This is a genomic window from Mycobacterium sp. NGS34 (assembly GCF_059812845.1).
The window spans coordinates 1-109491 of sequence record NZ_JCALDM010000003.1 but is presented as its reverse complement, the minus strand read 5'-3'; the positions used below and the strand labels follow the sequence as shown (position 1 = coordinate 109491).

The window sequence follows — 109491 nt, the reverse complement described above, 5'->3', positions numbered from 1 at the left end:
CCCGGTGCCGCAACTCGACGAGCCGCTTGGCGCCCGTGCCGACCAGAGCGACCCAGCGATCGTCGGCCGGTAGGCAGTGGAAGACGTCTTCGAAGTTCATCGACGCGAGCTCGTCGGGCAAGTAGCCGACCATGTCGCAGAACGAACCGTTGGCGAACAGGATGGTGCCCAGGCGATCAACCGCCAGGGCCGGCGACGGCAGCCGATCCAGGACGACCAGCGCTGGCATCCGGTGCAGTTCGTCGATGGGCGGTTGATTGGGCGGCCTCGGGCTGCGGCGCTCAATCGGTCGGCCGTTGAAGGCTGTGGAAATGTTCGCGATCACGGCACCCCCGTCGTCGCCCTGGCATTGCCCCCGCCCCGAAGCGGGAAAGTCGCGCTCATTTTCTGAGCGCGATGACAGCAAATGGTATGGGAAGCGCCGAGATAAGTCTATAGTTTGCTGACCTTGTTAGCTATTTGTCACGTGCCCAATTAGTTAGACCCTTCATGCAACGCATCCGTGTCATTTTTCGTAGGGCAGGTTATTAGCTGCGAGCCTGATTTCGGCCGGGCGCCAATGGCGATCTGTGTCGATTCAGCAAACTTGATCACGCGCCTTCGCTAACTCGGGAAAAGTCTCGGTCACCGGCGGGGAGTTCCGGGAGCAACCGCGTGCGGCGGCATTCGCTAACTCCGGTCAAGCCCCGTTTCGCTCAAAACGATCGAAACCATTTCCTCCGGCAACGAGCTCGACAGCCCCTGGCGGGCTCGCGGCGACCGCGGCGCTGCTGCAGAGTGGCGAAATGCGTGTGTTGCTGTCGACATACGACTCGCGCGGGGGCGTCGAGCCGCTGCTGGGCCTCGCGGTGCAACTGCGGGCGCTCGGCGCGGAGGTTCGCATCTGCGCGCCGCCCGACGACGAGTTCGCCGAGCGGGCGGCCGGTTTCGGCGTGCCGCTGGTGGCGTTCGGCGAATCGGTGCGCGCCATGACGAGCGCGGCCGCGCCCCAGCCCGAGGCGTACCTGCGACGGCACTTCGACGAGTTGATCGCCGCGCAGTTCGACACCGTCGCCGACGCGGCCCTGGGATGCGATGCGCTGGTGGCCGCGGGCCTGCTGCCGGCCGCGGCCGGTGCCCGGTCGGCGGCCGAAAAGCTGGGCATCCATTACGTTTACGCGAGCTACCACCCGGACAGCCTGCCGTCACCGCACCACCGGCCGCCCTCGTTCTGGAACTGGCCGCTGCCGCCGGGTGCGGTCGACCACCGGGCGCTGTGGGACCTGGACGCCCAGAACGTGAATGCGCTTTTCGGCCGGACCCTCAACCGGCACCGGGCCGAGGCCGGCCTGCCCCCGGTGCACGACGTCCGCGCCCACGCCTTCACCGACCGCCCGTGGCTGGCGGCGGACCCGACGCTCGGGCCGTGGCGGGAGCCGACGGACCTCGATGTCGTCCACACCGGCGCGTGGATGCTGCGGGACGCGCGCCCGCTGCCGGCCGAGCTGGTCGAGTTCCTGGACGCCGGCACGCCGCCGGTGTACGTGGGCTTCGGCAGCATGCCCCTGCGCGGCCCGGCGGACATCGCGCTCGCGGCCGTCGAGGCGATCCGCGCGCAGGGCCGGCGCGCGGTGGTCGCCCGGGGCTGGGCCGGCCTGGCACCGATCGACGACGGGGACGACTGCTTTGCCGTCGGCGAGGTCAATCAGCAGTCGCTGTTCGGGCGCGTGGCGGCCGTCGTGCACCACGGCGGCGCGGGCACCACGACGACGGCGGCCGCCGCGGGCGCCCCTCAGCTGGTGGTGCCGCAGGGCGCCGACCAGTTGTACTGGGCCCAACGGGTGGGCGAACTGGGCGTCGGCACCGCGCACGTGGGAACGGCGCCCACCGCCGAGTCGCTGTCGGCGGCGCTGGAGCCCGCGCTGGCCCCCGAGGTCCGCGTGCGGGCGCGCGCCGTGGCACGCATGATCCGCACCGACGGGGCCGCGGTGGCGGCGACCCTGCTGCTGGAGACGATCAGCCGGGAAGGGGCGGCCAGCCTAGCGCGGTAGCGCCGATCCGAAGACCTCCGTCATCGCCGCCCAGTGCCGCTCCGCGGCGGCGGGGTCGTAGGGCGGGTTGTCCGGGACCGCGAACCCGTGGGCGGCCGAATACCACTCGATGGTGTGCGCCACCCCGGCCGCCGTCAGCGCCTTGTCGAGCTGCTCGGCGTGGTCGGCCGTGAAGGATGCGTCGTTCTCGGCGCCACCCACATACACCGTCGCGCTCATTTGGTCGGCCAGCAGGTGCGGGCTGTCCGCGCCGTCGGTCACCAGCCCCCCGCCGTGGAAGGACGCCGCGGCCGCGACGCGGTCCGGCAGGCGGCCGGCCACCACCAACGACGTCCGCCCGCCCATGCAATACCCGCATACGCCGAACCGGTCCTCGGACACCTCGGGGCGGCCGGCCAGGTAGTCGAAGAACGCGCCGGCATCGGCGGCCATCTTGTCCGGCGTGATGCCGCCGATCATTCCGAAAAGGCGCCTGCGCTCCTGCTCGTCGGTGAAGACGGTGGCCATGTCGAACGGGGCCCAGTCGCCGCTGCGGTAGTACACGTCGGGTAGCAACACCGCGTAGCCGAATCCGGCGAGCTTGGCGGCCATCTCGTCGAAGGTGTCGCGGACCCCGCCGGCGTCGCAGTACATGACAATTCCTGGCCAGGGACCGGGCCCCTGGCCATCGGGGCCCTCCGGGGTGAACAGTCCGACCGGGCAGGAGCCGTCGGGGGTGGTGACGCTGTCGGTGATCTTCGGCATGGGATCCGTTCTACTCCTGACCCTGCGAGGTAGATTGGCCGCGTGCCGATCGCCACCCCCTACGAGGACCTGCTGCGCGTGGTGCTCGAGCGGGGCGCCGCCAAATCCGATCGGACCGGCACCGGCACCCGCAGCCTGTTCGGCCAGCAGATCCGCTACGACCTGTCGGCCGGCTTTCCGCTGCTGACCACCAAGAAGGTGCATTTCAAATCGGTGGTCTACGAGCTGCTGTGGTTCCTGCGCGGCGACTCCAACGTCGCCTGGCTGCAGGAGCACGGCGTCACCATCTGGGACGAATGGGCCAGCGAGACAGGCGATCTCGGGCCCATCTACGGCGTGCAGTGGCGGTCCTGGCCGACGCCGACCGGCGAGCACGTCGACCAGATCAGCGCGGCATTGGAACTGCTGCGCAGCGACCCGGATTCCCGGCGCATCATCGTCTCGGCGTGGAACGTGGGCGAAATCCCGCGGATGGCGCTGCCGCCGTGTCACGCGTTCTTCCAGTTCTACGTGGCCGACGGGCGGCTGAGCTGCCAGCTCTACCAGCGCAGCGCCGACCTGTTCCTGGGGGTCCCGTTCAACATCGCCAGCTACGCGCTGCTCACCCACATGATGGCCGCCCAGGCCGGCCTTTCGGTCGGCGAGTTCGTGTGGACCGGCGGCGACTGCCACATCTACGACAACCACGTCGAACAGGTCCGGACCCAACTCGGCCGCGAGGCCCGGCCCTACCCGGAACTCGTTCTGGCGCATAGGGATTCGATCTTCGATTACACCTTCGAAGATGTCGTCGTGAAGAACTACGATCCGCACCCGGCGATCAAAGCTCCCGTCGCGGTATGACGCGCGTATGACACGCGCCGGCGACGATGCAGAGCGAAGCGATGAGGTGGGGGTACCGCCCGCTTGCGGGGGAGAGCGGCGCTGCTGCACAGTGGGCCTGGTCTGGGCTCAGTCGACGTCCGGTGTGATCGGGCGCGGCGGTGACATCCCGTGGCGAGTGCCCGAGGACCTGGCCCGCTTCAAAGCGGTGACCATGGGCCACACGGTGGTGATGGGCCGTCGGACCTGGGAGTCGCTGCCCGCCCGGGTGCGGCCCCTGCCGGGCCGGCGAAACGTCGTCCTGTCCCGGGACCGCGATTACGTGGCCGAGGGGGCCGAGGTGCTCGATTCGCTGGAGGCCGCGCTCACCGAGCCGGAGGCGTGGGTCATCGGCGGCGAGCAGATCTACCTGCTCGGGCTGCCGCTGGCAACCCGCTGCGAGGTGACCGAGGTCGAGATCGACCTGCCGCGCGACGACGGCGACGCGCTCGCCCCGGTGCTCGACGAGTCGTGGCTGGGCGTGATGGGGGACTGGCAGGTCAGCCGCACGGGGCTGCGCTACCGGTTCCACACGTACCGTCGTCGGTGAGGGGTCGCGCCGGCGGCGCCGCCCGCGTGACGGGCCGAGCCTGACATACTCGGTACTCGGGGTCGGTCTCACGGGTCTAAAAAAGCATTTCCAGTAAGGGGGGATTTTTCAGTGATAACCGAACCCGCGAAGGCGTTTCCGCGTGTGTTCAGGGGCTACGATTCGGCGGCCGTCGACGCGTCCATCGAGGCGCTGACCGCCAAGCAGCAGCTGCTGCTCAACGACGTCAGGAGCCTGGAGGCGCGGCTGACGCAAGCCGGCGACGAAGCGGCCGCGCTGCGCAAGGAGGTCGCCGTCCTCACCGACACCTCGCCCTCGCCACACGCGGTGCAACTGCGGATGGCCAACATGCTGCGCCGCACGGTCGACGAGGTTTCCCAGCTGCAGGCCGAGGCGCGGGCCGAGGCGGACGCGCTGATCGCGTCGGCGGAGGCCGAGGCCGAGGCGTCCCGGCGGGAGCACGAGGAGCGGATGGCGCAGCTGACCGCGCGCCGGGAAGCCCTCGAGTCGGACTACGACGAAAAGAAGAAGAAGCTCGAGGCCGAACTGGCCGAGATGCGTGACGAAACCGAACGCGCGATCGAGGAGGCCTGGCGCGATGCCCGGCGGGAGGCCGATCACTATCGCGAGCAGGCCCGTCGGGCCGCGGACGAGGCCAGCCAGCAGCGAATCAAGATCCTCGAGCAACTGGAGCGGGTCTACCGCGACCTGGAGCCCGTCCCGGCCGCTCTGGCGGCGGCCTACCAAGAACAGAAGGATCTGCCGGAGGCGAGCGTCGCCGTGCCGCTGGGCGAGAAGGTCGGCGCGCGGTAAACCCCGCTAGGGGTCCCGCGAGGGGCGGTCAAAACGCGGTAATGTCGGCGCCGTGCCGATCGGGAAACGCACGCTGACCGCCGCCCAGGCGCGGCGCTTAGCCGTTGCGGCACAAGGGTTTAGCGAGCCGCGGCCCGGCGGCCCGATCACCCGCGCGCATCTGAAGAGCTTGATCTCGAGAATCCAAGTGCTGCAACTGGATTCGGTGTCGGTGGCGGTGCGTGCCCACTACGCGCCGGTGTTCAGCCGGCTCGGGCCCTACGACCGCGACGTGCTGGACCGCGCCGCCTGGTCGCATTCGGCACGCTCGCCGCGGCTGCTGGTCGAGTACTGGGCCCACGAGGCCGCGTTGATGGCCGTCGACGACTGGCCGCTGCTGCGCTGGCGCATGCGCCAATACACCCACGGCCGCTGGGGCACGCACATCGTCAAGGCCAATCCCCAACTCGCCGAGGACATCCTCGCCGCCGTCGCCGAGCTCGGGCCCAGCACCGCGGGGCAGATCGAGGCGCATCTCGCTGCCGAGCCCCGCCGGAAAAAGGGGACCTGGTGGACCCGCAGCGACACCAAGTGGGTCGCCGAGGCGCTGTTCGCCTCCGGCGCGCTCACCACCGCCACCCGGGTGGGCTTCGCCCGCCACTACGACCTGGTCGAGCGGGTGCTGCCGCCCCGCGTCCTGGCCCGCGAGGTCGACGACGACGAGGCCCTTCGCGAGCTGACGCTGCGGGCCGCCACCGCGCTGGGCGTGGGCACCGAGGCCGACATCCGCGACTACTTCCGGCTGTCGGCCCAGCAGGCCAAGCCCGCGATCACCGACCTGCTGGCCGCCGGTGAGATCGAGCGGGTCGACGTCGACGGCTGGTCAGCCCCGGCGTACCTGCGGGCGGGCCGGACGGTGCCGCGCACCGACCGCGGCACCGCGCTGTTGTGCCCGTTCGACCCGCTGATCTTCTTCCGGCCCCGCGTCGAGCGGCTGTTCAACTTCCACTACCGCATCGAGATCTACACGCCGGCCGCCAAACGCCGGTACGGCTACTACGTGTGGCCGCTGCTGATGGACGGCCGGTTGGTGGCGCGGGTCGACCTCAAGGCCGACCGGGCCACCGATTCCCTGCGTGTGGTGGGCGCTTTCGGGGAGCCCGACGCGCCGCGGGCCCCGGTCGCCGCGGCGCTGGCCGGCGAACTGGAGTCGATGGCGTCCTGGCTGGGGCTGGGCGGGTTCAGCGTTTCCGGGCGCGGCGACCTGGCGGGCCCGTTGCGCGCGGCGGCCAAGCGGGCCGGCTGATGAAGGCGCTCAAGGACACGCTCTGGAAGGCCGCCGAAAAACTGCGCGGATCGGTCTCGGCCGGCGAATACAAGGACGTGATCCTGGGCCTGGTATTCCTGCAGCACGTCGCCGGCGCGCGGTGGCGAGCCCTGGTGGATAGCGCGCAATCCCCGGACATCGGCCGGCTCGTCGACGACGCGATGGAGGCCGCGGGCCTGCCGCGGCGCTACGCAGACCTCGACCCGCGCCGGCTCGGTGAGCTGGTGGGCCTGCTCGACGGCGCGCGGGACGGCCCGCCCGCGCGCGACCTGCCGGGCGAGGTGTACGAGTACTTCCTGGGCAACTTCGCCCGCTCGGAGGGAAAGCGCGGCGGCGAATTCTTCACCCCGCCCAGCGTGGTGCGGCTGATCGTCGAGGTCCTCGAACCGACCGGCGGCCGGGTGTACGACCCGTGCTGCGGTTCGGGCGGAATGTTCGTGCGCACCGAGCAATTCGTCGCCGAGCACGACGGCGATCCGTCGAGAGTCACCGTCTACGGCCAGGAGAGCATCGAGCAGACCTGGCGGATGGCCAAGATGAACCTCGCCGTGCACGGCATCGACGACGCGGGCCTCGCCCGGGGCGACACGTTCGTCCGTGACCAGCACGCCGGCGTGCAGATGGACTACGTGATGGCCAATCCGCCGTTCAACATCAAGGATTGGGCCCGCGACGAACGCGACCCGCGCTGGCGCTTCGGCGTTCCGCCCGCCACCAACGCGAACTACGCCTGGATTCAGCACATCCTGTCCAAGCTGGCCCCCGGCGGCAAGGCCGGCGTGGTGATGGCCAACGGCTCGATGTCGTCGAACACGCTCGGGGAAGGCGACATTCGGGCCCGGATCGTCGACGCGGACCTGGTGTCGTGCATGGTGGCGCTGCCCGCGCAGCTGTTCCGCAGCACCGGAATCCCGGTGTGCCTGTGGTTCTTCGCGCTCGACAAGGCCGACCGCGCGGGCCAGGTGCTGTTCATCGACGCCCGTGGCCTCGGCCACCTGGTGGACCGCACCGAGCGCGTGCTGACCGACGAGGAGATCGTCCGCATCGGCGACACCTACCATGCGTGGAGGGGATCGGAGTCCGCCGCCGCCAAAGATCTTTCCTACCAAGATGTTCCGGGTTTCTGCCGGTCGGCGTCGCTCGACGACATCCGGGCCGCGGGCTACGCGCTGACGCCGGGACGCTACGTGGGCGCGCCCGCGGCCGACGACGACGCGGAGCCGCTCGACGCCAGGATCGCCCGGCTGACGGGCGAGCTGGTCGCGGCGCTCGACGAGTCCGCGCGGCTCGAGCAGGTCGTGCGCGAGCAGGTGGAGCGCCTGCGGTGATGGCCAGGCTGGGCGACCACCTCGACTTCAGCAACGGGGCCAGCGCGCCGGCCCGAACCCCGCACGGCCGCTTTCGCGTGTACGGCGCCAACGGGGCGATCGGCTATGCGGCGCAATGCAATGCGGCCGGCCCCTTGATCGTACTCGGGCGCGTCGGATCGTATTGCGGCAGCCTGCGGTACTGCGACTCCGACGTGTGGGTCACCGACAACGCGCTGGTGTGCCGGGCCAAGGACCCGGGGGAGACGCGGTATTGGTACTACGCGCTGCACACGTGCGGCCTCAACGGGCACCGCGCCGGATCGGGACAGCCGCTGCTCAACCAGACGATCCTGCGTGAGGTGCCCGTCTCGACCGTCGCGGCGCCGCAGCGCCGCCGGATCGCCAGGCTGCTCGGCGCCGTCGACGACAAGATCGCCGCCAACGAACGCGTGATCTCCGCCGCCGAGGGCCTGATGCTCGCCACCACCGAGTCGGTCCGCGAACGCGTGCCGCTGTCCGACCTGGCGGGCCGGTCGACGGAGCTGCTCGGCCCGCCCGGGTTCGACGACGTGGTCGCCCACTTCAGCCTGCCGGCGTTCGACGACAGCGCGAAACCCCGGCTGGTCGCCGGGGAACGCGTCAAGAGCGCCAAGTTCGTCCTGTCGGAGCCGTGCGTATTGGTCGCCAAGCTGAACCCCCGGATCCCGCGCGTCTGGAACGTGCCGGGCCTGCCCCCGCAAATGGCTTTGGCCAGCACGGAGTTCGTCGTGTTGCGGCCCGTCGGCGTCGACACGTCGGCGTTGTGGGCGGCGCTGCGGCAACCCGACGTCGTCGCGGCGTTGCAGCTGATGGCCGCCGGGACGTCCGGCAGCCACCAGCGCGTCCAACCGAACGAGCTGCTCAACGTGCGGGTCCGCGACGTCCGGCGCCTGGCGCCCGCGGCGGCGGGGACAGTCACCGGCCTGGGCGCGCTGTGTCACGCGCGCCGCGCGGAATCCGTGCGGCTGGCCGCCTTCCGCGACGCCCTGCTCCCGCCGCTGATATCGGGTGAGCTCCAGGTGGGGCCACCACGTTAAGGTGGGCGCCGTGGCCGAGACCGCGCCGCTGCGCGTGCAACTGATCGCCAAGACGGAGTTCCTGGCGCCGCCGGACGTGCCCTGGACCACCGACGCGGACGGCGGCCCCGCGCTGGTCGAATTCGCCGGCCGGGCCTGCTATCAGAGCTGGTCGAAGCCGAACCCCAAGACGGCCACCAACGCCGGCTACATCGGGCACATCATCGACGTCGGGCACTTTTCGGTGCTCGAGCACGCCAGCGTGTCGTTCTACATCACCGGCATCTCGCGGTCGTGCACCCACGAGCTGATCCGCCACCGGCACTTTTCCTATTCGCAGCTGTCGCAACGCTATGTGCCGGAGGGGGACTCGCGCGTCGTCGTCCCGCCGGGCATGGACGACGACCCCGAACTGCTGCGCATCCTGACCGACGCCGCCGACGCCAGCCGCGCCACCTACGCCGAGCTGCTGGCCAAGCTGGAGGCCAAGTTCGCCGACCAGCCCAGCGCGATCCTGCTGCGCAAGCAGGCGCGCCAGGCCGCCCGGGCGGTACTGCCCAACGCCACCGAGACCCGCATCGTCGTGACCGGCAACTACCGCGCGTGGCGGCACTTCATCGCCATGCGCGCCAGCGAGCACGCCGACGTCGAAATCCGGCGCCTGGCCATCGAGTGCCTGCGCCAGCTCGTCGGGGTGGCGCCCGCGGTGTTCGCCGACTTCGAGGTCTCCACCCTGGCCGACGGCACCGAGGTCGCCACCAGCCCGCTCGCGACCGAGGCCTGAGCCGCGCGGCGGCTAATTGCGTTTGGTACCGCCAGGTAACCTGAAGACCGTGAGCACCGTCGGATTCGACGCCCCCGCCCGGTTGGGAACGCTGCTGACCGCGATGGTGACGCCGTTCGCCGCCGACGGCGCCTTGGACACCGCCGCCGCCGCGCAGCTGGCAAACCACCTGGTGGACGCGGGGTGCGACGGCCTGGTGGTCTCCGGGACCACCGGCGAGTCGCCGACCACCACCGACGACGAGAAACTCGAGCTGCTGCGCGTCGTGTTGGAGGCGGTGGGCGACCGGGCCCGCGTCATCGCCGGCGCCGGCACGTATGACACGGCTCACAGCGTCCGGCTGGCCAAGGCCTGCGCGGCCGAGGGCGCGCACGGGCTGCTGGTCGTCACGCCGTACTACTCGAAGCCGCCGCAGAGCGGGCTGATCGCGCACTTCACCGCCGTCGCCGACGCGACCGAGCTGCCGGTGCTGCTCTACGACATCCCGCCCCGCTCGGTGATCCCGATCCAGACCGAGACCATCCACGCGCTGGCCTCCCATCCGAACATCGTCGGGATCAAGGACGCCAAGGCCGACCTGCACAGCGGCGGCCAGATCATCGCCGAGACCGGGCTGGCCTACTACTCCGGCGACGACGCGCTGAACCTGCCGTGGCTGGCCATGGGCGCCACCGGCTTCATCAGTGTGATCTCGCACGTGGCGGCCGGACAGCTGCGGGAGTTGTTGTCCGCCTTCGGCTCCGGCGACATGGCGACCGCGCGCAAGATCAACGTCGCCGTCGCCCCGCTGTGCAACGCCATGGCCCGCCTCGGCGGGGTGACCATGTCCAAGGCGGGTCTGCGCCTGCAGGGCATCGACGCCGGTGATCCCCGGCTGCCGCAGATGCCGGCCACGGCGGAGCAGATCGAGGCGCTGGCCGCGGACATGCGCGCGGCCTCGGTGCTCAGGTGAAACGGACGTGAACGAGGAACTCGCCCCACCGGGACCCCTGGCTCCGGGTGGGTTGCGGGTCACCGCACTGGGCGGCATCAGCGAAATCGGCCGCAACATGACGGTTTTCGAGCACCTGGGCCGGCTGCTGATCATCGACTGCGGGGTGATGTTTCCCACCCACGACGAGCCCGGCGTCGATCTGATCCTGCCCGACCTGCGCCACATCGAGGACCGGCTCGAGGACATCGAGGCGCTGGTGCTCACCCACGCGCACGAGGACCACATCGGGGCGATCCCGTTTTTGCTCAGGCTGCGCCCCGACATCCCGGTCGTCGGCTCGAAGTTCACCCTGGCGCTGGTCGCCGCCAAATGCCGCGAGCACCGCATCAAGCCGGTCTTCGTCGAGGTCACCGAGGGCCAGCGCAGCACGCACGGCGTCTTCCAGTGCCAGTACTTCGCCGTCAACCACTCCATCCCCGACGCGCTGGCAATCGCCGTGCACACCGGCGCCGGAACCGTGCTGCACACCGGCGACATCAAGCTCGACCAGCTGCCGCTCGACGGCCGGCCCACCGACCTGCCCGGCATGTCCCGGCTGGGCGACGCGGGCGTGGACCTGTTCCTGTGCGACTCGACGAACTCGGAGATCCCCGGCGTCGGCCCCTCGGAAAGCGAGGTGGGCCCGACGCTGCACCGGCTGATCCGGGGCGCCGACGGCCGCGTGATCGTGGCGTGCTTCGCCTCCAACGTGGACCGGGTGCAGCAGATCATCGACGCCGCAGTGGCTTTGGGCCGGCGGGTGTCGTTCGTCGGGCGCTCCATGGTGCGCAACATGGGCATCGCCCGGGAGCTGGGTTTCCTGCGCGTAGACGATTCCGACGTGATCGACATCTCCGCCGCCGAGATGATGGCCCCCGAGCGGGTGGTGCTGATCACCACCGGCACCCAGGGCGAACCGATGTCGGCGCTGTCGCGGATGTCGCGCGGCGAGCACCGCAGCATCACGCTGACGTCCGAGGACCTGGTGATCCTGTCGTCGTCGCTGATCCCCGGCAACGAGGAGGCGGTGTACGGCGTCATCGACGAGCTGGCCAAGATCGGCGCCCGCGTCGTCACCAACCAGCAAGTGCGCGTTCATGTTTCCGGTCACGCGTACGCGGGCGAGCTGCTCTTCCTCTACAACGGCGTGCGGCCGCGCAACGTGATGCCGGTGCACGGCACCTGGCGGATGCTGCGCGCCAACGCCAAGCTGGCGGCGCGCGCCGGGGTGGCCGAGGACTCGATCCTGTTGGCGGAGAACGGCGTCAGCGTCGACCTGATGGCCGGCAAGGCCACGATCTCCGGCGCGGTGCCGGTGGGCAAGATGTTCGTCGACGGGCTGATCACCGGCGACGTCGGCGACATCACCCTGGGTGAGCGGCTCATCCTGTCGTCGGGCTTCGTCGCGGTGATCGTCGTGGTGCAACGCGGCACCGGGCGTCTCGCCGCTGCGCCGCAACTGCTTTCGCGTGGCTTCTCCGAAGACCCCAAGGCGCTCGAGCCCGCGGTGCGCAAGGTCGAGGCGGAGCTGGAGGCGCTGGCCGCCGACAACGTGACCGACCCCGTGCGCATCGCCCAGGGCGTGCGCCGCACGGTCGGCAAGTGGGTCGGGGAGACCTACCGCCGCCAGCCGATGATCGTGCCGACGGTCATCGAGGTCTAGCTAGCGCTTTTCGGCGTAGGCCGACCATTCCAGCTGCGAGGCCCCGAGTTCGCGCCCGGCGGGCCGCACGTAGCGCGCCACCAGCTCGTCGGGGCCGGCCTGCTCCACCAGCCGCCAGCCGTATTCGCCGATGAACCCGGCGACCTCGTCGGGCTCCAGGCCGAAATGCCACAGCTGGTGGCGCTCGCGGACGTTGCGGTAAAGCGTGCGGGTGCCGTACCGGTTGCGGCCGTCGATGAAGTCCCGCCGGACATAGGTGAACACGAGCCGGCTGCCCGGCGCGGCGGCGCGCAGCCCGTCCAGGGTGCGCCGGACGCCGCCCTCGGTGAGGTACTGGGTGACGCCCTCCCAGACGAAGAAGGCCCGGTAATCGGTGCGGTAGCCGTGCTCGGCCAACGAGGTGAGCAGGTCGTCGCGCTCAAAGTCCAGCGCCACCAACCGAACCGACTTCGGCGGTTCGCCGAGCACCCGGCGCACCGTGTTGGCCTTGCGCGCGATGTTGACCGACTGGTCCACCTCGAAGACCGGGATGCGGGCCCGCCGGGTCAGCCGGTAGGCCAGCGTGTCCAGTCCCGCCCCGAGGATCACCACGGCGTCGATGTCGTCCAGCGCCGCCGAGATCTTGTCGTCGATGAAGCGCTTGCGGCAGGCCAGATTCGCCCACAGCCCGGGGCCGGTGAACTCCGACCCGCGGATCATCAGCCGGCGCGCCGGGCCCCACCGCGTCGCGCCGGCGAGCAGTCGCAACGGGCCCGGCAGGAACAGCTCCGCGAGGTCGTCGTCCACCAGGCGATGCCCGGGCGCCTCGTTGTGTTCGACGGCGGCCAACACCATCGGGCCGAACGCCGTCTGCGCCGCGGGATTTCGCGCCATGGGCTACTTGTTCAAGAAGCCCGCATCGACGGGCAGCGTGACGCCGGTGATGTAGCGGGCCTGGTCGGACACCAGCCAGGCCACCGCGTTGGCGATGTCCTCGGCCTGCAGCACCTCCACCGGCAGCGCGTTGCCCAGGCTGCGCGGCTGGTCGGTCTGGGCGGCCATCTTGGCGAGCCACTCCCGGGTGAACTCGTTGTTGATCATCGGGGTTTCGACGCCGGTCGGGTGGATCGAGTTCACCCGGATGTTCTGGCCCGCAAGCAGATTCGCGTACACGCGCATCAACCCGACCACGCCGTGCTTGGCGGCCGCGTAGCCGACGGAGCCGGCGTCGGGACTGCCCACCCCGGCCAGCCCGGCGGCCGAACTGATCAGCACGATCGACCCGCCGCCGCCCTGCTTGACCATGGTCGGTATCGCGACCTTGATCGTGTTGTAGACGCCGGTGAGGTTGACGTCGATGACGTCGCGCCAGCCGTCGTCGCCGGAGGCCATCGGGGCGATCCCGGCGTTGGCCACGACGATGTCCAGCCGGCCGAACTCGTCGATGCCCGCCCGCACCGCGGCCGAAAGCGATTCGCGGTCGCGGACATCGGCCTGCTTGGCCACGATGCGGGCGCCGGTGTCCTCGACGAGCTTGACGGTGGCCGCCAGGTCCTCGGAGGAGGCCAGGGGATAGGGCACGCTGGCGATCTGCTCGCACAGGTCGACGGCGATGATGTCCGCGCCCTCGGAGCCCAGCCGGACCGCGTGCGCGCGGCCCTGGCCGCGGGCGGCCCCGGTGATCAGCGCGACTTTTCCTTGCAGCGGGCCGGGACCACTCACGCGCGCAGCTGCCCCTTCTGCGGGTCGCCCGCGGGAACCGGCTGCAGCATCTTGATGTCCGGCGCCCCGGCGAGGTGCTCGCCGGCGGCCGTGAACAACTTGGTGATCGCCGGGGCGGTGCTGTGCGTCTTGAGCGCCTCGTCGTCGGCCCACTGCTCGACGAAGACGAAGGTCTCGCCGGCCTGGTGCAGCGAGTACAGCTGGCAGCCGGGCTCCTCGTGCACTTCGGCGACCGCGCTGGTCAGGATGTCGCGGACGGTGTCGACCGATTCGGGTTTGACGGTCAGGGTGGCGACGACGACGACGGGCATGCTAGGGCCTCCTGGGCACTTGAGGGGTGGGTGACGGCATGACGTACGTCACCGCCAGCCACCCTACCCACGACCGATTCCGCGCATCCCCGGCCGGGCGGCGGTTACCAGTGTGGCGGGTGGTGTAGATGAGGCATTTGCGACTACCCTGGGCCTCATGCCAAGTAAGACCGCCGCCCGCTCCGGAGCCCGAACGAGCAGGTCAAAGGCCACTTCGCGGGGGAGGTCACGAAGCGCGCGCCCGGCGGCGCCCCGCAAGAAGGCCGGCAGGCCCGCCAAACGCCGCAACTCCTCGCTGCTGGTCGCCACGGGGCTGACCTGCGGCCGCGCCATGCGCGCCACCTGGCTGATGGCGGCCCGGGGCACCGGCGGCGCGGCGCGCTCCATCGGGCGGGCCCGCGACATCGATCCCGGACACCGCCGCGACGGGATCGCGCTGGTGCTGCTCGGCGTCTCCGTCGTGGTCGCCGCGAGCTCCTGGTTCCACGCCGCCCGGCCCCTCGGCGCGTGGGTCGACACGCTGCTGCGGACCTTCATCGGCTCGGGCGTGCTGGCGCTGCCGGTGGTCGCGGCCGCGGTGGCGGTGACGCTGATGCGCACCCAGCCCAACCCCGACGCCCGGCCGCGGCTCATCCTGGGCGGCAGCCTGCTGGCCCTCTCGGCGCTTGGCCTGCGCCACCTGTGGTCCGGTTCGCCGGAAGACCCCGAATTGCGCCGCCGCGCGGCGGGTTTCATCGGTTTCGCGATCGGCGGGCCGCTTTCGGACGGGTTGACGCCCTTCATCGCGGCGCCGCTGCTGTTCATCGGCTTCATGTTCGGGCTGCTGTTGCTGACCGGCACCACGATCCGCGAGGTGCCCGACGTGGTGCGCGGCATGTTCGGCGGCCGGTTGCTCGGCGACGACGACGTCGCCTACGACTACGCGGACGAGTTCGACGACGAGCCCCGCGACGACTTCTCCGACGGCTACTACGACGAGTCCCCCGAACCGGAGCCGCAGGCGTGGCCGTCGGCCGCCGCCGCGCCGGCCCCCGACGAGCCGATCGCGGACGACACGCCCACCATCCCCGAACCCGGGCGGAGCCGTCGTCGCACCAAGAAGCCGGAACCGCTGGTCGTGGACCGGGTGGTCGAGGGGCCCTACACGCTGCCGGCGCTGAGCCTGCTGATCGCCGGTGACCCGCCCAAGAAGCGCAGCGCCGCCAACAACCTGATGGCCGACGCGATCAGCGAGGTGCTCAACCAGTTCAAGGTGGACGCCGCGGTCACCGGCTGCACCCGCGGACCCACCGTCACCCGCTACGAGGTCGAGCTGGGCCCCGGCGTGAAGGTGGAGAAGATCACCGCGCTGCAGAAGAACATCGCCTACGCGGTGGCCACCGAGAGCGTCCGGATGCTGGCCCCGATCCCCGGCAAGTCCGCCGTCGGGATCGAGGTGCCCAACACCGACCGGGAGATGGTGCGGCTGGCCGACGTGCTCACCGATCCGTCGACGCGCCGCGACCACCACCCGCTGGTGATCGGCCTCGGCAAGGACATCGAGGGCGAGATGATCTCGGCCAACCTGGCCAAGATGCCGCACCTGCTGGTCGCCGGCTCCACCGGATCCGGCAAGTCCAGCTTCGTGAACTCGATGCTGGTGTCGCTGCTGACCCGGGCCACCCCCGAGGAGGTCAGGATGATCCTGATCGACCCGAAGATGGTGGAACTCACGCCGTACGAAGGCATTCCGCACCTGATCACCCCGATCATCACCCAGCCGAAGAAGGCGGCGGCCGCGCTGGCGTGGCTGGTCGAGGAGATGGAGCAGCGCTACCAGGACATGCAGGCCTCGCGGGTGCGCCACATCGACGACTTCAACGCGAAGGTGCGCTCCGGCGCGATCACCGCCCCGCTGGGCAGCCAGCGCGAATACCGGCCCTACCCGTACGTCGTGGCGATCGTCGACGAGCTGGCCGACCTGATGATGACCGCGCCGCGCGACGTCGAGGACGCCATTGTGCGGATCACCCAGAAGGCCCGCGCCGCGGGCATCCACCTGGTGCTGGCCACCCAGCGCCCGTCCGTTGACGTCGTCACCGGCCTGATCAAGACCAACGTGCCGTCCCGGCTGGCGTTCGCGACGTCGTCGCTCACCGACAGCCGGGTGATCCTGGACCAGGCCGGCGCGGAGAAGCTGATCGGCATGGGTGACGCCCTGTTCCTGCCGATGGGAGCCAACAAGACGGTCCGGCTGCAGGGTGCCTTCATCACCGACGACGAGATCCATGCCGTCGTCAGCGCCTGCAAGGACCAGGCCGAACCCGAATACACCGAGGGCGTCACCACCGCCAAGACCACCAGCGAGCGCACCGACGTCGACCCCGACATCGGCGACGACATGGACCTGTTCCTGCAGGCCGTCGAGCTGGTGGTGTCCAGCCAGTTCGGCTCCACCTCGATGCTGCAGCGCAAGCTGCGCGTCGGCTTCGCCAAGGCCGGCCGGCTGATGGACCTGATGGAGACCCGCGGCATCGTCGGGCCGTCCGAGGGCTCCAAGGCGCGTGACGTGCTGATCAAGCCGGACGAGCTGGCGGGAACGCTGGCCCTGATTCGCGGCGGCGCCGACGCCGACGGCGGCGAACCCGAGTAGCGCGAGCAGACGCAGAATCGCACTGGGACGGCCCGTTTTGTGCGATTCTGCGTCTGCTCGCGGGGCTAAAGGACCAGTAGCATCCGGGAGTTGCCAAGGATGTTGGGTTTGACGTAGCTCAGGTCCAGGAACTCGGCGACACCGATGTCGTAGGAGCGGCACATCTCCTCGTACACCTCGGCGGTGACGGGCGTGCCCTCGATCTCGGTGAACCCGTGCCGGCCGAAGAACTCGGTCTCGAAGGTCAGCACGAACAGCCGCTCCAGCTGCAGCTCGCGGGCGACCTGCAGCAGTCGGTCGACGATCGCGTGGCCGATGCCCTGGCCGGTCACCGCCGGGTCCACGGCGACCGTGCGGATCTCGCCGAGGTCCGACCACAGCACGTGCAGCGCCCCGCAGCCGACCACCTTGCCCGCGGGGTCTTCGGCCACCCAGAACTCCTGGACCGCCTCGTACAGCGTCACCAGGTTCTTTTCCAGCAGGATGCGCCCGGCGTAGGTGTCGACGAGGTGTTTGATCGCGGGAACGTCCGACGTTCGCGCGCGCCGGACCACGGGCAGGCGGTCGCGTGAGCTTTCGGTCACGGGTAACAGTATCGGCGACGGCGAAGGGCGCGCTGGTCAACCGCTATTCTTATGCCGTGTCGGCACAGCCTGAAACGTCCGGAATGGCTGGCCGTGCCCGCATCGCCAACCTCGCCAACGTCCTGACCCTGCTGCGGCTGGTGCTGGTTCCCATTTTCCTGTTCGCGTTGTTCACCGGGGACGGCCACCAAATCGTCTGGCGCATAGTCGCTTTCGTGATTTTCGCCGTCGCCTGCCTGACCGACCGGTTCGACGGCCTGCTGGCCCGCAACTACGGGATGGCGACGGAGTTCGGCGCGTTCGTCGATCCGATCGCGGACAAGGCCCTGATCGGGTCGGCGCTGATCGCGCTGTCGATGCTGGGCGACCTGCCGTGGTGGGTGACGGTGGTGATCATGGCCCGCGAGGTGGCGGTCACGCTGCTGCGGCTGGCCGTGATCCGCCGCGGCGTCATCCCGGCGAGCTGGGGCGGCAAGCTCAAGACGGTGGTCCAGGCGCTGGCGATCGGCCTGTTCGTGCTCCCGCTGACGGGGCCGTTCCGGGTGGCGGCGGCCGTGGTGATGGGCATCGCGATCGTGCTCACGGTGATCACCGGCATCGACTACGTGGCCGGGACGATCAGGACGGTCAGGCGAGTTCGCCAGACGACCGGCTGAACGGGAACCAGGCCACCCCCGCCCGCGTTGACCCTTATGAGCGCCTGCCGAATGGGTCTTTTTGCGTGCCGGGCAGGGCTGACTGGACGAAGGAGGGCGGGATGCCGCCATTGATGCGCGAGGTCATCGGCGACGTGTTGCGCCGGGCCAGGACGTCGCAGGGCCGCACGCTGCGGGAGGTGTCTGATTCGGCGCGGGTGAGCCTCGGATACCTGTCGGAGGTGGAGCGCGGCCGCAAGGAGCCGTCCAGCGAGCTGCTCAACGCGATCTGCGACGCGCTTGAAGTCCCGCTGTCGGCGGTCCTGACCGGCGCGGGGGAGCGGATGGCGAGCGAGGAACGCGCGGCCCTCAGCGCGGCGACCGCCGCCGCGGGCGGCACCACCATCGACGCCAGCACCAAGGTCGTCATTCCGCCGGTGGCCTCGCTGGCCGTGGCCTAGCCCGGTGACGTCGAGCGCCGGAACGGCGCGAGTTAAGGAACCGGGCAATCGATCCTGAGCGCCCGGTTCGCCCGATCCCGCGTCAGGGGTGGGGCGAACGTCGCCGACCCACTAAATTGAGCGGCAGGGCGCTTGCCCGGCATACGAGAAGCGAAGGTGGAGCTGACTGATGGCCAATCCGTTCGTCAAGGCGTGGAAATACCTGATGGCGCTGTTCAACGCCAAGATTGACGAGCACGCCGACCCCAAAGTGCAGATCCAGCAGGCCATCGAGGAGGCGCAGCGCCAGCACCAGGCGCTGACCCAGCAGGCGGCCCAGGTGATCGGCAACCAGCGCCAGCTCGAGATGCGGCTCAACCGGCAGCTGGCGGACATCGAGAAGCTGCAGGTCAACGTGCGCCAGGCGCTGACGCTGGCCGACCAGGCCACCGCCGCGGGCGATGCCGCCAAGGCCACCGAGTACAACAACGCCGCCGAGGCGTTCGCGGCGCAGCTGGTGACCGCCGAGCAGAGCGTCGAAGACCTCAAGACGCTGCACGACCAGGCGCTGTCCGCCGCGGCCCAGGCCAAGAAGGCCGTCGAACAGAACTCGATGGTCCTGCAGCAGAAGATCGCCGAGCGCACCAAGCTGCTCAGCCAGCTCGAGCAGGCCAAGATGCAGGAGCAGGTCAGCGCGTCGCTGCGGTCGATGAGCGAGATCGCCGCACCCGGCACCACGCCGAACCTCGACGAGGTCCGCGAGAAGATCGAACGCCGCTACGCCAACGCGATCGGGTCGGCCGAACTCGCCCAGGGGTCGGTGCAGGGCCGCATGCTCGAGGTCGAGCAGGCCGGCGTCCAGATGGCCGGCCATTCCCGGCTCGAGCAGATCCGCGCGTCGATGCGCGGCGACGCCCTGCCGGCGGGTGGGACGCCGGCCGCTGGGGCCACCCCGGCGCCCGCCGAGACCGCCGGCGGCCAGGTCGCCGAGAAACCTTTTGGTCAGTAACGCCGCGGGGGGTTCGCGATGGCGGTGAAAGCGACTCAGCGCGCGCCATGGCGGGCGGTGGTGCAGCGCGGATTGGACACCGCCGCCGACCTTTCCGGCTTCGTGGCCCAAAAGATCAGCGCCGCAGCCGATCCGCGGGCCCGGCTGCTGCGTCGCCGCCGCCGGGCGCTGCGCTGGGGCGTGATCTTCGGCGTCGGCTGCCTGTTTTGGATCGTGGTGACCGGGGTGCTGGCGGCGTGGGGCTGGTTCGTGTTGCTGCTGCAGATCACCGGCGCCATCGCGGTGGTGCTGGCGATCCCGGCGACGCTGCTGTTGCTCCGCTACCGCTGGCTGCGCGCGGAGCCGCTGCCGGCGCAGCGGCCCGCCAACACCCGCCGGCTGCCGCCGCCCGGTTCCGCCGCCCGGCCCGCGATGTACGCGCTGGGCGCGTCCGAGCGGGGGTTCTTCTCGCTGCTGGGGGTGATCGAGCGCGGCGCCATGCTGCCGGCCGACGAGATCGGTGATCTGACCGCCGCGGCCCGCAAGACGTCGGCGGCGATGGCGGCCACCGCGGCCGAGGTGGTGTCGATGGAGCGGGCGGCGCAGTACGCCGAGTCGTCGCAGCCGTACCTGGCGCCCACCATCAACGCCTACACCGCGCAGCTGAGTGCCGGCGTGCGCCAGTACAACGAAATGGTCACCGCCGCTGCGCAATTGGTGTCATCCGCGAACGGCGACACGGGGGCCGCCCCGACGCGGCAGCGCTACCGCGACGAGCTGGTGGGCGCGACCGATCGCCTGCTCGGGTGGGCGCAGGCCTTCGACGAGCTGGGCGGTTTGCCCCGGCGCTAGTCGGGTCGCGGGCCGTAGCGGTCGATGTACGCCTGGTGGATGTGGGCGTCGCGCTTGCGGGCCAGCTCGTCGACGAGCTCGGGGTCCAGGCCGTGCACCGCCAGCATGTGACGGCGCCACACCTTGTTGAGCGCGTGCGAAAAGTACACGAACGGAATGAGAATCGGCAGCGTCATGCTCAGGTGGACGTCCAGCGTCGTCGGGATCAACCAGAACGGCGCCAGCACCAGGACGGCCGGAACCGCGACGCGGAGCATCATCCGGCGGGTTGCGCCCTTGCCGGCCAAGTCGTTTCGCACCCAGTCGCGCATCGAATCGGGCAGCCGCCCCCCGGCGCAATACCGAACCATTTGCCACGCGTTCGGCTTGGTGCGGGCCTTGTCGTCGCCCACCGTCAGAACGACGCCTTCAGCGAGGGCACGACCAGCCCCGCCACGCCACGCAGCGTCGCCTTGAACATGTCGAAGAAGTCGAAGTAGTCCCGCCACAGCGTGATTCGGCCGTCGTGCACCTCGAACACGCCGCAGACCCAGAACTGCAGCCGCAGCGGGCCGACGATCAGCGCGTCGGTGCGTTCGGTGAGCACCGCGGCGCCGTCGGCGGCGATGCGGTGGATCTTGACCTCGAACGCCCCGCGGCCCTCCATCGCGCGGAACAGCTTGATCGCCCGGGCGCGGCCGCGGATCGTCGGCAGGCCGACGTTCTCGTAGACGAGGTTGTCGTCCAGCGCGGCCTCGGCGGCCTGTAGGTCCGAATCTTGTAGCGCGTTCAGGAAACCCTCGACCGTGCGGGTGTTCGCGACGCCTGTGTCAGTCAGCTCGGTCATGGCCGCCAGCCTATTCGACCGCGGTTATGCGTGGCGGCCCGGCGCTGTGGCAGGGTGGGGTCGATGCGCATCGCCGTCGTTGCCGGGCCGGACCCCGGGCACTCGTTCCCCGCGATCGCGCTGTGCCAACGCTTCGCCGAGGCGGGCGACGAGCCCGTCCTGTTCACCGGCGCGGAATGGACCGGCGCCGCCCGCGCGGCCGGCGTCGACGCCGTCGAGTTGGACGGGCTGACCGCCACCGACGAGGACCTCGACGCCGGGGCCCGAATCCACCGGCGCGCGGCGCGCATGGCCGTGCTCAACGTCCCGGCGCTGCGCGACCTAGCGCCCGACCTGGTGGTGTCGGACGTCATCACCGCGGGCGGCGGGATGGCCGCCGAGCTGTTGGGGATCCGCTGGATCGAGCTCAACCCGCACCCGCTGTACCTGCCGTCGAAGGGGCTGCCGCCGATCGGCAGCGGGCTGGCGCCCGGCACCGGCTTCCGCGGCCGGTTGCGCGACGTCACCATGCGGGCGCTGACGGGGCGGTCGTGGCGCGCCGGCATCAAGCAGCGCGCCGCCGCCCGGCTCGAGATCGGGCTGCCCGCCGTCGACCCCGGCCCGCTGCGCCGCCTCATCGCCACGCTGCCCGCGCTGGAGGTACCGCGCCCGGACTGGCCGGACGAGGCCGTCGTCGTCGGGCCGTTGCACTTCGAGCCCACCGACCGGGTGCTCGAGATCCCGCCGGGCGCCGGGCCGGTGGTGGCCATCGCGCCGTCGACCGCCTCGACCGGCACGTCGGGCCTGGCCGAAACCGCGCTGGAGTGCCTGATACCCGGGGAGACGCTGCCGGCGGGATCGCGCCTGGTGGTCTCGCGGCTGGGCGGGGCGGAGCTGACGCTGCCGCCGTACGCGGTGGCCGGGCTGGGGCGCCAGTCGGACCTGTTGGCGCACGCCGACCTGATGATCTGCGGCGGCGGTCACGGGATCGTGGCCAAGACGCTGCTGGCCGGCGTGCCGCTGGTCGTCGTCCCCGGCGGCGGGGACCAGTGGGAGATGGCCAACCGGGTGGCGCGCCAGGGCAGCGGGCGGCTGATCCGGCCGCTGACCGCCGACGCGCTGGTCGCCGCGGTCGGCGAGGTGCTCTCGTCGCCCGGCTACCGCGAGGCCGCGGGGCAGGCCGCCGCCGGTGCCGCCGACGTTGCCGACCCGGTGCGGGTGTGCCACCAGGCGCTGGCGCTTGCCCGGTAGCGGCCCTGGGTATGTTGGCGGGCGTGCGGCTGACGGAGTTCAACGAGCGGGTTGTGTTGCGGTTCGGGTCCACCTACGGCGCGTCGGTGCTGGTGGACCACGTGCTGACCGGGTTCGGCGGCCGCACCGCCGCCCAGGCGATCGAGGACGGGGTCGACCCGCGCGACGTCTGGCGCGCCCTGTGCGTCGACTTCGACGTGCCGCGCGATCAGTGGTGAGTGTGCTTTCGTGCGTCACGGCGAAACACGCAGTCGCCGCAGACCGATCTCCCGGGAACGCGATAGAACAGGCAACAGCTGCGACGCCGGAAGCCCAGATGCGAGCCGGTGATCACGCCGGAACCGGCCAGCATGCCGGTGTCCAGTAGGGATTCGGTCATCGCGACGATCGCGGGCCGCAGGTCCGGGCGCGCGACGAGCAGCGCCCGGGACGCCCCGACCAGCGCCGACGCGATGTTGCCGGCCAGCAGGGCAGGAGCCAGCTTGACGCGCAGTCCCGCGGCGAACGGGTTCATGTGCCCTTTGACCACCACGCGGTACAGCGACTTCGCCGACGGGCGGTCCACCGCCCGGCCAACGGGTTCCGGGATGCGCAGTTGCGCCCCGTCGTCGGCGCGCTGCAGGTGCTTGAGGTCCGGGACGACGCCGTGGCCCAGTGCGCACGCCAGCACCGGCGACCACAACCGGGTGGCGTGGCCGAGGTGCACCAGCGAGGCGGCGATCCGCAGGTCCGACGTGTGGTAACGCCGGGCGGTGGCGTCGATCAGATCGGCGAAACCGTCGGCGTAGGACTGCCGGACCGGATGCCACCCGGCCGCGTCGCCACCGACCGTGAACGTGAAAAACCTTTTGTACGAAGATATTTCGGCCAGCTCGGCAGAAATGTCCATGCGCAACCAACCCTCTCTGGGGAAATCCGCCCCAGTGTCGTGAGGAAGCGCTGACGGTGAGTGTCTGGCTCTCGGGTTAGGACGTGTCCGTCCCCGATCACAGTGGCGGGACCGCACCGGATTCACACCGGTTTCCTCTGGTTGAGGCCCCGTCAGCGCCTGTCGGTAGCAAATGTTGCCACACGCCGTTCGCCGTGCCCGGCGTGTCTCCTTGAATCGAACACGTGTTCGGCTACTGTGGTGAGCGTTCGGAGACTTGTCGGACCCCGCGCCTAGGGTCACGGCCAACCGACCGATACCGGTCACCGACACACCGACGATAGGAAGAGGCATCATGGCGCAAGCCCCCGACCGTGAGAAGGCCCTCGAGCTGGCGATGGCCCAGATCGAGAAGAGCTACGGCAAAGGTTCGGTGATGCGTCTCGGCGACGAGACGCGTCAACCGATCTCGATCATCCCGACCGGATCCATCGCACTGGACGTGGCCCTGGGCATCGGCGGCCTGCCCCGGGGCCGGGTGGTGGAGATCTACGGCCCGGAATCCTCGGGTAAGACCACCGTCGCGCTGCACGCCGTGGCAAACGCCCAGGCCGCCGGCGGCGTCGCGGCGTTCATCGACGCCGAGCACGCGCTGGACCCGGATTACGCCAAGAAGCTCGGCGTCGACACCGATTCGCTGCTGGTCAGCCAGCCCGACACCGGGGAGCAGGCCCTGGAGATCGCCGACATGCTGATCCGCTCCGGCGCGCTGGACATCCTGGTCATCGACTCGGTGGCCGCGCTGGTGCCGCGCGCGGAGCTCGAAGGCGAGATGGGCGACAGCCATGTCGGCCTGCAGGCCCGGCTGATGAGCCAGGCGCTGCGGAAAATGACCGGCGCGCTCAACAACTCGGGAACCACCGCAATCTTCATCAACCAGCTCCGCGAGAAGATCGGCGTGATGTTTGGGTGCATGAACTATTCGACCCGTGTGACTCTTGCAGATGGCACCACCGAAAAGATCGGCAAGATAGTCAACAACAAGATGGACGTCGAGGTGCTGTCCTACGACCCGGAGACGGACCAGGTTGTGCCTCGCAAGGTTGTGAGCTGGTTCAACAATGGGCCAGCGGAACAGTTCCTCCAGTTCACAGTCGAGAAGTCCAGTGGTAACGGCAAGTCGCAATTCGCTGCGACGCCCAACCACCTCATTCGCACACCGGGCGGCTGGACAGAAGCCGGTGATCTCATTGCAGGCGACCGAGTGCTGGCCACCGAACCCCATCTGCTCAGCGATCAGCAGTTCCAGGTGGTATTGGGATCGCTGATGGGTGACGGGAACCTCTCATCCAACCGACGCGATCGCAATGGGGTCCGTTTCCGTCTGGGACACGGCGCCAAGCAGTCGGAGTACCTGCAGTGGAAGACCGCATTAATGGGCAACATTCGGCATTCGGTGCGAGAGAACGCAAAGGGCGCGAGCTTTGTCGACTTCACCCCACTGCCGGAGCTCGCTGAATTACAGCGCGCGGTCTATCTCGGGGACGGCAAGAAGTTCTTGTCCGAGGAGTATCTCAAGGCGCTAACACCACTTGCACTGGCTATTTGGTACATGGATGACGGCTCATTCGCATTGCGTTCCAAGGGATTGCAGGAGCGTACGGCAGGTGGCAGCGGGCGCATCGAGATTTGCGTCGAAGCCATGAGCGAAGGCACACGGGCACGATTGCGTGACTACCTTTGTGATACGTACGGCTTGGACGTGCGTCTGCGGCACGCTGGCTCAGCTGGTAAGGCGGTGCTGGTGTTCTCCACTGCTGCCACAGCAAAGTTTCAGGAGATGGTCGCGCCATGCATGGCACCGTCCATGGAGTACAAGCTGTTGCCGCGTTTCCGCAGTCAGGGGATAGTAACGCCACAGTTCATCGAACCCACGCAGCAGTTGGTACCAGCCCGAATTCTCGATGTGCATGTCAAACCGCACACTCGGTCAATGAATCGGTTCGATATCGAGGTCGAGGGCAACCACAATTATTTCGTTGATGGGGTGATGGTGCATAACTCACCCGAAACCACCACGGGTGGGAAGGCTTTGAAGTTCTACGCGTCCGTGCGCATGGACGTGCGCCGCATCGAGACGCTCAAGGACGGCACCGACGCGGTCGGTAACCGCACCCGCGTCAAGGTTGTCAAGAACAAGGTGGCGCCGCCGTTCAAGCAGGCCGAGTTCGACATCCTCTACGGCAGGGGCATCAGCCGGGAAGGCTCGCTGATCGACATGGGCGTGGACCAGGGCTTCATCCGCAAGTCCGGTTCCTGGTTCACCTACGAGGGCGAACAGCTCGGCCAGGGCAAGGAGAACGTCCGAAACTTCTTGGTGGAGAACGCCGACATCGCCAACGAGATCGAGAAGAAGATCAAGGAAAAGCTCGGCATCGGTGCGGTGGTCACCGATGACGCCTCTGGCGATGTCCTCCCCGCTCCCGTCGACTTCTGAGCCCTCCCGCGAGGAGCAGGCGCGGGCGCTGTGCCTGCGCCTGCTCACCGCGAGATCGCGCACCCGCGCCGAGCTGTCCGGTCAGTTGGCCAAGCGCGGATACCCCGACGACGTGCGGGAGCGGGTCCTCGACCGGCTGGCCGCAGTGGGGTTGGTCGACGACGCCGACTTCGCTGCGCAGTGGGTGCAGTCCCGGCACGTGCGGGCGGGAAAGAGCAGGCGCGCGTTGGCCGCCGAGCTGCGCACCAAGGGCGTCGACAACGAGGTGATCACCACCGCGCTGGGCGGGATCGACGCCGGCGCCGAACGGGACCGCGCCGAGCAGCTGGTGCGGGCCAAGCTGCGACGCGAGACGCTGCGCGACGACGACGAGCGGGTGAGCCGCCGACTGGTCGGGATGCTGGCGCGCCGCGGCTACGGCCAGAACCTGGCATGCGAGGTGGTGCTCGCCGAGCTGGCCGCCGAGCGCGAGCGCCGCCGGGTCTAGGCATGATGCCTCAGGACGATGGCTACGCCGATTCCGCAGCCCCGGTGGTTTCCAGGACGACGCTCGCGACCAACTTCGGGTCGTCGATGAATGCGTTGTGCCCGGTGTCGGGAAGGTCGGCCCACCTTGCGCCTGGCAGACGTTGGCGGGCAATGCGGCCGTATCGCTTCGCAGGGACGAAACGGTCGTGCTCGGCCCAAGCGAGGGTAATGGGGCAGGGCAGCGGATCGAGGGGCGCAATCTCCTCGGGCGCAACCTCATTCATGATCACGCAGCCCAGTGGATCCTCGAAAAACAGTTGGTACGCACGGTCGGGGCTGAGTCGTTCGCCGTGATAAATGAAGTTGCGCAAGGTGATTCGCCGACCCAACGCCGTTTTGAGGAGCAGGGGAGCGATCGGAGATGTTACGCGAAACGCTATGCCGCCAAGGCGGATCATCCTGGTCACCCGTGCTGCAGAACCGTCGTTCAGCGACCAGAAACCTGCGGGCGAGATTGCGCAGACGCTGGCGGCCCGCCCGCGACGGGCCAACTCGATGGCGGCCGCACCCCCGCCGGAATTGCCGACGATGTGCGGTCGGTCCAAGCCGTTGTCGTCAAGCCACTGCTCGGCATCGTCGTATAGGTCGGTGATGGTTGCGGGCCTGCGTTGCGGTGCGCGGCCACCCCGGTGGCCGGTGCCAGTCGGCGTGTACACCTCGTGATGGTCTGACAGCAACGGTCGTAAGTCGTCCCAGATGCGGCCCGAGCTGGTGAACGGGTGCAGTAGTACCAGCGGTGGTTTTTGGCCCGTCACCGCGCCAGTGTGACACCCAGGGGTGCTCCGATGCGGGGAAACGAGCCGCGTAACCAATCCCATGAGATGGCACATCTAGGTTCATGGTGGCGACCCGGCCCCCGCTGCGCAGGCGACCGCGGCGACCTGCGCGTTTAATCCGGTGGCCCCGCGCCGCCGTACCATGGCCCCGTGACTTCGATGGTGGCCCGAGATGTTTCGGGGGCGCGCACCTACCAGGTGCGCACCTACGGCTGCCAGATGAACGTCCACGACTCCGAGCGGCTGGCGGGCCTGCTGGAAGCCGCCGGCTACCGGCGGGCGGCCGACGGTGCCGACGCCGACGTGGTGGTCTTCAACACCTGCGCCGTGCGGGAGAACGCCGACAACAAGCTGTACGGCAACTTGAGCCACCTGGCCCCGCGCAAGCGCGGCAACCCCGACATGCAGATCGCCGTCGGGGGCTGCCTGGCCCAAAAGGACCGCGACGCGCTGCTGCGCAAGGCGCCGTGGGTCGACGTCGTCTTCGGCACGCACAACATCGGGTCGCTGCCCACGCTGCTCGACCGCGCCCGCCACAACAAGGTGGCGCAGGTGGAGATCGCCGAGTCGCTGCAGCAGTTCCCGTCGTCGCTGCCGAGCGCCCGCGAATCCGCCTACGCCGCTTGGGTTTCCATCTCCGTCGGATGCAACAACACCTGCACCTTCTGCATCGTGCCGTCGCTGCGCGGCAAGGAGGTCGACCGCGGCCCGGCCGACATCCTCGCCGAGGTGCAGTCGCTGGTGGACGACGGCGTGCTCGAAATCACCCTGCTGGGCCAGAACGTCAACGCCTACGGCGTCTCCTTCGCCGACCCGGCGCTGCCCCGCGATCGCGGCGCCTTCGCCGAGTTGCTGCGCGCCTGCGGGCGAATCGACGGGCTGGAGCGCGTGCGGTTCACCTCGCCGCACCCGGCCGAGTTCACCGACGACGTCATCGAGGCCATGGCGCAGACACCCAACGTCTGCCCGGCCCTGCACATGCCGCTGCAGTCGGGATCCGACCGGGTGCTGCGCGCGATGCGCCGCTCCTACCGCGCCGATCGCTACCTGGGCATCATCGAACGCGTGCGGGCGGCCATGCCCCACGCCGCGATCACCACGGACCTGATCGTCGGGTTTCCCGGCGAGACCGAAGAGGACTTCGCCGCCACCCTCGACGTCGTGCGCCAGGCCCGCTTCGCGGCGGCGTTCACCTTCCAGTACTCCAAGCGGCCCGGCACTCCCGCCGCCGAGTTCGACGGGCAGCTGCCGAAAGCCGTTGTGCAGGAACGCTACGAGCGGCTGGTCGAGGTGCAGGAGCAGATTTCGCTGGAGGGCAACCGCGCGCTGATCGGGCGGACCGTCGAGTTGCTGGTCGCCACCGGCGAAGGGCGCAAGGACGCGCGCACGGCGCGCATGACCGGACGCGCGCGCGACGGCCGCCTGGTGCACTTCGCGTCGAACGATCAGGTCCGCCCCGGCGACATCGTCACCGCGGAAGTCACCGGGGCCGCGCCGCACCACCTGCTCGCCGACGCCGGCGTCCTGGGCCACCGCCGCACCCGGGCCGGCGACGCCCACGCCGCCGGCCGGCGCCCGCGCACGATCGGCCTGGGCATGCCGGCCGTCGGCCCCGCCCCCGAACCGCTCGAACCCCTGGGATGCACCCGATGAAGAAAGAACACACCGACCTCGACGCGCTGCGGACCGAAATCGACGCGGCCGAACGCCGGGTTGCTGGCGAGATCGAGCCCGGCCCAAGGGCTTTGGTGGTCGCGATCCTGGTCTTCGTGCTGCTGGGCTCGTTCATCCTGCCGCACACCGGGCACGTGCGCGGTTGGGACGTGCTGTTCTCCAGCCACGGCGCCGGCGCCGCCGCGGTGGCCCTGCCGTCGCGCGTGTTCGCCTGGCTGGTGCTGGTGTTCGGCGTGGGCTTTTCGATGCTGGCGCTGATGACGCGGCGCTGGGCGCTGGCGTGGGTCGCGCTGGCGGGCTCGGCGATCGCGTGCGGCGCGGGCCTGCTGGCCATCTGGTCGCGCCAGACCGTCACCGCCGGGCATCCCGGCCCGGGTGTGGGGCTGATCGTCGCGTGGATCACCGTGATGGTGTTGACGTTTCACTGGGCCCGGTTGGTCTGGGCGCGCACAATCGTGCACCTGGCCGCCGAGGAGCAGCGGCGCCGGGTCGGCGCCGAGCAGCAGTCGATGACCCTGCTGGACACCCTCGACAAAGCCGACGACCCCGACACCGGGACGCCGCCGAAGCCCGCGGGCTAGGACCGGCGCGTCAGCGCCTCGGCGGCCGCGTCGGCCCACTGCCGCCACTGCTCGGCGTTGGCCCTGGCCTCGTCGGCCTCCTTGGTCCGGCCGGCCGCCGCGGCCTTCTGGGCCTGCTGCTCGTACTGCTCGGCGCGGGTGCGGAACTGCTCGGCGCGGGCCTGCGCCTGCGGGTCGGACCAATCCGCGTCGCCGGCGTCGCGCACCTTCTTCTCGACCGCGCGCAGGCGGCGCTCCAGCTCCGCGGAGCGTTCCCGCGGCACCTTTCCGATGGCGTCCCACTTGTCGGCGATGGACCGCAGCGCCGCCCGGGCAGCGTCAACGTTGCCGGTGTCGATCTTTTCCGCCTCGGCCAGCAGCGCCTCCTTGGCGGTGGCGTTGGCGCGAAACTCGGCGTCCTTTTCCGCCGCCGCGGCGTTGCGGGCGGTGAAGAAGGTGTCCTGGGCCGCCTTGAAGCGCCGCCACAGGGCATCGTCGACTTCCCGGGTTGCCCGCCCGGCCGCCTTCCACTCGGTGAGCAGCTTGCGGAACTCGGCGCTGGTGGCGGTCCAGTCCGTCGAATCGGAGAGCTCCTCGGCGCGCTCGCATAGCCGCTCCTTGGACTGCCGGACGCCCGACCGCTCCCGGTCCAGCTCGGCGAAATGGGATCCGCGCCGCCGGTTGAAGGTGTCCCGCGCGGCCGAATAGCGCTTCCACAGCGCGTCGTCCACCTTGCGGTCCAGGCCGGTGATGGTCTTCCACTCGTCGAGGATGGTGCGCAGCCGGTCGCCGGCGGCCTTCCACTGCGTCGCGTTGGCGGCCAGGTCCTCGGCCTCGGCGGCCAGGGCCTCCTTGCGGGCGGTCTGCGCGGCCCGGTGCTCCTCGCGCTTCGAGCGGCCCTCGGCGATGGCGACCTCGGCGTGCTCGACGAGGGCGGCCAACCGCGCCGCGAGCCCGTCGACGTCGCCCAGGACGCTCGCGGTCGGCAACGTCTCGGAGAGCTCGGACGCGTGCGCCCTGATCTTGCGGGCGTCCCCGCTGCCCGACGTCAGCCGCTCCTCCATCAGGGTGACCTCGGTGGCCAGGTCGTCGAAGCGCCGGCCGAAGTGGGCGAAGGCCGCCTCGCGGTCGCCGGCCTGCCAGGAGCCGACGATGCGCTCGCCGGTCGCGCTGACGAGCCAGACGGTGCCGTCGTCGTCGACGCGCCCGAACCGGTGCGGATCGCTGGCCGGATGAACGGCCACCGGGGTGGGTCGCGGCCCGGCGCTCACGGGCCGCGGCCCTGGGCGCGGACCCGGGCGTGGCACCGGCCTGGGTGAGGCGTTGCTGCCGGGCTCGTCGGACGTCATGCGCTCGTCACCAACCCTTCTGCAACCTTCGCGCGGTGGTGTCCCGCGCGCCTGCCGCGCGTGGCGGCTCCCTGACGCTTTGACCGTTTCCAACAGTATTCAAGCAGCTTGGCGGGCGAAGCGCGCCTACTGTTTTGGCGTCGCCCGGCCGTCGCCCGCGTCGGCTAGCTTCGCAAGTGCCGCCGCGGGCCCGCGCACCGCCCCTCGGGCGATGGCGCGCACTCGGGGTAACGGTTCGATTCCACCGGCGCTGCGGCCATTTGGCGGCGGCGGCCGGACCGGTACGGTGACACAGGCCGATCTCGTTGTCGCGATGGCCGAAGCGCGAATTTTCCCGGGGGTTTTCCGCAGGTGCCGCGCGGTGCAACGGCGGATCGCCGGGGTTCGTTGGGGTCGTGACCCCGGCGCGCCCCACTACAGTGGTCGTTGAACTGTTAGGGAACGGCACGTGTACATACAGCTTTCGGGCGGAACGCTGGTGAGGGGTCCCCATGACGAAAGTTGACGTCGCCGCGCTGATCGCCCTGTGCGCCGCGCTGGCCTCGGCGGTGGGCGATGTGATCCGGCAGCGGTCCGCGCACGAGATCACCGACAAGGAAGTCGGCCACCTCGAGCTGTTCCGCATGTCATTGCGCGACAAGCGGTGGTGGCTCGGCGGCATGGCCGCGATCACCAACTACAGCCTGCAGGCCGGCGCGCTGGCCTGGGGGTCGGTGGTCCTCGTGACGTCGCTGCAGGTGACCGCACTGCTGTTCGCGCTGCCGATCTACGCGCGCCTGACCAAGCAGCGCGTGACCCGCTGGGAGTGGGTCTGGGCGGTGGTGCTGGCCGCGGCGCTGGCGGTGGTGATCATCGTCGGCGACCCGACGGCCGGGCGGGAGCGCGCGCCGCTGTCGACCTGGATCATCGTGGCCGCGGTGCTGGGCCCCCTGTTGGTGGGGTGCGTGCTGGGGGCGCGGGTCTGGAGGGGACGTCCGGTCGCGGCGGTGCTGCTGGCGCTGGTAGCGGGTTCGTCGTTGGCGCTGTTCGCGGTGCTGACCAAGGGAGTCGTCGAGGTGGCCGAGAGGGGCCCCGGCGCGGTGCTGACCGCGCCGGAGTTCTATCCGTGGCTGGCAACCGCCCTGTGCGGAATGGTGTTTCAGCAGTCCGCCTTCCGCGCGGGCGCGCTGACGGCGTCGTTGCCGACGATGACGGTGTGTAAACCCGTCGTTGCCGGCGTGCTCGGGGTCACGGTGCTCGAAGAGACGCTCCACGATCAGGGCCCCGCCGCGTTCGTGCTGGTGTCGGCGGTGGCGTTGGTGATCATCGCGACGGTCGCACTGGCGCGCGGGGAGGCCGCCTCGATCGTGGCGGAGGCCGGGCTGGACGTCGTGGAGGCGCGAGAGGCGTTGGCCGCGCACGATGTCCCCCCGGTTCCACCGCCAACGGCGGAGAGCAGCCCGACGATCACGTAACACCTCGTTAGTGTGGTGGCGTGCTGAGCGCCATCGCGATCGTTCCCGCTGCGCCGGTGCTCGTCCCCGAGCTGGCCGGGGCGGCCGCCGCCGAGGTGGCCGACCTGACCGCGGCGGCGCTGGCCGCGGCCGCCTTGCTGCCACCCCGCTGGGTGGCGATCGGAACCGGTCGGGCCGACGAGGTCATCGGCCCGGACTCCGGCGGCACCTTCGCCGGCTTTGGCGTGGACGTGCCGGTGCGGCTGTCCCCGCAGGCGCGCCGGCCCGCCGATCTGCCCGTGTGCGCCTTGCTGGCCGGTTGGGTGCGCGGCCAGGCCCGGCCCGACGCCGGCGCGCAGGTCCGCGTTTACCGGGGCGACCACGACGCCGACACCGCGCTGGCCCTCGGCGCGCAACTGCGCGCCGAGATCGACCGGGACCCCGATCCCGTCGGCGTGCTGGTGGTGGCCGACGGCGCGAACACGCTGACACCGGCCGCCCCCGGCGGTCATCACCCGGAGGATGCCGACGCGCAACTGACCCTGGACGACGCGCTGGCCAACGGCGACGCCGCCGCGCTGGCCGGGCTGCCGCCGCAAATCCTCGGGCGGGTCGCCTTCGGAGTGCTGGCCGGCCTGAGCGGGGCGGGGCCGCGGTCGGCCAAGGAGCTCTACCGGGGTGCGCCCTACGGCGTGGGTTACTTCGCCGGCTTCTGGCAGCCATGAATCGACCGCTCGCGATCCTCGGGCCCACCGGGACCGGCAAGTCGCAGCTGGGCTTGGACGTCGCCGAGCGGGTCGGCGGCGAGATCGTGAACGCCGACGCCATGCAGCTGTACCGCGGCATGGACATCGGCACCGCCAAGCTGCCCATCGAGGAGCGCCGCGGCATTCCCCATCATCAGCTCGACGTCCTGCACGTCACTAAGACCGCGACCGTCGCCCGCTATCAGCGCGACGCCGCCGCGGACATCGAGGCGATCGCCGCCCGCGGGGCGGTGCCGGTGATCGTCGGCGGCTCGATGCTCTACCTGCAATCCCTGCTCGACGACTGGTCGTTCCCGGCGACGGATCCCGAGGTGCGGGCCCGGTGGGAGCGGCGTCTCGCCGAGGTCGGCGTGGGGGAGCTGCACGCCGAGCTGGCCCGCCGCGACCCGGCGGCGGCCGCGTCGATCCTGCCGACCGACGGCCGGCGAACCGTGCGCGCCCTGGAGGTCGTCGAGCTGACCGGGCGGCCCTTCGCCGCTTCCGCGCCGCGCATCGGCACCCCGCGCTGGGACACCGTCATCATCGGATTGGATTGCGACACAACGCTTCTGGATGAGAGATTGGCCCGCCGCACTGACGCGATGTTCGAGCAGGGCCTGGTCGACGAGGTCCGCGGCCTGCTGGGCGACGGCCTGCGCGACGGGGTGACCGCCTCGCGCGCCCTCGGCTACGCCCAGGTGCTGGCGGCGCTCGACGCCGGCGGCTCGGAAGATCGGCTGCGCGACGCGCGCGAGCAGACGTTCGTGGGCACCCGGCGCTACGTGCGACGGCAGCGGTCGTGGTTCCGGCGGGACCACCGGGTGCGCTGGCTGGACGCCGCGGACCGCCAAGCCCTCGTCGACGCAGCGCTGCGCGCTTGGCGGCACGTATCCTGAACTGGGTGATCCGCGCCGACGACGATGATGCGGCGTAGCCGGGTCGGTGGGGGTACCGCCCGCTTGCGGGGGAGAATGGCGCACATGATCTTCGCCAAGGGCCACGGCACGCAGAACGACTTCGTGCTGCTGCCCGACCTCGACGCCGGGCTGACGCTGTCCGCCGCCCGGGTGGCCGCGCTGTGCGACCGGCGCCGCGGGCTGGGCGCCGACGGGGTACTGCGCATCACCACCGCGGGCGCCGCCAGGGCGGCCGGCGTGCTCGAGCGCCTGCCCGACGGCGTCGCCGCCGGCGACTGGTACATGGACTACCGCAACGCCGACGGCTCGACCGCGCAGATGTGCGGCAACGGGGTGCGGGTGTTCGCGCACTACCTGCGCGCCGCCGGCCTGGAATCCCGCGACGAGTTCGTCGTCGGGTCGCTGGCCGGCGCGCGCCTGGTCACGATGCATCACGCCGGCGACACCGAGGCCGACGTGACCGTCGACATGGGCAAGGCCAACCGGCTGGGCGCCGGCGAGGCCGTCATCGGCGGCAGGCGGTTCGCCGGCCTGGCGGTCGACGTCGGCAACCCGCACCTGGCCTGCGTCGACCCACAGCTCGACGCCGACGCGCTGGCGGCCCTCGACGTCGGCGCGCCGGTGCAGTTCGACCCTGCCCAGTTCCCCGACGGGGTCAACGTCGAGGTCCTCACCGCGCCGGTCGGGGGACTGGTCCAGATGCGCGTCCACGAGCGCGGGGTGGGCGAGACCCGCTCGTGCGGCACCGGAACGGTCGCGGCCGCCGTCGCCGCGCTGGCCGACGGCGGCGCCGACACCGGGACGCTCACCGTGCGCGTGCCCGGCGGCGACGTCGTCGTCACCGTCACCGACGCCACCAGCTACTTGCGCGGACCGTCGGTGCTGGTGGCCCGCGGCGAGATCAGCGAGGAATGGTGGCGCGCCCAGGGCCGTTAAATCAGGTGCGCCGCACCGATTTAGCGGGCACTATTGCTAATTGCCTATGACGAATCCCGAAACTCCCTTTCACGATCAGCCGGATCCCGAGCCCAGTGCGGGCGAACTCGCCCTCGAAGACCGATCGGCGCTGCGCCGGGTCGCGGGGCTGTCCACCGAACTCGCCGACGTTTCCGAGGTCGAGTACCGGCAGCTGCGCCTGGAGCGCGTCGTGCTGGTCGGCGTGTGGACCGAGGGCAGCGCCGCCGACAACCAGGCCAGCATGGCCGAGCTGGCGGCCCTGGCCGAGACCGCCGGCTCGCAGGTGCTCGAGGGCCTGATCCAGCGCCGCGATCGGCCCGACCCGTCGACCTACATCGGGTCCGGCAAGGCCGCCGAGCTGCGCGAGGTGGTCCTGGCGACCGGCGCCGACACCGTCATCTGCGACGGCGAGCTGTCCCCGGCTCAGCTGACCGCGCTGGAAAAGGCCGTCAAGGTCAAGGTCATCGACCGCACCGCGCTGATCCTGGACATCTTCGCCCAGCACGCCACCAGCCGGGAGGGCAAGGCCCAGGTGTCGCTGGCCCAGATGGAGTACATGCTGCCCCGGCTGCGCGGCTGGGGTGAGTCGATGTCGCGGCAGGCCGGCGGCCGCGCCGGCGGCAGCGGCGGCGGCGTGGGCCTGCGCGGTCCCGGTGAGACCAAGATCGAGACCGACCGCCGCCGCATCCGCGAACGGATGAGCAAGCTGCGCCGCGAGATCAAGGACATGAAGCAGGCCCGCGACACCCAGCGCAGCCGCCGGCTGGCGAGCGACGTCCCGTCGATCGCCATCGTCGGATACACCAACGCCGGCAAATCCAGCCTGCTCAACGCGCTGACCGGGGCCGGGGTGCTGGTGCAGGACGCGCTGTTCGCCACCCTGGAGCCCACCACCCGGCGCGCGGAGTTGGCCGACGGGCGGCCCGCGGTGCTCACCGACACCGTCGGCTTCGTGCGGCACCTGCCCACCCAGCTGGTCGAGGCGTTCCGCTCCACCCTGGAGGAGGTCGTCGACGCCGACCTGCTGGTGCACGTGGTGGACGGCTCCGACGTCAACCCGATCGCCCAGATCAACGCGGTCCGGCAGGTGATCACTGAAGTCGTCGCCGACCATCACGGCGACCCGCCGCCCGAGCTCTTGGTGGTCAACAAGGTGGACGCCGCGAGCGACCTGACGCTGGCCAAGCTTCGGCACACGCTGCCCGGGGCGGTGTTCGTGTCCGCGCACACCGGCGAGGGCATCGACGACCTGCGGCAGCGGATGACCGAACTCGCGGCCCCCACCGACACCGCCGTCGACGTGGTGATCCCGTACGACCGCGGCGATCTGGTCGCCCGGCTGCACGCCGGCGGGCGCGTCCAGCAGGAGGAGCACAACGCCGACGGCACCCGGATCCGCGCCCGCGTTCCCGTCGCGCTGGCCGCCAGCCTCCGCGAGTTCTCCGCCGACTAGCGCCGCGACCCCCGCCGAGCGCCGACCAACCGGCTGGTTGGTATATCTTGGCGACAGAGTCCCATTCGCCCGGAGGTCAGCGGAGGTCATCCATGGGCAGTGCCATCAAGTACGAGCGCACCCTTTTCGAGCCCGAGCACGAATTGTTCCGCGAGTCCTACCGCGGCTTTCTCGATCGCCACGTGGCCCCCCACCACGAGGAATGGGAGAAGGCGAAGATCGTCGACCGGGGCGTCTGGTTAGAGGCCGGCAAGCAGGGCTTCCTGGGGATGGCCGTGCCCGAGGAATACGGCGGCGGCGGCAACCCCGACTTCCGCTACAACACGATCATCACCGAGGAAACCACCCTCGGCCGCTACAGCGGGATCGGCTTCGGGCTGCACAACGACATCATCGCGCCGTACCTGCTGAAGCTGGCCAACGAGGAGCAGAAGCAGCGCTGGCTGCCCAAGTTCTGCACCGGGGAAATAATCACGGCGATCGCGATGACCGAGCCGGGAACCGGCAGCGACCTGCAGGGCATCAAGACCCGCGCGGTCAAGCAGGGCGACCACTACGTGCTGAACGGGTCAAAGACGTTCATTACCAACGGAATCAACTCCGATTTGGTGATCGTGGTCGCCCAGACCGACCCCGAGAAGGGCGCGCAGGGCTTCAGCCTGCTGGTCGTCGAGCGCGGCATGGAGGGCTTCGAACGGGGCCGCCACCTGGACAAGATCGGCCTCGACGCGCAGGACACCGCCGAGCTGTCGTTCAGCGACGTCAAGGTGCCGGCCGAGAACCTGCTCGGCGAGGAGGGGATGGGGTTCATCTACCTCATGCAGAACCTGCCGCAGGAACGTATCAACATCGCGGTCATGGCAGCCGCGGCGATGGAAGGCGTGCTGGAGCAGACGCTGCAATACACCAAGGAGCGCAAGGCCTTTGGCAAGCCCATCGGCAGCTTCCAGAACAGCCGGTTCCTGCTCGCCGAGCTGGCCACCGAGGCCACGGTGGTGCGCATCATGGTCGACGAATTCGTCCGCCTGCACCTGGACGGGAAGCTGACGGCCGAACAGGCCGCGATGGCCAAGTGGTACTCCACCGAAAAGCAGGTGCACCTGATCGACCGCTGCCTGCAGCTGCACGGCGGCTACGGCTACATGCGCGAATATCCGGTCGCGCGAGCCTATCTCGACGCCCGGGTGCAGACGATCTACGGCGGCACGACCGAGATCATGAAGGAGATCATCGGCCGCAGCCTCGGCGTCTGAGCAATCCGGTTGCCGCGCAAGGACTACAGGTGGGGGCGCTGGGATGCCCCGACGAGGAATGGCTCAATTGGTCTATTGGCCGGGTAGATTGACCCCCAGCTAATGGGCTGACGTACCGTCGGCACATGTGTTTCTCGTATACCGAGTGCGTAGTCACACATCGCCACGCGGGCGATCCCGGCGCCGGAAGCCGTGGTCGGTCGCGGTACGGGCATGGTCTCGCAACATTTCGACATCGGCGCGGTCTCCGTTTTCGTAATTTTCGTAATTTGTCTTCGCATTTCTCCCCGGCAAGGGCAAAGTTATGCGAGCCCGGCGATAATGCGGCTCGCAACGGCTGGGAGGCTTGGTGAACGGGCAGAGAGGTCGAATGCGCAAGCTGATCGGGCGCGCGCTGGTCGGCGTGGCGACCACCGTGATGGCGGCCGCACTGCTGGCCCCCGCCGCTTCGGCGTCCCCGATCGGCGACGCGGAGGCCGCCATGATGGCCGCCTGGGAGAAGGCCGGCGGCGACACCTCACCGCTGGGCCCCCGCAAGGGCGACGTGTACCCCGCCGCCGACGGCTTCGCGCTGGACTTCGACGGCGGCAAGATGTTCTACACCACCGACACCGGCGCCAAGTTCGTCTACGGGCCCATCCTGGACAAATATGAGTCGCTCGGCGGCCCGGCCGGCAGCGATCTGGGATTCCCCACCATCAACGAGGTGCCCGGCCTGGCCGGACCGGACAGCCGCGTGGCCACCTTCTCCGCCAGCGACAAGCCGGTGATCTTCTGGACGTCCGACCACGGCGCGTTCGTGGTGCGCGGCGCGCTGAACGCCGCCTGGGACAAGCTCGGCAGCTCCGGCGGCGTGCTCGGGGCACCGGTCGGCGACGAAACCTACGCCGGCGAGGTCACCTCCCAGAAGTTCAGCGGCGGCGAGATCTCCTGGAACCGGAAGTCCAAGGAGTTCAGCACCAACCCGGCGGCGCTGGCCGACCAGCTCAAGGGCCTGCAGGTAGCCATCGATCCCAACGCGGCCATCAACATGGCCTGGCGCGCGGCCGGCGGCGCCGGCGGCCCGCTGGGCGCCAAGCAAGGCGGGTCGTATCCCATCGGCGGCGACGGGGTCGCCCAGAACTTCGCCGGCGGCAAGGTGTTCTTCAACCCGGCCACCGGCGCGAACGCTCTCGAGACCGACATCCTCGCCAAGTACGAGTCGCTGGGCGGCCCGGCCGGCAGCGACCTCGGTTTCCCCACCGCCAACGAGGCCGACGGCGGCATCGGGCCGTCCAGCCGGATCGCCACGTTCGCCGCGGCCGATCGGCCGGTGATCTTCTGGACCTCCGACCACGGCGCGTTCGTCGTGCGCGGCGCGATGAAGGCCGCGTGGGACAAGCTGCGCGGGCCGAGCGGCAAGCTGGGCGCCCCGGTCGGCGACCAGGCCGTGGACGGCGACGTGATTTCGCAGCAGTTCACCGGCGGCAAGATCTCCTGGAACCGGGCGAAGAACTCCTTCAGCACCGACCCGTCCAACCTGGCGCCCTTGCTGTCCGGCCTGCAGGTGTCCGGGCAGAACCAGCCGAGCACCGTGGCGACGCCCTCGCACGCCAAGAAGTTCACCTGGCAGTGGTGGTGGCTGCTCGCCGCGATCCCCGTGCTGGTGCTGATCCTGCTGGCGGTGTTGCTGGCCTTCGCCTGGCGCCGGCGCCGGCGGCGGCGTCGCGCCGGCGACACCGCAACCTACGAGCCCGAGCGCGACCTGCTCGCCGCCGGCTACGAGGCCCCCGCCGACGGGCACTGGGGCCACGGCGACGCCGAGGTTTCCCCCGACTACGCCCCGCTCGGCGCGGAGTCACCCGAGCACGACCCGCCCGACGATGCCGGGCCGGCGCCGCGCGTCAGTTGGACCCGTGGGGCCGACGCCGGGGCCATCGGGGAGGACGAGGACCCCGACGCGGTGGACACCGATTCCATTCCGCTCGTCTCGGGAGCCGCGCTGGCGGAGGCCGGCTACGACGACGTCCCCGAGGCGGAGGCCGGCTACCCCGAAGTCGCCGGCGAGGACGAATACCCGGGCACCGAATACGTCACCGGCTACGAGGACGACGAGTACGCCGACCCCGGCTACCCGGACGTCGCGGTTCCGCGCACCCCTCCCGAGGCCGCGTACATCGGCGACGTGCCGGTCGCCGGGGAACCGGACACCGACTATCTGGAGGCCGAACCCGAGGATGTCGACGCCGCCACCGCCGCGGCGGCCCTAGCCGCCGGCGGGGGGGCCCGGGCCGGGCGCCACCACGCCGAGACCGACGAGGAAGAGCCGTCGGAATCGGCCCCCGACGCGGCCGCCGGGGAGCCGGTCGCACCGGCCGCCGGCGGGCGTCCGACGATCCACCTGCCGCTGGACGATCCCTACCAGGCGCCGGACGGTTATCCGATCAAGGCCAGCGCCCGCTCCGGGCTCTATTACACCCCGGGCAGCGCGCTCTACCACGACACGCTGGCCGAAATCTGGTTGGCCAGTGAGGAAGTCGCGCAGGCGAACGGCTTCATCAAGGCCGACTGAGCCGGCCGCTAGACCTTGCGGATCACCGTGACGACCTTGCCGAGCACGGTCGCGTCGTTGCCCGGTATCGGGTCGTATGCGGGGTTGTGCGGCATCAGCCACACCTGACCGCCCGCGCGCTTGAACGTCTTGACGGTGGCCTCGCCGTCGATCATGGCGGCGACGATGTCGCCGTTGTCGGCGACGTGCTGCTGGCGCACCACCACCCAGTCGCCGTCGCAGATCGCGGCCTCGACCATCGAGTCGCCCACGACCTTGAGCAGGAACAGCGTGCCCTCGCCGACCAGCTCGCGGGGCAGCGGGAAGACGTCCTCGACGGCCTCCTCGGCGAGGATCGGCCCGCCGGCCGCGATGCGCCCGAGCACCGGGACGTAACTGGGTTCCGGCAGCGAGTCCGAGCCGGCGACGTCGGTGACGGGCGCCGCCTCGGTGGCCTCCTCGCTGCCGCGCACGTCCACGGCCCGCGGCCGGTTCGGGTCGCGGCGCAGGTAGCCCTTGCGCTCCAGGGTGCGCAGTTGGTGGGCCACCGACGACGTCGACGTCAGGCCGACGGCATCGCCGATTTCCCTGATGCTCGGCGGGTAACCGCGGCTGGTGACCGACTCGCGGATGACGTTCAGGATGGTGCGCTGCCGTTCGGTCAGCGAAGAATCAACGGATGAGCCGATCGAGGGAGTGTCGTTGCTGTCGCTCATGCACCGAATGTAGCGGGAGGGCGGCCAAGAATCAAACATGTGTTCGACTGGCGTGTCGCCGTGGGTCCAAAGACCCTTAGGGCCGGGGAGTCAAGGCCCTATAGCTGCGGAATCACATGCGTGTAACTTTTCCGCAGAACGGGTACCTGTGCTGCATGTCAGAGGTCGCGCAGCCGAACTTGTCGGTGGTGCGGTCTAACGTTTTGCTTGCTCGACACGCTTCGCTCAAATGTTCGGACATCGAACACACGAGCGATATAGTCGAACACACGAGCGAGAACAACCTGACCGGAGGAACGCAAGATGACAATCACCTACACCGTCTCGCCGCGTACCAGCAGCGTTCGGCACCCGGTCAACGGGCCGGTGCCGGTGCTTCGTCCCGGCCGCCACGGCCTGGCCCGTTCTCGCCGGCCCGGCCCCTGTCGGCCGGCGGGCGCGCCGCTGCGCTACCACGGCACCGGCGTCGCGATGTCGGTCGCCCCGCACCGGCGGCGTCCCGTCACGCTGGCGACGACGCTGGGGCTGGCGCTGGTCGCCGGGGTCATTACCCTGTGGCTGGGCCTGGTCGCCAACTTCGGGCAGGCGGTCAACGGCGGTTCCGCGGGATCGGCCGCCGCGGTGCCTGATCGGTTGGCCGTCGTGCGGGTTGAGCCCGGCGAGTCCCTGCAGGACGTCGCCCACCGGGTGGCGCCCGACGCGCCGGCCCGCCAGGTCGCCGATCGCATCCGCGAGCTCAACGACCTGAACTCGCCGGCGCTGGCCGCAGGCCAGACGCTGATCGCGCCGGTCGGCTGAGCCCGCCAAGCGGGTACGCTCTTCAGTGTTCTGCGGGCCCGCAGGTGAGCACGGCGAAGGAGCGGTCATGCACTGTCCGTTCTGCCGCCACCCGGATTCCCGGGTGATCGACTCGCGGGAAACCGATGAAGGCCAGGCGATCCGGCGCCGCCGGTCCTGCCCCGAATGTGGGCGGCGCTTCACCACCGTCGAGACGGCGGTGTTGGCCGTGGTCAAACGCAGCGGCGTCACCGAGCCCTTCAGCAGGGAGAAGGTCATCAGCGGCGTGCGGCGGGCCTGCCAGGGCCGCCAGGTCGACGACGACGCGCTGAATCTGCTTGCCCAGCAAGTGGAAGACGCGGTGCGCGCCGCCGGGTCGCCCGAGGTGCCCAGCCACGAGGTCGGCCTGGCCATCCTCGGCCCGCTGCGCGACCTCGACGAGGTGGCCTACCTGCGGTTCGCCTCGGTGTACCGGTCGTTTTCGTCCGCCGAGGACTTCGAGCGCGAGATCGAGGCGCTGCGCGCGCACCGCAACGCGCCGACGGATCCGGAGCCGGCCACTCGCTAGGCTGGCGATCATGCCGCCCGACTTGCATCCCGATCTGGAGGCGCTGGCACCGCTGCTGGGGACATGGGCCGGCCGCGGCTCAGGCTTCTACCCGACGATCCAGCCGTTCGAGTACGTCGAGGAAGTCGTCTTCGGCCATGTCGGCAAGCCGTTCCTGACCTACTCGCAAAAGACCAAAGCGGTCGCCGACGGCCGGCCCCTGCACGGCGAAACCGGATATTTTCGCGTGCCCCGCCCGGGCGCCGTCGAGCTGATCGTCGCCCACCCGAACGGCATCACCGAGATCGAGACCGGCACGTACACGCTGGCCGGCGGCCGCATCGACATGGAGCTGTCGAGCACCGCGATCGGGCTGGCGCCGAGCGCCAAAGAGGTTACCGCCCTTGGCCGTTCGCTGCGCATCGACGGCGACGAGCTGTCCTACACGCTGCGCATGGGCGGCGTCGGGCAGCCCCTGCAGGACCACCTCGTGGCCGTGCTGCACCGCCAGCCCTGAACTCAATCGACCTGTCGGACACCGTCGTTGACGACGCGCCCGGCCACCCCGACCCAGCCCTCGGCGTTCCACGTCGTTTCGAGGACCGAACCCTGGCCCTGGGTGATGCGCAGGTCGCGGCTGAGGTAGTCGGTGAGCCGCATCGCCGCCGAGCCGGTCGCCTCGTCCTCCGGCACGCCGAGGTTCGCGAAGAATCCCCGGGTGCGCAAAGCGCCGGCGGGCCGATCGACCCAGGCCCACAGGTAGTGCGCGGTGTCGTCCGGAAAGTCCGCGGGGTCGGCGGCGAGAACGTCGTCGGCCGAATCGAATTCGTGGATGGCCACTTCCGGCGCCCATTCCGAGCGGGCGCTGACGCCGATCACGTCGTCGCGGCGGCTGACCTGCACGAGGCCGGCCGGCACCTGCAGCGTCTTGATCGGCCAGCCGTTGTCGTGCAGCCACCACGCCGCGCCGACGGTCGGGTGCCCGGCGAACGGCAGCTCGGCGCGCGGCGTGAAGATCCGCATGTGCGCGGTGGCCGCGCCGGCGGCCGGCAGATCGATGAATACCGTTTCGGCGTAGCCCAATTGGGTCGCCAGCCGCTGCCGGTCCGCCGGTGCCACCCGCGCGGCGTCGACGATGCCGAGCCGATTACCGAAATTCCCGTCGGGGTCGGTGAAGACGCGCAACACCGTCACGTCGATGCCCATGTCCCGACTGTACGGCCCGGGTCAAAGAGTTTTTCAGGTGGCGCTGCGCTCGTCGGAGCCCATGGCGTTCAGGACGGCGACGCGGGTGTCGGCCGGGCCGGTGACTGTGTTCGCGCCGCCCCCGGTGCGGAGCAACTGGCGAAGGGCGCCCTGGTCGTATTGGGAGGGCTGGGTGGTGTCGATGAAGCGCTCGACGACATCGATGAAGCGCGCCGGGTCGTCGTGGAACGGGAAGTGGCCCGAGCCCTCGAAGATCTCGAGCCGGGAGCCGGGCATCGCCGCGTGCGCCATCCAGGCGTGCCGGACGGGGACCACGACATCCTTGGTGCCCCAGACGATCTGCACCGGGATGGACTCGGTCAAATAACACCGGTCCAGCATCGTCACGATCTGCCCGCGCCAGTCCACCACCGCCCGCAGGGTGCGGCTGAACGCCGCCGAGGCCGTGGGCTCCGGCAGGTCGTCGAGGATGCGCAGCACGTTGGGCAGGTCGTGGCCCAGCGCGGTCGACCCGATCGCCAGCCCGGCCAGCTTGCCCGCCAGCTGGACCGCCGGCAGCACGAGGGGCAACCGCAGCAGTGCCAGCGCCTCGCTGCCCATCGGCAACGACGCCAGCCGGAAGACGACGTTGACGTCCTTGGTGACGCCGCCTGCGGCGACCAGGATCAGCCGGTCGACCAAATGCGGGAACTGGTAGGCGAATTGCATGGCCACCCCGCCGCCCAGCGAATGGCCGATGATCGTCACCCGCTCGATGTCGAGCACGGACAGGAGGTCCCGCATCCCGTTCGCGTAGGCGGCCGCCGAGTAGTCGGCGCGCGGTTTGTCGGATTTGCCGTGACCCAGCAGGTCGGGGGCGATGACCGTGAATCGCTGGGCGAGCTTGGCCTGCACCGTGTTCCAGGTGGTGGAGTTGTCGCCGATGCCGTGGAGCAGCAAGATCGCCGGCCCGGAACCGGCGATCCGGTAGGCCCGCCGGTAGCCGTGAATGGTGCGGAACTCGAGGGTGGGCGCGGTGACTTCACGCACTGGGCGAAGATTGCTCTTGCGCTTCCGCTCGGTCATCTCCGCCAACCTTGGTGTCGGCCCGGGCTATGGGCGTTTGAAAAACGTCACGCCTGGTCGTCGTCGTCGACCTTCTTCTCTGCCTGCTGGGCAAGGAATCGCTCGAACTCGGCGCCAAGCTCGTCGCCGCTAGGCAGGTCCCCGTCCTGAGTTAGTAACGACCTGTTCTCCTGAGCGTCGATGAAGGCATCGTACTGGCGCTCGAGCGCAGCCACCACTTGAGCCACCTCCGCGCTCGCCTGCACCTGCTCGTCGATCTTGGCGCGAATCTCCGCCGCGGCCTCGGTCAACGCCGACAGCGGCAGCTCCAGCGATCCGCTCTTGGCCACCTGCTCGAGCAGCGCCTGCGCGGCGGCCGGGTAGTCGGTCTGCGTCAGGTAGTGCGGGACGTGCACGGTGAAGCCGACGACCTCGTGACCGTGCTGGGCCATCCGGTATTCCAGCAGGTTGGACGCGCTGCCGGGGACCTGGATCTCGGAGATCCAGGGCTGGAAGTCGGCGATCAGTTCCTTGTCGTTGGAGTGCGCCGTCATCGTGATCGGGCGGGTGTGGGGGACCGCCATCGGGACGGTGCCCAGGCCGATGGTGCGCCGCACCCCCAGCCGCTCGGCCAGCAGCCGCACCGCGGTGATGAAACGCTCCCACTTCAGGTCCGGTTCCATGCCGGCCAGCAGCAGAAACGGAGTGCCGACGCTGTCACGCAGGGCGTACAGGCTCAGCTCGGGGTCGTCGTAGTTGGTGAAGTGATCGGTCTTGAACGTCATCAGCGGCCGCCGCGAGCGGTAGTCCAGCAATTCGTCGATCGCGAACGACGCGACCAGCTCGGTGTCCAGCGCGGCCTTCAGGTGGGTGGCGGCCAGCCGGATCGCGTGGCCGGCGTCGGAGAAGCCCTCCAAGGCGTGCACCAAAACCGGGCCGCGGCCGTCGGCCGCCGACAACTGGGGCGCCGGGAACTCCAGCTCGTACATGCCGGACTGTCCTGGCGGGTCGTGCTTGTCGCCCTGGTTTTGATCGTGGGCCATCGGGGTTTCCTCCTTTCGGGGGTTGCTCCAGGATGCCCTGACCAGTGTCCCCCGAATCAGCGGGCACCAACAATGGAACAGCTAACACCCTGCAGTCTTCACCGCGGAAACGCGCCGAACCGCCAACCTGATCCGCATGTCGGCCAGCAAACGCGGCGGCGCGCGGGGAGGGGATGTGGTCTGCTCGCGGCCCCGTGGTCAGGCATGATGGACACGAAATGCGGATACGGACGGTGCTGCTGTTCTCGGGGGTCGGCCTGCTGACGTTGCTGACGTCGTGCACCCGGCCCGCCGAGCCTGCGGCGCGCCCGGTGGTGTCCGTTCCGGTGGCCACCGGGCCGCTCGTGCAGCGGCTCAGCCAGCCCCAGCAGAAGGCGGTCGCGGGTCCCGTCGACCCGGACCGGCGCGTCGGCGCGATCTTCATCAACGACGGCCCCCTGCACGTCTGCACGGGTTCTGTAATCCATTCGGCCACCGGCAATCTGATGATCACCGCCGCGCACTGCCTGGCAGGTGCGGCGAAGATGACCTTCGTTCCCGGTCTCGCCGGTGACGCCGCGCCCCCTCCCGCCGATGTGTGGAAGGCCGACGCCGTCTACCTCGACCCGCGCTGGATCGCCGGGAAGGATCCGCACGCGGACTACGCGATCGCTCGGGTCAGCAACGACGCCGGCGCCTCGGTCGAGTCGTACGTCGGGCTGGCGCTGACGCTGGGCGTCGCGCCGCCCCCGGGCAGCCATGTCACCGTGCTCGGGTATGCGGCCGGGGTGGGCGGCTCGCCGATCGGCTGCCAGGCCAGCACGTCGCTCAACGACAGCGGGTTTCCGTCGCTGGCGTGCGAGGGCCTGGTGGACGGCACCAGCGGCGCGCCGTGGGTGAGCGGAACCACGCTCACCGGCCTGATCGGCGGTTTCGAGCGCGGCGGGTGCGCGGCGAACGTGTCGTACTCGGCGCCGTTCGACGCCCAAACCGCGCAATTGCTGGCCCGCGCCGAGGCCGGCGGTCCCGGCGACCGGGTGCCGGGCGACCTCGACGACAGCTGTTAGATCAGCGGCGGAACTGCGACAGCGCCCGCATCTTGTTGGTCACGTCCAGCGCGGCCACCTTGTAGGCCTCCGAGAACGTCGGATAGTTGAACACCGCGTCGACCAAGTAGTCGACCGTTCCGCCGCAGCCCATCACGGCCTGCCCGATGTGCACCATCTCGGTGGCGCTGGTGCCGAAGATGTGCACCCCGAGCAGCTTGCGGTCGTCGGTCGACACCAGCAGCTTGAGCATGCCGTAGGAGTCGCCGGCGATCTGGCCGCGGGCCAGCTCCTTGTACCGCGCCACCCCCACCTCGTAGGGGATCGAGTTCTTGGTCAGCTCCACCTCGGTGGACCCGACGTAGGAGATCTCGGGGATCGAGTAGATGCCGATGGGCTGCAGGTCGGTGATGCCGTCGCACGCTTCGCCGAACGCGTGGTAGGCGGCCAGCCGGCCCTGCTCCATCGAGGTCGCGGCCAGGGCGGGGAACCCGATTACGTCGCCCACGGCGTAGATGTGCTCGACCTTGGTCCGGAACTTGTCGTCGACCCAGATCCGGCCGCGTCCCTCGACCTCGAGGCCGGCGTTTTGCAGGTCGAGGTGGTCGGTCTGGCCCTGGCGCCCGGCGGAGTACATCACGGTCTCGGCGGGAATCTGCTTGCCGCTGGCCAGCGTGGTAACGGTGCCCGCGGCCCCGACGTCGACGGCGGTGACCTCTTCGCCGAACCGGAACGTCACCGCCAGGTCGCGCAGGTGGAATTTGAGCGCCTCGACCACCTCGGGGTCGCAGAAGTCCAGCATGTCGTCGCGCTTTTCGACGACGGTGACCTTGGTGCCCAGGGCGGCGAACATGGACGCGTACTCGATGCCGATCACGCCGGCGCCGACGACGACCATCGAGCCAGGCAGCGTCTTGAGATCGAGGATCCCGTCGGAGTCGAGCACCCGGTCCTCGTCGAACTCGACGCCGGACGGCCGCGCCGGCCGGGTGCCGGTGGCGATGACGATGTATTCGCCGGTGACCGTGGTCGTCTCGCGCCGGCCCGGGTCTTCCACGACGACGGTGTGCGGGTCGACGAAGCGGCCGTGACCGATCAGCAGGTCGATCCGGTTGCGCATCAACTGGTTGCGCACCACATCGACTTCCTTGCCGATCACGTGCTGCGTCCGCGCCAGCAGGTCGGCCGGGGTGATCCGGTCCTTGACGCGGTAGCTGGCCCCGTAGAGCTCGCGCTGGTTCATCCCGGTGAGGTAAAGCACCGCCTCGCGCAACGTCTTTGACGGGATCGTGCCCGTGTTGACGCAGACACCGCCAAGCATTCGGCCGCGCTCGATGATGGCGACGGATTTGCCTAGCTTGGCCGAGGCGATGGCGGCCTTCTGGCCGCCCGGTCCCGAACCGATGACGACGATGTCGTACTCCTGCATCGAACCCATGGCATAGACGATAAGGCCCACAGTCCAGACTTTCTCCACAGACGAGCGGCGCGATCCCGTTGCGCGGGCACGGCGTGACGGTGCCGGCGGTCAGCGTTGGTGCCCATGACGACGCATCAACCCGATTTCAAGCTCAATCGCCCCGGAGCGCTGATCGCCGCGCTACCGGCCGTTCTCGGCTTCGTTCCGGAGAATTCATTGGTCCTGGTGTCCCTGGAACAGGGCGAACTGGGGTCGGTGATGAGGGTCGACCTCTGTGAGCATCTCGTCGAGCGCGTCGGGCACCTGGCCGAGGTCGCGGGCGCGGCGCGGCCGGAGGCGGCGATTGCGGTGATCGTCGACGCCGACGGCGCGCATTGTCCGAGCTGCAACGAGGAATACCGGCTGTTGTGCGCCGAGCTCGCAGAGGCGTTGGCGCAGCGGGGAATTCAGTTGTACGCCGCGCACGTGGTGGATCGGGTGGCGCGCGGCGGGCGCTGGCATTGCGTGGACGGCTGCGGCGCGGGCGGTCCGGTCGACGACCCGTCGGCGTCGCCGTTGGCCGCGGCGGCGGTGCTGGACGGCCGGCGACTCTACGCCCGGCGCGCCGACTTGCAGGCCGTCATCGCGCTCGACGCGGCGCGCAGCGCCGGGTTGGCCGACGCGCTGCGGCGCCAGGCGGCCAAGCGGGAGGCGGCGCAGCGCGACGATCCCGTGGCTTGCGCCCGCCGGGACGTCCGCCGCGCCATGGCGGTCGCGGGGCGCGTCGCGGCCGGCGACATGCCGTCGCGCGCCCAGCTCGCGGCGTTGGGCTGCGCGCTGAGCGATGTGCAGGTGCGCGACACGCTGTATGCCCTGGCGGTCGGCGAGCGGGCGGACGAGGCCGAGTCGCTGTGGGCGCTGCTGTCGCGCTGCCTGCCCTCGCCCTGGCGGGTCGAGGCGCTGGTGTTGCTCGCGTTCAGCGCGTACGTCCGCGGCGACGGCCCGCTCGCCGGCGTGTCGCTGGAGGCCGCGCTGCGTTGCGATCCCGGCCACCGGATGGCGGGCATGCTGGATCAGGCGTTGCAGTCCGGGATGAAGCCGGGCGACATCCGGGATCTGGCGGCCACGGGCTACCGGCTGGCCAAACAGCTGGGGGTGCGGCTGCCGCCGCGACGGGCGTTCGGGCGCCGGGCGGGCTAGTGGCGGGGCGCCACCATCGGGCTAGGGGCTCAGACCTTCTCGACCTTGACGGCGTGCGCCATCTCGTGCGGCAGGGTGACGTTCTCGTGGCCCGGGATGAGGATGGTGACCCCGCCGCCGGACGGGCTGGTCTCGACGGTGACCCGGGCGTTGGGAACGACGCCGGCGTCCTTGAGGCGGGTGATCAGATCGATGTCGCCCTGGACGTGTTCGGTGAGCTGGCGGACGACCACCGCGACCGGAGATCCGGCGGGCAGCTCGGTCAACCGGACGAGATTGATGCCGTCGGCGCCGGAGTCGGGGCCCACCCCGAGGTCCAGCAGACCCGGAATCGGGTTGCCGAACGGGGAGGTGGTCGGGTTGTTGAGCACCTTCACCAGCCGGCGTTCGACCTCCTCGCTCATCACGTGCTCCCACCGGCATGCCTCGGCGTGCACTTCTTCCCACGGCACCCCGATGACGTCGACGAGCAGTCGTTCGGCGAGGCGGTGCTTGCGCATCACGGAGATGGCGAGCGCGCGGCCCTTGTCGGTGAGCTCCAGATGGCGGTCCCCGGCGACGTGGAGCAAGCCGTCCCGCTCCATGCGGGACACGGTCTGGCTGACGGTCGGCCCGCTTTGTTCGAGGCGTTCGGCGATCCGGGCGCGCAGCGGCGTCACACCCTCTTCCTCCAGGTCGTAGATGGTCCGCAGGTACATCTCGGTGGTATCAACCAGCTCGTTCATCCAGCACCCTCCATTGACGCTGAGTCTACTTGGCCAGCTGCACGAATGGGTCCAACGCCTCTTGCGGATGTCCCCGGCAAGCAGTATGCCCGCCGCTGGCGCGACGGGCATACCGACTTGCTACTAGCTATGGAGGTTGTCAGCTGGCGTACGAGCGAAGCCGATCGGCGCGCTCGCCGTTGCGCAGCTTGGACATCACGTCGCGCTCGATCTGGCGGACCCGCTCGCGGGACAGCCCGAACAGCTTGCCGATCTGGTCCAGCGTGCGCGGCTGGCCGTCGTCCAGGCCGAAGCGCAGCCGGATGACCTGGTGCTCACGCTCGTCGAGAGTGGCCAGCACACTGCGGATGTCGGTGTGCAGCAGCTCGGCGATCACCGCGTTCTCCGCGGACATCGCCTCGGCGTCCTCGATGAAGTCGCCCAGCGGGGCCTCTTCCTCGGAGCCGACGGGCATGTCCAGGCTCACCGGGTCGCGGCTGTGCTCGAGCAGGTCGTTGATCTTCTCGACCGGGATGCCGGACTCGGCGGCGAGCTCCTCGTCGGTGGCTTCGCGGCCCAGGTTCTGGTGCATCTCGCGCTTGATCCGCGCCAGCTTGTTGACCTGCTCGACGAGGTGGACCGGCAGCCGGATGGTGCGGCTCTGGTCGGCCATGCCGCGGGTGATGGCCTGGCGGATCCACCAGGTGGCGTAGGTGGAGAACTTGAATCCCTTTGTGTAGTCGAACTTCTCCATCGCGCGGATCAGACCGAGGTTGCCCTCCTGGATGAGGTCCAGCAGCGGCATCCCCCGACCCGTGTAGCGCTTGGCCAGCGAAACCACCAGGCGCAGGTTCGCTTCCAGCAGGTGGCGGCGCGCCGCCTGGCCATCGCGCGCGACGGCCTCCAGGTCCCGTTTGCGGTTCTCCCCGAGGCGCTTACGCGTTTCCAGCAGATGCTCGGCATACAGGCCGGCCTCGATCCGCTTGGCCAGCTCGACCTCACCCGCCGCGTTCAGCAACGCCGTCTTGCCGATCCCGTTGAGATACACGCGCACCAGGTCCGCTGCGGGGCTTTGAGCATCCAGATCGCCGTCGATCCTGCTTGTGCTGGCGTTCGCCATAGCGACCTCCCGTTCGGCTTTGCACTGTCATGTCGTACAACGATGGATCCGCCGTGGGAGTTCCCGCCCAACCGCGATCTCACACGCCTTGACGTGCACAGATGTGCCGACGACCTGAGAATGTCCTGAGAAGTGCGCCGCGCGGACGCTTAGCCGGAACCGTCCCGGCGCGGTCGCCGCGGCTCGAGCGCGGGGTGCTCGGCCGTGGGGAACAGGGGAGTGCGCCGCCGCTCCTGCTCGAACCGCCGGGGCTCGTCCTTGCGCCGCGGTGGCCGGTCGTTGGCGATCAGCACCGCCATCCACGGCAACGGCACCGAGGCCGCCACGATGAGCAGTGAGATCAGTCCGTTGTGCCAGGCGCCGTACGCGACGGCGGCCAGGATGAGCGCCGGGATCCGAAACGCCATCAGGGTCAGGTACTTCCGCACCCGGGCGCGATGCTCCTCCTCGTACGAGCGTGCGGCCGAGGTGATCAAGACGGGGCGGCTGGTGTCGTCGAAGCCGTCGAACCCTGGCTCTTCGCCGCGCTTCATACATCCACTGTCCCACAACCAATCGATTCCGGTACCGGCGAGTCAGGGGGCACAATGTGAGGCATGCACACCCAGACGATCGAACGCACCGAGACCGACGAACGCGTCGACGACGGGACCGGCAGCGATACGCCGAAGTACTTCCACTACGTCAAGAAGGACAAGATCGCCGAGAGCGCGGTGATGGGCAACCACGTGGTGGCGCTGTGCGGCGAGGTGTTTCCCGTCACACGGGCGGCCAAGCCCGGCTCCCCGGTGTGCCCGGAGTGCAAGCGGATCTACGAGCACCTCAAGAAGGGCTGATCAGGCCGGCGGCTCGGCCGTCGCCACGTCGGGCGGCGCTGCCGGCGCCACGGGCAGATCCGTGATCCGCTTCGGGCCGGGCCGGCGCGTCAGCAGCCAGTTGCGCAGCCGATGGGCATGGGTCCTTGGCGCGGGGAATTCCTCCTGGATGGCGGCGTTGAGCTCGGCCCCGAGCATGATCGCGAAACCGCCGAAGAACGCGAACAGGAGGAACGCGATCGGCGTGGACAGCGCGCCGTAGGTGTAGCCGGTGCTGGTGATCCACCTCAGGTAAAAGCGCAGGCCCAGCGTGGCGATCAGGAACACCGCCGTGGCCAGGATGGCGCCCAGCACCAGCCGATGGCTGGGCAGCGGCACCGGCAGCGCCACCCGGTAGAGCAGCATGATCCCGATCATCAGGCCCAGGATCAGCGCCGGGTAGTAGCCGTAGCGCAGGAAGTTGGACAGGCCGACCGGGATGTGTTCGCTGACCTTGCGAGGTCCCACCACCATCACCGGCGCGGCCACCACCGCGAACACCAGCATCACCACGTAGAGGAACAGCGAGAAGAAGCGCTGCCGCACCGGGTGTCGCAGCGGGGTCTGGTCGTGGGCCTCAACCACGGCGTCGACGAACGACGAGATCGCCGACGACCCGGCCCACAGCGAGATCAGGAAACCCAGCGACACCACCTCGCCGCGCGCGTTGGCGGTGATGTCGCGGATGGTGGGCTCGATGATCTCGTTGACGACGCTGGGCGAGAAGAAGCTGTGGGCGGTCGAGATGATGCTTTTCTCGATCGCGGACAGCGTGTCCTTCCCGAACAGCGGCGCCACGTAGGCCAGGCTGCCGAGCATTCCCAACAGCAGGGGCGGTGTGGAAAGCGCCGACCAGAACCCCGCCTGGGCCGACTCGGAGAAAATCGAGTCGTCCCAGCTCTTGGCCAGGGCTCTAAGGCTGATTTGCCAGACATGGTGGCGGGACGGCCGTGCGGCTTGGACGCTCATACCCGTCCAGCATTACCGATGACCGCCCGCGCAGCCCTCATTGCCCAGGGGTGAGTTCGGCTGGACTAGCTTTCGCTGACCTCCAGCACGGCGTCCTGCTCGGTCAGCTTCGACTGGTGCTGGTTCGCGTGGTGCTGGCAGAAGAGAAGCTCAAGTCCGGAAGGCAGCTTGGCGCGGACTCGAGCAGCGGCACCGCAGCGGTCGCAGCGGTCCGCTCTGGTGAGCTCGGGACTGGTCAGAGTTGCATACATGGCTTCTCCGTTCTCGTTCATTCACTGTCTCAGACGTGTGGCGTTTTCGCCTTGTTCCCCGATCGTTATCGGGTGTGTCGTTTCTCACGGGTTTTAAGCTGACCGACTGTGACCGTCCCCGCCGGCGTCCTGGTGCATCTGTGCGGGCGCGAGGAGTGGTCCCGTGCCCGCGGTCGAGGCGGGATTTCGCCCGTCGCGCCCGGACCGGACGGGTCGGTGTTCATCCATCTATCGGCGCCCGAGCAGGTGCATCTGCCGGCCAACCGGCTCTACCGCGGCCGCGACGACCTGGTCCTGCTGCACATCGACCCGGGCCTGCTGGACTCGCCGGTGCGCTGGGAGCCCGGGGTGGCGACGGACCCGGAGTCCATGCTGTTCCCGCATCTGTACGGGCCACTGCCGGTCCGGGCTGTGATCGCGGTCACCGACTATCCGCCGGAGCCCGACGGCGCCTTCGCACCGGTCGCGCCCCATCAGGGCTCGACGTAGGCCTCGGCCTCGATCTCCACCAGCAGCTCGGGCGCGATCAGCGCCGAAACCTCGACCATGGTCGCCACCGGGCGGATATCGCCGAAGACCTGCGCGTGCACCGCCGCGACCTCACGCCAGCGCGAAATGTCGGTCACGTAGATGCGGGTGCGCACCATGTCGGTGAGCTCGGCGCCCACCTGCTGCAGCGCAATCTCGATGCGGCGCAACGCGTCTCGGGCCTGGGCGGCGATGTCACCGGCCGGTCCGGCGCCGGTCGTTCCGGCCACCGCCACGTGCGGCCCGACGCGCACCGCGCGCGAGTAACCGACCGCCGACTCGAACTCGGAGCCGGATGACACCATTGTGCGGTTGGTTGACATGCGGTCACGGTACGCGCGATTGGCTTGGCCGCCAAAGGCTTTACGCGCGCGACCGCCGGTGGTAAGAGTGCTGTGTGGGTAAAGCAGCCGCGCATGAGCAGCAGGGCATCTCGGCCGACGCGCTGGTCGCGCAGGAGGCTCGCTTCGCGCGGGCGTTCGCCGCCCACGATCTGTCGTCGGCGCGGGACCTCTATCAGCCCGACGTGGTGTACGTGAGCCCGACGGTGCGCCTATTCGACTGGCCGGAACGGATCGCCGGCGTCGAGCGCACGCTCGAGTTCATCGCGCTGACCATTCGCGACTGCGCGGAAATCCATTACGAGGCAATCGATTACGCCATCACGCCCGGCGCGGACGCCGCGTTTGCGTTGGTGCGGTTCGACTGGACCGTTGGCGACGAACGCCTGCGCTCGACGTACGTGGTCCGCTACCGCTATCGCGACGGCCGGATAGCCCGCCAGGAGTTGTACTACGACCCCAGCGCCGCGCTGGAGCGACTCCGTCCGAACCGCGATTAACCGGTGACGGCGGATATAGCATTCCGACATGATGCGCGTCGCGATCGTGGGCGGTGGCGCCGCCGGTGTGCTCGCCGCGGTCCAGTTGCGCCGCAGTAAACCCGACGCGCAGATCACGCTGATCGACGCGTCGGGCCGTCCCGGCACCGGTGCGGCGTACGGCACGGACGACCCGACCCACCTGTTGAACGTGCCCGCCCGGCGCATGTCCGCCTGGCCGGACGACCCCGATCACTTTTGCCGCTGGCTCGACGAGCGGGCCGTCACCCCGGTCGAGGGCTTCGCGCCGCGCCTCGCGTACGGCCGCTACCTGCGAGAACAGCTCGCGACCGCCGACGCGCGGATCGAAATCGCCGAGGTTGTCGGGTTGGTGCCGGGCGCGCCGGCGCGCCTGACCCTGAACGACGGGCGTTCGCTGCCCGCCGACGCCGTCGTACTCGCGACGGGACGGCCCGCGGGCGGCATGCCCGAGTCGCTGGAGCGTGCCTTCGCCCCGGTGTTGGCCTTGGGCGCGGACTCGGGCACCGACGGCAGGGTCGTGGTGGATCCGTGGGCGCCCGGCGCGCTCGCCGCCCTCGGTGCGCGCCGTCCCGCGAGCGTCTTGGTGGTCGGTTCGGGACTCACGGCCGTCGACGTCGCGCTGCACCTCATCGCGCGCGGGGCCGCCGTCACGCTGCTGTCGCGTCACGGGGCGCTCCCGAGGCGGTTCCGTGACACGGGGCCGCCGACGGAAGTGCCCAACCTCGACGCGCTCGGCGCCGGGGTCTCGCTCGAGGAGTTGCGCGCCGCGCTTGGCGCGGATCTCGCGCACGCGCGCGAAACCGGTTGCGACTGGCGACAAGTCATCGACGCGGTGCGCCCGCGCACGGCCCGGCTCTGGCGATCGTTGGGGTGGGAGGACCAACGCCGTTTCCTGCGTGAGGATCTGCGCGATTGGGAGGTCCTGCGACATCGCATGCCGCCCACGATCGCCGCCGCGATCTACGCCGCCATCAACAACGGCCAACTGATCATCGACGCGGGCGACGTCGCCGACGTGTCGCTGCGCGGCGACGGCGTCGAACTGGTCGTGACGACCAGCTGGCGGTCGATGCGCCGCCGCGGCGACGCGGTCGTCGTCGCCACCGGCGCCATGTGGGATCGGCGCTCCCTGCAGCGCTCCCCGCTCTGGGCGAACCTGCTCGACACGGGCGTCGCATCGCTACACCCGTGCGGCGTTGGGGTGCGCGTCGACCCGGACGGCTATCTCGTCGACGGGGCCGGGGCGACGGTCCCGGGCATCGTGTGCCTGGGCTCGATCCGCCAGGGCGAGGAGTGGGAGACCACCGCGATCCCGGAAATCCGCGCGCAGGCGGCCGCCATCGCCGAGCTGCTCGCCACCGACACCCGCGACCGTCCGATCCGGGCGCGCCGTCTCATCAGGGCCGCGCCGGAAATGGTTGGCGCACAGGCCTTGTACGCCGAAGGGGTGCGCCGCCTGCTCGCCGTCCAGGACGGTGCGTCGGCGGCCTTTGGCGCTGCGGTCGCCGAGGATCCTCGCCACGCGCGTGCCCACGTCGCGCTCGCCATGATCGCCACCGAACGGCCCGACCGTGCGGGCGGGCCCAACGCGGTCACCGGCCACCTCGCGCGGGCGCGCGCGGCGCTCGCGCACGGCAGCGACGAGGACCGCAGCCACGTCGAAGCCATCGCCACCTGGTGCGAGAAAGGCAACGCGGCGGGCACCGACGCGCTCATCGACCACCTCGACCGCATACCGAACGACGCGGTCGCGTTGCTCGTGCTGGCGCCGTCGATCGCGTTCGCGGGGGCCGGTGACGCCTTGCCGGACGCGTGGCAGTACGTCGAGCGATTCACCGGCGTGCACGGCGAGGCGCCGTGGTATCTCGGCTTGCGCGCCTACGGCCGGACGGAGCAGGGCCTGTGGTACGACGCGGCCGATTTGGCCGACGCCGCACTCGAATTAGATCCGGGCAACGGCAACGCCGCGCACGCGCTGACCCATGTGCACTACGAGACCGATGCGCACGGGGCGGGGCTGAAATGGCTCACGGACTGGATCCAGGGCGCCGGCAGGTCCCAGCGCTATCTCCCGCACTTCCAGTGGCACGCCGCGCTGCACGAGCTCGCGATGGGCGACGCGGCCGCCGCGGCGCGCCGGTACGCCGCGTTTCTTGCGCCGCCGCACTCCAAGGACGTTCGTTGTCTCGTCGACGCCGGCTCGCTGGCGTGGCGCGCGCGCCTGCATCCGGACTGGGTCACCCCGCCCGACCCGATGGCGGTGCTCGCCGAGGCCGGCTCGCTCGCGTACTCGCCGAAGACGCCCTTCATCGCGTTCCACGCGCTGCTGGTGCTGGCCGCCGCGAACGACCCGGCCGCGATCCGCGCGATCGACGTTCCCGGAGCCACCGACTCGCAGGCATCGACGTTGCGCCTCATCGGCGAAGGCCTCATCGCGCTGACCGAGGGCGAGCCGCGCGCCGCGCTCGACTATCTCATCGAATCGCTGCCCGGGCTTCCGTCCATCGGCGGCAGTCGCGTGCAGCAAGAAGTGGTTCTCGAAACGGCGTTGGCCGCGATGCTCCAGCTCGGTGCGCCGGGCCAGGCGGCGCGCTTGTTGTCGCGGCATCGCGCCGCGCCCGCGCCGCCGGTGACCCGGGGCGCCGTGAACTAGTTGAGGTAGTCGCGCACCAGGGACCGCCATTCCACTAACCGATTCGAGTAGTCGCTTACTCAAGTCGACGCTGTCGTTTGGGCCGAGACTGTTGTCCTTATTGCTGCTATTGGAGTGGGTAGACATGTCCTTTGTGATCGCGTCGCCGGAGACGATGACGGCGACGGCAGTGGAATTGGCCGGTTTGGAATCGTCGCTCAGCGCAGCCCATGCGGCGGCGGCGACCTCAACGACGCAGGTGTTGGCTGCAGCCGGCGATGAGGTATCGGCGGCGATTGCGGCGCTGTTTTCCGCCCACGGCCAGAAATATCAGGCGCTTAACGCTGTAGCGGCCGCGTTTCAGGCCGAGTTCCGGCAGGTGTTGACCGCGAGTGCAGGAGCTTATGCCAACGCGGAAGCCGCGAATCTTCCGGCGTTGGCCGACACGCTTATTTCTGGTCTCTTGGCCGCATCACCCGTCACGCCGGTCCCGGCCGGGAAGAATCCGACGTTCGCCGGCACCCCGTCGCTGCTCGGCCGGTTGGAGAGCGAGCTGGTGCTGCGGCCGATCAACGCTCTGTTAAACGTAACGGGGTTCTGGCCCCAGCTCGGAACGCTGAATTCCCAGGTGCAGAACTTCTTCTCGAGCGGGCTGCTCTCCCCGATCTTTAGCAACAGCCCGCCCAAGCTGCTGACGTGGGCGCTGGGGGAGACGGTCACCCAGACCACGTACCAGGGGATGCCGGTGGTGCAGATCGCCCCGGCCCACCCGGACGGCAACTACGTGGTGGCCATCCACGGCGGTGCGTTCGTCTGGCCCCCGTTGATCACCCATTGGATCGGCTACTCGGTGATGGCGTATCAGACCGGGGCGACCATCGAGGTGCCGATCTATCCGTTGGTGCAGCAGGGCGGGACCGCCGGGGTGGTGGTGCCCAAGGTGGCGGGTCTGATCGAATCTCAGATCGCCGCGCACGGGGCCTCCCACGTCAGCGTGCTCGGGGACTCGGCGGGTGGCAACATCGGCCTGGCCGCTGTCGAGTACCTGGTGGCTCACAACGAGACCGTCCCGGGGTCGATGGTGCTGCTGTCGCCCGCGCCCGATTTGACCTGGACCAATCCGGCCCTCGGTCTCGTCAACTCGCCCTTCCCGGGTGGCCCGGCGAGTATCGCGTCTGGGCAACAGATCGCCAAGGCGTGGGCGGGCGGCCTGTCCGTCACCGACCCGATGGTGAGTCCGTTATACGGGTCGCTGCAGGGACTTCCCCCGACCTACGTCTACGCGGGGTCGCTGGACCCGATCGCACCCGACGTGCTGATCATGCAGCAGCAAGCCGTGATCCAGGGTGCCCCGCTCAGCTTCTCGCTGGTCAACGGCGTATTCCACGATTGGCTGTTCCTGTCCCCGGACGGGCTGCGCTACTTCCCGCAGGTCTACCAGGAACTCGGTGCGTAAAGGACGCGCTGGTGGACCGGATCTCGCAGCTGATGGGGGTGTCGCTCAGTCGAGGTAGTCGCGCAAGACCTGAGAACGGCTGGGGTGGCGCAACTTTGACATGGTCTTGGACTCGATCTGGCGGATGCGCTCGCGGGTCACGCCGTAAACCTGCCCGATCTCGTCCAGGGTGCGCGGCTGGCCGTCGGTGAGCCCGAACCGCAGCCGTACTACGCCGGCTTCGCGCTCGGACAGCGTCTCCAGCACCGACTGCAGCTGGTCCTGCAGCAGCGTGAACGACACCGCGTCGACGGCCACCACGGCCTCGCTGTCCTCGATGAAGTCGCCGAGCTGGCTGTCGCCCTCGTCGCCGATGGTCTGGTCCAGCGAGATCGGCTCGCGCGCGTATTGCTGGATCTCCAGCACCTTCTCGGGCGTGATGTCCATCTCCTTGGCCAGCTCTTCGGGCGTGGGTTCGCGGCCCAGGTCCTGAAGCAGCTCGCGCTGGATGCGACCCAGCTTGTTGATCACCTCGACCATGTGGACCGGGATGCGGATGGTGCGCGCCTGGTCGGCCATCGCCCGGGTGATCGCCTGGCGGATCCACCAGGTGGCGTAGGTGGAGAACTTGTATCCCTTTGTGTAGTCGAACTTCTCGACCGCGCGGATGAGGCCCAGGTTGCCTTCCTGGATGAGGTCGAGGAACGCCATCCCGCGGCCCGTGTAGCGCTTGGCCAGCGACACCACCAGGCGCAGGTTCGCTTCCAGCAGATGGTTTTTCGCGCGGTCGCCGTCGCGGCAGATCCACATCATGTCGCGGCGCTGGGCTGCGGGCAGCTTGTCGCCGCGCTCGGCGTGCTCGGTCATCAGCTGCGTGGCGTACAGGCCGGCCTCGATCCGCTTCGCGAGCTCGACCTCTTCCTCCGCGTTGAGCAGCGCCACCTTGCCGATCTGCTTGAGGTAGGCGCGTACGGAGTCCGCGGACGCGGTGAGTTCGGCGTCCTTGCGGGCCTGCCGCAGCGCCTCGGATTCGTCCTCGTCCCACACGAAATCGCCGGAAGCCTTGTCCTTTTCGGACGGCTCGGCGATCTCCTCCTCCTCGGCCGGGGCGGCCTTGGTCTTCGCGGCGGGCGCGGCCGCCGCCTCCTCGCCCTCCTCGGTGTCGTCCGCCTCGAGCTCCGCGTCTTCGCCGTCGGCGGCTTCGTCGACCTCGAGGTCGTCGAGATTGAGGTCCTCGGCGTCGATGTCCAGGTCCTCGCCGGGCTCTACCTCGAGATCCGGTTCGGCGTCGAGATCCTCGACCTCAACCTGCGCGCCGTCGGCGTCGAGCTCGTCGGCCTCCGGGCCGGCCTTGGACGCCGCCTTCGTGCCGCGGCCCGACGGCGCCTTGGCGCCCTTGGCCGCCGAGCGGGCTTTCTTGGGGGCCTCGGCGGGCGCTTCGTCCTCGTGCCCCCGGGTGGACTTGGTGGCCCGTGGCGCGGCCTTGGCGGGCCGCTTCGCCGGGGCGGCGGCGCCATTGGCGGCCTTCGCCGGCGATCGCTTGGCGGGGGACGACGGAGACTTCGTGGCGGTGCGTTTCACCGGCTCATCGGTCGCCGGGCTTGCCTTGGTCGCTGCCACTTACACCCCTTCGGTCGGACGCACTTTCGGTGGGTCTGGGCATGGTTAACCGAAAGTGTCTGCTATGTCGAATGTCGGCGTTGGAGATCAGCGTGAGTGCTCGCACGCTTTCAGTCGGGCGGTCGCCGAGCACCATTGTAACGACAGCGCGCGCTCCCACCGGCCTACCGGGCAAAATTCAGTGCGTCACGTCCGAGGTCGAGGCCATCGCCGCGCCCACGATGCCGGCGGTGTTCTGCAGGGCGGCGGCCACTACCGGGGTGCGATTTTGCAGCAGCGGCAGCCATTTGTCGGCCTTGCGGCTGATGCCGCCGCCCGCGATGAACAAGTCCGGCCAGATCGCGTTCTCGATGGCCACCAGCACCCGTGTGACCTGCTGGGTCCACTTTTCGTAGCTCCAGCCGTTGCGCTCCTTGACCGACGACGCGGCCCGCTGCTCGGCCTCCTTGCCGCCGACCTCGAGGTGGCCGAACTCGGTGTTGGGAATCAGGATCCCGTTGTGGATGAGCGCCGACCCGATACCCGTGCCGAAGGTCAGCAACACGACCACGCCGGCCTTGTCGCGGCCCGCCCCGTAGTGCTGCTCGGCCAGCCCCGCGGCGTCGGCGTCGTTGAGGATCGTGACGTCCAGGCCGTTCAGCTCGGCGCTGATGATGTCCCGCGCGTTGGTGCCGATCCACGACTTGTCCACGTTGGCCGCCGTCTGGACGACGCCGTGGGTGACGACGCCGGGATAGGTCACCCCCAGGGGGCCGGTCCAGCCGAACCCGTTGACGACCTCGGCGATGGCCTTGGCGACCGCCGGCGGCGTCGCCGGTTGCGGGGTCAGCACCTTGATGCGTTCGCCGATCAGCAGCCCGGTGTCCATGTCGACGATGCCGCCCTTGATGCCGCTGCCGCCGACGTCGACGCCGAAGCCGCGGCGCTGCGGCTTGCCGGTGGCCGCGTCGGGTGGCGCGCCCGTGATCGAGTCGGTGCTGGTCATCGAAACTCCTCGGCGAGACTTGGCCTGTCCGATCACCTTAGCTCCACCGATGCGCCCGCTGGGGGTCTGCGCGGCCGTGGCGTCTGTGATGCGATGGCTGGGTGACGCGAGGCAATGACGAGCGGGCCGAGCCCGGGCAGCTGCGTTCGGTGGCGGAGAAGTTGGCCGCCGAGGCCGCCGAGTTCGTGCGCCGCCGGCGCGCCGAGGTGTTCGGGCCGGCGGTGTCCGGCGGGTCCGGCGCGGGCCGCGGCGCGGTGCGGTCGAAGACCACCCCGACCGATCCGGTGACCGTCGTCGACACCGAGGCCGAGCGGCTGCTGCGGGACCGGTTGGCGCAGCTGCGGCCCGGCGACCCGATCCTGGGGGAGGAGGGCGGCGGGCCCGCGGCTGCCACGCCGCCCGAGGCGGTCACCTGGGTGCTCGATCCCATCGACGGCACAGTGAATTTCGTCTACGGCATCCCCGCCTACGCGGTGTCGGTGGGCGCGCAGATCGACGGCGTGTCGGTTGCGGGGGCGGTCGCCGACGTCGTCGCCGGGCGCGTCTACTCCGCGGCGACCGGCCTTGGCGCGCACGTCACCGACGGCGGCGAGACGCGCCCGCTGCGCTGCTCCGCCGTCGACGAGTTGTCGATGGCGTTGCTGGGTACCGGGTTTGGCTATTCGCGGCGGCGCCGGGCGAGCCAGGCGGCGTTACTGGCGCACATTTTGCCGGCGGTGCGCGACGTGCGCCGCATCGGTTCGGCGGCGCTGGACTTGTGCATGGTCGCGGCGGGCCGGCTGGACGCCTTCTACGAGCACGGGCTGCAGGTGTGGGACCGCGCGGCGGGCGCGCTGATCGCGGCCGAGGCGGGCGCCCGCGTCGTGGTGCCGGAGCCGAATGGCGCGGAGGCACTGGTGGTGGCCGCCGCGCCCGGCATCGCCGACGAGCTGCTGGCCGCGCTGGACCGTTGCGGCGGCCTGGCGCCGCTGCCGGACTGAGGGGTTCAGCAGCTGCTGGCGTGAATCTTTTGCAGCAGTGCGGGATCCGACGGCTCGGTGGCGCCGGGGCGCAGGCCGGCCAGCACCGCGTCGATGTTGTCGTTGTGGGCCAGCGCGCCGAACTCGGTGCCCAGGGACAGGTCGACGGAGTCGTCGGCGCGGTTGTCGTTGAACAGCTCTGCGCACGGCGCCACCAGCCACACCGCGGCCGCGCTGGCCTGTCCGGCGGTGCCGAAGCGGATCTGGCCCACGCAGTTGAGCCGGGTGCCGGCGTAGAGGGGGTCGTTGGCGGCGGTCGGCTGGGCGAAGCCCAGGTCCTTCATCGCGCCGGCGACGTCACCGGCCTGCCCGCCGCGGCCGCTGGCGTTCAGGACGCGGACCTTGGTGTCGGCGAGCTTGGCCGGGTTGACGTCGGCCATCGCGCTGCGGGACACCTGCTCCCCGAGTTGGGGCGCCGCCGACCCGGGCGGCTGCGGCGGCGGGTTGCACACCACGGCCTCGTGCACCTTCGCCGGCCGCGTCAGGGCCACCGTCCAGACCACGGCGGTGGCCACCACCAGCAGCGCCACGACGACGATGGCGGGCCGGGGGTTGCGGCGCCGAAAGGGCCGTCCATGCTTGTCAAAAGCGGTACCCTCGGTGATTTGCGCGACCACAGGGGAACTCTAACTGCACCGTTTAGGACTCAAGACAAGGGTCAATCCGGGGTTGTGACGTAAATCACACGTTAATGGCACGTGATACGGGCACGAATCGTTTGGTGGATGCGTTCGACGCTGGTACAAAGCGTTGCTTGAGGTACGAGAGGGCTGCGAGGGGACGAGACGATGCCTACCGACTATGACGCTCCGAGGCGGACCGAGACGGACGACGTTTCGGAAGATTCGCTGGAGGAGCTCAAAGCGCGACGGAACGAGGCGGCCTCGGCCGTGGTCGACGTCGACGAATCCGAATCCGCCGAGTCTTTCGAGCTTCCCGGCGCCGACCTGTCGGGTGAGGAGCTGTCCGTACGCGTCATTCCGAAGCAGGCCGACGAGTTCACCTGCTCGAGCTGCTTTCTGGTTCAACACCGCAGCCGTCTCGCCAGCGAGAAGAACGGCGTGATGATCTGTACCGACTGCGCAGCCTGATAGGTCAGCTACGCAATGCCGACAGCACCCGCTCCGGGTGACGGCAGCTCACCAGCCAGTACGGCGTCGGATCGTCTGGGTCATCGAGGACCACCAGAACCATCGGGCCGATCCATGCCCGGTGCAGCACGAACGCCGCCGGGTCGAGTTGCCGGCCGAGGGCGGCCGACTTCGCCGCGGGGGCGATCTGCGCGGAGCGGGCGATCACGGTGACCGGAAGGTGCGCCTCGCCGGCCCACAGCTCGACGCCGCCCGGGGCGGCGGGGTCCGCGGTGACGCGGATCTCGACCCGGCCCAGCCACAGCAGGGTCCCGGCCGCGACCACGAACAGCGTTGCGTACGGCAGCCAGTCGGGCAGGGAGCGAACCCCGAGGTTGACTTCGAACGCGATCAGCGCCGCCAGCCCGAACGCCAGCGGCCACCACCACCATGGCACCCAAAGTCGTTCGCGATATCGCACACCGTGCGGCGCGACGCGCGTGGCAGACACGCGGTCAAGGGTAGTCTGTGGCCCCGTGTCGAACAGTCTGGCCATCGTCCGCCTTGACCCCGAGCTTCCGCTGCCCAGCCGCGCCCACCACGGCGACGCCGGGGTCGACCTGTACAGCGCGGAAGACGTCAAGCTCGAACCCGGGCAGCGCGCGCTGGTGCGAACGGGCGTCGCGGTCGCCATTCCGTTCGGGATGGTCGGCTTGGTGCACCCGCGCTCGGGATTGGCTGCGCGGGTTGGGCTTTCGATCGTCAACAGCCCGGGTACCATCGACGCCGGCTATCGCGGCGAGATCAAGGTCGCGCTGATCAATCTCGACCCGGCCGAGCCGATCGTGGTGCACCGCGGCGACCGGATCGCCCAATTGCTGGTGCAGCGGGTCGAATTGGTCGAGCTGGTCGAGGTGTCGTCGTTCGACGAGGCCGGGCTGGCCGAAACATCCCGTGGCGATGGTGGTCACGGTTCCTCCGGCGGACATGCGAGTTTGTGATGGCAGCTAGAAAATCAGACAACGACGAGTCGGCAGCCGAGCCGGTGGACGAACAGTTCGAGGAAGAGCTCGAGGGCCCGTTCGACATCGACGACTTCGACGACCCCGCGGTTGCCGAGCTGGCCCGCCTCGACCTGGGTTCGGTGCTCATTCCGATGCCGGAGGCCGGCCAGCTGCAGGTCGAGCTGACCGAGACCGGCGTGCCCAGCGCGGTGTGGGTGGTCACGGCCAACGGCCGGTTCACGATCGCCGCCTACGCGGCCCCCAAGACGGGCGGGCTGTGGCGCGAGGTGGCCGGTGAGCTGGCCGAGTCGCTGCGCAAGGACTCGGCGAAGGTCAGCATCAAGGACGGCCCGTGGGGCCGCGAGGTGGTCGGCACCGCCTCGGGCGTGGTGCGCTTCATCGGGGTCGACGGCTACCGCTGGATGATCCGCTGCGTCGTCAACGGTTCGCACGAGACCATGGAAGCGCTGGAGCTGGAGGCGCGAACGGCGTTGGCGGACACCGTCGTTCGCCGCGGCGACACACCGCTGCCGGTGCGGACGCCGTTGCCCGTGCAACTGCCCGAGCCGATGGCCGAACAGCTGCGGGCGGCCGCGGCGGCGCAGCAGCAGCAGGCCCAGGAGCAGCCGCAGCCGTCCGACGAGCCGGCCGCGCGCCGTAGCGCCGAGGGCTCGGCGATGCAGCAACTGCGCACGACGACCGGCGGCTGACTACAGGCTGGCCAGCGCGGCCAGGCACGCGGCGCCCAGCGCGGCGGTGTCCGTGCCCATCTGATCCAGCGTCACGGTCCGCAGCGCCGCGCGCGGCGCCGCGGCCACCCACTCCACGGCGACCTGCAGCGGGTGGATCGGGTCGTCGACCGCCGCGGCCACCGCCAGCGGCGCGGCCAGCCGGGCCAGCTCGGCGCAACTGGGCGCGACGTAGGCCGCCGCCTCGTCCATGGCGTCGGGCAATTGCGGCCATTGGGCGCGCCAGGACCGGGTGAGCTCGTCGGCCAACCAAGGTGGGCTCGACGCCCGCATCTGCGCCGTCGTCACCGCCAAACCGTCGGCCCGCAGCTGCCCCGCCGAATGCCGCGCCGCCAGCGCCGCCGGCGCGTCGCCCGGGGCGCCCGCCCATGCCGGCAGCGCCGCTAGCACGGCGACCGTGCGCCCGGGATGGGCCAGCGCCCACGCGGTCGCCACGGCGGCGCCGATCGAGACACCGCCGACGCCGATCGGGCCGTCGCGCGCGGCGTCGTCCAGCGCGGCGAGGTAGCCCTCGACCAACCCGTCCGGGCGCGGCGGCGGGGCCACCAGCGTGGCGCCGACCTCGCGCAACGGGCCGGAAAACGCCCGGTAGACGTAGTCGTCGTCGGAGCCGGTTCCGGGCAACAACACCGTCGCGACACCGCGCAGATCGACAGTCACCCTTCGATATTGCCCGGCCGTCACGAAGCGTCCAACATCACGTTTCGTTCTGTTGGCACCGGGGAACCAAGAGGTCTACGGTGTCCGTTGGCATAGAGAAGCGCCGAGGCTTTATCACCACTGTCAGGAGGGGCCATGGGGGCCCAAGGGTATCTGCGCCGGCTCACCCGTCGATTGACGGAGGACCCGGAACAACGTGACTCCGAAGAGCTGTCGGGCGAAGTCGACAGCGCCGGCGCGCAGCGTGCGATCGATTGCGAGCGTGGCCAGGAGGTCACCATGATCGGCACGTTGCGCAGCGTGGAAACGAACGGCAAGGGTTGTTCCGGCGGGGTCCGCGCGGAACTGTTCGACGGCACCGACACGGTCGCACTGGTGTGGCTGGGGCAACGCCGCATCCCCGGCATCGACTCCGGCCGCACCCTTCGGGTGCGGGGCCGGCTGGGCAAGCTCGAGAACGGGACCAAGGCCATCTACAACCCGCACTACGAAATTCAGCGGTGACCCTTTCCAGCGAACGCTTGCTGGACCAGATCGGCGGGGTGAGCGGCGTCATCTACTCGTCGCTGCCGGTGGTCGTCTTCGTGGCGGTGTCCAGCCTTTCCGGCTTGCTGGCCGCCATCGCGTCCGCGCTCGGGGTGGCGGCGCTGGTGTTGGGATGGCGGCTGATCCGGCGGGAATCGACCCAGCCGGCGATTTCGGGGTTCTTCGGCGTCGCCATCGGCGCGCTGATCGCCTACCTGGTGGGGCAGTCCAAGGGCTATTTCCTGCTGGGCATCTGGATGTCGCTGTTGTGGGCGGTCGCTTTCGCCGGCTCGGTCCTGATCCGCCGGCCGCTGGTCGGCTACGCGTGGAGCTGGGCCACCGGCCGTGACCGGGGCTGGCGCGCCGTGTCGCGGGCCGTATACGCGTTCGACATCGCCACGCTGTGCTGGACCCTGGTGTTCGCGGCGCGCTTTGTCGTCCAGCGGCTGCTCTACGACGCCGACCAGACCGGTTGGCTGGGGGTGGCGCGGATCGCGATGGGCTGGCCGCTGACGGTGCTGGCCGCGCTGGCGACGTACGCAGCGATCAAGGCCGCGCAGCGCGCCCTGCCGGCCCCTGAGCAAGCCGACACCGCGGAAACCCTGGCCGACTAGTCGCCCGGCGCCGCTTCCGGCAGCAGCAGCTTCTGCAGCTCCTCCTCGGCCTCGGTGACCGCGACGAAGAGCAGCTCGTCGCCGCCCTCGAGCGGCTCGTCGGCCTCCGGCACGATCACCCGCGGGCCGCGCAGGATCGTCACCAGCGCGACGTCACGGGGCAGCTGCAGCCGGCGCACCGGCTTGCCGCCCCACGGCGTGTCGTCGGGCAGGGTGATCTCGACCAGGTTGGCCTGGCCCCGGCGGAATTCCATGAGCCGCACCAGATCACCGACGGCCACAGCCTCCTCGATCAGCGACGCCAGCATCCGCGGCGTGGACACCGCCACGTCCACGCCCCAGGCGTCGGTGAACAGCCATTCGTTGCGCGGGTCGTTGACCCGGGCCACCACCCGCGGCACGGCGAACTCCGTCTTGGCCAACAGCGACAGCACCACGTTGACCTTGTCGTCGCCGGTCGCGGCGACGACGACGTCGAAATCCTCCAGGTGCACCGACTGCAGCAGGCTCAGTTCGCAGGCGTCGCCGAGGCGCCAGTGCGCGGCGGGGATCGCGTCGACGTCGACGTGCTCGGGATTGCGTTCGATCAGCGTCACCTCGTGGTTGTTCTCCAACAGTTCGCGGGTGACCGACCGGCCTACCGCGCCCGCTCCGGCGACGGCCACTTTCATTTGTGGCCTCCCGCGTCGAGGTCCTCACTGGGGGGCAGCGCCGCGATGGCCACCGCCTCGGCGGCGCGACCCGAAATCGCCGCGAGGTAAACCTGATCGCCGGCCTGGATGACCGTCTTCGGCTCGGGCAACACCCCGGTGCCGAATCGGATCAAGAACGCGACCCGCCCGCCGGTGGCCTGCTCCAACTCGGTGGCCCGGTGCCCCACCCAGTCCTCATGCAACTCGACCTCGGCCACCGCGACCGTGCCGGTCGGATCGCGCCACTTGGTCATTTCGCCTTCCCGGGTGATCAGGTGGAGCAGGCGGTCGGTGGTCCAGGGCACGGTGGCGATCGTCGGGATGCCGAGGCGCTCGTAGACCTCGGCGCGCTTGGCGTCGTAGATGCGGGCGACGACGCGCTGGACGCCGAACGTCTCCCGGGCCAGCCGGGCCGAGATGATGTTGGAGTTGTCCCCGGAGGACACAGCGGCGAACGCGTCGGCCCCCTCGACGCCCGCGCTCAGCAGCACGTCGCGGTCGAAGCCCTGGCCCAGTACCCGCTCGCCCGCGAACTCGGGGCTGAGCCGGTTGAACGCGGTGCTGTCGCGGTCGATCACCGCCACGTCGTGGCCGATCCGGGACAGGCCGTCGGCCAGCGAAGAGCCCACCCTGCCGCAACCCATCACAACCACACGCACTTAAGGTCCTCTCGGCTGGGTCCCGCCCGTCGGAGAACATTGTTGCCTACGAAACGCTAGCAAGCTCGGGTGGGCTTACTCTTGGCTCTCGTGTCCAAACTTTCGACCGCTGCGCGCCGGTTGCTCATCGGCCGGCCGTTTCGCAGCGACCGGCTGAGTCACACACTGCTGCCCAAGCGGATCGCCTTGCCGGTGTTCGCCTCCGACGCGCTGTCCTCGGTGGCCTACGCCCCCGAGGAAGTCTTCCTGATGCTCTCGGTGGCCGGGGTCACCGCCTACGCGCTGACGCCCTGGATCGGTCTGGCCGTGGCGGCGGTGATGCTGGTCGTGGTGGCCAGCTACCGGCAGAACGTGCACGCCTACCCCTCGGGCGGCGGCGACTACGAGGTGGTCACCACCAACCTGGGCGACACCGCCGGCCTCGTCGTGGCCAGCGCCCTGATGGTGGATTACGTTCTCACCGTTGCCGTTTCGACGGCGTCGGCGATGTCGAACATCGGCTCGGCGATCCCGGTCGTGGCGCAGCACAAAGTGTCGTTCTGCGTGGCCGCCATCCTGCTGGTGATGGCCCTGAACCTGCGTGGGGTCCGTGAGTCCGGGCTGGCGTTCGCCATCCCCACCTACGCGTTCATCGTCGGGGTCCTCGCCATGATCGGCTGGGGTTTGTTCCGGATCTTCGTGCTGGGCAACCCGCTGCGCGCCGAGTCCGCCGGTTTCGAGATGCACGCCGAGCACGGCCAGGTCGTCGGCTTGGCGCTGGCCTTCCTGGTGGCCCGGTCATTCTCCTCGGGGTGCGCGGCGCTGACCGGTGTCGAGGCGATCAGCAACGGGGTGCCGGCGTTTCAGAAACCCAAGTCGCGCAACGCCGCCACGACCCTGCTGATGCTGGGCGGCATCGCCGTGACGCTGCTGATGGGCATCATCGTGCTGGCCGAGAAGATCGGGGTCAAGCTCGTCGATGATCCTGCGACGCAATTGAGCGGTGCGCCGGCGAACTACTACCAGAAGACGTTGGTCACGCAGCTGGCCGAGACCGTGTTCGGCAGCTTTCACATCGGCTTCCTGCTGATCGCCACCGTCACCGCGCTGATCCTGGTGCTGGCGGCCAACACCGCGTTCAACGGGTTCCCGGTGCTGGGTTCGATTCTGGCGCAGCACAGCTACCTGCCGCGCCAATTGCACACGCGCGGCGACCGATTGGCGTTCTCCAACGGCATCCTGTTCCTGTCGGCGGCGGCGCTGCTGGCGATCATCGCGTTCCGCGGCGAGGTCACCGCGCTGATCCAGCTGTACATCGTCGGGGTGTTCATCTCGTTCACCCTGAGCCAGATCGGCATGGTCCGGCACTGGACCCGGTTGCTGCGCACCGAGACCGATCCCCGGGCGCGGCGCAAGATGATGCGCTCGCGGGTGGTGAACACGGTCGGCTTGCTTTGCACCGGTGCGGTATTGCTCGTCGTCCTGGTCACCAAGTTCCTCGCCGGAGCGTGGATCGCGCTCTTCGCGATGAGTTTGCTCTTCATCATCATGAAGCTGATCCGCAAGCACTACCACACCGTCGGCCGGGAGCTGGAGGAGCAAGAGGCCGCCCAGCACGACGTCGTCCTGCCCAGCCGCAACCATGCCCTGGTGCTGGTGTCCAAGCTGCACCTGCCGACGCTGCGCGCGCTGGCCTACGCGCGCGCCACCCGCCCGGACACGCTCGAGGCCCTGACGGTCAGCGTCGACGACGCGGAAACCCGCGACCTGGTGCACAGGTGGGAGGAAAGCGATATCAATGTGCCGCTCAAGGTCATCGCCTCGCCCTACCGTGAAATCACCCGCCCGATACTCGATTACGTCAAACGGATCAGCAAGGACTCGCCGCGCACCGTGGTGACGGTGTTCATCCCCGAGTACGTGGTGGGCCACTGGTGGGAGCAGGTGCTGCACAACCAGAGCGCGCTGCGGCTCAAGGGCAGGTTGCTGTTCATGCCCAACGTGATGGTGACCTCCGTTCCGTGGCAATTGAATTCGTCGGAGCGGCTCAAGGCCCTCCAGCCGCACGCGGCACCCGGCGACGCCCGACGCGGAATCTTCGACTGAGCACTGCGTTGAAGCCCAACACACTGACGCTGGTGACCGGCGCCCCGGCCAACGGGGGCAGCTGCGTGGCGCATCACGAGGGCCGGGTGGTGTTCGTCCGCTACGCGCTGCCCGGCGAACGGGTGCGGGCGCGCGTCACCGCCGAGCGCGGATCCTATTGGCACGCAGAGGTTGTCGAGGTGATCGAGCCGTCGGCCGATCGGGTCGAGTCGATGTGCCCCATCGCCGGTGTGGGCGGCGCGGGCTGCTGCGACCTGGCGTTCGCCGCGCCGGCGGCGGCCCGCGCGCTCAAGGCGCACGTGGTGGCCAACCAGTTGCAGCGGCTGGGCGGTCACCAGTGGAGCGGCGCGGACGGGGGCGCCGAGGCGCTGTCGGACTGTGGGCCCGGCGGTTGGCGCACCCGGGTCCGGCTGGACGTGGGCGCGGATGGCCGGCCCGGCTTCCACCGGTACCACAGCGACGAGCTGGTGTCCGACCTGAGCTGCGCGCAGCTGCCGCCGGGAATGCTGGACGGGCTGGCTCAGGATTCCTCCGGGGCCGATTGGCCCGCCGGCGCGCAGCTGCACGTGGCGGTCGACGACGACGGCCAGCGCCACGTGGTGCGCACCCTGCGGCAGGGCGGGCAAACCGCCACCGCCGTGGCGGAGGGCGGCTACGAGGCGGTGCAGCGGGTGGGCGGGCGCACCTGGCGGGTGCCGGTCACCGCGTTCTGGCAGGCGCACCGGGACGCGGCCGAGGTCTACAGCGGCCTGATCGCGGACTGGGCGCAGCCCGCCGCCGGCATGACCGTCTGGGACCTCTACGGCGGGGCCGGCGTGTTCGCGGCGACGCTCGCCGACGCGGTGGGGGAGTCGGGGCGCGTCATGACCGTCGACACCTCGCGCTCGGCGACGCGGGCCGCGCGAACCGCGCTGGCCGACCTGCCGCAGGTCGACGTCGTCACCGACTCGGTCCGCCGGGCGTTAGAGACGGCGCAGCGGGGCTCGAGGGCGGACGTCGCGGTGCTGGATCCGCCGCGGGCCGGCGCCGGGCGCGAGATCATCGACCTGCTGGCCGCGGCCGGGGTCCCGCGCGTCGTCCACATCGGCTGCGAGGCAGCGTCTTTCGCGCGCGACGTCGGCCTCTACCGCGGCCACGGCTATGCCGTCGAGCAGATCAGGGTGTTCGACGCGTTCCCGCTGACCCACCACACCGAGAGCGTGGCGCTGCTGACGCTTTGAGTTTGTTTCCGCGTCGAGACTGCCTCAGAGCGTGCCCTGGGGGGTTTCGGGCGATCTGGACGCAGTCTCGGCGAAATCCCCCGGGCTCAGGCCAGCACGAAATACCGCAGCCACAGGTAAAGCCCGGACAGCGCGGCCGAGATCGCCGTGACGACCGCGCCCTTGCGGGTGAATTCCCAAAACGAGATGGGGTTGTCGCCGCGCGCGGCGATCCCGAGCACGACGACGTTGGCGCTGGCGCCGACGGCGGTCAGGTTGCCGCCGAAATCGGTGCCGATCGCGAGCGCCCACCACAACACCCCGGGGTTGACGTGGTCCCCGAGAGCCGGCACCAGGCCGGCGACGATGGGGGCCATCGTCGCGGCGTACGGAACGTTGTTGACGACCCCGCTGATGATCAGCGACGCAACCAGAATCACCATGGTGGCCAACAGGGTGTTTCCGCCGGTCGCGGTGATCGCCAGGTGCGCCAGCTGCTTGACCACGCCCGTCTTCACCAGCGCGCCGACCATGACGAACAGGCCGGCGAAGAACAGCAGCGTTTCCCACTCGACGCTGGACAGGTAATCGGAATGTTCCAGCCGCGACACCACGATCAGGATCCCGGCGCCCAGCAGCGCGACGATGGACGGTTCCATGTGCAGTGCCGAATGGCCGATGAACCCCGCGAACACCGCCACCAACACCACCCCGCAGGCGATGAGCAGCCGGCGATCGCGAATCGCCTCCTTCTCTTCCAGCGACATGACGTCGGCGACCCGCTCGGGGTCGACGGCGAACGAACCGCGAAACAGCCGCGGCAGCAACGCGATCAGGACGGCCATCACGATGATCACGATCGGCGCGAGGTGGATCAGGAAGTCGTTGAAGCTCAGGCCGGCCTTGCTGGCGATGATGATGTTCGGCGGGTCGCCAATCAAGGTCGCCGTGCCGCCGATGTTCGACGCGAACGCCTCGGCCATCAAAAACGGCGCCGCGTTGATCGCCAGCCGGTCACACACCAGCAGGGTCACCGGTGCGATCAGCAGCACCGTTGTGACGTTGTCGAGCAGGGCCGACGCGATCGCGGTCACGAGCACCAGCAGGATCATGACCCGCAGCGGGGAGCCGCGGGCCCGCTTGGCGGACCAGATCGCGACGTACTCGAACACACCGGTTTGCCGCAACACGCTGACGATGATCATCATGCCCAGCAGCAAAAAGATTACGTCCCAGTCGATTCCGGTCTCGTGGGAGTAGAAGACGTCGTCGGAGTTGATGATCGGCATCGCGACGACGATCGCGGCGCCGGTGAGCGCGACCAGCGTCTTGTTGACGCGGTCGCTGGCGATCAGCGCGTAGGCGACGACGAACACGACGACCGCGACGACGCTCATCGAATGTCCTGTGTGCTCAAGGCTTTAGTGTTTGAGAGCGGCGGCCAATAGGCGCGATGCGGTGATGACGCCGACCAATGCCTGGTCTTTGACCACGGCGATCAGCGGGCTGCGCAGCCGGGCCATCACCGCGGCCACCTCGATGATCGTGTCGTCCGCGTGCGCCCACGGCACGTTGGTCAGGTGATCGGGCAGCATGTCCCCGACCGTCTTTCCGCCCAGCTTGTCCGCGGCCCGGTCGGCCATGGACTCGTTGAGCACGCCGGCCAGCGACGGGTCGTCCTGCACGTATTTCGGGACGATGAACCGCACCACCTGGGAGGCCGGCAAAACCGCGGAGGGCTTGCCGGACGCGTCGGTGACGACGATTCCGGGCAGCCTGTGCTCGGCGAGCAGGCGGGCGGCGTCGAGGGCGTCGGAGTCGACCGTCACGACCGGGAAGTCCTCGGCGAGTTCCTCGGCGCGCATAGGCAAACAATAGTCGGGTAGTGATTCGGCCGTGCCTGCGTAGACTTACGGAATGCTGGAACAGATCCGCGGGCCCGCTGATCTGCAGTACCTCTCCCAACAGCAGCTCCGCGATCTGGCAGCCGAGATTCGCGAGTTCCTGATCCACAAGGTCGCTGCGACCGGGGGGCATCTCGGGCCCAACCTCGGCGTCGTCGAGCTGACGCTGGCGCTGCACCGCGTGTTCGACTCGCCGCACGACCCGATCATCTTCGACACCGGCCACCAGGCCTACGTGCACAAGATGCTGACCGGGCGCGCCCACGACTTCGAGGGCCTGCGCAAAAAGGGCGGCCTGTCGGGGTATCCGTCGCGCGCCGAGAGCGAACACGACTGGGTCGAGTCCAGCCACGCCAGCGCCGCGCTGTCGTACGCCGACGGCCTGGCCAAGGCGTTCGAGCTGAGCGGGCACCGCAACCGGCACGTGGTGGCCGTCGTCGGCGACGGCGCGCTCACCGGCGGCATGTGCTGGGAGGCGCTGAACAACATCGCCGCCTCGCACCGCCCGGTGATCATCGTCGTCAACGACAACGGCCGCAGCTACGCGCCCACCATCGGCGGCGTCGCCGACCACCTGGCTTCGCTGCGGCTGCAGCCCGCCTACGAGCAGGTGCTGGAAAAGGGCCGCGACGTCGTGCGCTCCATGCCGCTGTTCGGCAAGATCGCCTACCGCTTCATGCACAGCGTCAAGGCCGGCATCAAGGATTCGCTGTCGCCGCAGCTGATGTTCACCGATCTGGGACTGAAGTACGTCGGCCCGGTCGACGGCCACGACGAACGCGCCGTCGAGGCGGCGCTGCGCCACGCCCGCGGCTTCGGGCGCCCGGTGATCGTGCACGTCGTCACCCGCAAGGGCATGGGGTACGCGCCGGCCGAGGACGACGAGGCCGAGCAGATGCACTCCTGCGGCGTGATCGACCCCGCCACCGGGCAGGCCACCAAGATCGCCGGCCCGGGCTGGACGGCGACCTTCTCCGACGCCCTCATCGGCTACGCCCGCAAACGCCGCGACATCGTGGCGATCACCGCGGCGATGCCCGGCCCCACCGGGCTGACGGCGTTCGGCCAGCAGTTCCCGGATCGCCTGTTCGACGTCGGCATCGCCGAGCAGCACGCCATGACGTCGGCGGCCGGCCTGGCGATGGGTGGCATGCACCCGGTGGTGGCCATCTACTCGACGTTCCTCAACCGCGCCTTCGACCAGATCATGATGGACGTGGCGCTGCACAAGCTGCCCGTGACGATGGTGCTCGACCGCGCCGGGATCACCGGTTCCGACGGCGCCAGCCACAACGGCATGTGGGACCTGTCGATGCTGAACATCGTGCCGGGCATGCGGGTGGCCGCGCCGCGCGACGCGACCCGGCTGCGCGAGGAACTGGGCGAGGCCCTCGACATCGACGACGGCCCGACGGCCCTCCGCTTCCCCAAAGGCGATGTGGGCGAAGACATTCCGGCGCTCGAGCGGCGCTCGGGGGTGGACGTGCTCGCGGTGCCCGCCGACGGGTTGAACCACGACGTGCTGCTCGTCGGCGTCGGCGCCTTCGTGCCGATGGCGTTGCAGGTGGCCAAGCGGCTGCACAACCAGGGCATCGGCGTGACGGTGATCGACCCGCGCTGGGTGCTGCCGGTGTCCGACGGCGTCGTCGAGTTGGCGGCGCAGCACAAGCTGGTCGTCACGTGCGAGGACAACGGCGTCAACGGCGGCGTGGGATCAGCGGTGTCGGCCGCGCTGCGCCGCGCGGAGATCGACACGCCCTGCCGCGACGTCGGGCTGCCGCAACGGTTCTACGAGCACGCCTCGCGCGGCGAGGTGCTCGCCGATTTCGGGCTGACCGACCAGGACATCGCCCGTCGCATCACCGGCTGGGTCGCGGCGCTGGGCGCCGCCGTCACCGAGGCCGAGATACGGGAGCATCTCGACTAGTCGCCGGAGTCGGCTTCCTCCGCCGGCTGCAACGCCCTTGCCAGCACCGGGTCGACGAGTTGTCGCTGCCACGCCCGCGCCTGCCCGGCGAGCAGGAACGCGTCGACCGCCTCGTCCGGGCCGGGCAATCCCTGCCTGAGGGTTTCCCAGTCCCAGCACAGCCGTCGCACCAGGTCGGGCGCGACCAGGTTTTCCGTGGGGACGTGCACCCGCTCCGACACTTCACCCAGCGCGGCCCGGGCCGCCTCCAGTCGCGCGGCGGCCTCCGGCTTGCGCCGGCTCCACCGCGACGGCGGCGGCGGGCCGTTGGGCGCCTCGGCCTCGTCGGGCGGGTCCTGGGTCTGCCGGGCCGCCTCCAGCGCCGCCAGCCAGACCTCGGCGCTGCGGCGCTGGTTGCGTCCACCGAACACCGGCAACGCGACGAGGTCCTCGACGGTCTTCGGGTTGGCGAGGGCCGCGTCGATGATGGCCGAATCCGGCAGCACGCGCCGCGGCGCGATGTCGCGACGCTGGGCGATGCGGTCGCGCGCCGTCCACAGTTCGCGGACCGCCGCCAGGCCCCGCCGGTCGCGCACCCGATGGATGCCCGACGTTCGCCGCCAGCGGTCCCGCTTCACCACCGGCGCGGCGTCCCGGGCACCAACCTCTCGCAGGTAGTCGAATTCCTCTGCGGCCCAACCGGTTTTGCCCTGCTCGCCGAGCACACCCGAGATCGCCGCGCGCAGCTCGATCAGCAACTCCACGTCCAGGGCCGCGTAGTTGAGCCACTCGCCGGGCAGCGGTCGCTTGGACCAGTCGGCCGCGCCATGGCCCTTGGTCAGCCCGACACCCAGCAGCCGCTCCACCATGGTCGCCAGGTTCACCCGGTCGAAGCCGGCCAGCCGGCCCGCGAGCTCGGTGTCGTAGAGCGCCGGCGGCCGCATGCCCACCTCGGCCAGGCACGGCAGGTCCTGATCCGCGGAGTGCAGGATCCACTCGTCGGTGCCCAGCACCTCGGCGACCGGCCGCAGCGCGGTCAGCGGGTCGCCGCCGTGGCTGACCGGGTCGATGAGCACGGTGCCGGCTCCCGCACGCCGGATCTGGATCAGGTAGGCCCGGTTGGAGTAGCGGAAGCCCGACGCCCGCTCGGCGTCGACCGCGAACGGTCCGCGTCCGCGGTCCAGCAGTCGCGCCGCCGCCTCGATCTGCCGGACGCTGACCGCGAGATCGGGAACCCCCTCGACCGGGCGCAGTAGCGGGGTGGCTTCGGGTGGGGTGCTTTCGGGCGCGCTGCTGTCGGGCCCGGGGGCCCCCGGTTCCCCCATGTCAGGCGCGTGACCGGGAGCTCAGGTCGGTGACTCCGGACGGCGGCAGGCCCGCGGCGTGCTCGAGCACCTCGCAGAACGCCTCGACGTGGGCCCCGACGGCGGGGGTCGTCGCCGTCCACGATGCCCGCAGCTCCAGCTGGTGGGCCCGCGGCGGTCCGGAGATGTCGCCGTAGCGCACCGACGTGGTGGCGGTGACGGTGCCGCCCAGGGCCGTGGTGTGCTCGAGGCGCGACTCCAGCGCGTCGACCAGCCAACTCCACGCCACCTCGGGCAGCAGCGGATCGACGGCCTCGCTGGGATCCAGGTCGGCCTGGATGTAGGCGACCAGCCGGATCGTCCCGTCCCACGCGTCGGCGCCGTCCGGGTCGTAGAGCAGGATCAGCCGGCCGAACGCGTCGCCCTCGGACCGCTCCGGGACGATCTCGAGGTCGGGGTGCTTGACCTCGGCGCCCAGGGCGTAGCTGTAGGGCGCCAGGCGCTGCGGCGGGCGGATCGGGCCCAGCTCGATCTCCGGACGCACGGTGACACCGTTCATCGCCGCGACCGCCTCGCGGAATGGGGCCGGTTCAGTCGAGGTCAACGGCGCCGCTCCTCCTCGTCGCTCCCGCTCCGCATCGTCGCGGACGCGGGTCACAGCGTTCGACGCTAGACCCATCACCCGACACGGGAAAACAGGCGCGCCGAGTTTCGCGCCCGTCGCGACCAAGCCGTTACCAGGCGTTTTCGGGGCCCCTTCAAGGACGTCGTGCCTGATCAGGGCGTCGTTCCCCCGCTGAAGCGGGCCGGGCGCTTCTCCCGGTGCGCGGCGAGGCCCTCCCGGACGTCGGGGCCGCTGAAGCTGAGGAATTCCAGGCCAAGCGACGTTTCGAAGGCGGGCGCGAACATGCGATACCAGTGGTTGAGGCTGTGCTTGGTCCAGCGGATCGCGTCTTGCGCGCCGCGGGCCAGGTCCTCGGCCAGGCGGGTCGCGGTGGCCAGGACGTCGTCGTCGTCGACGCAGGTGGAGACCAGGCCGATGCGCTCGGCCTCCTCGCCGAGCAACGTTTCGCAGGTCAGCAGGTAGTACTTGGCCTTGGCCATGCCGACCAGCAGCGGCCAGCAGATCGCGGCGTGGTCGCCGGCGGCCACCCCGAGCTTGGTGTGCCCGTCGATGAGCTTGGCGGTCCGGCCCGCCACCGAGATGTCGGCCAACAGCGCGACCACCAGCCCCGCGCCGACGGCCGGTCCGCGGATCGCCGAGACCACCGGCTTGTCGAAGTTGACCATGTTGAGCACCATGTCGCGGGCCTCGCGCATGATGCGGATCCGGCCCTGGTAGTCGTTCATGGTCTCGTCGATCAGGTCGAAGCTGCCGCCGGAGGAGAACGCCCGGCCCTCGCCGCGGACCAGCACGACGCGCACGGCGGGGTCGCGGTCGATCACCGGCCAGATGTCGGCCAGGTCGCGGTGCATCTGGGGCCCGACCGAATTCAGCCCCGGCGCGTCGAGAACCAGGGTCAGCACGCCGCTCTCGCTGGGTTCGCAGCGCAGGCTGGGGAACTCGTCGTAACTGATCGGCATTGGCGTGATGTTACGCAGCGGCGATGCCGGCGGGCCGTCGTGGCAGCATTGGAGCCAATGACGAACCCTGCGCACATGCGTCGCGACCTCCCCGAGTCGCCATACCTGGCCGCCGCCACCGGTCGCAAGCCCAGCCGGGTGCCGGTGTGGTTCATGCGGCAGGCCGGTCGCTCGCTGCCCGAGTACCGCGCGCTGCGCGAACGGCACAGCATGCTGGCGGCCTGCTTCGAGCCCGAGGTGGCCGCCGAGATCACGCTGCAGCCGATCCGTCGCCACGGCGTCGACGCCGCGATCCTGTTCTCCGACATCGTGGTACCGCTGCGGGCCGCGGGCATCGAGCTCGACATCGTCGCCGACGTCGGGCCGGTGATCGCGCACCCGATCCGCACCGACGCCGACATCGAGGCGTTCAAACCCCTTGAGCCCGAAGCGATCCGGCCGATCTGCGAGGCGGTTTCGCTGCTCGTCGGCGAGCTGGGCGACGTCCCGCTGATCGGTTTCGCCGGGGCGCCGTTCACGCTGGCGTCCTACCTCGTCGAGGGCGGCCCCAGCCGTAACCACGCGCGCACCAAGGCGATGATGCTGGCCGAACCGGCCAGCTGGCACGCGCTGATGTCGAAGCTGGCCGACCTCACCGTCGCGTTCCTGCGCGGCCAAGTCGAGGCCGGCGTGGACGCGATCCAGGTGTTCGACTCGTGGGCGGGGACGCTGTCGCTGGCCGACTACCGCCGGTACGTGCTGCCGCACAGCTCAAGGGTTTTCGCGGCCCTGTCCGAATACGGCGTGCCGATGACCCACTTCGGGGTCGGGACCGCCGAACTGCTGGGCGCCATGTCCGCGGCGCTGAAGTGCGGCATGCAACCCGGCCAGTCCACCGTCGTCGGGGTGGACTGGCGGACCTCGCTGGCCGACGCCGCCGCCCGGGTCGAACCCGGCACGGCGCTGCAGGGCAACCTCGACCCGGTGGTGCTGCTGGCGGGCTGGCCCGTGGCCGAACGCGCCGCGCGGGCCGTCATCGACGACGGACGCCGCGCGGTGGACGCAGGCGCGGCCGGGCACGTCTTCAACCTCGGGCACGGGGTGCTGCCCGAGACCGACCCCGGCGTGCTGACCGACCTGGTCGCGCTGGTCCACTCGCTATGACGCATCGCTCGTATTGCGTTGTGGGCGGCGGGATTTCGGGGCTCACCGCGGCGTACCGGCTGCGCGCGGCCGCCGGTGACGACGCGTCGATCACGCTGTTCGATCCCGCCGACCGGCTCGGCGGCATCCTGCGCACCGAACACGTCGGCGGCCGGCAGATGGACCTGGGCGCCGAGGCGTTCGTGCTGCGCCGCCCCGAGATGCCGGCGCTGCTGGCCGAGCTCGGCCTGTCCGGGCGCCAAGTCGGCACCACCGGCGCCCGCCCGCTGATCTACAGCGGCCACCGGCTGCACCCGCTGCCCGCCGGGACGGTGGTGGGCATCCCGTCGTCGGCGGCCTCGGTGGCGGACCTGGTCGACGAGGCGACGTTGGCGCGCATCGACGCCGAACCCGCCCGCCCGCTGGGCTGGCAGCCCGGCGGCGATCCCGCCGTGGCCGACTTGGTCGGCGACCGATTCGGCCCGCAGGTCGTGGCGCGGTCGGTGGACCCGCTGCTGAGCGGGGTATATGCGGGCTCCGCGGCCACGATCGGCCTGCGCGCGGCCGCCCCCGGCGTGGCGGCCGCCCTCGACCGCGGCGCCGCCAGCCTGACCGAGGCCGTCCGGCAGGCGCTGCCGCCGGCCACCGGCGCGCCGGTGTTCGGGGCGATCGACGGCGGCTACCAGGTGCTGGTCGACGAGCTCGTCGGGCGCGCCCGGCCGCGCTGGGTCCGGGCCGCGGCGGAACGGCTCGACCCCGCCGAGCCGGGCTGGTCGCTACTCGACGACACCGGCGCCCGCTGGCACGCCGACGCGGTGATCCTGGCGATTCCGGCCCCGCGACTGGCGCCCCTGCTCGACGAGATCGCCCCGCGCAGCGCCGCCGCGGCAAGCCGGATCGGGAGCGCGTCATCGGCGGTCGTGGCCCTGGCCGTGCCCGCCGACACCCCGTTCCCAAACTGCTCGGGGGTCCTGGTTGCCAGCGGAGAATCCTTGCGCGCCAAGGCGATCACGCTGTCGTCGCGCAAATGGGGCACGCGCGGCGACACCCAGCTGCTGCGGCTGTCGTTCGGGCGGTTCGGCGACGACGTGGCGGCCGGCACCCCCGACGACGAATTGCTGGGATGGGCGCTGAGCGACCTGGTCGACGTGTTCGGACTGACCGTCGACCTTGTCGACGCCCGCGTCCAGCGCTGGATCGACGCCATGCCGCAGTACGGCCCCGGCCACGCCGAGGTGGTCGCCGAGGTGCGCGCCGGTCTGCCGCCGACCCTGGCCGTGGCCGGCAGCTACCTCGACGGCATCGGCGTGCCGGCGTGCGTCGGGGCGGCGGGGCGGGCGGTCGAGGCACTGCAGACGGAAGTGGCACGATAGGAGCCATGGCCAAACTCGATTATGACGCCCTGAACTCGCAGCTTCGCTACCTGATGTTCTCGGTGTTCTCGGTGCGGCCCGGCGAGCTCGGCGAGGACTCGAGTGACTCAAGAAAAGAAGCAATCGACGACGCGACGACGTTTTTCAAGCTGCAGGAGGAACGCGGCGTCGTGGTGCGCGGCCTCTACGACGTGGCGGGCCTGCGCGCCGACGCCGACTTCATGATCTGGACCCACGCGGAACGCGTCGAAGCGCTGCAGGCGACCTACGCCGACTTCCGCCGCACCACCGCCCTGGGCCGGGTCTGCGCGCCGGTGTGGAGCAGCGTCGCGCTGCATCGTCCCGCGGAGTTCAACAAGAGCCACATCCCGGCGTTTCTGGCCGGCGAGGAACCCGGCGCCTACATCTGCGTGTATCCGTTCGTGCGGTCCTACGAGTGGTACCTGCTGCCCGACGAGGAACGGCGCCGGATGCTGGCCGAACACGGCATGGCCGCCCGCGAGTACAAGGACGTCCGGGCCAACACCGTGCCGGCGTTCGCGCTGGGCGACTACGAGTGGATCCTGGCGTTCGAGGCCCCGGAGCTGGACCGGATCGTGGACCTGATGCGCGAGTTGCGCGCCACCGATGCCCGCCGGCACACCCGGGAGGAGACGCCGTTCTTCACCGGGCCGCGGGTACCCGTCGAGCAATTGGTCAACGCTTTGCCCTAAGTGACGCCGAAATCGAGGGGGACACATGACGACTGCGCCGGCGACGATGCAGAGCAAAGCGATGAGGTGGGGGCACCTCCCGCTTGCGGGGGAGAGCGGCGCCAAATGACCACATTCGACCCGACCGATCCCACCCGCTTCGAGGAGATGTACCGCGACGACCGGCTGTCGAACGGATTGCCGGCCGCCACGCCGTGGGACATCGGTGGCCCCCAGCCGGTGGTGCAGCAGCTCGTCGCGCTGGGCGCGATCAAGGGCGAGGTGCTCGACCCGGGCACCGGCCCGGGCCACCACGCGATCTACTACGCCGCCAAGGGATACTCGGCGACGGGCATCGACGGGTCCGCGGCCGCGATCGAGCGCGCCCGGGCCAACGCGCAAAAGGCCGGTGTGTCAGCCAATTTCGAGGTCGCCGACGCCACCAAGCTGGACGGGTTCGACGGCCGCTTCGACACCGTCGTCGACTGCGCCTTCTACCACACCTTCAGCACCGAGCCCGAGCTGCAGAAGTCCTACGCTCGGGCGCTGCACCGGGCGACCAGGCCCGGAGCGCGGCTGTACATGTTCGAGTTCGGCGAGCACGACGTGAACGGGTTCAAGATGATGCGGTCGTTGTCCGAGAACGACTTTCGCGACGTCCTGCCGTTCGGCGGCTGGGAGATCACCTACCTCGGCCCGACGACATATCGCGTCAACATGAGCACCGAGACGCTCGAGATGATGATCGCGCGCAACCCCGACATGGCCGACCAGGCGCAGCCGATGTTGGAACGGTTCCGGGCGATGGAGCCGTGGCTCGTCAACGGCCGCGTGCACGCGCCGTTCTGGGAGGTGCACGCCACCCGCGTCGACTAACTGTTGCCGCGGGTCGCGTCGGCCAGGGCGTTGGAAACCCGCTCGCCCTTCTGGTGATGGCTGAGCGCCCGGATCGACACGTCATGGCCTTCGGCCGCCCGGCGCAGCGCGCCCACGGTGGCCTGCTCGCGCGGATGGTCGGCGAACGGGTCGAATGAGTACCAGCGCATGGCGTTTTCGTGGGTCATCCTGTCGATGTCGGTGTCCGAGACGTCGTGCTGGCGCAGCACATCCCAGAGTTCCTCGGGCGCGCCGGGCCACATCGAGTCGCTGTGCGGGTAGTCGGCCTCCCACGCGATGTTCTCGATGCCGATCTGATGGCGCAGCTGGACTCCGACGTGGTCGCTGATGAAGCACGTCAGGAAGTGCTCGCGGAACACCTCGCTGGGCAGCTTGCCGCCGAAGTCCTGGTGCGTCCACGCCGAGTGCATCTCGTAGGTGCGGTCGGCGCGCTCCAGGAAATACGGGATCCACCCGGTGCCGCCCTCGCTCAGGGCGATCTTGAGGCCGGGATACTTCTTGATCGGCGCCGACCACAGCAGGTCCGCGGCGGCCTGCACGATGTTCATCGGCTGCAGCGTGATCATCACGTCCATCGGCGCGTCCGGCGCGGTGACGGCGAGCTTTCCCGACGAGCCGATGTGCACGTTCATCACGGTTTCGGTGTCGCACAAGGCTTTCCACAGCGGTGTCCAGTAGTCGTCGTGGAAGCTGGGATAGCCCAGCACCGAAGGGTTTTCGCTGAACGTCAGCGCGTGCACGCCGCGATCGGCGTTGCGCCGCACCTCGGCCGCGCACGCCTCGGCGTCCCAGATCACCGGCAGGCACATCGGGATGAACCGGGCCGGATACGCCCCGCACCACTCCTCGACGTGCCAGTCGTTGTAGGCCCGCAACAGGGCCAGGCCGAAGTCGTGGTCCTCGGTGGCGAACAGCCGGCCGGCGAACCCGGGAAACGTCGGAAAGCAGATCGAGGCGAAGATCCCGCCCGCGTTCATGTCCTTGACCCGCTCGTCGACCTGCCAGCACCCCGGCCGGATCTCGTCGAGACCCTGCGGTTCGAGCCCGTACTCCTCCTTCGGCCGGCCCGCCACCGAGTTGAGCGCCACGTTGGGAATCACCACATCGCGAAATTGCCAGCTATCGCTGCCATCTGGGTTGTGCACCAACCGGGGCGCCTCGTCGGCGTACTTCTTGGGCAGGTGATTGGCGAACATGTCCGGCGGTTCGACGATGTGGTCGTCGACGCTGATCAGGATCATGTCGTCTTTGATCATGTTCGCCCGCTTCCTGATGCCCTTACCGTTGGCGCAACGGTACCCCACCGGGTGCACTGGCGAAAGCGTTCGTCGAGCTCGATCTTCGAGCCAAACCCGCACGTCGCGGGCCCGGATCGCGTAGGCTGCGTTCTCTGGTGACCGGCGCCGGGGGAGATGACCTGTTGGTCATGGCGCATCGAATTGCGGAGGTATCCCATGTCGTTCGTGATCGCGGCTCCAGACGCGGTGCTGGCCGCGGCCAACGATCTGGCGGGGATCGGTTCGGCGATCAGCGCGGCCAACTCGGCCGCGGCGTCCGCCACGACGGGCGTGGTCGCGGCGGGAGCCGATCAGGTGTCGGCGGCGGTCGCGGAGCTGTTCTCCGCGCAAGGGCAGGAATACCAGGCGCTGAGCTCCCGGGTCGCGGCCTTTCACGCGCAGTTCGTGCAGAACGTGACGTCGGGCATGGCCGCGTACGCCGGCGCCGAGGCCGCCAACGTGCAGGGCAGCCTGCTCGACGCCATCAACGCGCCCACACAGGCGCTGCTGGGGCGCCCGCTGATCGGCAACGGCGCCAACGGCGGCACCGTCAACGGAATCGGGCAGCCCGGCGGGCCCGGCGGGCTGTTGGTCGGCAACGGCGGGGCCGGCGGCAACAGCACCACCCCCGGGGCACCGGGCGGTAACGGCGGGGCGGCCGGGCTGTTCGGCGTCGGCGGCCCGGGCGGCGCCGGCGGCACGAGCCCGACGGGCGCCGGCGGTAACGGCGGGGCCGGCGGGCCGGGGCTGCTGTTCGGCGGCGGGGGCACCGGCGGCACCGGCGGGTACGGCCTCACCCAGGGCGGTAACGGCGGGCCCGGCGGCCCGGGCGGCCTGCTCGGCTTCGGCGGTCCCGATCAGACCCACGGCAGCGCCGGCGGCGCGGGCGGTCCCGCGGGGCCCAACGGAATAGGCGGGACCGGGGGCGCCGGCGGGACCGGCGGGCTGCTGGGCTCCGGCGGGTTCGGCGGACCCGGCGGCGACGGCGGAACCGGTGGCAACGGCGGGGCCGGCGGCGGCAGCCTGCTGTGGGGCAACGGCGGGCCGGGCGGCCCCGGAGGCACCGGCAGCACGGGCGACGGCGGCAACGGTGGCACCGGCGGCACCGGCGGCCCGTTCGAGGGTGGCGGCGGCATCGGCGGCGCGGGCGGCACCGGCGTCGGGGGCAACGGCGGCAACGGTGGTAGCGGCGGCACCGCGGGCGGCATCTCCGGCAACGGCGGGCTCGGCGGCGCCGGCGGCACGGGCGTTGTCGGACACGGCGGTAACGGTGGCACCGGCGGCAACTCCAACCCCTACCAGGGTGCCGGCGGGGCCGGCGGCCGCGGCGGGGTCGGCGCCACCACCGGCGGCGACGGCGGGGCGGGCGGCAACGGCGCCGGATTCAACGGCTCCGGCGGGGCCGGCGGCATCGGCGGGTTCGGCTACGCGACCGGCGGGAACGGCGGGGTCGGCGGCACCGCCGGGCCGATCGGCAACGGCGGGGTCGGCGGCGCCGGCGGGCAGGGCCTGGTCACCGGGGGCAACGGCGGTAACGGCGGCGTCGCCGTGCTGATCGGCAACGGCGGCAACGGCGGCAGCGCCGGGGGCGGTCCCACTCCGGGTGCGCCCGGCCGAGGCGGCGCCGGCGGCAGCCTGTTCGGCCAGCCCGGAATGGACGGGGTCTAGGCGACCGGCGCGCGCCCTTGATCGCCGAGATCGACGTTAGCGTGTGCCGCACTCGCACTTCTTCGCGCTGGCGCCGATCTCGGCGAAGACGTGCAGGCGTCCTACCCGCCCGCCGGCACCAGCCGCAGCGAGATCGAGTTGATGCAGTACCGCTGATCCGTCGGCGTCGGATACCCCTCGCCGGCGAACACGTGGCCCAGATGGCTGTGGCAGTTCGCGCACAGCACCTCGGTGCGCGTCGTCCCCATCGAATGGTCGGGCCGCAGGATCACCGCGTCGGAGTTCGCCGGGTCGAAGAACGACGGCCAGCCGCAATGCGACTCGAATTTCTCTGTGCTGCGGAACAATTCGGCGCCGCAGGCCCGGCACTGGTAGATGCCTTCGGTCTTGGTGTCGGTGTACTCACCGGTGAACGGCCGCTCGGTGCCGGCGCGGCGCAGCACCTCGAACTCCTGCGGGTTCAGCTTTTTGCGCCACTCGTCGTCGGACAGTTGCACCTTCGGGCTCGTCATGCCTCCACGCTAGCGCGCTCGCGGTCAACAGACAGCCACGCCGGATCGATGCCCTCGTCCAGCCGGTTCTCGGCCTTGGCGTCCAGGTAACGGAAGTAGAGCACCGTGAACACCACTATCAGCAGCAGCGACCAGCCGTAGGTGATCTTGAGGTAGTGCAGCGCGCGACCGTAGCGCATGTGTTGGTAGATCAGCCAGTCGTCCAGCGCCAGGAAGCCGTAGACACCCAGCCAGGCGGGCCAGTTTCGGATCAGCGAGTTCTGCAGCACCACCGTCATCAGGAACGGGAACAGCATCATCGAGTAGTAGCCCTGGGCCAGCGGCAGCACCAGCCACGAACACAGCAGCAGCACACCCGACGAGTTGGTGTACCAGAACAGCGGGTCCCGGGTCCGGTAGTAGCGGTACAGCAGCCACAGCGCGCCGATCGCGAGCACGACGAACAGGAGCCGCAGGAACACGATCAGCCAGGTGGGCAGCCCGAAGTACACGCCGTTGCCCTCGATCGAGCTGTTGAAGTAGTCCCGCACGCCCCCGATGTAGGGCAGCGTGCGAGTGACGAAGTCCATCGGGTCGCTGACCAACGGCCACGCGGCCGCGTTGATGACGAGCGGGACGACGATCGCGGGCACCAGCGCCCGCCACTGGCGGTTCAGCAGCGGCAGCAACAGCAGCGGCGCGAGCACGGGTTTGAGCGTCAGCGTCAGGCCGATCGCGGCACCCGCCCACCACTGATGGCCCACCCGGCCGTCCAGCAGCCACCGCAGGAACAGCACCTCGGCCAGCAGCACGCAGCCGTTGATGTTGGTGAACACCAGCGTGCTGGTCACGGATTCCGTGCAGAACATCGCGAGCAGCAGCGCGGGGGCGGCCACCGAGGACAGCGTGAATTTGAACAACCGCAGCAGCAGGTACCAGGCGAGCAGGATCGCGACGGTGTTGATCAGGATGAACAGATACCGCGACGGCGTGAAGGACAGGTAGCCGAAGGGCGCCATCAACAGCGTGCCGCCGGGCGGATACAGGTAGTGCGGGTCGACGTAGTCGAAGTGCTCGTTGTAGATGTCCCAGCCGCGCCGGAAGTTCAGCACCGCCCGATAGACCGGCTTGAAGTCGTCGGTGATGTTGCCGTTGAGCGTGAGCACGATGCTGCGGTGCAGCACCGACATGATGGCCAAGGGCCACAACACGGACCGCACGATCGTCGCGGTGTTCGGTGCGCCCGTACGGGGACGAAACGCGGCCAGCAGGCCGGTTCGGGTCGAGTCAGCTGCCGTCACGAACCGCAAAGTATCAGGCGGGACAGTAGGTGTCGGTCCCGGGCAGTTTGCCGCTGTTGAGATAGCCGATCAGCGGCGGGACCGCGCAGGGCGAATAGATGCTGGCGCCGTGGCCGATGCCCTGCCACATCACCCGCTTGCTGGCCGCGTTGGCGTTGATGATCATCGCCGCGGTCGCGGCGGCGCCCTCGTTGCCGACGATCGGGTCGTTCTGCACGCCCGCCAGCAGGACGTCGATCTTGAGATCCTTGGGCGGCGCGGGCGGCGGAATGGTGGGCCAGTGCACGCATTTCACCAAGCCGAGCGCGGCGACGGTGCCGAATTGGGGATAGAGCTTCGCCCACGCCACCACCAGCTCGCGCACCCGGTCCGGGGTCGGCCGGTTGATCGCATCGCTGCACGAGTTGACGAACTGGCCGTCGGAGTCGGTGAGCGCGTACGAGTGGCCGATCAGGTTGTTCAGTTGGTTGGCGTCCCCGGAGCGGGCTGCCGCCAGCGCGTTGGCCAGGGCCTGCGTGGCGCCGACGCGTCCGCCGGCGGGGAAGCCCAGCGCGACGGTGATGGCGTTGACCACGGCGGACACGGGGACGCCCCCGGGGCCCTTGCCCGCGCGGGCGTCGGCCAGCATCGCGCTGACGGCGCCCTTGGGGTCCGGGCCCAGCGCGCAGTTGACGGCGACGCACTGGGCGGCGAACGCGTCGAGCGCGGCCTGCTGGCCCTTGACCTGTTGCTCGGCGGCGGCTTCGGCGTTGACGCCCAACGCAACTGGGGAGTCCAGGATCAGCCTTGCGACCCGGTCGGGCCGCGACGCGGCGTAGGCCAGCGCGACCTGCGCGCCGTTGCCGATCCCGACCAGCGCGACGGCGGGCACGTCCCACAGGCTGCGCAGGCGCTCGATGTCGGAGGCGGCGTGCGAGTTGTCGTAGGCCGAGGAGCCCGGGGCGATGGCGTCGGTGCAGTTGGTGGTCGCGGTGTTGGAGATGTCGGACAGGTTGGCGACCGGGTCGTCGCCGGTCTGGAACTGCGCCTGGTCGCGCATCGCCTGGCGGTCGAGCTGGTCGCGGCAGTCGATCGGGCTCGACATGCCCATGCCGCGCCGGTCGACGGCGACGATCGGGTGGGTCTGCAGCACGTCGGCGCCGCCCCGGGCGAGCCAGGCCGGCAATTGCGTCGACGACGGCAGGTCCGAGCCCGTGGTGAAGACCAGGGGACCGGCGTCGTGCGGCGTCTTGGAAGAGCGCGCGCGGACCACGCCGATGCTGAGCGTCCCGGACCCGCCGTTGACGGGGTCGAGGTCGGCGTCGTAGGTCGCGCAGTCCAGCTGCACGTCCGGCGCCGCGGGCACGGCCGCGTCGCCGAACACCTTCGCCGTGCAGTCGCGCCACGACAGGTCGTTCTTGGGCGCGGCGATCGGCGGCGGGCCCGCCGCCGGGGGTTTCGTGGTGGCCGCGCCCTGCGGCCGGGCGCCGGAATTGGTGGCGAAGCGCGGGTCGGCGCCCAGGCCGGGGACGCAGCCGGCGACGAGCGCGGCCACCGCCACCAGGATCGTGGCGGACGCGATCTGCCGACTCATGCCGACCACAGTAGCTAGCCCCGGACGTAGCGGGCGTAAAGGTAGCCGGCGTCGTCGGCGAGGAGGTGGGCGCGGCGCATGTGGGTCAGCACCTGGCCGGGGCCCGTCGCGATGCGCCGGGCCAGACCGCCGACCAGGTAGGGCGCGATGGTCAGGCACAGCTCGTCGAGCAGTCCGCGGTCGACGAACGCGCCGAGCAGCATCGGGCCGCCCTCGGTCAGCACGCGGCGCATGCCGCGCGCCGCCAGGCCCGCCAGCAGGGCGGCCTCGTCGACCTCCCCGGGATCGCCGCCGGAGCAGTCGAGGACCTCGCACAGGTCGCCGAGCCGCCGGCTGGTCTCGGCGGCCGCCGCGGTGCAGGTGAGCACCAGCGGCGGCACCTCGGTGCGGGTGAACACGGCCATGTCGCGGTCGAGGCGGCCCGACTTGGTGACGATCGCCAGCTGCGGGACCTCGCTTTGCCCGCGGGCCTGCCGCCCCTGGCGCTGCGCGACGGCCAGGTGCGCACCGGAATAGCCCTCGACGCGCACCGTGCCGGCGCCGACCACGATCACGTCGGCCAGCTCGCGCAGCAGGTTGAAGATGTGCCGGTCGCCCGGCCCGCCCATGGTGCCGCTGCTGCCGTCGGCGGTGGCGCCGCCGTCCACGCTGGTGATGAAATTCGCCCGCACGCACGTGCCGTCGCCCTCCGGATACCCGTAGAGCCGGGCGAGTCCGGCGTCGTCGATCTCCCGCGCCGACCCGAGCAGCGTCAGCGGGGTCTCTGGCATGAGCTTGATTGCAGCACGCCGTTACAGTTCCTGCATGCACGGGGGCCGCGTGGGGCATCTGGTGGATCGGCATCCGACCGCGTCGCCCGAGCGGCTGATCGCCCAATTGCGGCCGCCGCCAACGTTCGCCGACGTGAGCTTCGCGACGTATCGCCCGGACCCGGCCGAACCGAGCCAGGCCGCCGCCGTCGCCGCCTGCCAGGACTTCTGCCGCCAAGCCGTGGAGCGCCGGGCCGGCCGCCGAAAACTGTTGGGCAAGCGGGCCGTGTCACCCGGCGTCGGGCTGTATCTCGACGGCGGCTTCGGCGTGGGCAAGACGCACCTGCTCGCCTCGGCCTACTACCACCTGCCGGGACACGGGCCCGAACCGCCAACTCCCAAGGCGTTCGCCACCTTTGGCGAGCTCACCCAGCTCGCGGGGGTGTTCGGTTTCGTCGAATGCATCGAGATGCTGGCCGGTTACACCGCCGTGTGCATCGACGAGTTCGAGCTCGACGACCCCGGCAACACCACCCTGATCTCGCGGCTGCTCTCGTCGTTGGTGGAGCGGGGGGTGTCGATCGCCGCCACCTCCAACACGCTGCCCGAGCAGCTCGGCGAGGGCCGCTTCGCCGCCCAGGACTTCCTGCGCGAAATCAACACGCTGGCAAGCATTTTCACCACGGTACGGATCGAGGGACCGGACTACCGGCACCGCGGCCTGCCCCCGGCGCCGCCGCCGCCGTCGGACGACGAGGTTACCGCGCGCGCCGCGGCGGTCGACGGGGCGACGCTGGACGACTTCGACGCGCTGTGCGCGCATCTGGCCACCATGCACCCGTCGCGGTACCTGACGCTGATCGAGGGCGTGACGGCGGTCTTCCTGACCGGCGTGCACCGCATCGACGACCAGAACGTCGCGCTGAGGCTGGTGTCGCTGACCGACCGGCTCTACGACGCCGGCATCCCGGTGCTCGCGTCCGGCGCGAGGCTGGACACTGTCTTCGGCGAGGAGATGCTGGCCGGCGGCTATCGAAAGAAGTACCTGCGGGCTACGTCGCGGCTGGTGGCGCTGAGCCAAGCTCGCGAACCATGACGTAGTCGTTCTCGAGGCGCGCGCCCACCCGAAACGTCCTGGTGCCGGTGACCTCGAAGCCGTGCTTGGCATAAAAGCGTTGCGCGCGTTGGTTTGCCTGGTTGACGCCCAGCCACACGCGGCGCACGCCCCACGTCTGCGCGGTGGCAACGGCGAGGTCCATCAGCGCCGCCGCCGCCCCGGTGCCGTGGTGTTCGGCCAGCACGTAGATCTTCGACAGCTCGGCGGCGTCGGCACCGTCGCGAATGACCATGGCGTAGCCCAGGATTCGGCCGTAGCGCGCGGCGGTGAGGATCGCGCGGTCCGGATCGGTCAGGTATTCCGCGAAGCGCTCCGCCGACAGGTTGGTGTCGACGAACGACGCGATGTCTTCGGGAGCCGTCGAGGGCGGGCAGGCCAGCGGAAAGGTTTGTGCGGCAACGGCAGCCAGGTCCGCAGCGTCGACACTACCCGTCGCGAGCGTCAGAGATTCCACTGCGCGAGGTGATAGCCCGTCTTCTTGTCCAGCAGGACGACGGTCGAGACCGGGTCGCGGTAGGCGTCCCAATACACCGCGCCCCGCACGATCGCACCGTTCGGCGCGTTGACGAGCACGTTGTCCAGCGCGTCGGGCGCATCGGATGCCCGCGGCTTGTAGGCGTCGGCGAACGGGGTCACGCCGTCGAAGCTGAACTCGGTCGCCATGATGAACGGATTGGGCACCTGGACCGCGCGGACCGTTACGTCGGCGCGGTCGACGGTGCTGCCCGGGAAGCTCTTGATCGGAACGCCCTCGCGGGTGTAGCCGAATCCCGGCGGCGGGTCGCACGGGGCCACGCTGGTGACCGTGATGTCGGCGATGTACTTGCCGGTGTCGACCCGCAGGGTGTCACCGATGTGACCGATCGGCGCATCGGACGCCCACGCCCGCGGCGCCGAGACGCCCGCGGCCGCGACGATCAACACGGACAGGGCGATCAGCCAGCGATGCATCCTCGCATGATCGCACAGGGGCTATGGCGAATGGGAGGGGTCGGTTCCGGCGCTCAGCGACTCCAGCGCGTCGACCAGATCCGCCTCCACGCGGTCCTTGTCGACGCCGCACCGGTGCAGCGGCCCCGCGCCGTCCTCCAGTTCGAGCAGTGCCAGCAACAGGTGTTCGGTGCCGATGTAGTTGTGGCCCAACCGAAGCGCCTCGCGGAAGGTCAGCTCCAGCGCCTTGCGCGCCGGGCCGCTGAACGGGATGAGCTCGGGGGGTTCGCTGGCCGCCGGGGGCAGGCTGACGGCGGCCCGGATCGTGTCGGCCTCCACCCGCTGCCGTTTCAGGAGCACGGTCGCCAGGGCGGCCGGGTCGGTGAGCAGGCCGAGCAGCAGGTGGTCGGGCGTGATTTCGGCGTTGCCGGCCTCGTGCGCGGCGTTCTGGGCCGCCACCACCGCGCTGCGGGCCCGCGGCGTGAACCGCCCGAAGCCCTGCTCGGGGTCCAGGGTGGTGGGCTCGGCGCGCGGCACGAACCGCTTCTGGGCGGCCTGCTTGGTGACGCCCATGCTCTTGCCGATGTCGGTCCAGGACGCTCCGGAGCGGCGGGCCTGGTCGACGAAGTGCCCGATCAGGTGGTCGGCGACCTCGCCCAGGTGCTCGGCGGCCAGGACGGCGTCGGCGAGCTGGTCCAGCACGTCCGGGTGCACCCGTTTGATGGCGTTGATCAGCTCGTCGAGGCGGACGGGGTAGGCGATCGGGGTCGGTTCGGACATGCCGTCAACAGTAGGTTGACGGCCCCACGCTGTCAACCGCAGGTTGACGCAGGCAATTCGCGATTTGGGGTGCGGCCGCCGATTCACTCTGGCACGATCAGGGCCGTGAAATCGCTGCTCCTGACGTTGATGAGCCTTGCCGCGCTGGTCGGCATGGCGGGGCCCGCGCGGGCGGACAGCACCGACGACGCGTTCCTCGTCTCGCTGCGCGCGGTCGGCATCACCTTCCCCGACCCGGGGCCGGCGATCGGGGCCGGAAGGTGGGTGTGCGACGCGATGGGCAAGGGGACGCAGATGGCGGACGTCATCAAGACGGTCCAGGCCCAGAACCCCGGGCTGCACGGGGACAACGCGGCCCGGTTCAGCGCGATCGCGGCCAACGTGTACTGCCCGCAAACGCTGGCGGCCAGCGGCGGCAAGGTCAGCGGCGGCTAGCGTCACTGGATTTTTACAAACACGCCGGCCAACGGCCGGTTAACGAAACCTGTCCTCAACATTTCGCGCATACGCTGCTGCCGACAAACGGCCCAGGTTGGGGATGGATTTGGACTTCGTTCAGGCGCGGATGATCGACCCGCTGAGCAATGCCCTGAGTTGTCACGTCCTGGTTTACCTGCTCATCGGTGTCGGCATCTATTTCACGGTGCGCACCCGATTCATTCAGATCCGGTACTTCGGGCGCATGTTTCGCCAGCTACGCAGGTCCCACCGCCAAGACGGTGGGATCTCGTCTTTTCAGGCCTTCTGCGTCGGCCTCGCGTCCCGGGTGGGCACCGGAAACATCGCCGGTGTCGCGATCGCGCTCACGGTGGGCGGGCCGGGCGCCATCTTCTGGATGTGGGTGGTGGCCGGGGTCGGCATGGCCACGGCGCTGATCGAGGCCACCCTCGCCCAGGTCTTCAAGGTCCGCTCGGACGACGGCGCGTTCCGGGGCGGCCCCGCGTTCTACATCCAGCGCGGCCTGCGCTCCCGGACGGGCGGCGTCTTCTTCGCCGTGCTGCTCGTGGTCACCTTCTCGACCGCGTTCAACATGGTGGAGACCAACGCGATCAGCGGCGTGCTGAAGTCGTCGCACGGCGTCGGCATCGGTTGGACGACAACGGGTCTGGCCGTGGTGGCGGCGGCGGTGCTGTTCGGCGGGGTGCGCAGCGTCGCCAAGTTCGCGGAATGGGTCATCCCGGCCGCCGCGCTGACGTACGCGTCGCTGGCGCTGGCGATCGTGGCCTTCAACATCTCCGCGCTGCCGTCCGTCCTCGAGGAGATCGTCGGCGGCGCATTCGGAATCAGGCAGCTGGCGGGCGGTTTCGCCGGCGGCATCGCGACGGCCATGCTGACCGGGGTCAAGCGCGGCCTGTTCGCCTGCGAGGCGGGGATGGGCAGTTCGCCCAACATCGCGGGCGCCGCGACGGTGTCGCATCCGGTGGAGCAGGGCCTGATTCAGTCGCTCGCCGTTTTCGTCGACACCATGGTGATCTGCACGGCAACCGCGTTCATCGTGCTCATGGCGGGTCCCGGCGTTTACGACCCGGCCCACACCGGCGCCATCGCGGGCGCCAGCCTGACGCAGTCGGCGATCGCCGCCGGCCTCGGATCGTGGACCACCGTCGTGATGACCGCCGTTGTATGCGTGTTCGGATTCGCCTCGGTGCTCAGCAATTACGTGTGCGCCGAGGCCAACCTGTTCTTCCTGGGCGGCCGGCACCTGGCAACCAACGCGCTGAAAGTCGTGACGCTGGGGGCGATCGTGTTCGGGGCGATGGCTCAGCTCAAGCTGGTGTGGGCGTTGGCCGACCTGACGATGGCGCTGATGGCCATCGCCAACCTGATCGCGATCTGCCTGCTGAGCAAGTGGGCGTTCGCGACGGTGCGGGACTTCCACCGCCAATCCATGCGCGGCGCCGATCCCGTCTTCATCGCCAGTGCGGCCGGGCTGCCCGGCGTTCTGGCCGGCGACATCTGGGAACTCCCGGAGCGCCGGCAGGTCGGTGCTCTGCCCGAGTCGTTGCGGCTGAGCCGGCCGGCGGCGTAGCGCCTGCCGGTTCGGCCTCAATTGTCACGATCTGTACCGAGTTACGCGCGCTCCGCGGTGCGCAGGGCATTGGCTCGATACAGTCAGGCCGTCTGACCTGCCAGCTGGGCTGAATACGAAGGGTTTTAGCACTCCCCAGGCGGCTTCCAAGACTCCTAGCGCGCCCGCAGACACCTAAGCCAAAGGATCGCCGTGAGCCGATTTACCGAGACGATGTACGAAAACGCCCGGTCGAGCCGCAAGGGGATGGTGACCGGTGAGCCGCACGCGCCCGCCCGGCATACCTGGGCAGAAGTGCACGAGCGGGCTCGCCGCGTGGCGGGTGGGCTGGCCACGGCGGGCATCGGGCCCGGCGACGCCGTCGCCGTGCTGGCGGGCGCACCGGTCGAGATCGCGCCCACCGCGCAGGGCATTTGGATGCGCGGCGCCAGCGTGACCATGTTGCATCAGCCCACCCCGCGCACCGACCTGGCGCGTTGGGCCGAGGAGACGACCGGCGTCATCGACATGATGTCGGCGAAAGCCGTTGTCATCTCGGAGCCGTTCATGGCCGCCGCGCCGGTGCTGTCGGGTCTCGGTATGACGGTGCTCACCGGCGAGACGCTGTTCGCGAACGCCCCCGTCGGTCCCGTCGACACCTGCGACGACGACGTGGCGCTGCTGCAGCTGACATCGGGTTCGACGGGATCGCCCAAGGCGGTTCAGATCACGCACGCCAACATCGTCGCCAATGCGGAAGCCATGATGGTCGGCTGCAACTTCGACCTCGATACCGACGTGATCGTGAGCTGGCTGCCATGCTTCCACGACATGGGCATGACGGGCTATCTGACGGTGCCGATGTACGTCGGCGCCGAGCTGGTGAAGGTCACGCCGATGGACTTCCTGCGCGATACGTTGTTGTGGCCCAAGCTGATTGATAAATACAAGGGCACCATGACCGCCGCGCCCAACTTCGCGTACAACCTGTTGGCCAAGCGGCTGCGCAGACAGGCCACACCCGGGGACTTCGACCTGTCCTCGCTGCGGTGGGCGCTTTCGGGCGCCGAACAGGTGGACCCGCTCGACGTCGAGGACCTCTGCGAGGCCGGGGCGCCGTTCGGGTTGAAACCCGAGGCGATCATCCCCGCCTACGGCATGGCCGAGACGACGGTCGCGGTGTCGTTCTCCGCGTGCGGCGGGGGCATGCTCGTCGACGAGGTGGACGCCGACCTGCTGGCCATCCTGCACCGCGCCATCCCCGCGAGCAGGGGACATACCCGCCGGCTCGTCTCACTTGGCCGGCCGCTGGAGGGGCTGGAGCTGCGGATTCTCGACGAGGAAGGGAGCGTGCTGCCGCCGCGCGGCGTGGGCGTCATCGAGGTACGCGGTGAACCGGTGACCAATGGCTACACCACGGTGGCCGGCTTCATCCCCGCGCAGGATGAGCGAGGCTGGTATGACACCGGCGACCTGGGCTATCTCACCGAGGACGGCAATGTCGTGGTGTGTGGGCGGCTCAAGGACGTGATCATCATGGCTGGTCGCAACATCTACCCGACCGACATCGAGCGCGCCGCCTGCCGGGTGGTCGGGGTGCGGCCGGGCTGTTCGGTCGCGGTGCGCCTCGACGCCGGGCAATCGCGGGAAACGTTCGCGGTGGCGGTGGAATCCAAGGAGTACGACGACCTGGCGCAGGTGCGCCGCATCGAGCGCCTGGTGGCGCACCAGGTGTTCGCCGAAGTCGATGTCCGCCCCCGAAACGTGGTGGTGCTGGCGCCCGGGATGATCCCGAAAACCCCATCGGGCAAACTGCGGCGCGCCCACGCGCTGGGCCTCGTCAGCTGAATCGGCGCACACGACAACGCAGGGCGTAAGGTCAGGAGATCGGGACCACCAGGGCCCCCACGATCAAGGGGCGGCCATGTCCGACAAATCTCCTCGGCAAACCATGACCAAGAAGTCCGGAAAATCTCTGAAAGAAAAGCGCGCCGCCAAGCACGCCAAGGCAGCGGCCCGTGTCTCGTCCACCGAGGCCTTGCTCCACGATAAGAAGCGCTGACCCGCAACGGCTTTCGCAACGACGAGGCCCGCCTTCAGCGGATCGACACCAGCTGGCCGATCGAGTCCCTGGGCAGGTCACCGTCGACGACCGCGGTCACCACCAATTTGTCCAGTGTGATCGCGCCGTTGTGGTTGTCGAGGAAGGCGATGTCGGCGGCGTCGCGTCCGGTGGCGATGCGCACGAGGCTTTGCCTCGGCGCCAAGAGAGTACCGTCGACCACCCGCCAGTGTCCCTCGACGAACGCCTCGGCTACCGCATGAAAGTCCATCGGGTACAAGCCGGGTGCGTACACCGAAACAACGCGGGCCGGCACCTTGACGGCCCGTAACAGCGCCACCACGAGATGCGCGAAGTCTCGACATACGCCGGCACCGGAGAGCAAGGTATCCACCGCGCCGTCGATGGGGTCACTTGAGCCAGGTACATAGTTCAGCCGGCTGCCGACCCAAAGGGAAACCTTCTCCAAAAGAGTCGTCGAATCGATATAACTGCCGAATTCGGTTGCGGCGAAACCGAAGAACTTGTCGCACTCGGCGTAGCGGCTCGGACGCAGGTACATCGACAGGTCGTACTCGGTCACCGATGCCGGGTCGGTTTGTCCCACGATCGTCGCGGCATAGTCGACCTTGAGGTTACCCACCGGAACGTCAAGCTTGTGGATGCGGTTACCGTGCACACCGCTGATCTCCAACGGCCGCAGAGGCTTTCCGTCCAAGACAAATGACATCGACTCGGAAATCTCGGTGTTGGGATGCGGTGCAACGGCGATCTGGAACTCCAAGGTCGTCGGCGCGGTGATCTCGACCTCGAGTTCAGCGGCGACCTCTCGTCTCATCTGTCCCTCCTGTCGCCGCCTGACGGTCAAGCCTCGGTTGCGGCCGGCAGGGCGCGACGCCGCGTCCCGGTTAAGCCATCAGGACTGTGGCGTCTTGGTCGCGGAGTCGCTCTTGGGGCGGTCGGAGAAGGTGGGAAGTTGCACCGGTTCCGAGTCGCGAGGGGTGTCAGACGCGACCTCGGGCTCGTAGCGATGTGAAAACAAGTCGGACGAATTCATGTGTGCGGGGTCCTCAAATTGGTTCGTGCGATCGCTTCGTGAGCAGCTCATCTACGCAACAATGTCTACGGTGGCAGCGCCAAAACGATCGGCTTACCCACCAATCTACACGTGAGCCCCAGGTAAGACGTCTCGACGAGCGACCGGGGGCGTTGATCAACTCCAGAAACGGCGCCTCTTGATCCTCTTCCGGTCGCCTTCCACGTCGCTCCACTCGCCGCGGGCATAGCTGTGTGCGTCCTTGGCGCCGACCCGGAAGACGTCGAGCGTGCCGTTGTTGTGCTTGACGTACACGTCACCGAACCGCATGTACTTGTCGCTCCCCCCGCCGGGCAGCGTCACCGTGACCGTCACGCCCGAAAGCTCCGGACACGTCGGTGAAATGCCGGTCGGTAAGCCGCGACCGGCGGCGCTTGGCCGCCGTCGCTGATCCCGAGCATGTCGCCGACCGTCGAGGCGTTGTCGGGCGCCGCCGCCGTCATCATCGCCTTGTGCGCAACGTCTGGATCAGTGCTGGGAGAAACCACCATCAACAGGATCTTCTCGCGGCCCAGGCCGCACACTTCGAGGGTGTTGGCCGGCTGGTGCCTGAACCCGTCCAGCCGGACCGATCGTCCGCCGGTTGCGAGCCGCGCCGGCGCCTTCGCCCATGCGGAGAGGTCGTAGATAACCCGCTCAACGGAGCCCAGTCGCACCGACAGCACCGCCAACAGATCAGGCAGCTCGCTCGGCAGGTCATCGGTGTGCGGCCACCATGCCCCGTCGACATGCCCGGTCGGACGCGCCTTCGGCTTCATACGTAGCCGCGGTGTGTTCTCCGGTCCTGCGCGGTGGCCGCCGGAAACCGGGCGGCCTTCGTGTCGTGTCATAGCGACGATCCCGTCTTGGCGGCGAACCGGCCAATTTAGCCGAATCGGCGACGGCGCGATCTCAAATGGTCGCGCGCGACATGCCACCGACCCTATGCACCTCGCATCCCGAAGGGGTGCAAGGCCTCGTCAAAGGTGTTGTGTACCAACGGATGTACGGCAGACTGATAGTCGACGATGCGCGTTCCCATTGGCCCGCTTGACTGGCCGCTTCTCCAGAAATGCCGCCAATATCAAACCCTTTGAACACTGGGTCCGAACGGTCCCAGTGTGTTGATCGTACGCCTCCGACGTGCTGGGACGGGCGGGGCGCCGGCAGGCGGGCGCGGCAAATAGGCTGAGGGACCATGCACGTCGATCCTGGACCGCTGACGTGGTCCGCCCTGGCCCAGACCTGGCACGTGGACCTGGCCTCGGCGGTGGTGATCGTGCTGGTGGCCGCCACGTACGCCTGGTATTACCGCCGCGCGCGATCTGTCCGACCCGCGGAGGCCGGCTGCCTCGGGGCCGGCGTGGCGTTCTGGGCGCTGGCGACGATGAGCGCGATCGGCTCGTACGCCTACGCCCTGTTCTGGATGCGGGCGCTGCAAGTGCTGCTGTTGCTGTACGTCGTGCCCTTCTTCATCGCGCAGGCCAAGCCGGTCACGGTGCTGCGCGACGCGCTCGGTGCGGCCGGGCGCGACCGCCTCGACCGGCTGCTGGCGACGCGGTTCGCGCGGGTGCTCGCGCACCCGCTGACCACATCGCTGGCGATGCTGGGCACACCCTGGCTGCTCTACCTCACGCCCTGGTATACCGCGTCCCTGGAGAACGAATGGGTTGGCGCGCTCACGCGAATCCTGTTGGTAGCGATTGGTTTTGGCTATTTCTACGCCCGCCTGCAGGCGGACCCGGTTCCGCGCAGGTATTCCCAGGCGATCTCGTTGCTGATCACCGTCGTCGAGGCCCTCGGCGACGGGGTGCTCGGGTTGGTCGTCTGGCAGGGCTCGTTGATCGGCGCGGCGTACTACGCGGAACTGCACCGATCCTGGGGCCCCGATCAGCGCCTCGATCAGACGATCGGCGCCGGCGTCCTGTGGATCCTCGGGGACCTGGTCGGCTGGCCGTTCGTGCTGCTGCTGATGCGTGCGCTGTCCCGGGACGAGAAGGCGCACGCGGTCGCCGTGGACGCGGAGCTGGACGCGGCCGAAGCGACAGAGACCGAAAGCGCCGCGCCGTCGGGATTGTGGTGGGAAAACGATCCCCAACTGCGCGAGCGATTCGGGCGCGGCTAGGTTGGCCGGGAATGCGGGAACGGCGCGAGTCTGGCACGATGGCGGCGTCATGAGACTGCTGTGGGGGATAGCAACCGTGGTCGCCGTGCTCGGCCTGGCCGCGCCGGCGTATGCCGACCCCGACCCCGCCACCGATGCGGCCGCCGCGAGCGATCCCGCCACCGACGCGGACTTCCTGTCCGCGCTCAAATTCGCCGGGATCTCCTACCAGGACCCGAAAGCCGCGATATCGGCCGCCAAGACGCTGTGCCAGTTGGAGGACACCGGCGCGACCGAGGACGAAATCATCGGAAACCTTCAGCAGCGCAATGGGTTTGCCGGCAACGGCGCCGCCAAGTTCACGGTGATCGCCGTCGGCGCCTACTGCCCCAAGTACATCACCGGCGAGGGCCGGGGCCCCAAGCCCGAGGGTGCGGTCGGCGATTAGCCCGGGTTCCATTGCGCGAACCGGCTTGGCATCCGCTATGTTGCGCGGGAGATCGGCAACACCGTGAGGAGCCAATGGGAATGAAGGTATCGATGGTGGCGGCCGGCCTGGCCGCGAGCGCATTGGTGGTTGGCGTCGCGGCGACCGGCTGTGGCGACAAAAAGTCGTCCGCCCCGTCGTCAGCCACGTCGTCAACCACGTCGTCAACCACGTCGACCTCGGCCGTGGCGACATCGAGCAGCCCGACCGCCCTGCCCTCCGACTACAGCAACATGCTGATCAAGCCGACCGACATCGTGGTGCCGGGCGACACCTTCAGCCTGTCTCAGACCTTGCCCGTGCCCAACCCGGGGGGAACCGAGGGCGTGTTCATGAACCAGGCCGGCACCCGCAAGGTCGACGACACGATCTATGTCTATCCCGACGCCGCCGCCGCCTCGCAGGCGCTCGACCAGAGCGCCAAGGGCATTCAGGAGCTGAGCGTGAAGGCGGCTCCGGCGCCGGCCGACGTGGGAACGGGCGGCCAGATCGCGGTGGGCCCGTCGCCGGACGGCGCCAAGTCGAAGGCGATCGTGATGTTCACCGAAGGCAAAGTCTTCGCGGTCCTCGAGTTCGAGAGCGGGCCCAACGATCCGCTGCAATCGGACTTCGTTCTCGACCTCGCCAAGAAGCAGGATGCCGCGATCAAGAGTGGAATGCCCGACTGCTGCAGGCCTTCGTGAGAACAGGTTTGGCCGCGCTCGGTGCGGCCGGCCTGCTCGGTTGGGGCGCCGCGCGGGCGACGGTCGCACGGATAGCGCGCAACCCGGATCCGTACCCGCGCGAACGGCTTCTCGCCGAGCCGGACGGGGAGCCCGTCCGGATCACCAGGCCCGACGGGACGGTGCTGCACGCGCTGGTCGCGGGGCAGGGGCCGCCGGTGATCCTCGTCCACGGCTACACCGCGCGGGTCCTCGAGTGGAATTTCGTGTGGGATGAACTGCAGGACAGAGGATTTCGCGTCATCGCGTTCGACCAGCGCGGCCACGGGCGCTCCACGCTCGGCTCCGACGGCATCGGATCGGAGCCCATGGCGGCCGACCTCGCCGCGGTCCTGCAGCACTTCGACGTGCGCGACGGCGTGCTCGTCGGGCACTCGATGGGCGGATTCGTCACCATCCGCGCCGTGCTCGACCACGCCGACGTGGCGCCGCGGCTGCGCGGGCTGGTGCTGTTCGCGACCTGGGCGGGCCGCATCCTGGAGGGAGCGCCGCAGAACCGGCTGCAGATCCCGCTGCTGCAATACGGCATCCTGCAGCGGCTGATGCGCAACGACACCGTCGCGACGCTGTTCGGCGCCGCGCAGTGCGGGGCGCGCCCGTCGCCGACGATGGTCTCGGTGTTCATCGACTTCTTCAACCAGCACCTGGACGAACACGGGCCGCTGCTGCCGATCGTGCGGGCCTTCTCGCAGGAGGATCGCTACCCGCGGCTGGGCGAGATCGCGGTACCGACCGCGGTGATGGTCGGCTCCGCGGACCGCACGACGCCGACGAGTCACTCGCGCCGGCTCGCCGAGGGCATTCCCGGCGCGCGGCTCGTCACCGTGCCCGACGCGGGACACCTGCTGAACTGGGAAGCGCCCGACGAACTGATCAAGGTCGTCGAATCGTTTCCCGCGCAACGCATTTAGGCGGCCCGCGCGATCCAGCTGAAGCTGTGCATCTCGGGGATCCGCGGCGTCAGCGCCGCGGCCACGCTGCGGCCGATCCGATCGGCCTGGGCGAGTGGGGTTTTCGGGTCGAGGAAGCCTTCCACCTCGACCCGTAGGGTGCGCCCCGTCCAGCGGGCCCGGGCGTGGGCGTGCATGACGCCCGGCACCGTGGCGGCCGCGGTCTCGGCCGTCGCGATGATTTCGGGGTCGACGCCGTCGAGCAGCCGGTGCGCGATGTCGGCGGTCACCTCCCAGCCGACGTGGCAGATGAATGCCGTGACGACGATCCCGGCGACCGCGTCCGCCCAGCCCCAGCCGAGCGCCACGCCGATGAGGCCCAGCATCGCGCCGGCCGAGGACAGCGCGTCGAGCCAGGAATGCTTGGCGTCGGCCACCATGGTCGCCGAGCGGATGCGCCGGCCCACCACCAGCTTGTAGCGGGCCACCAGCTGATTGCCCGCGATGCCCACCGCCGCGGCGGCGATGCCCCAGCCCAGGTGTCCGGTCCCGCCGTGGCGGAGCAGCTTCGTGACGCTTTCGAAGCCGGCGACCGCGGCGCTGCCCCAAATCACCAGGGCCACACCGATGCCGGCGAGGTCCTCGGCGCGTTCGTAGCCGTAGGGGTAGCGCTCGGTGGGCAGTTTGCGGGACGCCCGGAAACCGATGAACACCAACGCGCTGGTCGAAACGTCCGACAGGTTGTGCAGCGCGTCGCCGAGCAGCGCCACCGACCCGGACACCAGCGCGATGGCCAGTTCGACGAGGCCGGTCAGCGCCAATCCGACCGCGCTGACGGCGACGGCGCGGTTGGCCTGGCGGCGCTCGCCCGCGTCGTCGGCCAGGATCTCGAGAGGAAAGCTCGCCGCCGGGTCGCGGACTCCGTTGATCACGTGCATACCGCCAAGGCTACGAGCCCGCTGCCTGCGGCGTGAGTTAGGTTCCGTCCGTGAAGGTCGTGGTGGTGGGCTACGGAAGCCGGGGCGATGTCGAGCCCTGCGTGGCGGCGGCCCGCGAGCTGCTGCGCCGGGGCCACGACGTTCGCATGGCGGTGCCGCCCGACAAGGTCGGCTTCGTCGAGTCGGCGGGGCTGACCGCGGCCGCCTACGGACCGGACACCCGGGAGCGGATGGACTCGGCCGCGAATTTCGTCCGCCGCGTCGACAACCCGTTCGCCGCGCTGCCCGAGGTTATGGAGCAACTCACGCGGGTGTGGGCAGAGAAAACCGCCACGCTGACGTCGCTCGCGACGGACGCCGACCTGCTGGTGGCCGGCTTCAACGAGCAGGAGCTGGCCGCCACCGTCGCGGAGCATCGCGGCATTCCGCTGGCCGCGCTGCATCTCTTCCCGACGCGGGTGTTCTCCACCGGGGTGCTGTATTCGAACATGGTGAAGGACATCGCGGCGGCCCAGCGCCGCGAGTTCGGGTTGCCGGAGGGGACCGCACCGACGTCGCTGGAGATCCAGGCCTACGACGAGCTCTGCCTGCCCGGCCCGGCCGCAGACTGGGTGGAACCGGACGGCCGGCGGCCCTTCGTCGGCGCGCTGACGCTCGAGTTGCCGGCTTCGGCCGACGACGAGGTGCTGGCGTGGATCGCGGCCGGGACGCCGCCGATCTGCTTCGGCCTGGGCAGCACGCCGGTCTCGGCCCCGGCGGAGCTGGTCGCCATGATCGGCGCGGCCTGCGCGCAGCTGGGGGAGCGGGCGCTGATTTGCAGCGGGCCCAACGACTTTGCCGATTTGCCCCGCTCCGATCACGTCAAGATCGTGGACGCGGTGAGCCATGCGGAAGTGCTGCCGGCGTGCCGCGCCGTCGTGCACCATGGCGGCGCCGGTGTCACGGCGGCGGGCCTGCGGGCGGGGATCCCGGCGGTGGTGTTGTGGCTCTGGCTCGACCAGCCGCTGTGGGCGGCCGGCGTCGAACGACTGAAAGTCGGTGCCGCGCGTCAGCTTTCGATGACGAACCAGGAAACGCTGGTCGCCGACCTGCGGTCCGTTCTCGCCCCGGACTACGCCGCGCGCGCCCGTGACGTCGCCGCCCGGATGACCGCGTCGGCCGAAAGCGTCGCCCGCGCCGCCGATCTGTTGGAAAGCGCCGCCTCGAGTTGCGCCTAGCCGCCGCGTATCCCACGCTGGACAAATGGGGGTGAAGCTGGCCTTGGTAACCGGACTGATGGCGGCGCTTCTCGCGCCGGCCGCCGCGCCCGGGGTGGTGCCGCTGGGCTGCGGGGTCACGTGGACGCGGACGGGCGGCGTGTACATCTTTTTGCCCGACTGTCCGCAGCAGCCGCGGCCGTCGCAGCCCCCGCCGTCTGACCCGCCGTCGCCGCCACCACCTCCGTAGACTTCCGCGCGTGGCATATGACGTTCACATCCGAACCGCCGACGGCGGTGTCCAATATCCCAACGCATTCGGCTACGACATCAAAGACGGAATCCTGATGGTCGAGGTCGGCGACGACGCCGACCACGCCGACAAGATCTACTTCTCCCCGGGCTACTGGCAGCAATACGTGGTCGACCCGTACGGCGACGACCCCCTTGACCTGGAGCTCGATCTCTTCGTGGACGACGACGAGGACTACGAGGACGACGACGCCGACGAAGACCACGACGACGAGGGCGACGAATAAGCCGTTTCGTCCGAGTGACCCCGCCTCGTGACGTCGGTCACGATCGGGCAGCCCTGCCGACGCCCCGGTGTTGCACGGGACGGTTGTCGCATCAGACGGCGACCCGAATCGGAACGAGGCGGACATGCGGCACATCACGAGCACGATCACTGGACACCACGGCAACCGCGACCTGGAGGCCGCCGCTTTCTGGGTGTTCAGCGGCATCATTCTCCTGATCGCCTTCGGCGACGCCGTCGCCGTATTGGTTGCCGCGGTCGCGATATTGGCCGCGGTCGCGTGGATCTACCGGAAAATCGAGCGCCGCTTCGAGCGACACGACGCGCCTTCGGCTGCGGTTACTCAGCTTCACTCGGAGTGGTTCGGCCGAAACGACGCGCATGAGGCTGACGAGCGAGCGCTGCCGCATCACCCGCACGCGGCGTAGATAATCGCCCGAAAAGCCGACTATTCGCCTGCACATAATCTGATTTTTCCCGGCCTTCTCTATTCTTCTACGGCCCCCTCAACGCCGAGGAGAAAGAGAGCGCATCGAAATGTCCTCACTTCGCTGGCTGGCCACGCTGGCCGTCCCTGTCATGACCGGCGCCGCGTTGGTTTCCGGCGCCGCGATCGCAAGCGCCGATCCCGTCGACGACGCTTACCTCACCCAGCTGCGCGCGGCCGGCTTCAGCTGGCCACCGGACCACGACGAGGCCCTCACCGCGATGGGGCGGCTCATCTGCGACGACCTCGGGTGGGGCTGGACCTACGACCAGATCACCCAAAACATCCACTCCACCTTGGACGCGAGAAACGTCACGTTCGGAGAAATCGGATCCATGGTGAGAATCGCGCACGCGACCTACTGCCCGCTGCAGCGATGCTGGGCCGCTCACTGCTGAGCGGTCGCTAGCTGACGCAAAACTGTCCCTTTTTCCGGCGTGGAATGAGGGTAAAGATGGGGTATATGCAACTCGCTCTAGTTCCGCAGTTGTCGCGGACTGAGAGGAGAAGCCGATGGCCCCAAATAGCCGCAGCGGTTTTGTTGGTTTGTGTGCCGCACCGTTCGCTGTCGCCCTGACTATTGCCCCAGCCGCATCCGCCGACGCGGCATCGTGGAACGGCAACTATGCGATCACGTTCATGGTGGGCCCGAAGTCCGGGACCAGCATGGCCGTCGGTGACCCCGAGGTGCAGCACACCGATACCTATGGGTTCCGTTCGAGCTGTTCGAGCGGAAAATGCGTCGCCACCATCGTCAGCGGCCCGCCGCCGAGCAACCCGACCGTTCCGCAGCCGGTCCAGTTCACGTGGGACGGGTCGTCTTGGACGCAGGTCAGCGATTTCCAGTGGGACTGCATGATGCCCGACACCAGCATCCAATGGAATCCGGCCCACTCCACCGTTCGCTACACGCCCCAACCCGATGGATCGCTCTCCGGCGTCATGCACACCGAGATCCTCAGTGGCGCATGCCAGGGCACCATTGACATGGACATGAAGGCCGAGCGGGCGTGAATTACGCTAAGCCATTGCACCGCAATTCAATTGGCTTAGCCCTTTGCGTCCGGTGTGCTCGGCGATACGATGCGAGAATGCGTTTCACCTTTTTCGCTGCGGCGGTCGGCATGGCCATTGCTCTGCTCGGGGCGTCGCCCGCGCACGCCGACATCAGCGGTTTCAATCGTTGCGTCGGCGGCATCAAGGAACTCCCGCTGAGTGAACCGGACCCACAGAATTTCCAGCGCGCCGGAGTTATCGAGCAGGACCTCAAATCTGGAGTTTCCCCCGACGCGGAGGCCCAGAAGGTAGCGCGGATGGGATTCGACCAGCAGACCGCCGCCGCGATTGTGCAGTGCGTCATCGAGGAGAATCCGTAGTCGCGACGCGCCTAAGAGCCAATCAGTCTGTCTTGTGCCAGGTTTGGCAGCTCCGCGTCAGGAATGCCTTGTCGGTTGGGGCGACCATCACCACCTGAGGACCGGTGCCGATGTCGCTGTCGATGATGTGGGTTGCACTGAGACTGCTCAGCCGCGCCCAATAGCAATCGGATCCTCCTTCGGGGCTGGGACCGGCCGAGCGATAGGTGCCCGCCACGATGTCGATGCCGACCCGATAGGTGCCGTCGGTTTCGATGACGGTCCTGGGGGCGAACGGCGGCGGTGGAGCGGTCACGGTGACCGTTTTCGTGATTTCCACCGCGGACGTCACCGTCGTTGCCGTCTTGCCCGACCCGCCGCAACCTGCGAGAACTATCGCCGCGCCCGCGATTGCCATTTTCCTACCCTGCATTGAAGGAGGGTAAGCAACTGATGCTTGGACTGCCACGGCGGGCCGTGGTGGTGTCAAGCTAAACGCGTGTGCGCCCGACGTTTCGCCGCAGCGGCCACCTTCGCCGCCGTAGCTGTGGCGGCGGCCGCTCCCGCGCGCGCCGCTCCCGGGATGAGCGGCCACTACCTCAAGACCACCACCGATCCCGGGGGCGGCCGCACATTTACCGAGAATTGGTACTTCACCCCATGCGGGGACGGGTGCGCCGACATGTCGAGCCCGGCCGCGGGCGTCAACGGCCGGGCGACGTTGGTGGACGGTCAGTGGACACTTGATACCACCGAGGACATCGTGTGCAAGGGCGGTGTCACGGAAGGAAACGCGGCGAGCGCCCACTACACGTGGGATCCCAACACCCTGGCCGGCACTGTCCAAGTCGACCAAAGGCAGCCCGTCTGCGACCACGCGCCGCAGTCATACTCCTTGAGCTTCCGACTCGCGAAGGCGCCCTGACTCTTATCCGTGGCGATTGTGGCGCGTGTCGCGCGTAGCCCGCTGTAACGTTGTTCATCGGCTCACGAGGGGTTTAGCGCGGTTTGTGGTTCACCAATGTGGATGAGCGCGGCACCGCCGCGCCGCTGGGGGCGCTGCGATGCAGCTCCGCTACATAAGCGTCCCGACGCTGATCGCCGCGGCCGGTGGCGACCCGTGGGCCATCAACCAAACCCTGCAGGTAGGCCAACCGTTGCAGATTTCCAATCTGGCCGAAGCCTTTCACGCCGCGGGTCGATGCACCGCCGAGGCCGACGCCACGTTCGAGCAAGCCCGGCGGCGGTTCGATGCCGCGTGGAACCATCAAGACGGCGACCACCCAATCAACGACTCCGCCGAAGTGCAACGGACGGTCAAAGCGCTTGGCGCACAGTCCTTGCAGCTACCCAAGATCGGGGCCGACCTGGAAAACATCGCCGCGACGCTAGCCGAGGCGCAAAAAGCCGCGGCTGGGCAGGTCGCCACCTTGGAAGCTCAGTTGCAGGAGCTCGATAACTTGATCGGCCAAGCCGTCGAGATGGAAAAAGACACCCACCTCAGCGCAGCCGACAGGGACGCGCTCAACGCCTTCATCAACTCTTGCGAAGGCGACGCGATCCGCGACACCAAGGCTGCCGTGGGCCAGCTCGAGGCGACCCGCAACGGCTACTCGGCGACCCTGCAGAACTCAATCGTCACCCTGCGCGCCGACGGCTACGACCCCGCCAACATCCAGGCCGTCGAGGGGCCGCAGTCCCCGGTGCCGGCGTTGCCGGATGACCCTCAGCAGTTCACTCAAGCCTGGAACGCGCTCACGCCGGAGCAGAAAGATGCTGAATTTCAACAGAATCCGTTCATCGGCAACCATCCTGGCATGCCGTGGGATCCGCCCGACCATCTCGGCAAGGACCACTACAACCGGCTGGAGCTGACATCCTTGGAGCAGCACACCCAAGCCGACGTCGACCGAATGCAGAACCGTGTCAACGACCTCCTCAACAAGCTCTACATGGGTGATCACAGCCAGGCGACCACCGACGAGCTCAACGCCCTCAGACCTCAACTGTTGGCGGCCCGGCACAGCCTGGACGGCTACAAGACGGTGCAGGCGACCCTGAACCGCAACGACGGAGTCAAGTGCTACCTTGGGCTCATCGATGACCAAGGCCACGCCGCGGTGGCCATCGGAAATCCCGACTACGCCAAACGAAACGCACTCTTTGTCCCCGGCACCGGCCAAGACATGCCCACCTTCGAGGGCAGCGACCTGAAGTCCCTGCGCATGTACAACGCCGCCATGGCCGCGGACCCCGACCTGAAACCGGGTGATGTCGCGGTCACCACCTGGATGGGCTACGACCGCCCGATGAATCTTTTCGAGGCCGCGTCCCCCGATCGGGCCCATGCCGGCGCCGCGGCTCTCGATTCGTTCGAAGGCGGGATGCGAGCCTCCCATGTGGGAGCGCCGTCGATCGACACCGTCATCGGCCATAGCTACGGCTCAACGGTGGTCGGCGCGGCCGCAACCGGCGGGCACCACCTCGACGCAAACAACGTCATCGGAGTCGGCAGTCCCGGCATGCTCGCGCACCACGCCAGTGACTTAAGTCTTGATCCCGGGGCCACCGTTTACGGCATGAGGGCACGCAACGACATCATCGAAGTGGTCACGGACCTCACCCTCGGACACGACCCCGCGGCCCAAGAGTTCGGCGGCGCACGTTTATTCGCGGCGCCCGGGCCCAGCAGCGACCCGCTCGGATTGACGCCCAGCGTCGAAGCTCACAGCAGCTATTGGAGCGAGGGAAACCCGGGACTTCTCAACATGGGCGCGGTGATCGCCGGCGTCCCGCCCCCGAACGTCATCCCCAACGACGGAGGACATTGAGCGACGATGATCCGCACCAGCCAACCACGCTTAGCCGTACTCGCCGTGGCGTGCGTGCTCGTCGCGTTCGTCATCGGCGCATGCGGTCACGACAAACCGCTCGGGCCGTCCACACCTACCGGCGCAACTCCACTGGGAGGACCAACCATGGAATCCAAGCCACCGCCCCCACCCGGATGGAAGCTGCAACCCGCGATCCCGGCAACCCAGCAGCAGGCACAGGACACGGTGATCGGATACCTGAAGAAGACCCTGCAGGCGCTGCCACCGGGAATAACGCTGGACGCCAGCCGGTACAGCAGCGGTGCCACCGTGGGCCCGTGCCAGGACGTGACTACCGGTCCATCCCCGATGGAGTTAGCAACAAACGGCGACATGACAGTTCCGCCGGGCACTGACTTCGACGCTCTCATCGCCAAGACGGGAGATATCTGGAAGAGCTGGGGCTGGTATGTCTACGAACGCGACGGCTTCTACAAGCCGAACCGCTTTGGCTACTCACCAGACGGCTACATCCTGCAAATCATGGCGCGATCCAAGCCCGGTTATCCCCCCAGCCTGCAAGCCATTTCGCCATGCTTCCCACCCGACATCCCCAATGACCGCAGCCCCTTTCCAACGATTCTCACCGCGTAGCCACGAGCCGAGCGGTGCCCTAAGCGCACAAGCGTGGGTCGGCCGTCGGGGCAGGAAAGTGTGACCCATACCTGAAGCTGGTAAGCGCTCGCGCCGAGATCAGTCGGGTTGGAAGCTTGCCGTCGCGGTGTGGCAGTGCGTGCGAACCCAGGTGGGAGAAAGGCCTAAAAATCGAGTACCCGCGTACTCAACGCATCCCCTAGACCCGTTGCTACGTTGCATGCACCTGACGGCGTGAGGGACCGGCGGGCTAGTGACAACAGGGGCTAGCTGCGAGGTGGACCGACATGGCGTTTGTGATCGCGCACCCGGAGATGATGACGGCGGCGGCAACGGATTTGGCAGCCATCGGCTCGAACGTCAGCGCGGCCCACGCGGCGGCCGCGACCCAGACAACGGGGGTGCTGGTCGCGGCTGAGGATGAGGTGTCGGCGGCCATCGCGGCGGTGTTCTCCGCGCACGGTGAAGGCTT

General features: G+C 69.6%; 118 protein-coding genes, 1 pseudogene and 1 riboswitch (1 of these 120 only partly in view). Of the genes and pseudogenes, 72 read left to right on the top strand and 47 right to left on the bottom strand.

The window, feature by feature from the left end; translation table 11 throughout:
* Window positions 1-229, bottom strand: partial view of a PAS domain-containing protein gene (locus AC5Y7V_RS09410; protein ID WP_499879777.1) — the 5' portion only. The gene continues 167 nt to the left of window position 1, outside the view; 229 of the gene's 396 nt are visible here — the first part of the coding sequence; the start codon lies at window positions 227-229; the stop codon falls past the left edge of the window.
* Window positions 230-785: 556 nt separating this feature from the next.
* Between AC5Y7V_RS09410 and AC5Y7V_RS09405 the strand changes: the two genes are divergently transcribed.
* Window positions 786-2030 (top strand): glycosyltransferase, encoded by a 1245-nt coding sequence (locus AC5Y7V_RS09405; protein WP_499879776.1) that lies wholly within the window; start codon window positions 786-788, stop codon window positions 2028-2030.
* On the opposite strand, the gene AC5Y7V_RS09400 is transcribed toward AC5Y7V_RS09405, so the two are convergent.
* Complete coding sequence (locus AC5Y7V_RS09400) at window positions 2019-2774, bottom strand: dienelactone hydrolase family protein (protein ID WP_499879775.1); 756 nt, start codon at window positions 2772-2774, stop codon at window positions 2019-2021. The two genes, AC5Y7V_RS09405 and AC5Y7V_RS09400, sit on opposite strands and share 12 nt — an antisense overlap.
* Before the next feature lie 42 nt (window positions 2775-2816).
* On the opposite strand from AC5Y7V_RS09400, the gene AC5Y7V_RS09395 reads away from it, so the two are divergent.
* From AC5Y7V_RS09395 to AC5Y7V_RS09355, 9 genes are all read left to right on the top strand, one after another.
* Window positions 2817-3617, top strand: a complete 801-nt coding sequence (locus tag AC5Y7V_RS09395) for a thymidylate synthase (RefSeq protein WP_499879774.1) — start codon at window positions 2817-2819, stop codon at window positions 3615-3617.
* Between the two features lie 91 nt (window positions 3618-3708).
* On the top strand, window positions 3709-4185 hold the full coding sequence (locus AC5Y7V_RS09390) for a dihydrofolate reductase (protein ID WP_499879773.1): 477 nt from the start codon (window positions 3709-3711) through the stop codon (window positions 4183-4185).
* 111 nt (window positions 4186-4296) lie between these two features.
* Window positions 4297-4998, top strand: coding sequence for a cell division protein DivIVA (locus tag AC5Y7V_RS09385; RefSeq protein ID WP_499879772.1), 702 nt, complete (start codon window positions 4297-4299; stop codon window positions 4996-4998).
* A 58-nt stretch (window positions 4999-5056) separates the two neighbouring features.
* Window positions 5057-6283 (top strand): winged helix-turn-helix domain-containing protein, encoded by a 1227-nt coding sequence (locus AC5Y7V_RS09380; RefSeq protein WP_499880161.1) that lies wholly within the window; start codon window positions 5057-5059, stop codon window positions 6281-6283.
* Complete coding sequence (locus tag AC5Y7V_RS09375; RefSeq protein WP_499879771.1) at window positions 6283-7632, top strand: type I restriction-modification system subunit M; 1350 nt, start codon at window positions 6283-6285, stop codon at window positions 7630-7632. Before AC5Y7V_RS09380 ends, AC5Y7V_RS09375 begins: the two co-directional genes overlap by 1 nt.
* Window positions 7632-8690, top strand: a complete 1059-nt coding sequence (locus AC5Y7V_RS09370; protein WP_499879770.1) for a restriction endonuclease subunit S — start codon at window positions 7632-7634, stop codon at window positions 8688-8690. Before AC5Y7V_RS09375 ends, AC5Y7V_RS09370 begins: the two co-directional genes overlap by 1 nt.
* 10 nt (window positions 8691-8700) lie before the next feature.
* Window positions 8701-9453: an FAD-dependent thymidylate synthase gene (gene thyX, locus AC5Y7V_RS09365; RefSeq protein WP_499879769.1), complete on the top strand. Its 753-nt coding sequence runs from the start codon at window positions 8701-8703 to the stop codon at window positions 9451-9453.
* A 49-nt stretch (window positions 9454-9502) separates the two neighbouring features.
* Window positions 9503-10405: a 4-hydroxy-tetrahydrodipicolinate synthase gene (dapA, locus tag AC5Y7V_RS09360; RefSeq protein ID WP_499879768.1), complete on the top strand. Its 903-nt coding sequence runs from the start codon at window positions 9503-9505 to the stop codon at window positions 10403-10405.
* Between the two features lie 7 nt (window positions 10406-10412).
* Window positions 10413-12089, top strand: a complete 1677-nt coding sequence (locus tag AC5Y7V_RS09355) for a ribonuclease J (RefSeq protein ID WP_499879767.1) — start codon at window positions 10413-10415, stop codon at window positions 12087-12089.
* Here AC5Y7V_RS09355 and AC5Y7V_RS09350 read toward each other — a convergent pair whose 3' ends face one another.
* Genes AC5Y7V_RS09350 through AC5Y7V_RS09340 form a run of 3 tightly spaced genes read right to left on the bottom strand, consistent with a single transcriptional unit; the run spans window position 12090 to window position 14101 of the window.
* On the bottom strand, window positions 12090-12962 hold the full coding sequence (locus AC5Y7V_RS09350; RefSeq protein WP_499879766.1) for an SAM-dependent methyltransferase: 873 nt from the start codon (window positions 12960-12962) through the stop codon (window positions 12090-12092). It abuts the gene before it with no gap.
* A 3-nt stretch (window positions 12963-12965) separates the two neighbouring features.
* Entirely contained in the window at window positions 12966-13790 is an 825-nt protein-coding gene (locus tag AC5Y7V_RS09345; protein ID WP_499879765.1) for a mycofactocin-coupled SDR family oxidoreductase, read from the bottom strand.
* Window positions 13787-14101, bottom strand: a complete 315-nt coding sequence (locus AC5Y7V_RS09340) for a putative quinol monooxygenase (protein WP_499879764.1) — start codon at window positions 14099-14101, stop codon at window positions 13787-13789. Before AC5Y7V_RS09340 ends, AC5Y7V_RS09345 begins: the two co-directional genes overlap by 4 nt.
* A 157-nt stretch (window positions 14102-14258) precedes the next feature.
* Here AC5Y7V_RS09340 and AC5Y7V_RS09335 point away from each other — a divergent pair, with 157 nt between their 5' ends.
* Window positions 14259-16733 (top strand): DNA translocase FtsK, encoded by a 2475-nt coding sequence (locus AC5Y7V_RS09335; RefSeq protein ID WP_499879763.1) that lies wholly within the window; start codon window positions 14259-14261, stop codon window positions 16731-16733.
* A 65-nt stretch (window positions 16734-16798) separates the two neighbouring features.
* On the opposite strand, the gene AC5Y7V_RS09330 is transcribed toward AC5Y7V_RS09335, so the two are convergent.
* Window positions 16799-17317, bottom strand: coding sequence for an amino-acid N-acetyltransferase (locus AC5Y7V_RS09330; RefSeq protein ID WP_499879762.1), 519 nt, complete (start codon window positions 17315-17317; stop codon window positions 16799-16801).
* Window positions 17318-17400: 83 nt separating this feature from the next.
* Here AC5Y7V_RS09330 and pgsA point away from each other — a divergent pair, with 83 nt between their 5' ends.
* The 4 genes from pgsA to pspM all read left to right on the top strand — a co-directional run bounded on the left by pgsA (window position 17401) and on the right by pspM (window position 20232).
* Entirely contained in the window at window positions 17401-17973 is a 573-nt protein-coding gene (gene pgsA, locus AC5Y7V_RS09325; RefSeq protein WP_499880160.1) for a CDP-diacylglycerol--glycerol-3-phosphate 3-phosphatidyltransferase, read from the top strand.
* Between the two features lie 101 nt (window positions 17974-18074).
* The gene (gene clgR, locus AC5Y7V_RS09320; RefSeq protein WP_499879761.1) at window positions 18075-18413 is read left to right on the top strand and encodes a transcriptional regulator ClgR; all 339 of its coding nucleotides are present in this window, start codon (window positions 18075-18077) and stop codon (window positions 18411-18413) included.
* A 169-nt stretch (window positions 18414-18582) separates the two neighbouring features.
* Window positions 18583-19401, top strand: a complete 819-nt coding sequence (gene pspA / locus AC5Y7V_RS09315) for a phage shock protein PspA (protein ID WP_499879760.1) — start codon at window positions 18583-18585, stop codon at window positions 19399-19401.
* Window positions 19402-19419: 18 nt separating this feature from the next.
* A complete protein-coding gene (gene pspM / locus AC5Y7V_RS09310) occupies window positions 19420-20232 on the top strand; it encodes a phage shock envelope stress response protein PspM (RefSeq protein WP_499879759.1) in 813 nt (270 codons plus the stop codon).
* On the opposite strand, the gene AC5Y7V_RS09305 is transcribed toward pspM, so the two are convergent.
* Entirely contained in the window at window positions 20229-20624 is a 396-nt protein-coding gene (locus AC5Y7V_RS09305) for a DUF5313 domain-containing protein (RefSeq protein ID WP_499879758.1), read from the bottom strand. The genes pspM and AC5Y7V_RS09305 overlap by 4 nt on opposite strands.
* Window positions 20625-20626: 2 nt before the next feature.
* Entirely contained in the window at window positions 20627-21058 is a 432-nt protein-coding gene (locus AC5Y7V_RS09300; protein ID WP_499879757.1) for a limonene-1,2-epoxide hydrolase, read from the bottom strand.
* 63 nt (window positions 21059-21121) lie between these two features.
* On the opposite strand from AC5Y7V_RS09300, the gene AC5Y7V_RS09295 reads away from it, so the two are divergent.
* Together AC5Y7V_RS09295 and AC5Y7V_RS09290 are read left to right on the top strand one after the other, a co-directional pair.
* Window positions 21122-22288, top strand: coding sequence for a glycosyltransferase (locus tag AC5Y7V_RS09295; RefSeq protein WP_499879756.1), 1167 nt, complete (start codon window positions 21122-21124; stop codon window positions 22286-22288).
* Between the two features lie 23 nt (window positions 22289-22311).
* The gene (locus AC5Y7V_RS09290) at window positions 22312-22506 is read left to right on the top strand and encodes a DUF3046 domain-containing protein (protein WP_499879755.1); all 195 of its coding nucleotides are present in this window, start codon (window positions 22312-22314) and stop codon (window positions 22504-22506) included.
* Here the strand turns inward: AC5Y7V_RS09290 and AC5Y7V_RS09285 are convergent.
* Entirely contained in the window at window positions 22497-23177 is a 681-nt protein-coding gene (locus tag AC5Y7V_RS09285; protein ID WP_499879754.1) for a (2Fe-2S)-binding protein, read from the bottom strand. The genes AC5Y7V_RS09290 and AC5Y7V_RS09285 overlap by 10 nt on opposite strands.
* Before the next feature lie 38 nt (window positions 23178-23215).
* Window positions 23216-23346, bottom strand: a riboswitch (cobalamin riboswitch).
* A gap of 165 nt (window positions 23347-23511) precedes the next feature.
* Here AC5Y7V_RS09285 and recA point away from each other — a divergent pair.
* Window positions 23512-25653, top strand: a complete 2142-nt coding sequence (gene recA, locus AC5Y7V_RS09280) for an intein-containing recombinase RecA (protein ID WP_499879753.1) — start codon at window positions 23512-23514, stop codon at window positions 25651-25653.
* Window positions 25625-26140, top strand: coding sequence for a recombination regulator RecX (recX, locus tag AC5Y7V_RS09275; protein ID WP_499880159.1), 516 nt, complete (start codon window positions 25625-25627; stop codon window positions 26138-26140). The genes recA and recX overlap by 29 nt, the downstream gene beginning before the upstream one ends.
* A 22-nt stretch (window positions 26141-26162) precedes the next feature.
* Here recX and AC5Y7V_RS09270 read toward each other — a convergent pair whose 3' ends face one another.
* Window positions 26163-26936: an alpha/beta fold hydrolase gene (locus tag AC5Y7V_RS09270; protein ID WP_499879752.1), complete on the bottom strand. Its 774-nt coding sequence runs from the start codon at window positions 26934-26936 to the stop codon at window positions 26163-26165.
* A gap of 180 nt (window positions 26937-27116) precedes the next feature.
* On the opposite strand from AC5Y7V_RS09270, the gene miaB reads away from it, so the two are divergent.
* Complete coding sequence (miaB, locus tag AC5Y7V_RS09265; protein WP_499880158.1) at window positions 27117-28610, top strand: tRNA (N6-isopentenyl adenosine(37)-C2)-methylthiotransferase MiaB; 1494 nt, start codon at window positions 27117-27119, stop codon at window positions 28608-28610.
* Window positions 28598-29212: an Rv2732c family membrane protein gene (locus tag AC5Y7V_RS09260; RefSeq protein ID WP_499879751.1), complete on the top strand. Its 615-nt coding sequence runs from the start codon at window positions 28598-28600 to the stop codon at window positions 29210-29212. Before miaB ends, AC5Y7V_RS09260 begins: the two co-directional genes overlap by 13 nt.
* Here the strand turns inward: AC5Y7V_RS09260 and AC5Y7V_RS09255 are convergent.
* Complete coding sequence (locus AC5Y7V_RS09255; RefSeq protein WP_499879750.1) at window positions 29209-30540, bottom strand: DUF349 domain-containing protein; 1332 nt, start codon at window positions 30538-30540, stop codon at window positions 29209-29211. The genes AC5Y7V_RS09260 and AC5Y7V_RS09255 overlap by 4 nt on opposite strands.
* Before the next feature lie 491 nt (window positions 30541-31031).
* On the opposite strand from AC5Y7V_RS09255, the gene AC5Y7V_RS09250 reads away from it, so the two are divergent.
* The 7 genes from AC5Y7V_RS09250 to AC5Y7V_RS09220 all read left to right on the top strand — a co-directional run bounded on the left by AC5Y7V_RS09250 (window position 31032) and on the right by AC5Y7V_RS09220 (window position 39850).
* Window positions 31032-31994: a DMT family transporter gene (locus AC5Y7V_RS09250; protein WP_499879749.1), complete on the top strand. Its 963-nt coding sequence runs from the start codon at window positions 31032-31034 to the stop codon at window positions 31992-31994.
* Between the two features lie 20 nt (window positions 31995-32014).
* Window positions 32015-32698, top strand: coding sequence for a class III extradiol ring-cleavage dioxygenase family protein (locus tag AC5Y7V_RS09245; protein WP_499879748.1), 684 nt, complete (start codon window positions 32015-32017; stop codon window positions 32696-32698).
* Window positions 32695-33615, top strand: coding sequence for a tRNA (adenosine(37)-N6)-dimethylallyltransferase MiaA (gene miaA / locus AC5Y7V_RS09240; protein WP_499879747.1), 921 nt, complete (start codon window positions 32695-32697; stop codon window positions 33613-33615). Before AC5Y7V_RS09245 ends, miaA begins: the two co-directional genes overlap by 4 nt.
* A gap of 84 nt (window positions 33616-33699) precedes the next feature.
* Complete coding sequence (dapF, locus tag AC5Y7V_RS09235) at window positions 33700-34572, top strand: diaminopimelate epimerase (RefSeq protein ID WP_499879746.1); 873 nt, start codon at window positions 33700-33702, stop codon at window positions 34570-34572.
* 46 nt (window positions 34573-34618) lie between these two features.
* Window positions 34619-36046: a GTPase HflX gene (hflX, locus tag AC5Y7V_RS09230; RefSeq protein WP_499879745.1), complete on the top strand. Its 1428-nt coding sequence runs from the start codon at window positions 34619-34621 to the stop codon at window positions 36044-36046.
* Between the two features lie 92 nt (window positions 36047-36138).
* Entirely contained in the window at window positions 36139-37299 is a 1161-nt protein-coding gene (locus AC5Y7V_RS09225) for an acyl-CoA dehydrogenase family protein (protein WP_499879744.1), read from the top strand.
* Window positions 37300-37669: 370 nt separating this feature from the next.
* A complete protein-coding gene (locus tag AC5Y7V_RS09220; protein ID WP_499879743.1) occupies window positions 37670-39850 on the top strand; it encodes an LGFP repeat-containing protein in 2181 nt (726 codons plus the stop codon).
* An 8-nt stretch (window positions 39851-39858) separates the two neighbouring features.
* On the opposite strand, the gene lexA is transcribed toward AC5Y7V_RS09220, so the two are convergent.
* Complete coding sequence (gene lexA / locus AC5Y7V_RS09215; RefSeq protein ID WP_499879742.1) at window positions 39859-40545, bottom strand: transcriptional repressor LexA; 687 nt, start codon at window positions 40543-40545, stop codon at window positions 39859-39861.
* Window positions 40546-40848: 303 nt separating this feature from the next.
* On the opposite strand from lexA, the gene AC5Y7V_RS09210 reads away from it, so the two are divergent.
* From AC5Y7V_RS09210 to AC5Y7V_RS09200, 3 genes are all read left to right on the top strand, one after another.
* Window positions 40849-41343: a LysM peptidoglycan-binding domain-containing protein gene (locus AC5Y7V_RS09210; RefSeq protein ID WP_499879741.1), complete on the top strand. Its 495-nt coding sequence runs from the start codon at window positions 40849-40851 to the stop codon at window positions 41341-41343.
* 67 nt (window positions 41344-41410) lie between these two features.
* A complete protein-coding gene (gene nrdR / locus AC5Y7V_RS09205) occupies window positions 41411-41890 on the top strand; it encodes a transcriptional regulator NrdR (protein ID WP_499879740.1) in 480 nt (159 codons plus the stop codon).
* A 10-nt stretch (window positions 41891-41900) separates the two neighbouring features.
* Entirely contained in the window at window positions 41901-42386 is a 486-nt protein-coding gene (locus AC5Y7V_RS09200) for a peroxynitrite isomerase (protein WP_499879739.1), read from the top strand.
* Window positions 42387-42388: 2 nt separating this feature from the next.
* Here AC5Y7V_RS09200 and AC5Y7V_RS09195 read toward each other — a convergent pair whose 3' ends face one another.
* From AC5Y7V_RS09195 to AC5Y7V_RS09185, 3 genes are read right to left on the bottom strand one after another with little or no spacing between them, the layout of a single operon-like run.
* On the bottom strand, window positions 42389-43075 hold the full coding sequence (locus AC5Y7V_RS09195; protein WP_499879738.1) for a PhzF family phenazine biosynthesis protein: 687 nt from the start codon (window positions 43073-43075) through the stop codon (window positions 42389-42391).
* A 33-nt stretch (window positions 43076-43108) separates the two neighbouring features.
* Window positions 43109-44140 carry an alpha/beta fold hydrolase gene (locus AC5Y7V_RS09190; RefSeq protein ID WP_499879737.1) on the bottom strand — a complete coding sequence of 344 codons (1032 nt, stop codon included), beginning with the start codon at window positions 44138-44140 and terminating at the stop codon, window positions 43109-43111.
* A gap of 47 nt (window positions 44141-44187) precedes the next feature.
* The gene (locus AC5Y7V_RS09185; protein WP_499879736.1) at window positions 44188-45162 is read right to left on the bottom strand and encodes a proteasome assembly chaperone family protein; all 975 of its coding nucleotides are present in this window, start codon (window positions 45160-45162) and stop codon (window positions 44188-44190) included.
* A gap of 218 nt (window positions 45163-45380) precedes the next feature.
* Here AC5Y7V_RS09185 and AC5Y7V_RS09180 point away from each other — a divergent pair, with 218 nt between their 5' ends.
* Window positions 45381-46208 (top strand): trypsin-like serine peptidase, encoded by an 828-nt coding sequence (locus AC5Y7V_RS09180; RefSeq protein WP_499879735.1) that lies wholly within the window; start codon window positions 45381-45383, stop codon window positions 46206-46208.
* Between the two features lies 1 nt (window position 46209).
* Here AC5Y7V_RS09180 and sthA read toward each other — a convergent pair whose 3' ends face one another.
* Window positions 46210-47616, bottom strand: coding sequence for a Si-specific NAD(P)(+) transhydrogenase (gene sthA / locus AC5Y7V_RS09175; protein WP_499880157.1), 1407 nt, complete (start codon window positions 47614-47616; stop codon window positions 46210-46212).
* Between the two features lie 114 nt (window positions 47617-47730).
* Here sthA and AC5Y7V_RS09170 point away from each other — a divergent pair, with 114 nt between their 5' ends.
* Window positions 47731-48786 (top strand): DUF4192 domain-containing protein, encoded by a 1056-nt coding sequence (locus tag AC5Y7V_RS09170; protein WP_499879734.1) that lies wholly within the window; start codon window positions 47731-47733, stop codon window positions 48784-48786.
* Between the two features lie 29 nt (window positions 48787-48815).
* On the opposite strand, the gene AC5Y7V_RS09165 is transcribed toward AC5Y7V_RS09170, so the two are convergent.
* The 3 genes from AC5Y7V_RS09165 to AC5Y7V_RS09155 all read right to left on the bottom strand — a co-directional run bounded on the left by AC5Y7V_RS09165 (window position 48816) and on the right by AC5Y7V_RS09155 (window position 51161).
* The gene (locus tag AC5Y7V_RS09165) at window positions 48816-49511 is read right to left on the bottom strand and encodes an iron-dependent transcriptional repressor DtxR (RefSeq protein WP_068107269.1); all 696 of its coding nucleotides are present in this window, start codon (window positions 49509-49511) and stop codon (window positions 48816-48818) included.
* Between the two features lie 139 nt (window positions 49512-49650).
* Entirely contained in the window at window positions 49651-50610 is a 960-nt protein-coding gene (gene sigB, locus AC5Y7V_RS09160; RefSeq protein WP_067006623.1) for a sigma-70 family RNA polymerase sigma factor SigB, read from the bottom strand.
* A gap of 149 nt (window positions 50611-50759) precedes the next feature.
* Entirely contained in the window at window positions 50760-51161 is a 402-nt protein-coding gene (locus AC5Y7V_RS09155) for a DUF3099 domain-containing protein (protein ID WP_499879733.1), read from the bottom strand.
* Window positions 51162-51206: 45 nt separating this feature from the next.
* On the opposite strand from AC5Y7V_RS09155, the gene AC5Y7V_RS09150 reads away from it, so the two are divergent.
* Window positions 51207-51446: a DUF3039 domain-containing protein gene (locus AC5Y7V_RS09150; protein ID WP_499879732.1), complete on the top strand. Its 240-nt coding sequence runs from the start codon at window positions 51207-51209 to the stop codon at window positions 51444-51446.
* Here AC5Y7V_RS09150 and AC5Y7V_RS09145 read toward each other — a convergent pair whose 3' ends face one another.
* Together AC5Y7V_RS09145 and AC5Y7V_RS09140 are read right to left on the bottom strand one after the other, a co-directional pair.
* Window positions 51447-52433, bottom strand: a complete 987-nt coding sequence (locus AC5Y7V_RS09145; RefSeq protein WP_499879731.1) for a YihY/virulence factor BrkB family protein — start codon at window positions 52431-52433, stop codon at window positions 51447-51449.
* Window positions 52434-52498: 65 nt separating this feature from the next.
* Window positions 52499-52684, bottom strand: a complete 186-nt coding sequence (locus tag AC5Y7V_RS09140; protein ID WP_067156959.1) for a DUF7455 domain-containing protein — start codon at window positions 52682-52684, stop codon at window positions 52499-52501.
* Between the two features lie 108 nt (window positions 52685-52792).
* On the opposite strand from AC5Y7V_RS09140, the gene AC5Y7V_RS09135 reads away from it, so the two are divergent.
* Window positions 52793-53173, top strand: coding sequence for a DUF952 domain-containing protein (locus AC5Y7V_RS09135; RefSeq protein WP_499879730.1), 381 nt, complete (start codon window positions 52793-52795; stop codon window positions 53171-53173).
* Here AC5Y7V_RS09135 and AC5Y7V_RS09130 read toward each other — a convergent pair.
* On the bottom strand, window positions 53158-53535 hold the full coding sequence (locus AC5Y7V_RS09130) for a RidA family protein (RefSeq protein ID WP_499879729.1): 378 nt from the start codon (window positions 53533-53535) through the stop codon (window positions 53158-53160). The two genes, AC5Y7V_RS09135 and AC5Y7V_RS09130, sit on opposite strands and share 16 nt — an antisense overlap.
* Window positions 53536-53609: 74 nt before the next feature.
* Between AC5Y7V_RS09130 and AC5Y7V_RS09125 the strand changes: the two genes are divergently transcribed.
* From AC5Y7V_RS09125 to lipY, 3 genes are all read left to right on the top strand, one after another.
* On the top strand, window positions 53610-54053 hold the full coding sequence (locus tag AC5Y7V_RS09125) for a nuclear transport factor 2 family protein (protein WP_499879728.1): 444 nt from the start codon (window positions 53610-53612) through the stop codon (window positions 54051-54053).
* Between the two features lie 28 nt (window positions 54054-54081).
* Window positions 54082-56727, top strand: a complete 2646-nt coding sequence (locus AC5Y7V_RS09120) for an FAD/NAD(P)-binding protein (RefSeq protein ID WP_499879727.1) — start codon at window positions 54082-54084, stop codon at window positions 56725-56727.
* Between the two features lie 124 nt (window positions 56728-56851).
* The gene (gene lipY / locus AC5Y7V_RS09115; RefSeq protein ID WP_499879726.1) at window positions 56852-58162 is read left to right on the top strand and encodes a triacylglycerol lipase LipY; all 1311 of its coding nucleotides are present in this window, start codon (window positions 56852-56854) and stop codon (window positions 58160-58162) included.
* A 45-nt stretch (window positions 58163-58207) separates the two neighbouring features.
* On the opposite strand, the gene AC5Y7V_RS09110 is transcribed toward lipY, so the two are convergent.
* Together AC5Y7V_RS09110 and ppgK are read right to left on the bottom strand one after the other, a co-directional pair.
* Complete coding sequence (locus tag AC5Y7V_RS09110; protein ID WP_499879725.1) at window positions 58208-59761, bottom strand: RNA polymerase sigma factor; 1554 nt, start codon at window positions 59759-59761, stop codon at window positions 58208-58210.
* A 178-nt stretch (window positions 59762-59939) separates the two neighbouring features.
* A complete protein-coding gene (ppgK, locus tag AC5Y7V_RS09105) occupies window positions 59940-60746 on the bottom strand; it encodes a polyphosphate--glucose phosphotransferase (protein WP_499879724.1) in 807 nt (268 codons plus the stop codon).
* A 101-nt stretch (window positions 60747-60847) separates the two neighbouring features.
* Between ppgK and AC5Y7V_RS09100 the strand changes: the two genes are divergently transcribed.
* Window positions 60848-61726 carry an inositol monophosphatase family protein gene (locus AC5Y7V_RS09100; protein WP_499879723.1) on the top strand — a complete coding sequence of 293 codons (879 nt, stop codon included), beginning with the start codon at window positions 60848-60850 and terminating at the stop codon, window positions 61724-61726.
* 5 nt (window positions 61727-61731) lie between these two features.
* Here AC5Y7V_RS09100 and cei read toward each other — a convergent pair whose 3' ends face one another.
* Window positions 61732-62382, bottom strand: a complete 651-nt coding sequence (gene cei / locus AC5Y7V_RS09095) for an envelope integrity protein Cei (protein WP_499879722.1) — start codon at window positions 62380-62382, stop codon at window positions 61732-61734.
* Between the two features lie 171 nt (window positions 62383-62553).
* Between cei and AC5Y7V_RS09090 the strand changes: the two genes are divergently transcribed.
* Window positions 62554-62856, top strand: a complete 303-nt coding sequence (locus AC5Y7V_RS09090; protein ID WP_003919098.1) for a DUF4193 domain-containing protein — start codon at window positions 62554-62556, stop codon at window positions 62854-62856.
* Window positions 62857-62860: 4 nt separating this feature from the next.
* Here the strand turns inward: AC5Y7V_RS09090 and AC5Y7V_RS09085 are convergent, their stop codons facing one another.
* Entirely contained in the window at window positions 62861-63346 is a 486-nt protein-coding gene (locus AC5Y7V_RS09085) for a DUF3093 domain-containing protein (protein WP_499879721.1), read from the bottom strand.
* A gap of 25 nt (window positions 63347-63371) precedes the next feature.
* On the opposite strand from AC5Y7V_RS09085, the gene dut reads away from it, so the two are divergent.
* Window positions 63372-63836, top strand: coding sequence for a dUTP diphosphatase (gene dut, locus AC5Y7V_RS09080; protein WP_499879720.1), 465 nt, complete (start codon window positions 63372-63374; stop codon window positions 63834-63836).
* A complete protein-coding gene (locus AC5Y7V_RS09075; RefSeq protein ID WP_499879719.1) occupies window positions 63836-64549 on the top strand; it encodes a DUF3710 domain-containing protein in 714 nt (237 codons plus the stop codon). The genes dut and AC5Y7V_RS09075 overlap by 1 nt, the downstream gene beginning before the upstream one ends.
* On the opposite strand, the gene AC5Y7V_RS09070 is transcribed toward AC5Y7V_RS09075, so the two are convergent.
* Complete coding sequence (locus AC5Y7V_RS09070; RefSeq protein ID WP_499879718.1) at window positions 64550-65248, bottom strand: alpha/beta hydrolase; 699 nt, start codon at window positions 65246-65248, stop codon at window positions 64550-64552.
* A 135-nt stretch (window positions 65249-65383) separates the two neighbouring features.
* Here AC5Y7V_RS09070 and AC5Y7V_RS09065 point away from each other — a divergent pair, with 135 nt between their 5' ends.
* Complete coding sequence (locus tag AC5Y7V_RS09065) at window positions 65384-65752, top strand: OB-fold nucleic acid binding domain-containing protein (RefSeq protein ID WP_499879717.1); 369 nt, start codon at window positions 65384-65386, stop codon at window positions 65750-65752.
* Window positions 65749-66387, top strand: coding sequence for a DUF3159 domain-containing protein (locus tag AC5Y7V_RS09060; RefSeq protein WP_499879716.1), 639 nt, complete (start codon window positions 65749-65751; stop codon window positions 66385-66387). Before AC5Y7V_RS09065 ends, AC5Y7V_RS09060 begins: the two co-directional genes overlap by 4 nt.
* Here the strand turns inward: AC5Y7V_RS09060 and AC5Y7V_RS09055 are convergent.
* Window positions 66384-67058, bottom strand: coding sequence for a potassium channel family protein (locus AC5Y7V_RS09055; RefSeq protein WP_499879715.1), 675 nt, complete (start codon window positions 67056-67058; stop codon window positions 66384-66386). The two genes, AC5Y7V_RS09060 and AC5Y7V_RS09055, sit on opposite strands and share 4 nt — an antisense overlap.
* The gene (locus AC5Y7V_RS09050) at window positions 67055-67738 is read right to left on the bottom strand and encodes a potassium channel family protein (protein ID WP_499879714.1); all 684 of its coding nucleotides are present in this window, start codon (window positions 67736-67738) and stop codon (window positions 67055-67057) included. Before AC5Y7V_RS09050 ends, AC5Y7V_RS09055 begins: the two co-directional genes overlap by 4 nt.
* A 90-nt stretch (window positions 67739-67828) precedes the next feature.
* On the opposite strand from AC5Y7V_RS09050, the gene AC5Y7V_RS09045 reads away from it, so the two are divergent.
* Complete coding sequence (locus AC5Y7V_RS09045) at window positions 67829-69823, top strand: APC family permease (RefSeq protein WP_499879713.1); 1995 nt, start codon at window positions 67829-67831, stop codon at window positions 69821-69823.
* On the top strand, window positions 69820-71043 hold the full coding sequence (locus tag AC5Y7V_RS09040) for a class I SAM-dependent RNA methyltransferase (protein WP_499880156.1): 1224 nt from the start codon (window positions 69820-69822) through the stop codon (window positions 71041-71043). The genes AC5Y7V_RS09045 and AC5Y7V_RS09040 overlap by 4 nt, the downstream gene beginning before the upstream one ends.
* Window positions 71044-71129: 86 nt before the next feature.
* Here the strand turns inward: AC5Y7V_RS09040 and AC5Y7V_RS09035 are convergent, their stop codons facing one another.
* Entirely contained in the window at window positions 71130-72419 is a 1290-nt protein-coding gene (locus tag AC5Y7V_RS09035; protein ID WP_499879712.1) for an ArsB/NhaD family transporter, read from the bottom strand.
* 24 nt (window positions 72420-72443) lie between these two features.
* Entirely contained in the window at window positions 72444-72887 is a 444-nt protein-coding gene (locus AC5Y7V_RS09030) for a CBS domain-containing protein (protein ID WP_499879711.1), read from the bottom strand.
* Window positions 72888-72939: 52 nt separating this feature from the next.
* Here AC5Y7V_RS09030 and dxs point away from each other — a divergent pair, with 52 nt between their 5' ends.
* On the top strand, window positions 72940-74853 hold the full coding sequence (gene dxs / locus AC5Y7V_RS09025; protein ID WP_499879710.1) for a 1-deoxy-D-xylulose-5-phosphate synthase: 1914 nt from the start codon (window positions 72940-72942) through the stop codon (window positions 74851-74853).
* On the opposite strand, the gene AC5Y7V_RS09020 is transcribed toward dxs, so the two are convergent.
* From AC5Y7V_RS09020 to AC5Y7V_RS09010, 3 genes and pseudogenes are all read right to left on the bottom strand, one after another.
* A complete protein-coding gene (locus AC5Y7V_RS09020; protein ID WP_499879709.1) occupies window positions 74850-76157 on the bottom strand; it encodes an HRDC domain-containing protein in 1308 nt (435 codons plus the stop codon). The genes dxs and AC5Y7V_RS09020 overlap by 4 nt on opposite strands.
* A 1-nt stretch (window position 76158) precedes the next feature.
* Window positions 76159-76794: pseudogene (locus AC5Y7V_RS09015) on the bottom strand (DUF3000 domain-containing protein).
* Between the two features lie 119 nt (window positions 76795-76913).
* Complete coding sequence (locus tag AC5Y7V_RS09010; protein WP_499879708.1) at window positions 76914-77720, bottom strand: enoyl-CoA hydratase/isomerase family protein; 807 nt, start codon at window positions 77718-77720, stop codon at window positions 76914-76916.
* Window positions 77721-77795: 75 nt separating this feature from the next.
* On the opposite strand from AC5Y7V_RS09010, the gene hemE reads away from it, so the two are divergent.
* The 4 genes from hemE to AC5Y7V_RS08990 all read left to right on the top strand — a co-directional run bounded on the left by hemE (window position 77796) and on the right by AC5Y7V_RS08990 (window position 81783).
* Window positions 77796-78863 carry a uroporphyrinogen decarboxylase gene (gene hemE / locus AC5Y7V_RS09005; protein ID WP_499880155.1) on the top strand — a complete coding sequence of 356 codons (1068 nt, stop codon included), beginning with the start codon at window positions 77796-77798 and terminating at the stop codon, window positions 78861-78863.
* Complete coding sequence (locus AC5Y7V_RS09000; RefSeq protein ID WP_499879707.1) at window positions 78860-80215, top strand: protoporphyrinogen oxidase; 1356 nt, start codon at window positions 78860-78862, stop codon at window positions 80213-80215. The genes hemE and AC5Y7V_RS09000 overlap by 4 nt, the downstream gene beginning before the upstream one ends.
* A gap of 5 nt (window positions 80216-80220) precedes the next feature.
* Window positions 80221-80928 (top strand): hydrogen peroxide-dependent heme synthase, encoded by a 708-nt coding sequence (hemQ, locus tag AC5Y7V_RS08995; RefSeq protein ID WP_499879706.1) that lies wholly within the window; start codon window positions 80221-80223, stop codon window positions 80926-80928.
* Between the two features lie 105 nt (window positions 80929-81033).
* Entirely contained in the window at window positions 81034-81783 is a 750-nt protein-coding gene (locus AC5Y7V_RS08990) for a class I SAM-dependent methyltransferase (RefSeq protein ID WP_499879705.1), read from the top strand.
* Here AC5Y7V_RS08990 and AC5Y7V_RS08985 read toward each other — a convergent pair.
* Entirely contained in the window at window positions 81780-83060 is a 1281-nt protein-coding gene (locus AC5Y7V_RS08985) for an amidohydrolase family protein (protein WP_499879704.1), read from the bottom strand. The two genes, AC5Y7V_RS08990 and AC5Y7V_RS08985, sit on opposite strands and share 4 nt — an antisense overlap.
* A 198-nt stretch (window positions 83061-83258) precedes the next feature.
* Between AC5Y7V_RS08985 and AC5Y7V_RS08980 the strand changes: the two genes are divergently transcribed.
* A complete protein-coding gene (locus AC5Y7V_RS08980; protein WP_499879703.1) occupies window positions 83259-84749 on the top strand; it encodes a PE family protein in 1491 nt (496 codons plus the stop codon).
* 101 nt (window positions 84750-84850) lie between these two features.
* On the opposite strand, the gene msrB is transcribed toward AC5Y7V_RS08980, so the two are convergent.
* From msrB to AC5Y7V_RS08960, 4 genes are read right to left on the bottom strand one after another with little or no spacing between them, the layout of a single operon-like run.
* Window positions 84851-85261, bottom strand: coding sequence for a peptide-methionine (R)-S-oxide reductase MsrB (gene msrB / locus AC5Y7V_RS08975; RefSeq protein WP_499879702.1), 411 nt, complete (start codon window positions 85259-85261; stop codon window positions 84851-84853).
* Window positions 85258-86550 carry an arabinofuranan 3-O-arabinosyltransferase gene (aftC, locus tag AC5Y7V_RS08970; RefSeq protein WP_499879701.1) on the bottom strand — a complete coding sequence of 431 codons (1293 nt, stop codon included), beginning with the start codon at window positions 86548-86550 and terminating at the stop codon, window positions 85258-85260. Before aftC ends, msrB begins: the two co-directional genes overlap by 4 nt.
* Window positions 86551-86554: 4 nt before the next feature.
* Window positions 86555-88114 (bottom strand): alpha/beta fold hydrolase, encoded by a 1560-nt coding sequence (locus AC5Y7V_RS08965; protein WP_499879700.1) that lies wholly within the window; start codon window positions 88112-88114, stop codon window positions 86555-86557.
* A 14-nt stretch (window positions 88115-88128) separates the two neighbouring features.
* Window positions 88129-88884, bottom strand: a complete 756-nt coding sequence (locus AC5Y7V_RS08960; protein ID WP_499879699.1) for a pyrimidine reductase family protein — start codon at window positions 88882-88884, stop codon at window positions 88129-88131.
* Here AC5Y7V_RS08960 and zapE point away from each other — a divergent pair.
* On the top strand, window positions 88883-89959 hold the full coding sequence (zapE, locus tag AC5Y7V_RS08955) for a cell division protein ZapE (protein WP_499879698.1): 1077 nt from the start codon (window positions 88883-88885) through the stop codon (window positions 89957-89959). The genes AC5Y7V_RS08960 and zapE overlap by 2 nt on opposite strands.
* Here zapE and AC5Y7V_RS08950 read toward each other — a convergent pair.
* The 3 genes from AC5Y7V_RS08950 to AC5Y7V_RS08940 are packed head-to-tail and all read right to left on the bottom strand — an operon-like array spanning window position 89916 to window position 91690.
* On the bottom strand, window positions 89916-90434 hold the full coding sequence (locus AC5Y7V_RS08950; protein WP_499879697.1) for a GNAT family N-acetyltransferase: 519 nt from the start codon (window positions 90432-90434) through the stop codon (window positions 89916-89918). The two genes, zapE and AC5Y7V_RS08950, sit on opposite strands and share 44 nt — an antisense overlap.
* Window positions 90422-90931, bottom strand: coding sequence for a hypothetical protein (locus AC5Y7V_RS08945; protein ID WP_499879696.1), 510 nt, complete (start codon window positions 90929-90931; stop codon window positions 90422-90424). Before AC5Y7V_RS08945 ends, AC5Y7V_RS08950 begins: the two co-directional genes overlap by 13 nt.
* A gap of 21 nt (window positions 90932-90952) precedes the next feature.
* A complete protein-coding gene (locus AC5Y7V_RS08940; protein WP_499879695.1) occupies window positions 90953-91690 on the bottom strand; it encodes a Clp protease N-terminal domain-containing protein in 738 nt (245 codons plus the stop codon).
* Window positions 91691-91795: 105 nt separating this feature from the next.
* Here AC5Y7V_RS08940 and AC5Y7V_RS08935 point away from each other — a divergent pair, with 105 nt between their 5' ends.
* From AC5Y7V_RS08935 to AC5Y7V_RS08920, 4 genes are all read left to right on the top strand, one after another.
* Window positions 91796-92125, top strand: a complete 330-nt coding sequence (locus AC5Y7V_RS08935; protein WP_499879694.1) for a DUF732 domain-containing protein — start codon at window positions 91796-91798, stop codon at window positions 92123-92125.
* Between the two features lie 103 nt (window positions 92126-92228).
* On the top strand, window positions 92229-93719 hold the full coding sequence (locus tag AC5Y7V_RS08930; RefSeq protein WP_499879693.1) for an alanine/glycine:cation symporter family protein: 1491 nt from the start codon (window positions 92229-92231) through the stop codon (window positions 93717-93719).
* A 192-nt stretch (window positions 93720-93911) separates the two neighbouring features.
* Window positions 93912-95546 carry a fatty acyl-AMP ligase gene (locus tag AC5Y7V_RS08925; RefSeq protein WP_499879692.1) on the top strand — a complete coding sequence of 545 codons (1635 nt, stop codon included), beginning with the start codon at window positions 93912-93914 and terminating at the stop codon, window positions 95544-95546.
* A gap of 76 nt (window positions 95547-95622) precedes the next feature.
* The gene (locus AC5Y7V_RS08920) at window positions 95623-95760 is read left to right on the top strand and encodes a hypothetical protein (RefSeq protein ID WP_180276279.1); all 138 of its coding nucleotides are present in this window, start codon (window positions 95623-95625) and stop codon (window positions 95758-95760) included.
* Window positions 95761-95794: 34 nt separating this feature from the next.
* Here the strand turns inward: AC5Y7V_RS08920 and AC5Y7V_RS08915 are convergent, their stop codons facing one another.
* From AC5Y7V_RS08915 to AC5Y7V_RS08905, 3 genes are all read right to left on the bottom strand, one after another.
* Window positions 95795-96598, bottom strand: a complete 804-nt coding sequence (locus AC5Y7V_RS08915; RefSeq protein WP_499879691.1) for a transglutaminase-like domain-containing protein — start codon at window positions 96596-96598, stop codon at window positions 95795-95797.
* A gap of 375 nt (window positions 96599-96973) precedes the next feature.
* On the bottom strand, window positions 96974-97171 hold the full coding sequence (locus AC5Y7V_RS08910; RefSeq protein ID WP_499879690.1) for a hypothetical protein: 198 nt from the start codon (window positions 97169-97171) through the stop codon (window positions 96974-96976).
* Window positions 97168-97686, bottom strand: a complete 519-nt coding sequence (locus AC5Y7V_RS08905) for a DUF5994 family protein (RefSeq protein ID WP_499879689.1) — start codon at window positions 97684-97686, stop codon at window positions 97168-97170. Before AC5Y7V_RS08905 ends, AC5Y7V_RS08910 begins: the two co-directional genes overlap by 4 nt.
* A gap of 347 nt (window positions 97687-98033) precedes the next feature.
* On the opposite strand from AC5Y7V_RS08905, the gene AC5Y7V_RS08900 reads away from it, so the two are divergent.
* The 4 genes from AC5Y7V_RS08900 to AC5Y7V_RS08885 all read left to right on the top strand — a co-directional run bounded on the left by AC5Y7V_RS08900 (window position 98034) and on the right by AC5Y7V_RS08885 (window position 101059).
* Window positions 98034-98960: a cytochrome c oxidase assembly protein gene (locus AC5Y7V_RS08900; RefSeq protein ID WP_499879688.1), complete on the top strand. Its 927-nt coding sequence runs from the start codon at window positions 98034-98036 to the stop codon at window positions 98958-98960.
* A gap of 49 nt (window positions 98961-99009) precedes the next feature.
* On the top strand, window positions 99010-99387 hold the full coding sequence (locus AC5Y7V_RS08895) for a DUF732 domain-containing protein (protein WP_499879687.1): 378 nt from the start codon (window positions 99010-99012) through the stop codon (window positions 99385-99387).
* Window positions 99388-99482: 95 nt separating this feature from the next.
* On the top strand, window positions 99483-100109 hold the full coding sequence (locus tag AC5Y7V_RS08890; protein ID WP_499879686.1) for a hypothetical protein: 627 nt from the start codon (window positions 99483-99485) through the stop codon (window positions 100107-100109).
* Entirely contained in the window at window positions 100106-101059 is a 954-nt protein-coding gene (locus tag AC5Y7V_RS08885) for an alpha/beta fold hydrolase (RefSeq protein ID WP_499879685.1), read from the top strand. The genes AC5Y7V_RS08890 and AC5Y7V_RS08885 overlap by 4 nt, the downstream gene beginning before the upstream one ends.
* On the opposite strand, the gene AC5Y7V_RS08880 is transcribed toward AC5Y7V_RS08885, so the two are convergent.
* Window positions 101056-101976 (bottom strand): cation diffusion facilitator family transporter, encoded by a 921-nt coding sequence (locus AC5Y7V_RS08880; protein WP_499879684.1) that lies wholly within the window; start codon window positions 101974-101976, stop codon window positions 101056-101058. The genes AC5Y7V_RS08885 and AC5Y7V_RS08880 overlap by 4 nt on opposite strands.
* Window positions 101977-102026: 50 nt before the next feature.
* Here AC5Y7V_RS08880 and AC5Y7V_RS08875 point away from each other — a divergent pair, with 50 nt between their 5' ends.
* From AC5Y7V_RS08875 to AC5Y7V_RS08845, 7 genes are all read left to right on the top strand, one after another.
* Entirely contained in the window at window positions 102027-103193 is a 1167-nt protein-coding gene (locus tag AC5Y7V_RS08875) for a glycosyltransferase (RefSeq protein WP_499879683.1), read from the top strand.
* Between the two features lie 25 nt (window positions 103194-103218).
* Window positions 103219-103422 carry a hypothetical protein gene (locus tag AC5Y7V_RS08870; protein WP_499879682.1) on the top strand — a complete coding sequence of 68 codons (204 nt, stop codon included), beginning with the start codon at window positions 103219-103221 and terminating at the stop codon, window positions 103420-103422.
* A 10-nt stretch (window positions 103423-103432) separates the two neighbouring features.
* Window positions 103433-103711, top strand: coding sequence for a hypothetical protein (locus tag AC5Y7V_RS08865; RefSeq protein ID WP_499879681.1), 279 nt, complete (start codon window positions 103433-103435; stop codon window positions 103709-103711).
* A gap of 124 nt (window positions 103712-103835) precedes the next feature.
* Window positions 103836-104138 carry a hypothetical protein gene (locus AC5Y7V_RS08860; protein WP_499879680.1) on the top strand — a complete coding sequence of 101 codons (303 nt, stop codon included), beginning with the start codon at window positions 103836-103838 and terminating at the stop codon, window positions 104136-104138.
* A gap of 109 nt (window positions 104139-104247) precedes the next feature.
* Entirely contained in the window at window positions 104248-104595 is a 348-nt protein-coding gene (locus AC5Y7V_RS08855) for a DUF732 domain-containing protein (protein WP_499879679.1), read from the top strand.
* A gap of 115 nt (window positions 104596-104710) precedes the next feature.
* Window positions 104711-105211, top strand: coding sequence for an Rv2253 family sensor-like surface protein (locus AC5Y7V_RS08850; RefSeq protein WP_499879678.1), 501 nt, complete (start codon window positions 104711-104713; stop codon window positions 105209-105211).
* Between the two features lie 77 nt (window positions 105212-105288).
* Window positions 105289-105573 (top strand): hypothetical protein, encoded by a 285-nt coding sequence (locus AC5Y7V_RS08845; protein ID WP_499879677.1) that lies wholly within the window; start codon window positions 105289-105291, stop codon window positions 105571-105573.
* Between the two features lie 22 nt (window positions 105574-105595).
* Here AC5Y7V_RS08845 and AC5Y7V_RS08840 read toward each other — a convergent pair whose 3' ends face one another.
* A complete protein-coding gene (locus AC5Y7V_RS08840) occupies window positions 105596-105970 on the bottom strand; it encodes an Rv1352/Rv1906c domain-containing protein (RefSeq protein WP_499879676.1) in 375 nt (124 codons plus the stop codon).
* 81 nt (window positions 105971-106051) lie between these two features.
* On the opposite strand from AC5Y7V_RS08840, the gene AC5Y7V_RS08835 reads away from it, so the two are divergent.
* From AC5Y7V_RS08835 to AC5Y7V_RS08820, 4 genes are all read left to right on the top strand, one after another.
* Window positions 106052-106477: a hypothetical protein gene (locus AC5Y7V_RS08835; protein ID WP_499879675.1), complete on the top strand. Its 426-nt coding sequence runs from the start codon at window positions 106052-106054 to the stop codon at window positions 106475-106477.
* Between the two features lie 139 nt (window positions 106478-106616).
* On the top strand, window positions 106617-108383 hold the full coding sequence (locus tag AC5Y7V_RS08830; protein ID WP_499879674.1) for a putative alpha/beta hydrolase: 1767 nt from the start codon (window positions 106617-106619) through the stop codon (window positions 108381-108383).
* A gap of 6 nt (window positions 108384-108389) precedes the next feature.
* Entirely contained in the window at window positions 108390-109019 is a 630-nt protein-coding gene (locus AC5Y7V_RS08825) for a hypothetical protein (protein WP_499879673.1), read from the top strand.
* A gap of 287 nt (window positions 109020-109306) precedes the next feature.
* On the top strand, window positions 109307-109491 hold a 185-nt coding region (locus tag AC5Y7V_RS08820; RefSeq protein ID WP_499879672.1), incomplete at its 3' end, for a PE family protein.

Bases quoted from the DNA above. Each gene is read 5' to 3' on its own strand.
- dxs (WP_499879710.1), top strand. From the start codon at position 72,940: ATGCTGGAACAGATCCGCGGGCCCGCTGATCTGCAGTACCTCTCCCAA.
- AC5Y7V_RS08840 (WP_499879676.1), bottom strand. From the start codon at position 105,970: ATGGCAATCGCGGGCGCGGCGATAGTTCTCGCAGGTTGCGGCGGGTCG.
- sigB (WP_067006623.1), bottom strand. From the start codon at position 50,610: ATGGCGAACGCCAGCACAAGCAGGATCGACGGCGATCTGGATGCTCAA.
- AC5Y7V_RS09375 (WP_499879771.1), top strand. From the start codon at position 6,283: ATGAAGGCGCTCAAGGACACGCTCTGGAAGGCCGCCGAAAAACTGCGC.
- AC5Y7V_RS09010 (WP_499879708.1), bottom strand. From the start codon at position 77,720: ATGCCGATCAGTTACGACGAGTTCCCCAGCCTGCGCTGCGAACCCAGC.
- miaB (WP_499880158.1), top strand. From the start codon at position 27,117: ATGGTGGCCCGAGATGTTTCGGGGGCGCGCACCTACCAGGTGCGCACC.
- AC5Y7V_RS09120 (WP_499879727.1), top strand. From the start codon at position 54,082: ATGATGCGCGTCGCGATCGTGGGCGGTGGCGCCGCCGGTGTGCTCGCC.
- AC5Y7V_RS08825 (WP_499879673.1), top strand. From the start codon at position 108,390: ATGATCCGCACCAGCCAACCACGCTTAGCCGTACTCGCCGTGGCGTGC.
- AC5Y7V_RS09200 (WP_499879739.1), top strand. From the start codon at position 41,901: ATGCCGCCCGACTTGCATCCCGATCTGGAGGCGCTGGCACCGCTGCTG.
- AC5Y7V_RS08895 (WP_499879687.1), top strand. From the start codon at position 99,010: ATGAGACTGCTGTGGGGGATAGCAACCGTGGTCGCCGTGCTCGGCCTG.
- AC5Y7V_RS09145 (WP_499879731.1), bottom strand. From the start codon at position 52,433: ATGAGCGTCCAAGCCGCACGGCCGTCCCGCCACCATGTCTGGCAAATC.
- AC5Y7V_RS09140 (WP_067156959.1), bottom strand. From the start codon at position 52,684: ATGTATGCAACTCTGACCAGTCCCGAGCTCACCAGAGCGGACCGCTGC.
- AC5Y7V_RS09020 (WP_499879709.1), bottom strand. From the start codon at position 76,157: ATGGGGGAACCGGGGGCCCCCGGGCCCGACAGCAGCGCGCCCGAAAGC.
- AC5Y7V_RS08940 (WP_499879695.1), bottom strand. From the start codon at position 91,690: ATGTCCGAACCGACCCCGATCGCCTACCCCGTCCGCCTCGACGAGCTG.
- lipY (WP_499879726.1), top strand. From the start codon at position 56,852: ATGTCCTTTGTGATCGCGTCGCCGGAGACGATGACGGCGACGGCAGTG.
- AC5Y7V_RS08915 (WP_499879691.1), bottom strand. From the start codon at position 96,598: ATGAGACGAGAGGTCGCCGCTGAACTCGAGGTCGAGATCACCGCGCCG.
- AC5Y7V_RS09255 (WP_499879750.1), bottom strand. From the start codon at position 30,540: ATGACGTCCGACGAGCCCGGCAGCAACGCCTCACCCAGGCCGGTGCCA.
- AC5Y7V_RS09165 (WP_068107269.1), bottom strand. From the start codon at position 49,511: ATGAACGAGCTGGTTGATACCACCGAGATGTACCTGCGGACCATCTAC.
- AC5Y7V_RS09210 (WP_499879741.1), top strand. From the start codon at position 40,849: ATGACAATCACCTACACCGTCTCGCCGCGTACCAGCAGCGTTCGGCAC.
- AC5Y7V_RS09250 (WP_499879749.1), top strand. From the start codon at position 31,032: ATGACGAAAGTTGACGTCGCCGCGCTGATCGCCCTGTGCGCCGCGCTG.
- AC5Y7V_RS09035 (WP_499879712.1), bottom strand. From the start codon at position 72,419: ATGAGCGTCGTCGCGGTCGTCGTGTTCGTCGTCGCCTACGCGCTGATC.
- AC5Y7V_RS09030 (WP_499879711.1), bottom strand. From the start codon at position 72,887: ATGCGCGCCGAGGAACTCGCCGAGGACTTCCCGGTCGTGACGGTCGAC.
- sthA (WP_499880157.1), bottom strand. From the start codon at position 47,616: ATGCAGGAGTACGACATCGTCGTCATCGGTTCGGGACCGGGCGGCCAG.
- AC5Y7V_RS09150 (WP_499879732.1), top strand. From the start codon at position 51,207: ATGCACACCCAGACGATCGAACGCACCGAGACCGACGAACGCGTCGAC.
- AC5Y7V_RS08965 (WP_499879700.1), bottom strand. From the start codon at position 88,114: ATGAGTCGGCAGATCGCGTCCGCCACGATCCTGGTGGCGGTGGCCGCG.
- AC5Y7V_RS09225 (WP_499879744.1), top strand. From the start codon at position 36,139: ATGGGCAGTGCCATCAAGTACGAGCGCACCCTTTTCGAGCCCGAGCAC.
- hemE (WP_499880155.1), top strand. From the start codon at position 77,796: ATGCGTCGCGACCTCCCCGAGTCGCCATACCTGGCCGCCGCCACCGGT.
- dapF (WP_499879746.1), top strand. From the start codon at position 33,700: ATGATCTTCGCCAAGGGCCACGGCACGCAGAACGACTTCGTGCTGCTG.
- pspM (WP_499879759.1), top strand. From the start codon at position 19,420: ATGGCGGTGAAAGCGACTCAGCGCGCGCCATGGCGGGCGGTGGTGCAG.
- AC5Y7V_RS09335 (WP_499879763.1), top strand. From the start codon at position 14,259: ATGCCAAGTAAGACCGCCGCCCGCTCCGGAGCCCGAACGAGCAGGTCA.
- AC5Y7V_RS08985 (WP_499879704.1), bottom strand. From the start codon at position 83,060: ATGATCAAAGACGACATGATCCTGATCAGCGTCGACGACCACATCGTC.
- AC5Y7V_RS08850 (WP_499879678.1), top strand. From the start codon at position 104,711: ATGGCCCCAAATAGCCGCAGCGGTTTTGTTGGTTTGTGTGCCGCACCG.
- recX (WP_499880159.1), top strand. From the start codon at position 25,625: ATGTCCTCCCCGCTCCCGTCGACTTCTGAGCCCTCCCGCGAGGAGCAG.
- AC5Y7V_RS08945 (WP_499879696.1), bottom strand. From the start codon at position 90,931: ATGCATCGCTGGCTGATCGCCCTGTCCGTGTTGATCGTCGCGGCCGCG.
- zapE (WP_499879698.1), top strand. From the start codon at position 88,883: ATGAGCTTGATTGCAGCACGCCGTTACAGTTCCTGCATGCACGGGGGC.
- AC5Y7V_RS08860 (WP_499879680.1), top strand. From the start codon at position 103,836: ATGCGGCACATCACGAGCACGATCACTGGACACCACGGCAACCGCGAC.
- AC5Y7V_RS08990 (WP_499879705.1), top strand. From the start codon at position 81,034: ATGACCACATTCGACCCGACCGATCCCACCCGCTTCGAGGAGATGTAC.
- AC5Y7V_RS08920 (WP_180276279.1), top strand. From the start codon at position 95,623: ATGTCCGACAAATCTCCTCGGCAAACCATGACCAAGAAGTCCGGAAAA.
- AC5Y7V_RS09260 (WP_499879751.1), top strand. From the start codon at position 28,598: ATGCACCCGATGAAGAAAGAACACACCGACCTCGACGCGCTGCGGACC.
- AC5Y7V_RS09190 (WP_499879737.1), bottom strand. From the start codon at position 44,140: ATGACCGAGCGGAAGCGCAAGAGCAATCTTCGCCCAGTGCGTGAAGTC.
- AC5Y7V_RS08855 (WP_499879679.1), top strand. From the start codon at position 104,248: ATGTCCTCACTTCGCTGGCTGGCCACGCTGGCCGTCCCTGTCATGACC.
- pspA (WP_499879760.1), top strand. From the start codon at position 18,583: ATGGCCAATCCGTTCGTCAAGGCGTGGAAATACCTGATGGCGCTGTTC.
- AC5Y7V_RS08880 (WP_499879684.1), bottom strand. From the start codon at position 101,976: ATGCACGTGATCAACGGAGTCCGCGACCCGGCGGCGAGCTTTCCTCTC.
- AC5Y7V_RS09075 (WP_499879719.1), top strand. From the start codon at position 63,836: ATGGCAGCTAGAAAATCAGACAACGACGAGTCGGCAGCCGAGCCGGTG.
- AC5Y7V_RS08830 (WP_499879674.1), top strand. From the start codon at position 106,617: ATGCAGCTCCGCTACATAAGCGTCCCGACGCTGATCGCCGCGGCCGGT.
- AC5Y7V_RS08900 (WP_499879688.1), top strand. From the start codon at position 98,034: ATGCACGTCGATCCTGGACCGCTGACGTGGTCCGCCCTGGCCCAGACC.
- clgR (WP_499879761.1), top strand. From the start codon at position 18,075: ATGCCGCCATTGATGCGCGAGGTCATCGGCGACGTGTTGCGCCGGGCC.
- AC5Y7V_RS09370 (WP_499879770.1), top strand. From the start codon at position 7,632: ATGGCCAGGCTGGGCGACCACCTCGACTTCAGCAACGGGGCCAGCGCG.
- AC5Y7V_RS09065 (WP_499879717.1), top strand. From the start codon at position 65,384: ATGGGGGCCCAAGGGTATCTGCGCCGGCTCACCCGTCGATTGACGGAG.
- miaA (WP_499879747.1), top strand. From the start codon at position 32,695: ATGAATCGACCGCTCGCGATCCTCGGGCCCACCGGGACCGGCAAGTCG.
- AC5Y7V_RS09180 (WP_499879735.1), top strand. From the start codon at position 45,381: ATGCGGATACGGACGGTGCTGCTGTTCTCGGGGGTCGGCCTGCTGACG.
- msrB (WP_499879702.1), bottom strand. From the start codon at position 85,261: ATGACGAGCCCGAAGGTGCAACTGTCCGACGACGAGTGGCGCAAAAAG.
- AC5Y7V_RS08845 (WP_499879677.1), top strand. From the start codon at position 105,289: ATGCGTTTCACCTTTTTCGCTGCGGCGGTCGGCATGGCCATTGCTCTG.
- AC5Y7V_RS09350 (WP_499879766.1), bottom strand. From the start codon at position 12,962: ATGGCGCGAAATCCCGCGGCGCAGACGGCGTTCGGCCCGATGGTGTTG.
- AC5Y7V_RS08870 (WP_499879682.1), top strand. From the start codon at position 103,219: ATGGGGGTGAAGCTGGCCTTGGTAACCGGACTGATGGCGGCGCTTCTC.
- AC5Y7V_RS09170 (WP_499879734.1), top strand. From the start codon at position 47,731: ATGACGACGCATCAACCCGATTTCAAGCTCAATCGCCCCGGAGCGCTG.
- hemQ (WP_499879706.1), top strand. From the start codon at position 80,221: ATGGCCAAACTCGATTATGACGCCCTGAACTCGCAGCTTCGCTACCTG.
- nrdR (WP_499879740.1), top strand. From the start codon at position 41,411: ATGCACTGTCCGTTCTGCCGCCACCCGGATTCCCGGGTGATCGACTCG.
- lexA (WP_499879742.1), bottom strand. From the start codon at position 40,545: ATGAGCGACAGCAACGACACTCCCTCGATCGGCTCATCCGTTGATTCT.
- AC5Y7V_RS09300 (WP_499879757.1), bottom strand. From the start codon at position 21,058: ATGACCGAGCTGACTGACACAGGCGTCGCGAACACCCGCACGGTCGAG.
- AC5Y7V_RS08905 (WP_499879689.1), bottom strand. From the start codon at position 97,686: ATGACACGACACGAAGGCCGCCCGGTTTCCGGCGGCCACCGCGCAGGA.
- AC5Y7V_RS09000 (WP_499879707.1), top strand. From the start codon at position 78,860: ATGACGCATCGCTCGTATTGCGTTGTGGGCGGCGGGATTTCGGGGCTC.
- AC5Y7V_RS09195 (WP_499879738.1), bottom strand. From the start codon at position 43,075: ATGGGCATCGACGTGACGGTGTTGCGCGTCTTCACCGACCCCGACGGG.
- AC5Y7V_RS09340 (WP_499879764.1), bottom strand. From the start codon at position 14,101: ATGCCCGTCGTCGTCGTCGCCACCCTGACCGTCAAACCCGAATCGGTC.
- AC5Y7V_RS09405 (WP_499879776.1), top strand. From the start codon at position 786: ATGCGTGTGTTGCTGTCGACATACGACTCGCGCGGGGGCGTCGAGCCG.
- hflX (WP_499879745.1), top strand. From the start codon at position 34,619: ATGACGAATCCCGAAACTCCCTTTCACGATCAGCCGGATCCCGAGCCC.
- AC5Y7V_RS08960 (WP_499879699.1), bottom strand. From the start codon at position 88,884: ATGCCAGAGACCCCGCTGACGCTGCTCGGGTCGGCGCGGGAGATCGAC.
- AC5Y7V_RS09285 (WP_499879754.1), bottom strand. From the start codon at position 23,177: ATGGACATTTCTGCCGAGCTGGCCGAAATATCTTCGTACAAAAGGTTT.
- AC5Y7V_RS09090 (WP_003919098.1), top strand. From the start codon at position 62,554: ATGCCTACCGACTATGACGCTCCGAGGCGGACCGAGACGGACGACGTT.
- AC5Y7V_RS09185 (WP_499879736.1), bottom strand. From the start codon at position 45,162: ATGGCCCACGATCAAAACCAGGGCGACAAGCACGACCCGCCAGGACAG.
- recA (WP_499879753.1), top strand. From the start codon at position 23,512: ATGGCGCAAGCCCCCGACCGTGAGAAGGCCCTCGAGCTGGCGATGGCC.
- AC5Y7V_RS09295 (WP_499879756.1), top strand. From the start codon at position 21,122: ATGCGCATCGCCGTCGTTGCCGGGCCGGACCCCGGGCACTCGTTCCCC.
- AC5Y7V_RS08930 (WP_499879693.1), top strand. From the start codon at position 92,229: ATGGATTTGGACTTCGTTCAGGCGCGGATGATCGACCCGCTGAGCAAT.
- pgsA (WP_499880160.1), top strand. From the start codon at position 17,401: ATGGCTGGCCGTGCCCGCATCGCCAACCTCGCCAACGTCCTGACCCTG.
- ppgK (WP_499879724.1), bottom strand. From the start codon at position 60,746: ATGACCAGCACCGACTCGATCACGGGCGCGCCACCCGACGCGGCCACC.
- AC5Y7V_RS09220 (WP_499879743.1), top strand. From the start codon at position 37,670: ATGCGCAAGCTGATCGGGCGCGCGCTGGTCGGCGTGGCGACCACCGTG.
- AC5Y7V_RS08980 (WP_499879703.1), top strand. From the start codon at position 83,259: ATGTCGTTCGTGATCGCGGCTCCAGACGCGGTGCTGGCCGCGGCCAAC.
- AC5Y7V_RS09130 (WP_499879729.1), bottom strand. From the start codon at position 53,535: ATGTCAACCAACCGCACAATGGTGTCATCCGGCTCCGAGTTCGAGTCG.
- AC5Y7V_RS09400 (WP_499879775.1), bottom strand. From the start codon at position 2,774: ATGCCGAAGATCACCGACAGCGTCACCACCCCCGACGGCTCCTGCCCG.
- AC5Y7V_RS09055 (WP_499879715.1), bottom strand. From the start codon at position 67,058: ATGAAAGTGGCCGTCGCCGGAGCGGGCGCGGTAGGCCGGTCGGTCACC.